Raw genomic sequence first — 115,343 nt, 5'->3', positions numbered from 1 at the left:
GTGAATGAGGTAGTTGAACTCGCGATTGAGTTTGATCCCGGTGGCGAGGGTGATGACGCGGCTTTCGTCCTGATCCGGATGGGTGCGCAGTTTGATCACCAGGTTGCCGGTCTCGGTTTTTTCTTTGTATTGGTATTCAAGCTTGAGCATCGGCTTCTGGCTTTCATAGGCGTGGATCTGGCCGATGACGATCTTGCCCGAGCTGGGCACCTTGTTGACCGAAAGGGTCGCGCGCAGCAGGTTGTCGGCGTCGGGGTAATACCAGTTGCGCAATGTTCCGTTGCTGTAGGTCTCACGCAGTTCGGTGCGGGGATAAATGGCGTTTTCGGTTTTCGAACCGGTCACCGGGGACCAGAAGAACAGGGTGCCGGTGTCGGAATGGAAGTACTGATCCTTGAAGCCGTTCACCAGTTTGGAGGTTTCGACGGTGTAGGGCGGGCTGCCAACGGGAACGCTGAGGTTCCAGGTTGCGAGGTCGATCATGTCGGTTCTTCCACTCTATTTCTCTTGCACGCGCGTGCCAGAAGCTCTAGCCCGCGCCTTTTGGGGGCGGCCTTTATAAGCGTAGAGGGATTTTTTGTTAACGGCCGTCTGGCGGATGATTGGCGTCAACATCCTGTCGAAATGCCACCTTTCCCGGTTTTCGGGGGCTTCAGCGGTGACCGTTAGTCGGCTGCCTGCTGGTTTGTTTAAATGATGGCTGGATGACAGCTATTGCTTTTACAGATCCCGGACTAGAGTGAAGACTCGGTGACTGTACGGTTTTCACGAGAAGCCGCCCGGAACACTGACCCGAAATGCCCCGACACGAGTTGTCCCGACAAGAGAAGCAGCATGGAATGCGCGCAACCCCAGCCAGGTGAAGGCAGCTCAGTCCTTTTGATCGTCGATGATTACCCTGAAAACCTGATCAGCATGCGCGCGTTGCTGCAGCGCCAGGACTGGCAGGTATTGACCGCCGCTTCCGGTTACGAAGCCCTGAACCTGTTGCTCAAACACGACATCGACCTGGTGCTGCTGGATGTGCAGATGCCGGGCATGGACGGTTTCGAAGTTGCGCGGCTGATGCGCGGCAGTCAGCGCACGCGCCTGACCCCGATCATTTTCCTTACCGCCAACGAACAATCCCAGGACGCCGTGATCAAGGGTTACGCCAGCGGTGCGGTGGATTACCTGTTCAAACCCTTCGATCCGCAGATTCTCAAGCCGAAAGTCCAGGCGCTGCTGGAACACCAGCGCAATCGCCGGGCCTTGCAGCGCTTGAGTCAGGATCTGGAATCGGCGCGGGCCTTCAATGCCTCGGTGCTGGATAACGCCGCCGAAGGCATTCTGGTGTTGGGCGAGGATGGTTTGATCCGCTTCGCCAACCCGGCGATTTCCCGGCTGCTCAATGCCCCGGTGAAGGAGCTGGAAGGGCAGGAGTTTCTCGATTACCTGCAGAAACCGCATATTCCGCTGTGGGCCGATTCCGAGTTTTACGCCGGTTACAAACGTGGCGAGACGTTGCGCCTACACGACGCGTCGCTGCGTACCGCACCGGGGCAGCAAGTGCCGGTGGCCTTGTCCTGCGCGCCGCTGCCGAGCGAACAGCATGCGATGGTGGTGACGGTGCTGGACATGTCGGTGGTGCGTCATCTGCATCAACAGCTGGAATTTCAGGCGGTCACCGACCCGCTGACCGGGCTGCTCAATCGTCGGGGTTTTTACCAGACCGTTGAAAACCTGCTGCTGCGCGGCGAGCGCACGGACAGCAGTTGGGTGCTGATGTACCTCGATCTCGACGGCTTCAAAAGGGTCAACGATTCCCTCGGCCATGATGCCGGGGACCGGGTGTTGCGCTGGGTCTCGGAACAACTGAAAGCCTGCCTGCGGCCGTTCGATATTCTGGCGCGGATGGGCGGCGATGAATTCACCGCGCTGCTGGATCTGGAATTCCCCGAGCAAGCGGCGAAGATTGCTGAAAAACTCATAGAGCGGGTGTCGATCTGTCAGCAGATCGAAGGCCTCGATATTGCCCTCGGCGCCAGTATCGGTATTGCCACCTACCCCGACTGCGGCAACAACCTCGACGGTTTGCTGCGCGCCTCGGACATTGCCATGTACGAGGCCAAGCGTGCCGGGCGTCAGCAATATCGTTTCTACGATCATGAAATGAACGGCCGCGCGCGGTCGCGGCTGATGCTGGAAGAAAGCGTGCGTAATGCCATCGAGAACCGCGATTTCAATCTGGTGTATCAGCCGCAGGTGGCCATTGGCGATGGTCGCGTTCGTGGTTTCGAGGCGTTGCTGCGCTGGCAGCACCCGAGTGTCGGCGACGTGCCGCCGGGGCTGTTCCTGCCGTTGCTGGAGGAGGCGACGCTGATCAGCCGCCTCGGCAGCTGGATCTATCATCGCAGCGCCGGGCAGCGTAAGGCGTGGGAGGCCGAGTTCTCCAAGGATCTGGTGATCGGCGTGAGCCTGAGCAACACTCAGTTCGGCCTGCCGAATCTGGTGACCGAATTGCGCCAGGTGCTGGAGCGCCATGGTTTGCAGCCGCACCAGATGGAAGTGGAAGTCACCGAAGAGGCGCTGACGATCAACCCGGACGAGACCCGCAAGCAGCTGAAGCTGCTGCGCAATCTCGGGGTGCGGGTGGCGCTGGATGATTTCGGTTCCGGAGCCTGCTCGCTGGCGCATCTGCGCGATCTGGAACTGGACACTCTCAAGCTCGATCGCCACCTGATCGCCCGATTGCCGGACTCGTCCCGCGACGCTTCGCTGGTGCGCACGGTCATCGACCTGTGCAAGGAATACGGCTTGCTGGTGATTGCCGAAGGCGTGGAAACCGTCGAGCAATACCAGTGGCTGCAAGCCCATGGTTGTCAGTACGTGCAAGGCTTTCTGGTGGCGCGGCCGTTGGTCGCCGAGGACACCGCACGCTTTACCGAGCCGTTCGACTGGAGCGCGTTGGCCGGTTGAATTCGCTACACTGGCGGCCTTTTCATGACCCGTGCCGCCCCATGACTGCGTTGAAATACCTCCAGGCCTATCCCGCGAATCTGCAGGATCAGGTGCGCCAATTGATCGCCGACAACCGCCTCGGTGATTACCTGAGCCAACGCTATCCGGGCCGCCACGATGTGCAGAGCGACAAGGCGTTGTACGGCTACGCGCTGGACCTGAAGCAGGAATACCTGCGCAACGCCCCGGCCATTGACAAGGTGCTGTTCGACAACCGCCTCGACCTGACCCATCGCGCCCTCGGCCTGCACACCACGGTCTCGCGGGTGCAGGGCGGCAAGCTCAAGGCCAAGAAAGAGATCCGCATCGCCTCGCTGTTCAAGGACGCCGCGCCGGAGTTTTTGAAGATGATCGTCGTGCACGAGCTGGCGCACTTCAAGGAGTCGGATCACAACAAGGCGTTCTATAAGTTATGTGAGCACATGCTGCCGGGTTACCACCAGGTCGAGTTCGACCTGCGGGTGTATCTGACCTGGCGGGACATGCAATAAGACATCAAACAACGGAGCGCATGCATGGACGTGAGCAAGACCAAGAGCAGTTTCTACCGGCGCTTGTACGTGGCGTACCTGATCGACAGCGGCCTGGCCAGCAGCGTGCCGGCGTTGACCGAGGTCACCGGCATGCCCCGGCGCACGGCGCAGGACACCATTGCGGCGCTGGCGGATCTGGATATTGTCTGCGAGTTCGAACAGGAAGAGGGCGCGCGCAATCATGCGGGGCGCTATCGGATTCGGGAGTGGGGGGCGATCGATCGGGGGTGGATCGAGCGGAATTTGCGGCAGATCAAGGCTGTTCTCGAGTATCCCTGACTTCAGCAGTCCCTTCGCGGGCAAGCCCGCGAAGGGGAAATCTCAAGACCGACGCATTCCTATGTGCGGAATGTCATCCTCAAGATATTCCTCACCCGCCACCACAAACCCATACCGCCCGTAATACCCCTGCAAATGCGCCTGGGCCGACAGATAGATCGGCACTTCAGGCCAACGCTTCTGCGCCTGTTTCAGCGCCTGTTCCATCATTTCATGCCCCAGCCCCTTGCCACGCCCGGCCGGCGCGGTCAGCACGCGGCCGATCACCACGTCGCCACCCTGGGATTCCGGGTCCAGCAGGCGCAGGTACGCCACCAGCTGATCACCGTCCCAGCCCATCAAATGGCAGGTGTCACCGTCCAGATCCTGACCGTCCGGATCCAGGTACGCGCAGCGCTGTTCGACTACGAACACTTCCGAGCGCAATTTCAAAATGGCGTACAGCTGCTCCAGTCCCAGATCGCTGTGATGTTTGCAGACCCACTCGATTGTCATCTTCCGATTCCTTGAACAACGTCGCCCGATACTAAGCGCCCCGCCGAAATATGTCTTTATGGCTGAGAAATCTGTGACAAAGGCCAAAATGCCATCATTCCAATATCGCGGCTCGCCGTACTTTGTGTAATCTGCTGGGAAGCGCTGTGCGATGGCTTCAATGAGCTAAGGTTAGGGCCTGGGATTCGCCGGTAAGGGGCCTTGGGGTTTTGACTGAAAACACGCCGGGCGGCCCGCCCGCTAAGGATTTTCAAGCATGCCGCGATTGCATCGAGCCTTTGCTTTGATCGGATTGCTGTTGCTGGGTCAAAGCGCGGCAGCGGAGAAATTGCGTCTGGTGTTCGACGTCTGGCCGCCCTTTACCGATGACACGCTGGTCAACGGTGGGCTGGCGACCGACATCGTCAGCACGGCCCTGGCCCGTGCCGGTTATGCCAGCGGTTATGAGCAGGTGCCGTGGGCGCGGGCGTTGCTGGGTGTTGGCGAAGGTCGTTACGACGTGCTGGTCAACGCCTGGTACAACGACGAGCGCACGAAGATCGGGCAGTTTTCCGCCGAGTACCTGCTCAATCGCGTGCGCTTCCTCAAGCGCAAAGACGCGCCCATCGAATACAACAACCTGCAGGAACTGCACACCTATCCGGTTGCGGTAGTGCGCGGCTACGCCTATTCGGCGCCGTTCGATGCCGACACCGCGTTGCAGAAAGTCCCTGTGCATAACTTCGCCATGGCCGTGCGCATGCTCGCGGCGGACCGGGTCAAGCTGACCCTGGAAGACGAATACGTGGCCCGCTATTACCTGGCCCGGGAGTCACCGAAAGTGCGCAACGCGGTGGAGTTTCTGCCCAAGCCGCTGAGCGAGAACAGCCTGCATATTCTGGTCAGCCTGAAGAACCCGCAGCACGAACAGATCGTGGCCGGGTTCGACAAGGCGATTGCGTCGATGAAGGCCGATGGCAGCTATGACAAGTTGCTCAGGCAGCACGGCATGTGAGGCGGCTCAATCTTCGGCTGTGTCCTTGATCAGGTGCGCCGCCAGCGTGCGCAACGGGCCGAGCTGGCGGCAGATCAACGCCAGTTGCGTCTGCACCAGCCGCTGGCCTTCGTCGATTTCGTCCGGCATCTGCTCAAGCTCGTTGGCCAGCGCTTCTTCCTCATCGCTTTGAATGGCAATCGGCTGTTTGCTCGCCAGACCCTGGGCGATCTCATCGATGCTCGCCGCCAGACTCACCCCGGCGCCGTCGATCAAATGTTCGCGCACCTCGGCCGGCAACTGAGTTTCACGGTGCGCGCCGAGGCCTGACAGATAGCTGAGCAAGGTGTGCGACAGCACCAGGAAGCGGAAGCCGACGTCGGCTTCCTTCCGGAAATGCCCCGGCTCCATCAGCATGTTCGCCAGCGTTGTTGATAGTGCGGCGTCGGCGTTGTGCGCGTTGCGCCGGGCCAGGCGATAGGCGAGGTCGTCGCTCTTGCCGGCGGCGTATTGCTGCATGATCTGGCGCAGGTAGATGCTGTTGCAGGTGAGGGTGTTGGCCAGCACTTTGTTCAGGCGCCGACCTTGCCAGTCCGGCAGGAACAGGAATACCGCAAGCCCCGCAATCAGGCTGCCGAGCAAGGTATCGAACAGCCTTGGCACAAACAGCCCGTAACCGTCGCCGACCTGGTTGAAGCAGAACAGCACCATGATCGTGATCGCGGCGGTCGCCACGGTGTAGCGGGTGGTGCGGTTGGTAAAGAACACCACGCCGGCGGCGATGGCGAAGCACGACTGCACCAGCGGGCTTGGGAACAGATCGAACAGCGCCCAGGCAATCGTCAGGCCGATCGCCGTGCCGAAAATCCGCTGGCCGAGTTTGCGCCGGGTGGCGCCGTAGTTCGGTTGGCAGACGAACAGCGTGGTGAGGATGATCCAGTAGCCTTGCGACGGGTGTATCAGGTGCACCATGCCGTAGCCGATGCTCAACGCCAGCGGCAAACGCAGGGCGTGGCGGAACAGCAGCGAGGTCGGCGTCAGCTGCGTGCGCAGACGAATCCACACGTCCTTGAAGTTGCGCGGCGAGCGGTCGAGCAGGCTGCTGTCGGTGGCATCGGCCAGGGCATCGGGGTTGCTGGCATCGCTGAGCAAACGGTCGAGGGTGCCGAGGTTGGCCGCCAGTGCCCGCAGTGAGCGGAGCAGGCCACGCCAGGCCGGGTTGCTCTGAATGCGCAGGTGTTCGAGGGAAGCGTGCAGGTCGCTCAGAGCTTCGGCGAAACTCGCGTCGTAGATGAACGGTTGGCGCATCTGGATCGACTCGGCCAGCGCCCGGCAGGCCTTGCCTTGCTGGCGCAGCAGGCGCTGGCAGCGGAACAAGACATCGCTGTGGAAGAACGCATCGGCCAGGGCGTTATAGGGATAGTGCGAAGAGCTGGCGCGTTCGTGAATGTCCTGCGCCAGGAAGTACAGCTTCAGGTAACGGCTGACTTTCGAGCCCGGACGACCGTTGCCGACCCGGTGCAGGATGATTTCCTTGGCGCTGTTCAGGGCTGCGACGACCCGGCCATTCTGCTGGGCCAGCTCCAGTCGCCGTGCTTCGACGTCCATCTGACGGATCGGCTCGAACAGCGAGGATTTCAGCTTCAGGTAATAGCCGAGTTCGCGGAATAGCCGCGCCAGACTCTGCTGCACCGGCTGATTGGAAAACATCGCCTGCCACAACACCGACAGCAGGCCGTACCACGCAGCACCGGCCACCAGCAGCATCGGCTCATGCCAGAAATCCGTGACCGCGCCGCCGCGCTGATCCACGCCAATCATGGTGTAGACGGAAAGAATCAACGTCGCCGAAGCAATTGCGCCATAACGCTCGCCGAGCGCACCGAGCATGGTCAGGCCGAAACTGGCCAGTGCCAAAGCGATGACGAACACGATGGGGTAGGGGAACAGCAATTCCACGGACAGTGCCGCAACGCTGAAACACACCAGCGTCACCGCCAGTGCGTTGAGGCGGCCCTGCCAACTGTCGTCGGTCTCGGCCAGGGCGCTGGCGATGATCCCGAGGAACAGCGGGATCAGCAGCCCCATTTCATCCTGATACCAGCACAGCGCCATGCTGCCGGTCAGGGCGATAAATACCCGCACGCTGTAGCTGAATTTATCCAGCGCCCACAGGCGCCGCAAAGACTGACGAAACGAGGTCGAGGACATGAAGTGCGAAGGCCTTCCGAGGCGATGCCGCTAAATTGAGCCAGTAATGACGCCGACGCAATGGCGCCGATCACATCTGACAGCAAAAAGTGTTCCGCACGGCCTTCGAATCAGACGTATTGCGCCGCCGCGTAACCCGATGCCCACGCCCACTGGAAGTTGAATCCGCCCAGATGTCCGGTGACATCCAGCACTTCGCCTACGAAGTAGAGGCCCGGGCTTTTCAGCGATTCCATGGTCTTGGACGAAACTTCGCGGGTGTCGACGCCACCCAGCGTCACTTCGGCGGTGCGATAGCCCTCGGTGCCGGCCGGGACGACTTTCCAGCTGCCGAGCTTCTCGGCGATGTCCGCCAGTTCGGCGTGGGTGTACTGCTTCATCGGTTTGGAGACAAACCAGTTGTCCGCCAGCAGGTTGGCCATCTTCTTGGTGAAGATTTCACCGAGCAGGGTTTTCAGCTCGCTGTTCGGACGCTCGGCGGTTTGCTGTTGCAGCCAGTTCGCGGCGTCATGATCGGGCAGCAGGTTGATTTCGACCGTGTCGCCCGGCTCCCAGAACGAGGAAATCTGCAGAATCGCCGGGCCACTGAGGCCGCGGTGAGTGAACAGGATGTTCTCGCGAAAACTCTGGTCGTTGCAGCTGACCAGACAATCCACCGAGGTGCCGGACAGTTCGGTGCACAAGTCCTTGAGCTGATCGGTGATGGTGAACGGCACCAGACCGGCGCGGGTCGGCAGCAGTTCATGGCCGAACTGTTTGGCGACCTGATAACCGAAACCGGTCGCGCCCAGCGTCGGGATCGACAGCCCGCCGGTGGCGATCACCAGCGACTGGCACTGGATCTGGCCGAGGGTGGTGTCGAGCAGGTAACCGCCCTCGACTTTCTCGATGGTCTGGATCGAGGTGTCGAGGTGCAGGTTGACGCCGACCTGATCGCACTCGTCCAGCAGCATGCCGAGGATGTCGCTGGATTTGTTATCGCAGAACAGTTGGCCGAGTTTCTTCTCGTGATACGGCACGCCGTGTTTGGCAACCATGCCGATGAAATCCCACTGGGTGTAGCGGGCCAGCGCGGATTTGCAGAAGTGCGCATTCTGCGAGAGAAAATTGCTCGGTTCGGTGTACATGTTGGTGAAGTTGCAGCGCCCACCGCCGGACATCAGGATTTTCTTGCCGGCCTTGTTCGCGTGGTCGAGCAGCAGCACCTGACGCCCGCGCCCGGCGGCGGTCAGTGCACACATCAACCCTGCGGCGCCAGCGCCAATGATCACGACTTCGGTAGAGCGCAAAACGGTGTCCTCACACAATGATCACGTAGATCGTTCCCACGCTCTGCGTGGGAATGCCGCCATGGACGCTCTGCGTCCGCTTTTGAATCGTGACGCGGAGCGTCACAGGATGCATTCCCACGCAGAGCGTGGGAACGATCAGGTCAGAGGACGCGAACGCGCAGCGAACGGCCCTTGATCTTGCCGTTGTTCAAGCGCTGCAGCGCTTGCATGACCACGGTGCGTTCAACAGCCACATAGGACTGGAAGTCGAAGATCGCGATCTTACCGACCTGGGCGCCCGGAATCCCGGCCTCACCGGTCAGTGCGCCCAGAATGTCGCCCGGACGTACCTTGTCTTTCCGGCCGCCAGCGATGCACAGCGTGCTCATCGGCGGTTGCAGCGGGGCACCGCCCTGGGACTTGAGGTTATCCACCTGATCCCAGTTCAGCGGGGTTTTCTGCAGTTGTTCGATGGCTTGCGCGCGGTGGGCTTCGGACGGCGCCACCAGGCTGACCGCGATGCCTTTCTCGCCGGCACGACCGGTACGGCCGACGCGGTGAATGTGAATTTCCGAGTCGCGGGCCAGTTCGACGTTGATCACCATGTCCAGGGCATCGATGTCCAGACCACGGGCCGCAACGTCGGTGGCAACCAATACCGAAGTGCTGCGGTTGGCGAACATCGCCAAAACCTGATCGCGGTCACGCTGCTCCAGGTCGCCGTGCAGGCCGACGGCGGAAATGCCTTTGGAGGTCAGGTGATCGACGGTTTCCTGCACCTGCTGTTTGGTGAAGCAGAACGCCACAGTGGAGGCCGGCCGGAAGTGGTGCAAAACCTTGGTCACCGCGCTCATGCGCTCTTCCGGGGAAATTTCGTAGAAGCGCTGTTCGATCTGGGTGTCGTCGTGGAACGCCTCGGCTTTCACCGTTTGCGGATCGCGCATGAACTTCGACGCCAGCTGCTTGATGCCCACCGGGTAGGTGGCCGAGAACAGCAGGGTCTGACGGCGGGCCGGGGTCTGCTCGATGATGTCTTCGATGGCGTCGTAGAAACCCATGTCGAGCATGCGGTCGGCTTCGTCGAGGATCAGCGTGTTGAGGCCGTCGAGGACCAGCGAACCCTTGCGCAGGTGCTGCTGGATGCGGCCCGGCGTACCGACGATGATGTGCGCGCCGTGCTCCAGCGAGCCGATCTGCGGGCCGAAGGATACGCCGCCGCACAGGGTCAGGACCTTGATGTTGTCTTCGGCGCGGGCCAGACGACGGATTTCCTTGGCGACCTGGTCGGCCAGCTCGCGGGTCGGGCAAATCACCAGTGCCTGGCAACCGAAGTAGCGCGGATTGATCGGGTTCAGCAGGCCGATACCGAACGCGGCGGTCTTGCCGCTGCCGGTCTTGGCCTGGGCGATCAGGTCCATCCCCTTGAGGATCACCGGCAAGCTCTGCGCCTGGATCGGCGTCATCTGGGCATAACCGAGGGAGTCGAGGTTAGCCAGCATGGCGGCGGACAGCGGCAAAGTATTAAAAGCGGTGGCGATGGTGGTCACGGGACTGGCCTGCAAAACAAAATGTCGCGCAGTGTAGCAGCCTCTGGCCACTTTCCTCGAAAGTTCTGGACGAACGCAAAGCCTGTGACGAGGGCCGGTCCCCTCGCCACGCAGACCCCGGTCAATGCTCGATGTGTTCCTCCCGGCGCTTGGCGCGCCGTCCGTCCTCTTTCGAGAGCTGCGAGAAAATCGTCGCCGCCAGCATCGCCATGATCCCGACGGTCACGAACGTGAGCTGGAAAGCGCCCAACACGGTCTCGACGCCATCGTTGCCGATCTCCGCCGTAAAGCCGCCGAGCAGCGCACCGGCACACGCCACGCCAAGGCTCAGCGACAACTGCGCCACCACCGACAGCAGGCTGTTGCCGCTGCTGGCGCTGGCGTCGTCGAGGTCGATCAGGGTCACGGTGTTCATCGCGGTGAATTGCAGCGAGTTGATCGCCCCGAGAACCGCCAGCAGGCACAGCAGCAGCCAGTACGGCGTCTGCTCGCTGACCAGACCCATGCTCGCCAGCATGATCCCCAGAAACAGGGTGTTGCCGGTCAGCACGATGCGATAGCCCAGACGCTCGATCAGCGGCCGCGCGCCCCATTTGGCGACCATCGCGGCCGCCGCCAGCGGCAGCATGCTCATCCCGGCCTGGGACGGCGAATAACCCAGCGCCACTTGCAGCAGCAACGGCACCAGAAACGGCAGGGCGCCGCTGCCCAGGCGGGCGAACAGGTTGCCGAGGATGCCGACCGCGAAGGTGCGGGTCTTGAACAGCGACGGCGCGAACAGCGGGTTTTCAATGTGCCCGGCGCGCAACCAGTACGCTGCCAGACACGCCATGCCGCCGAACAGCAACAGCATCACCCGTAGGTGCGGCAGGTGCAGTTCGCCGAGGCCTTCCATGGCGATGGTGATCAGTACCATCGCCGCGCCGAACAGCAGGAACCCCAGGCTATCGAAACGCGTGCGCTCGGTACCGCGCAGGTCGGGGATGAACTTCCACACCGCATAGCAACCGATGACGCCGACCGGCAGGTTGATCAGGAAGATCCAGTGCCACGTCAGGTATTCCACCATCCAGCCGCCCATGGTCGGGCCGATCAGCGGGCCGAGCAGGCCGGGAATGGTGATGAAGCCCATGATCCGCACCAGTTCCGAGCGCGGATAGGCGCGCAGCACCACCAAACGTCCGACCGGCAGCATCAGGGCACCGCCGAGGCCCTGGATCACGCGCGCGCCGATCAGCATGCTCAGGCTGCTCGACAAGGCGCAGAGCAGCGAGCCCAGGCTGAACAGCAGGATCGCGCCGAAGAAGATTTTCTTGGTGCCGAAGCGGTCGGCGATCCAGCCCGACGCCGGGATCAGCAAGGCCACGGTGAGCATGTAGGCGATGATCACGCCCTGCATGCGCAGCGGGTCTTCGGCCAGGTCCCGGGCCATGGCCGGCAGGGCGGTGTTGAGGATGGTCCCGTCGAGGGACTGCATGAAGAAAGCGATGGCGACGACCCATGGCAACCAGCGGGCGGTGATGGCGTCGAGAGGCGGGCGGTTGGGCATGGAACCTCTTGTGGGTTGTTGGATGATCGTTCCCACGTCGAACCGTCCGCGTGGGAATGCCGCCATGGACGCTGTGCGTCCGCTGTAAAGTGACGCGGAGCGTCACGGGATGCATTCCCACGCAGAGCGTGGGAACGATCAGGTCCGGGATTTACAGGGTCAAGGTCAATCGGCTCACCAGCGCCCCCGGCAACAACGCCGACGAGGTATTGCGCTGGCTATAGGTGCTCGCCGACAGCAGCAACTCACGCTCGGCAGTCAACGCTTCCAGCTGCGAACCCAGCAGGCTGTAGGCGCTGTCGTCGAAGCGCATGGTGCTGACCGGCGCCTGAATCTCGCCATTCTCGACCCAGAACGTGGCAAACCGGGTCATGCCGGTCAGGCGCGCCGCCGGTTGATCGGAGAAGTTCAGGTACCACAGATTGCTGATGTACAACCCGGTGCCCAACTGCTTGAGGATCTCGGCCTGCGGCAGATCACCGGCGCCCATGTTCAGCGCGCTCGGCGATTCGCCACCGCCGGCACCGTTGGCCGTCAGACCGTACTCGGCGGCACTGCGCGAACCCACCAACTGATCACCCGCTTTGCCTTCGATGATCAACCGCAGATCGCTGCGCGGGTAACCTTCGCCGGAGAATGCCGGGCTCAGCGAGTCGCTGACTTTCTCGTCGAGGGACACCAGCGGACTGAACGCCTGATCGCCGGCATACAGCTTCTGCAGCGGGCTGCTTTTGCTGGCAATCGACTGCGCCGAGAAACCGCCCCAGCACAGCATGCCCATGATTTCTTCCAGGGCTGCGGGCGCCAGATAGGCGCGGTATTGGCCGGGCGGCAAGGTGCGCAGCGGTCGACCGAGAAACTCGAGTTGTTCGCGGGCCTGCTGGATGCGTTTGGCGAAGTCTTCGCTGTTCCAGTCATGCCCGGCGTAGCTGGCCTTCACCGCTTCGCCGTTCTCGTGGAACAGGCTGAAGTCGAAGTTGAAGCTGTTGGCCTGATGCCAGCCGAACGCACCGGAAGAACTGGCAAAACCACGGCTGATCGGGCCGGCAGCGTAGAAACCGACCAGATCCAGTCCTTCGGCCGCCTGGGCGATTTCAGCGACAACCTGCTCGGTGTCCGGCAGCGGATGCTCCTGCACATTCTTGCTTTGCCAGCCGTTGTGGTTGAGCAACAGGTACGGATCCTGCGGCAGCAGCGGCAGGGTTTTGCGCAGTTGCTGCAAGCCTTCGGCGAGGCGTTGCAGGTCGGTGGCCTGCTCACCGGACAAGGTGATGTGCAGGTCCGCATGGCGACCATCGTCGATCAGTTTCAGACCGATACCGGCTTGCTGCACCTGCCCGGCCTGACGCACCTTGGCGTGGTTGAAACGGACGAAGGCCGACGATTCGGCGTCGTAACTCAGGGTGAACTGTTCCGGCTCGCGCACGGCATCGCGCAGCCAGTTGACCAGCAGCTTGAACGCCTCGGACTGGCTCTTGGAAATACTCATCAGGCGTCTCCCCCAAACACATCAACATTGCTGAACACGCAGGCCGGTGAAGCGTGGCCGACGCGGATCACCTGGTTCGGTTCGCCCTTGCCGCAGTTCGGCGTGCCCAGCACCTGGGTGGTGGTGGCGTTGCCGACGGCGCGCAGACTCTTCCAGAAGTGCGCGGAAATGCCCCGGTAGTTCGGGTTTTTCACCACGCCCTTGAGTTCGCCGTTTTCAATCAACTGGCCCCATTCGCAGCCGAACTGGAATTTGTTGCGTGCATCGTCGATCGACCATGAGCGGTTGGTGCTCATCAGAATGCCGTTTTCGATACCGCCAATCAGTTGCTCCAGCGGCTGGTCGCCCGGCTCGATGTTGAGGTTGGCCATGCGGTCGATCGGCGGTCGGTTCCAGCTGCAGGCGCGGCTGTTGGCAACGCCGTCCAGACCTGCGCGAAATTGCGACAAGGCACCGCCCAACGGACGGACCAGCAGGCCTTCGCGAATCAGGAATTGTTTGCTGGCCTTGGAGCCGTCGTCATCGTGACCGTAACTCGCCAGTTCTTCGGGAATGCCCGGATCGAACGTCACGTTGAGCAGTTTCGAGCCGTATTGCAGGCTGCCGAAATCCGCGGCTTTGACGAAACTGGTGCCGGCGTAATTGCGCTCGTCGCCGAGAATCCGGTCGAGCTCCAGCGGGTGGCCGATGGATTCGTGGATCTGCAGCATCATCTGGTCGGGCATCAGCAGCAGGTCGCGCGGGCCTTGCGGGGTGTTCGGCGCGAGCAGCAATTGCAGCGCCTGATCGGCGACTTGCGGGCCGGCACCGATCAGGCCGCAACGGTTGATTACGTCGGCGCCGCCCTGCTGGCCGAAGTTCTCGCGGCCGAGGCTACGGGTCTGGCTGTCGTTGCCGTCGTAGGCGGTGACGTCCAGGCTCGGGTAGACGAAGCGTTGGGCCTGGCGCAATTCGGCGCCGGCGCTGCTCAGGTAGATCTGTTCGACGTGGGTGATGCCGATGCTCACTTCCCAATTCACCAGGCGCTCATCCTTGGGCACAGAGGCGGATTCCGCGCCGAGCAGCTCGAAGCATTCGCTCAGGGACGGGAAGGGTTGCTCCAGATTGGGTGAAAAGTAATCGGCGCGGTCGCTGGAAACCGGCTGCTGGCTCAGGTCGAGCAGGGCGTGCGGTTTGATCCGCCGGGCCTGCTGTTCGGCGCGCTCGAGGGCGGCTTGCAGGCCTTGTTGCGACAGGTCATTGGTCGCGGCGTAGGCTTCGACGCCGTTGATGCGAACGGTGAGCATCGCGCCTTCGTCGCGGCTCAGGCTCGGCGGTTCGGCGACGTTCTTGCGCACCGACAGGTACTGGCCGGACTCGCGCACATACCGCAAGGAAAAAAACTCGGCGCCCGTGCGCAAGGCAGCGAAGCGCTGCTTGAGCTGGGGGTGGAAATCGAACATCAGGGAACCTCCTTGTCATGGGAGCAGCGGCGAAGCGGATTCGGCGGGGAGGGATGAAGCGATCAGGCGAGGACTAGAGTAGGCCTGCGTGGGGTGTAGGATCAAGTGAAGAGGGGGTGTAGGGGGATTTACTCTGATAACAGCAGATCGTTCCCATGCTCCGCGTGGGAACGCCGCCATGGACGCTCTGCGTCCGCTGTGTGACGCGGAGCGTCACGGGATGCATTCCCACGCAGACGGTTCGACGCCTCGACGTGGGAACGATCCGAAGAGGTATTACGGCTTACTGAGCAACAGCACTCACATCACGCATCGGCTTGCCTTTCACCGGCGCATCGCCAGCGACGTAGTAAGGTGCGTTGCTGCGCGGCAGCGGCTTGCGGCCACGGATCTTGTCGGCGATTTTCTCGGCGATCATGATCGTCGGCGCGTTCAGGTTGCCGGTGGTGATGATCGGCATGATCGACGCATCGACCACACGCAGACCCTGCATGCCATGTACGCGGCCTTCGCCATCCACTACGGCCATGTCGTCGGTGCCCATCTTGCACGAGCAGGACGGGTGGAACGCGGTTTCTGCGTGCTCGCGGATGAACTTGTCCAGCTGCTCATCGGTTTGCACTTCGATGCCCGGGCTGATTTCGCGGCCACGGAAGGCGTCCAGTGCAGGCTGTTGCATGATTTCACGGGTCAGGCGGATGCCGTCGCGGAATTCCTGCCAGTCCTGCTCGGTGGCCATGTAGTTGAACAGGATGCTCGGGTGCTGGCGCGGATCCTTGGATTTGACCTGGATGCGACCGCGGCTCGGCGAACGCATGGAGCCCATGTGCGCCTGGAAGCCGTGCTCTTTCACGCCGTTGCTGCCGTTGTAGTTAATCGCGACCGGCAGGAAGTGGTACTGGATGTTCGGCCACTCGAATTCCGGACGGGTGCGGATGAAACCGCCGGCTTCGAACTGGTTGCTGGCGCCGATGCCGGTGCCGTTGAACAGCCACTCGGCACCGATGGCCGGCTGGTTGTACCAGAGCAGCGACGGGTACAGCGAGACCGGTTGGGTGCAAGCGTATTGCAGGTACAGCTCAAGGTGATCCTGCAGGTTTTCGCCGACGCCCGGCAGATCGTGAACCACCGGGATGTCGAGGCTTTCCAGCAGTTTCGCCGGGCCGACGCCGGAGCGTTGCAGCAGTTGCGGCGAGGCGATCGCGCCGGAGCAGACGATGACTTCCTTGCGGGCGCGGGCTTCGACGCGCTCTTCAGCGGCGCCGACCAGGTAACGCACGCCAACGGCACGCTTGCCTTCGAACAGAACCTTGTCGGTCAGGGCGTGAGTGACGATGGTCAGGGTCGAACGCTTCTTGGCCACGTCCAGGTAACCACGGGCGGTGGAAGCACGACGGCCGTTCGGCGTCACGGTGCGGTCCATCGGGCCGAAGCCTTCCTGCTGGTAGCCGTTGAGGTCTTCGGTGCGCGGGTAACCGGCCTGTACGCCAGCTTCGACCATGGCGTGGAACAGCGGGTTGTTGCCCGCCTTCGGCGTGGTCACGCTGACCGGGCCGTCGCCACCGTGGTAGTCGTTCGGGCCGATGTCGCGGGTTTCCGCTTTGCGGAAATACGGCAGGCAATCGAGGTACGACCAGTCTTCCAGGCCTGGCAGTTTCGCCCAGCCGTCGTAGTCCATTGCGTTGCCACGGATGTAGCACATGCCGTTGATCAGCGAGGAACCGCCGAGGCCCTTGCCGCGACCACATTCCATGCGGCGACCGTCCATGTGTGGCTCCGGATCGGTTTCGTACGCCCAGTTGTAGCGACGGCCTTGCAGCGGGAATGCCAGAGCGGCCGGCATCTGCGTGCGGAAATCGAGACGGTAGTCCGGGCCGCCGGCTTCAAGCAGCAGGACGGTGACGCCTTCGTCTTCAGTCAGACGGGTCGCCAGGGTGTTACCGGCAGAGCCGGCACCGACGATGATGTAATCGAATTCTTGGGACATAGGTCCTCCGGGAGTTTCAAGCTGCAAGCTTCAAGCTGCAAGAGAGCAGCGAGCGGTGCTGAGATAGAGCGGCAAACCAAGCTGCTTTTACTTGCAGCTTGAAGCTTGCCGCTTGTCGCTGGATCAGCTGATCAAAATACCGAAACGTACTCGCCCAGCTCGACTTGCACGGACTTGATGCGCGTGAAGTTATTGAGAGAGCTGATCCCGTTCTCACGACCGACGCCCGACTGCTTGTAACCGCCAACCGGCATTTTTGCGTCGGACTCGCCCCAGGCGTTGATCCAGCAGATACCGGCTTCCAGTTGATGAATCACGCGGTGGGCGCGGTTCAGGTCGCGGGTGACGATGCCGGCGGCCAGGCCGAAGTCGGTGTCGTTGGCGCGGCGGATCACTTCTTCTTCGGTTTCGTAGCTCAGGATCGCCATCACCGGGCCGAAGATTTCTTCACGGACGATGGTCATGTCGTCGGTGCAGTCGGTGAACACGGTCGGGGCCACGAACGCGCCTTTGGCGAATTCGCCGTCGGTCAGACGCTCGCCGCCGCACAGAACGCGGGCGCCTTCTTCTTTACCCTTGGCGATGTAGCCCAGCACACTTTCCATGTGCGGGAAGCTGACCAGCGGGCCGAAGTTGGTGTTTTCGTCTCCCGGGTTGCCAACGCGGATGCGCGCAACACGCTCGACGATCTTGGCTTCGAAAGCGGCTTTCAGGTGGCTCGGCACGAACACGCGAGTGCCGTTGGTGCAGACCTGACCGGAGCTGTAGAAGTTGGCCATCATGGCGGTGTCGGCGGCGCGATCCAGGTCGGCGTCGTCGCAGATGATCAGCGGGGACTTGCCGCCCAGTTCCATGGTCACGTCCTTGAGCGACGAAGCCGAAGCGCTGGCCATGACCTTCTTGCCGGTGTCGGTGCCGCCGGTGAAGGAGATCTTCTCGATGCGCGGGTGCTCGGTCAGCCAGGTGCCGACTTCACGGCCGCTGCCGGTCAGAACGTTGAACACGCCATTCGGAACGCCGGCTTCGGTGTAGATTTCGGCCAGTTTCAGGGTGGTCAGCGAGGTGACTTCGCTTGGCTTGAAGATCATCGCGTTACCGGCCGCCAGGGCTGGAGCGGATTTCCACAGGGCGATCTGGATCGGGTAGTTCCACGCGCCGATACCGGCGACAACGCCCAGCGGCTCGCGACGGGTGTAGACGAAGGAAGTGTCACGCAGCGGGATCTGTTCGCCTTCGATGGCCGGTACCAGGCCTGCGTAGTATTCCAGCACGTCGGCGCCGGTGACGATGTCGACGTACTTGGTTTCGGAGAAGGCTTTACCGGTGTCCAGGGTTTCCAGGGCAGCCAGTTCATCGTTGCGCTCGCGCAGGATGTCGACGGCGCGACGCAGGATGCGCGAACGCTCCATGGCGGTCATTGCGGCCCAGATTTTCTGGCCCTTTTCGGCGCTGACCACAGCACGCTCGACGTCTTCCTTGGTCGCGCGTTGCACCAGTGCGAGGACTTCACCGTTAGCCGGGTTGATGGCTTCGAAGGTGGCATCGCTGCCGGCGTCGGAGTACGCGCCATCGATGTAGAGTTTTTGCAGTTCGAAACGGGCCATAGTGTCCTCGCAAGTGCATTAGTGGTTGGCGTTGGTCACCGGGTGAGCCATATAGCTGTGGCATCGCGGGTCGGTGACAGTTCAGGGGCCGAGCGTTTTTTCTGTGCTCTAGCTCACCTGCTTGGCCAATTGGAAATCCATGTATTCGTAAGCGATCTGTTGCGCCTGCGCAGTGTCGAAAGCGTCTCCCGACAGCGCGCCGCGCAACCACAAGCCGTCGATCAGAGCTGCCAGTCCACGGGCGGCGGTGCGCGCATCTTCAAGCGGCAACACACGGCGGAACTCGCAGCACAGGTTGGAATACAGACGGTGATCGTTGATCCGCTGCAACCTGTGCAAAGACGGCTGGTGCATGCTGGTGGCCCAGAAGGCCAGCCAGGTTTTCATTGCCGGGCCATTGACCTGGCTGGCGTCGAAGTTGCCTTCGATGATCACCTGCAGATGCGCCCGAGGGCTGTTGTCTGCCAGCGCCTGACGGCGCGCGGTGACGCTCTCGCTGAGGACGCTCATCAGATACCGCATCGTGGCGGCGATCAGGCCATTCTTGTCCTGAAAATAGTGACTGATGATGCCATTCGAGACACCGGCCAAACGGGCGATCAGCGCAATGCTGGCGTCCCCCATTCCGACCTGATCAACCGCCTGCAAAGTGGCTTCGATCAGTTGTTGGCGGCGGATGGGTTGCATACCGACCTTGGGCATCTTGCACATCTCCTTAGGCCTTCCGACGGGCGAATGACGCCTATCGGATTGAGGGCCAGTCTATTTTGTTTTGATTGAACGTTCAATCAACAAAGAATAAGATCTGCGACAAATCGTCGCTGCCTACAGATTTTTCCTACGTGTAAGTGGCGATAAAACCGACATCCGAAAAGGCTCGAAACCTGCGCGCGGCAAGGCGCGGTTCGACGTTCGACGGACGTGTTGAATGGGCAAGACGCTCAAGGCCAGGTTTCGGATGAACGTCCATGCCTCGGCCACGACGGCGATTCGCGATGCCATCTCTGCAGGTTCGGGCTTTTTTCGGGGTGTCTTTATATCACCCGCCGGTCGGCTGCCAACTAACCGATTGGTCGGGTTCCGTGTTGCCTTGTGTTCTTCTCTCGCACTGCCTGGAGCATTTGTGCCATGAGTTCTGCCTCGCTTATAAAGACCCCGCCCGAGAAGGTGACGGTCAACGGTTGGGTGTTTTACACCTCTACCGCGCTGATTCTGTTGTTGACCGCCATTCTGATCATCGCCCCGCAAGAGGCCGGCAGAATGCTGGGAGTGGCTCAGGCCTGGTTGTCCCGCAGCTTCGGCTGGTACTACATGGTGGTGATCGCCGCTTACCTGGTGTTTGTGGTGGGCCTGGCGTTTTCCTCGTACGGCAAACTCAAACTGGGCAGCAAGGACGACACCCCGGATTTCAGCTACGGCGCCTGGGCGGGGATGCTGTTCTCGTCGGGTATCGGTATTTCGCTGCTGTACTTCGGCGCCTCCGAGCCGCTGGATCACTACTTCAATCCGCCGGAAGGCGCATCCGCTACCAACATGGCGGCACGTCAGGCTGTTCAGCTGACTTTCCTGCACTGGGGCCTGCACGGCTGGGCGATCTACGCACTGGTCGGTCTGGCCGTGGCTTATTTCGCTTATCGTCATAACCAGCCGCTGGCCCTGCGTTCGGCGCTGTACCCGCTGGTGGGCGAGCGTTGGGTCAAAGGCGCCGCCGGTCATGCGGTGGACGGTTTCGGCATGTTCGTGACCCTGCTGGGTCTGGTGACCAACCTGGGGATCGGCTCGCTGCAAGTGTCCTCGGGCCTGGAAAACCTGTTCGGCATGGAGCACAGCAACACCAACCTGCTGATCGTGATCATCGTGATGAGCACCGTGGCCACCATCGCCGCCGTGTCCGGCGTGGAAAACGGCATCCGTCGTCTGTCCAACCTCAACATCATCCTGTTCAGCGGCCTGCTGATTTTCGTCCTGTTGTTCGGCCCGACCCTGCACCTGCTCAACGGCTTCGTGCAGAACATCGGCGACTACCTCAACGGCGTGGTGCTGAAGACGTTCGACCTGTACGTCTATGAAGGCGACAGCGAGAAATCCGACCGCTGGCTGGGCCTGTGGACTCTGTTCTACTGGGCGTGGTGGATTTCCTGGGCCCCATTCGTCGGCATGTTCATCGCGCGTATTTCCCGTGGTCGTACCGTGCGTGAACTGGTGGCTGGCGTGCTGCTGATTCCGCTGGGTTTCACCCTGGCGTGGCTGTCGATCTTCGGTAACTCGGCGCTGGATCTGGTGATGAACCAGGGTGCGGTGGAACTCGGCAAGACGGCACTGGAACAGCCGTCGATGGCGATCTATCAGTTGCTTGAACACTACCCGGCGTCGAAAGTCGTGATCGGTGTTTCGATCTTCGTTGGTTTCGTGCTGTTCCTGACACCGGCCGACTCCGGCGCGGTGATGATGGCGAACCTGTCCTGCAAGGGCGGCAACGTCGACGAAGACGCCCCGCACTGGTTGCGGATCTTCTGGTCGGTCGTGATCACGCTGGTGACCATCGGCCTGCTGTTCGCCGGTAACTTCGAAGCCATGCAAACCATGGTGGTGCTGGCCGGTCTGCCGTTCTCGGTGGTGCTGGTGTGCTTCATGTTCGGCCTGCACAAGGCGATGCGCCAGGACATGCAGATCGAACAGGAGCAGGCGCAACTGGCTGAACGCGGTCGTCGTGGTTTCAGCGAGCGCCTGACCCAGCTGGACCTGCAACCGAGCCAGTCGGTGGTGCAGCGCTTCATGGATAAACATGTCAGCCCGGCGCTGGAAGATGCCGCGGCGCAAATGCGTGCACAGGGTCTGGAAGTGCAGACGCTGCTGGGCAAATCCAAGCGCTGCATGGGCGTGCGGGTCGAGATGGAAGAGGGCAACCCTTTTGTCTACGAAGTGAGCCTGGACGGCTATCTGGCGACCCCGAGCGAATCGGTCCAGTCCGATGAAGCTCGCCAGCGTTTCTACCGCGCCGAGGTGTACCTGCACAACGGCAGCCAGGACTACGACCTGATGGGCTTCACACAGGATCAGATCACGCGCGATGTGCTCGATCAGTTTGAAAGCCATCGGCAGCTCCTTGGCCGGGTCTATAGCTGAGTTGTGAAGTGATCTTTCCTGCACGTTGTGCGGGAATACAAAGGGGCTCAAGTTGAGCCCCTTTTTTGTGTCTGATCGTTCCCACGCTCTGCGTGGGAATGCCTCAACGGACGCTCCGCGTTCGGCTTTTGATTTGGGACGCGGAGCGTCCCGGGCTGCATTCCCACGCGGACGGTTCGACGCCTCGACGTGGGAACGATCACGCCGCGATCCTCTCGCGGCGTTTTTGTGTCTGCTCTCTTTACCCCAGGTTCTTCCCGAGCAGCGCGTGATACAGCTCGCTGTCGCCGAGAATCCCCACCACATGATTGTTGTCGTGCAGCACCAGTTTGTTGCCGGTCTGGTAACGGATCTGCAACGCGTCGCGCATGCCGATGTTCGAGTCCACCAGCGTCGGTTTGCGCTCCAGGCCTTCCACGGCTTGCCCTGGTGCCCAGTTCTGCAGGTTCAGCACCGAACCGTTCTGCCGCGCACCCTTGATGGTGTTGCCTTCGGCCAGATCCAGCCACGAATCGCCGCCCGGATCCAGACATACCGAACCGTTGATGCGTTTGCAGTTGTCCAGGGTGCGCATCAGGCTGCGACCGCACAGCACGTTCAGCGGGTTGGTGTGGGCGACGAAGGTGCGCACGTAATCGTCCGCCGGGTTGAGCACGATCTCCTCCGGCACGCTGTACTGGATGATCCGGCCGTCCTTCATGATCGCGATGCGGCTACCGAGTTTCAGCGCCTCGTCGAGGTCGTGGCTCACGAACACGATGGTCTTGCTCAGCTTGCGTTGCAGTTCCAGCAGTTCATCCTGCAGGCCCTGACGGATCAGTGGGTCGAGGGCCGAGAACGGTTCGTCCATCAGCAGAATGTCGGCGTCCATCGCCAGCGCGCGGGCCAGGCCGACACGCTGCTGCATGCCGCCGGAAAGCTCGTCGGGCTTCTTGTTGCGCCATTGGGTCAGGCCCACCAGTTCGAGTTTGTCATCGACCAGCTTGCGCCGTTCCTTCTCCGGGCGACCCTGCATTTCCAGACCGAAACTGATGTTCTCGCGCACCGTCAGCCAGGGCATCAGGGCGAACTTCTGGAACACCATCGCGATGCGTTTGGTGCGCATCATTTTCAGCTCGGCCGGGGAGCAGGAAGCGATGTCGATCTGCTTGCCTTCATGTTCGACGAACAGCTTGCCGCGGCTCACGGTGTTGAGGCCGTTGATGCAGCGCAGCAGGCTCGACTTGCCGGAGCCGGAGAGGCCCATCAGCACGCAGATCTCGCCTTTGTTGATGTCCAGGCTGGCCTTTTCAACGCCAACGATCTGCCCGGTCTTTTTCAGGATTTCACTGCGGGTCAAGCCTTGATCGAGAAGTTTCAGTGCTTCGCGCGGATCTTTGGTGAAGATCACGTCAACGTTATCGAAGCGAATTATGCTCATGCGTCACCCCCTGCTTTGGCGTCGGGTTGTTTGCAGATACGGTCGAGCATGATCGCCAGCAGTACGATCGCCAGGCCCGCTTCGAAGCCGAGGGCGATATCAGCAGTGTTCAGTGCGTTGACCACCGGTTTGCCGAGTCCGTCGGCCCCCACCAGTGCCGCGATCACCACCATCGACAGCGACAGCATGATGCACTGGGTGATGCCGGCCGCGATGCTCGGCATGGCGTGAGGCAGTTCGATCCTTGAAAGCAGTTGGCGACGCGAGCAGCCGAAGGCCTTGCCGGCGTCCATCAGTTCTTGCGGGACATCGCGGATGCCCAGGTAGGTCAGGCGGATCGGCGCGGCGATGGCGAACACCACCGTCGAGATCAGGCCCGGCACCACACCCAGCCCGAAGAGGGTCAGGGTAGGAATGAGGTAAACGAAGGTCGGTACGGTCTGCATCAGATCGAGTACCGGCCTCATCAAAGTGTAGAACATCGGTTTGTGCGCGGCGACGATGCCCAGCGGCACGCCGATGACCACGCAGACCAGGGTCGCGAACATGACCTGGGCGAGGGTTTCCATGGTTTCCTGCCAGTACCCCAGGTTGAGGATCAGCAGGAAGGAGGCGACCACGAACGCGGTCAGGCCCCATTTGCGTTGGATGAAGTGGGCCAGCAGGGCGATGAGGCCGATCAGCACCAGCGGGTTGAACCAGGTCAGCGCAAACGTCACGCCGTGGATCATCGTTTCCAGTGTCACGGCGATTGCGTCGAAGGTGTTGGCGCCGTGTTGCGTCAACCATTCAACGAAGCCCGCGATGTACTGGCCTAAAGGGATTTTCTGATCAATCAGCATGGTAGTGAACGTCCGCATGCAAGGAATAAACAGCCCGGGCGGTTAGCCCGCCCGGCATAAGCGATGCCTCTTTAATTCAAGGCTGTGCGAGTTTGGCTTTCACGGCCTCCAGGCCTGGTTTACCGTCAATGGTGGTCACGCCAGCGAGCCAGGTATCGAGCACCTGTGGATTCTTTTTCAGCCAGGCCTTGGCGGCCGCGTCAGGCTTCATCTTGTCGTCCAGGATGTTGCCCATCAGTTCGCTTTCCATGTCGACGGTGAACTCCAGGTTTTTCAGCAGTTGGCCAACGTTGCTGCATTCCTCGGCGTAGCCCTTGCGGGTGTTGGTCGCCACGGTGGCGGCGCCGAAATCCGGGCCGAAGAATTCATCGCCGCCGGTCAGGTACTGAATCTTGAAGCGCTTGTTCATCGGGTGCGGCGCCCAGCCGAGGAACACCACGGCGGTGTCGCGTTTTTGCGCGCGGTCGACCTGCGACAGCATGCCCGCCTCGCTGGATTCGACTACCTTGAAGCCGGCGTCTTTCAGGCCGAAGGCGTTCTTGTCGATCATGCTCTGGATCAGACGGTTGCCGTCGTTGCCCGGCTCGATCCCGTAGATCTTGCCGTCGAGTTCCTTCTTGAATTTGGCGATGTCGGCGAAGTCGTGCAGGCCCTTGTCATACAAGGCCTGCGGAACGGCGAGGGTGTACTTGGCGCCCTTGAGGTTGGTGCGCACGGTTTCCACGGTGCCGGCGTCGCGGTAGGCCTTGATGTCGTTTTCCATGGTCGGCATCCAGTTGCCGAGGAACACGTCCATGTTCTTGCCGTCGGCCAGCGACTTGTAGGTCACGGGTACGGAAATCATGGTGGTCTTGGTCTTGTAGCCGAGGGCCTGAAGCACGACGGAGGTGGTGGCGGTGGTTGCGGTGATGTCGGTCCAGCCGACATCGGAGAAGTTCACGGTACTGCACTGCGCCGGTTCTGCGGCTTGAGCCAGTAACGGCAGACTCAGCATGGCGGCCAACAACAACGACGGGGAACCTTTCATGAATGGACTCCTTGGTGTTTTTTTTGGCAGTGTTCCGATTGGACCACCGCACTTATGGGTTGCGGTTGGATGGCGTTCTGGAGACAGCTCTACCGCAGCGCCTTGCAATCGAGTCGATACGATCATGTACCAGTGAAAATCTGACGCCTACAGGGTGCGTCGTATCCAGTACAGGGATGGTCGCATCCAGTGTCAGTGACGTCGTTTACAGCTTTTTTCTGCCCTTTCTGGCCATCTGAACCGCATAAAAACGGCGAAAACACGGGCTGAAACCGGCACGGCGTTAGTGGGCATGAGTACGTCGGTGTCAGACGCCGAGCGACCCGGGAAAAGCCTGATGATGCGGGCATTCCGGCGGATCGCAGCTTGAGCGTAGCAGCTCCGCCAGCGGGCGTTTCACGCCCCGGACCGGCACTTTCAGGAGCTCTGCAGCAATGGCTATCAGCGTTTTCGACCTGTTCAAAATCGGCATTGGCCCCTCCAGTTCCCACACCGTCGGGCCCATGCGCGCCGCCGCCCTGTTTGTCGAGTCATTGCGCGACAAACATTTGCTGGAGCAGGTGCGTCGCATCGAGGTGCAGCTGTTCGGTTCGCTGTCGGCCACCGGGGTCGGTCACGGCAGCGACAACGCGGTGATCATGGGTCTGATGGGCGAGTGGCCGGACGCGATCGACCCGTCGCAGATCGGCCCGCGGATCCAGGCCCTGCGTGAAACCCATACGCTGTTGCTCGACGGTCGTTTGTCGGTGCCCTTTATATGGGGCCGCGACATGCGCCTGATCGACGAGAACCTGCCGTTCCACCCCAACGCCATGACCCTGGTTGCCGAAGGCGATCACGGCGAGCTGCATCGCGACACCTACTATTCGGTCGGCGGCGGTTTTGTGGTGGACGAGGCGCAGGCCTCCAGCGGCGTGGTGGATCTGGATCGCACCGAGTTGCCTTACGACTTTTCCAGCGCGGTGGAGCTGCTGGAACTGTGCAAGACCCACAACCTGCGCGTGGCCGAATTGATGATGGCCAACGAGAAGGTCTGGCGCAGCGAAGAAGAAATCCGCGCCGGCCTGATGAAGCTCTGGCGGGCGATGCAGGATTGCGTCGAGCAGGGCCTCAAGCACGAAGGCATCCTGCCGGGCGGCCTCAACGTGCGCCGCCGCGCGGCGAAGTTGCACCGCAGTCTTCAGGAATTGAACAAGCCCAACGTGATCGGCTCGACCCTCAGCGCGATGGAGTGGGTCAACCTGTTCGCCCTGGCGGTGAACGAGGAAAACGCCGCCGGCGGGCGCATGGTCACGGCACCCACCAACGGCGCGGCGGGGATCATTCCGGCGGTGCTGCACTACTTCATGAAATTCAGCGAGGCGGTGACCGACGCCAACGTGGTCGACTACTTCCTCGGGGCGGCGGCGGTGGGGATTCTGTGCAAGAAGAACGCTTCGATCTCCGGCGCTGAAGTCGGCTGTCAGGGTGAAGTCGGTTCGGCTTGTGCGATGGCGGCGGCAGGACTGGCTGAAATCCTTGGCGCAAGCCCCGAGCAGTTGTGCAACGCGGCGGAAATCGGCCTGGAACACAACCTGGGTCTGACCTGCGATCCGGTGGGCGGCCTGGTGCAAGTGCCGTGCATCGAACGCAATGCGATTGCGGCGGTGAAGGCGATCAATGCCGCGCAGATGGCCTTGCGTGGGGACGGTCAGCACTTCATCTCGCTGGACCGGGTGATCCGGACCATGCGCGATACCGGCGCCGACATGCATGACAAATATAAAGAGACTTCGCGGGGCGGGTTGGCGGTCAGCGCGGTGGAGTGCTGATACCTGGTCGCCCCGTCGCTGGCTTGCCAGCGACGGGGCCGGACCAGTCAAAACTGCGCACCAAGTGAGCACCGGATATCAAACGCGCCACCTTTTGGCGCGTCGCTATCGGATAAGAGTCTTTCCTGCCTCCAGCGCCTGATTCGCAGGCGCTACCGTCCGTCACCCGTGCCTGCGGTGACACTGTAGGACAATCGCGCGCAGGCCAGTTCCCACAAGTGCTACCGATTTGCTCACACGCTCCGGGGCAGGGCTTTCGCGGCCGCTGATGGCACTTCGAATTACCCCTCGTTGGAGCGCTTGTATAGACGCGTCGCGACGTCGTTTTCAGGAGTTATTGAACAGCCATTCAATTTTAGGCATGGCAATTGCTCTGTCATAACAAAGCCCGTCTCACGCAAGAGAACGATGGCAATAACAAGAGCCTCCGCCTGAGGCCATCACCCGCTTTGTGTGAGGAGATACCGCGATGACGTCGTTCAACTCCGGGGCTCAACCCCAGAACCGTGCGCCTCAATCCATCGGCTTTCTGCTGCTGGACAATTTCACGCTGATTTCCCTGGCTTCCGCAGTCGAACCGCTGCGCATGGCCAACCAGTTGTCCGGTCGCGAGCTGTATCGCTGGACCACCCTCACCGTCGACGGCGGCCAGGTCTGGGCCAGTGACGGTCTGCAGATCACCCCCGACGCTTCCATGCACAAAGCCCCGGCCCTCGACACCGTCATCGTGTGCGGCGGGATCGGCATTCAACGTACCGTTACCCGTGAACACGTGTCGTGGCTGCAAAGCCAGGCGCGGCAGTCACGCCGCCTCGGTGCCGTGTGCACCGGCAGTTGGGCCCTGGCCTGCGCCGGCCTGCTCGACGGCTTCGATTGCAGCGTGCACTGGGAATGTCTGGCGGCGATGCAGGAAGCTTTCCCGCGTGTTGCGATGAGCACCCGCCTGTTTACCCTCGACCGTAACCGTTTCACCAGCTCCGGCGGCACCGCGCCGCTGGACATGATGCTGCACCTGATCAGCCGCGATCACGGCCGTGAACTGTCCGCCGCGATCTCCGAGATGTTCGTCTACGAACGCATCCGCAACGAGCAGGATCACCAGCGCGTACCGCTCAAGCACATGCTCGGCACCAACCAGCCGAAACTGCAGGAAATCGTTGCGCTGATGGAAGCCAACCTGGAAGAGCCGATCGACCTCGACGAACTGGCGGTGTACGTCGCCGTGTCCCGTCGCCAGCTCGAGCGCCTGTTCCAGAAATACCTGCACTGCTCGCCGTCGCGCTACTACCTCAAGCTGCGCCTGATCCGTGCGCGGCAACTGCTCAAGCAGACGCCGATGTCGATCATCGAAGTGGCGTCGGTCTGCGGGTTTGTGTCGACGCCGCACTTCTCCAAGTGCTACCGCGAATACTTCGGCATTCCGCCGCGTGACGAGCGCGTCGGCTCCAACACCACCCAGCAGGTGGCAATGATGCCGCTGCCGCAGGCCATCGTGATGTCGCCGCTGTCCGGGCCCATGTCGGCGCTGAGCCAGGCACGCAACGAATCCACATTCGCCAGTGTAAGGCTCTGATAAGTATCGTTCCCACGTCGAGGCGTCGAACCGTCTGCGTGGGAACGCAGCCCGGGACGCTCTGCGTCCCAAAAGGCCGAACGCGGAGCGTCCGTTGAGGCATTCCCACGCAGAGCGTGGGAACGATCAGGTGAGTAACGTCAGGCGCTATGGGTTTGTTGGTATTGCGCCAATGCCGGCAACAATTGTTTGTCGATGGCCTGACGCACTGCAGGCTGGATGCTGGCGCCGCTGGTGTACATGTCCTTGACCATCTTGCGCAGTTCAAAGGCGCGAACGTTATCCAGACCGCGCACCGCATACTCACAGGCCTGCTCGGCAGTTGAACCGCTCGGCACTTGAAAACCCAACGACTTGAGTTGGCCCAACAGGTCTTCCTGATCGATCAAATCGGCATACATCATGACGCGAATCCTTCTTCGGCAACGGAGGTCGTGGCTCGATTCTGGTAGGCCTGCCCAGGCACGGCAAGGGCGATTTGTCGCAGTGGCCGCGACGGCTATGAACAGGTCGTTTTCGGCTAACTCGCCGTCAAGGGGAGTCGGCACACTGGCCTCAGCTCGCTTCACGAAGGTTTGGTCACCCTCGCCACGGCAGCTCCTCAACAGTACCCTCGCCCCGATCCTGTCACGGCTTGTATCGGGGCTTTTTTTGCCTGCGAATAAGGCTGACGCGGTCTAGCGCTGCAACACCAGAATCCGCGACAGCAATTCATCCCGATCGATGTAGCAGCCCTGAAAATGCCGGGCCCCGGTGGTCGGGTCGAACGCATTGCGCGCGTGCAAAGTGCGGCGGTTGTCGAAGCACCACAACTCGCCCGGATTGAGCCGCTGCATCACCCGAAAGCGTGGCTCGCGGGTCATGGCGATGAAGCGCCGATAAGCGCGATACAGCAGGGGCATTTGCTCCACGGACGTGTCGAACGCCCCGCGCAAAAAGTTGGCCATGCGGATTTCCGCGACCCGGCCCAACGCATCCAGGGCGATGATCGGTGCGAGGCAGCGATAGTCGCTGTGGCGGTCCTTGTTGCGAAACTCCACCGGGATTTCGCACAGCGCCTGAAACGACGCGGGATCTTCCTGGCGCAACGCTTCGGCAATCGCAAAACCGTCGACGAAAATGCTCTCGCCACCCTCGGCGTCGTTCACCAGGCAATGCAGAAATTGCAGGCCCGGTTGCAGCTCGCGGGTCGGCAGGTCGGTGTGCAATGGCAGGTTGAAAGCGGTGTAGGCGTTGCTGTCGGCGTCGGCCTTGGATTGCACGTTGAACAGCACGCCGAAGTTGCTCTCGCGGATGAACGAAATGCGCTGGGCGATCAGCTTCAGCGAACCGGGTTCGGTGGGTACGCCGCGCACCTGGGTCAGGCCGATGTCGCGTACCGCCAGCAACCATTGCAGCAGTGCGGCGTTGTCGTTCATCAGCGCCGCATAGTCGAACACCGGCAACTGCAAATCACTGCGCCACAGGAAGGGTTTCGGCCTGGAGGCGAGGCGTTCGGTGCGCGATTCATCATCGTAGGCGTGGGCGCGCAACCAGCCGGCATCGAAGCGGCTGAGGTGGCCGTCCTGCCAGTCGATACGCAGGCAGCCATCGGTGTCGATGTGCACCGCGCATGGCGTCAGGTCGGGAGCCGCATCGATGATCTCGAACACCTGCTCACGTGTGACGCTGTAGACGCAGTGCGGACAGGGACAGTTGTCGCGCAGCCACACGTGGTGGAACGGGCTGACACGCCCGTCGGCCCATTCGATCAGGACGCGATCCGCCAGGTTCTGCACGCCGTTCAGCGCGCTGATCAACGGATAAGTACGGAAATCGGCAACGGCAACGGCGGTTTGCATGGCGGTTCCTTGTGAGGGATGGATTTACCGGGCTGGGGGCAGGGCGATGACCCGGCCGATGTAAGCCGGGGCGGGCAGATCGGCCTGCTCGGCGACGATGGCTTGCAGACGGCCCAGGGTGTCCGGGGTAAACGGCGCGGAACGCGGCCCGGCCAGGTCGACGTGCAGCAGCATCTGTTCGTTGCCGGCCAGCTCCTTGTCACCGCCGGCCAGATGCAGGCTGTGATAGAGGTGCAGACGTTTCTGGTCGTGACCGATGATCTGCGTGCGCACTTCGACTTCGGCATCGAGCTTCACTTCGTGCAGGTAGTTGAGGTGCAGTTCGAGGGTGAACAGCGAGTGGCCGCTGGCTTCGCGGTTGTTGCTGTCCATGCCGAGACGATCCATCAGGGCGTCGGTGGCGTAGCTGAAAATCAGCAGATAAAAGGCGTCGCGCAGGTGGCCGTTGTAGTCGACCCAGTCGCGGATGATGCGGGTTTGGTAGGTGGTGAGGGTGGGCATATTTTCTCCTGATGCGATCGTTCCCACGCTCTGCGTGGGAACGCCTCCTGTGACGCTCTGCGTCACGCTTCTGGGACGCAGAGCGTCCCGGGCTGCATTCCCACGCAGACGGTTCGACGCCTCGACGTGGGAGCGATCGGTTACTCGCTGAAACTCATCCCATGCTTCTCTTTGGTGGTCTTCACCGCCTCAAGCACCGCCAGCAGGCAATCATCACGATAGCGCTCCAGCGCCGAAATACTGTGCCGGCCCAGTTGATCGCTGGTGCCGTCCACCACATCGTCGATCAACTTGTCGGTCAGTTCCGGTGCCGGCAGGTACGTCCACGGCAACTGCAACGCCGGGCCGAACTGCGACATGAAGTGGCGCATACCGGCATCGCCACCGGCCAGGGTGTAAGTCAAGAACGTACCCATGAACGACCAGCGCAGGCCCGCGCCAAAGCGGATCGCATCGTCGATCTCACCGGTGGTCGCCACACCGTCGTTGACCAGGTGCAGCGCCTCACGCCACAGCGCTTCGAGCAGGCGGTCGGCGATGAAGCCCGGCACTTCCTTGCGCACATGCAGCGGGCGCATGCCGAGGGATTCGTAGACGTTCATCGCCGCTTGAATCGCTTGCGGCGCGGTGTTCTTGCCGCCGACCACTTCCACCAATGGCAGCAGGTAAACCGGGTTGAACGGGTGACCGACCACGCAACGTTCCGGGTGGGTCGAGCTCTCGTAGAACTCGCTCGGCAACAGGCCGGAAGTGCTGGAACCGATCAACGCATTCGGCTTGGCCGCCGCACTGATTTTGCTGTGCAGATCCAGTTTCAGTTCGAGGCGTTCCGGGGCGCTTTCCTGGATGAAATCCGCATCGCGCACGCACTCTTCAATGGTCGCCACAAAGCGCAGGCGATCCTGCGACGCGCCCGGCGCCAGACCGTTTTTCTCCAGCGCGCCCCAGGCGTTGGCCACGCGTTTGCGCAGCGCCGCTTCGGCACCCGGCGCCGGGTCCCAGGCCACCACGTCGAGGCCGTGGGCGAGGGCGCGGGCGACCCAGCCGCTGCCGATGACGCCGCTGCCCAGTGCTGCGAAGGTTTTGATTTCGGTGATAAAGCTCATGGTCACTTCCTGGAATGAGGCAAAAAAACGGTGGGCGTCAATGGCCCGCCCACCGGGGGAAAGGGTGATTTCAGCCGCGCTGGGTCAGGCCCATCTTCTTGCGACCTTCAGCCGGGGTCAGCACGCGGGCGCCGAGGCGGCTGAGGATCTCTGTGGCGCGTTCGACCAGTTGGCCGTTGGTCGCCAGCACGCCTTTGTCCAGCCACAGGTTGTCTTCCAGGCCGACCCGCACGTTGCCGCCAAGCAGCACCGCTTGCGCGGCCATCGGCATCTGCATCCGGCCGATGCCGAAGCCGGCCCACACCGCGTCGGCGGGCAGGTTGTCGACCATGGCTTTCATGGTGGTGGTGTCGGCCGGCGCGCCCCACGGGATGCCCAGGCACAGCTGGAACAGCGGGTTATCGAGCAGGCCTTCCTTGATCATCTGTTTGGCGAACCACAGGTGACCGGTGTCGAAAATCTCCAGCTCCGCCTTCACACCCAGCTCGGTGATGCGCTTGGCGCCAGCCCGCAGCTGGGCCGGGGTGGAGACGTAAATGGTGTCGCCGTCGCCGAAGTTCAGGGTGCCGCAATCCAGCGTGCAGATTTCCGGCAGCAGTTCTTCAACGTGGGCCAGACGGGTCAGCGGGCCGACCAGATCGGTGTTCGGGCCGAACTCCATCGGGTTCTCGCCGGGGCCGATTTCCAGGTCACCGCCCATGCCGGCGGTGAGGTTGACGATGATGTCGACGTCGGCTTCGCGGATGCGCTCCATGACTTCGCGGTACAGCGCCACGTCACGGCTGAACTTGCCGGTCTGCGGGTCACGGACGTGGCAGTGCACGACCGTGGCGCCGGCCTTGGCCGCTTCTACAGCGGCTGCGGCGATCTGTTTCGGGGTGACCGGCACGTGAGGGCTCTTGGCGGTCGTGTCGCCAGCACCGGTGAGTGCGCAGGTGATGATGACGTCGTGGTTCATGGTGCGTTTTCCTTCAGGCGTGATGGGTCTGTTCGCAGCCCGTGGCGGGCTGCGAAGTGATTCGTTCGTTGCGGTTTATTTGCTGGTGAGCTGGAGGTTTTCAGCCGCCGGTTTGCCATCGAAAGTGGTGACGCCTTCGAGCCAGCGCTGTTTGTCCTGCGGGTGATCCTTGAGCCATTGTTTGGCCGATTCGAAAGCGTCCTTGTGATCGAGCAGCGGCTGCATCATCCGGCTCTCGTCTTCGGCGGTGAACGTCAGGTTGCTCAGCAGGCGGCTGACGTTCGGGCATTGTTCGGCGTATTTCGGCGCGGTGACGGTCCACACGGTGGCCATGCCTTCGTTCGGGCCGAGGGCGTCATCGCTGCCGGTCAGATAGGTCATCTGCACGTTGACGTTCATCGGGTGCGGTGCCCAACCGAAGAACACTACGGCCTCCTTGCGGCGCACGGCGCGATCGACGGCGGCGAGCATGCCGGCCTCGCTGGATTCCACGAGCTGGAACTTGCCGAGGCCAAACTGGTTCTTGGCGATCATTGCCTTGATCTGGGTGTTGGCGCCCGAGCCTGGCTCGATGCCGTAGATCTTGCCGCCCAGCTCCTTCTCGAATTTGGCGATGTCGGCGAAGGTTTTCAGGCCCTTGTCCGCCAGATAGGTCGGCACGGCGAGGGTGGCGCGGGCGTCTTTGAGGCTTGGCGCTTCAAGCACCTTGACCTGGTTGGCCTCGACGAACGGGGTGATGGTCTGGGTCATCAGCGGGTTCCAGTAGCCGAGGAACAGGTCCAGACGCTGGTCGCGGATGCCGGCGAAGACGATCTGCTGGGAGGCGCTGGTCTGTTTGGTGCTGTAGCCGAGGCCGTCGAGCAGAACCTGGGCCATGGCACTGGTGGCGATCACGTCGGTCCAGTTCACCACGCCCATGCGCACGTTCTGACACGATGCGGAATCGGCCGCCATGACACTGGCGCTTAAAAACGCGGTACCGCTGAGTGCGAGAACACAGCTGCTGATCAGTCGTTTCATGTCGGGTTCCTCGGCAGGTCGTTATTGTGGGTTCCGGTGTCTGTGCGCCGGTGATGCTCAAATTACGCAGCAATGCCCCCGTAAAAACGCACTGCGGCGACCAGCTCTTGCACTGCAGCGACCTGTGCTCTTGAATGCCGCCGACAACTGGCGTATCAACGTTGCACGCTACCCGCTGACCGAGTGCGCGCCATGTCCCAGGATTTCTACTTTCTGTTGATGCCGGGTTTTTCCGCCATCGGTTTCATCTCTGCGATCGAACCGCTGCGGGTGGCCAACCGCTTTCGCGGCGAGCTGTATCGCTGGCACGTCTTGAGCGCCGATGGCGGGGCGGTGCTGGCGAGCAACGGGATGTCGGTCAACGCCGATGCGGCGCTGGAGCCGCTGAAGAAAGGGGCGACGCTGCTGGTGGTCGCCGGTTTTGAACCGCTGAAGTTCGCCACCCCGGCGCTGGAGCACTGGCTGCGACGGCTGGACAACGAAGGCGTGACCCTCGGCGCCATCGACACCGGCAGCTTCGTCCTTGCCGAGGCCGGCCTGCTCGATGGTCATCGCCTGACCCTGCACTGGGAGGCCATCGACGCCTTCAAGGAATCTTATCCACAGCTCAGCGTCACCCAGGAACTGTTCGAGATCGACCGGCGGCGCATCACTTCTGCCGGCGGTACCGCGTCCATCGACCTGATGCTCGACCTGATTGCCCAGGCCCACGGCCCGCAACTGGCGATCCAGGTCAGCGAGCAATTTGTATTGGGGCGGATTCGTCCGCGCAAGGACCACCAGCGCATGGAGGTCGCCACGCGCTATGGCATCAGCAACAAGAAGCTGGTGCATGTGATCGGCGAGATGGAGCAGCACAGCGAACCGCCGCTGACCACTTTGGAACTGGCGGAATCGATCAAGGTGACGCGGCGGCAACTGGAGCGTTTGTTTCGGCTGCATCTGAATGACACGCCGAGCAATTTCTATCTGCGCTTAAGACTGGAAAAGGCCCGACAGCTGCTGCGCCAGACCGACATGAGCGTGCTGGAAGTCAGCATCGCCTGCGGGTTTGAATCCCCGTCGTATTTCACCCGCAGCTACCGGGCGAAGTTTGCCCGGTGTCCGCGAGAGGATCGGCGACGGGAGGCCGTTTGACGGACGATTATAGTTAATTATACTTTCAGGTATAAATTACAGTCGTTTGAATAATTGAGTGTAAAACCATGTCCCGAAACAACGGCTTCGTCTTCCGCCGCCCCGCTCTGGCCCGCAGCGTTGCCGATGGTCTGGTGGGTGCAGGTCTGCAGGATTTCACCTCCGGTCTTTTTCTGGCTGCGCCGCGTCGCACAGGCAAAAGTACCTTTCTGCGCGAGGATCTGATCCCGGAATGCCAGGCCCGAGGCTGGCTGACGGTTTACGTCGACCTGTGGGCCGATAAGGAAAAAGACCCTGCTGACTTGATCGCCAGTGCCATTGCAGGTGCGTTGGTCCCCTTTGAAAGGGGCATCCGCAAACTGGCGAAGAATATCGGCATCGAAAAACTCAGCTTTCTGCGCACCTTGTCCTGGGATTTCACCAAGCCGCAACTGCCGGCCGGCGCGACCCTGACGCAAGCACTGGAACTGCTCCACAGCGCCGCCGAAAAAACCGTAGTGCTGGTGATCGACGAGGCCCAGCACGCACTCACCACAGCAGCGGGCATTAACGCAATGTTTGCCCTGAAGGCCGCACGGGATCAGCTCAATCAGGGGCGTGAAGGCGAGGGCAGCGGGTTGCATCTGGTGTTCACCGGTTCCAATCGCGACAAACTCGCCCACCTGGTACTGGGCAAGAGCCAACCGTTTTTCGGCTCGAGCATCACGCCCTTTCCGCTGCTGGGGAAAGAGTTCACCCAGGCGTACACCTTGCACCTCAACGCCCATCTGGCCGAGACCAACCAGTTCAGTGCGGCCGATATCGACGACGCCTTTGAATTGGTGGGGCGGCGCCCGGAAATGTTGCGCACCATCATCGGCGAAGTCGCGCTGGAGCTGGGCGAGGCCAGCAATCTGGGGCAACTGCTGCAAAGCCGTGCCGAATTGTTGCGCGCAGGCGTATGGACCGAGTTCGAGAGCGCGTGGAACGCTCTGACCATCCCTCAGCGCGCCGTGCTGGAGGTGATGGTGGAGCGCTCACAGAACAACGAGCCATTCGCGCCGTTCACAGACAGCACGCTCACGGCCGTCAGCAAGGCACTGGAAAACCTGGGCAGCGACGTGGTGCCGGGCACCCAGACCATTCAGGCCTGCATCGATGCCCTGCGCGACAAGGAGCTGGTGTGGAAGTCGAGCCGTGGTGGCTATGCGCTGGAAGACAAGTCCTTCGGCGACTGGCTGAGCACGCGTAAAGCGCGCTAGCTACTTCTTCACCAACGCCGAGCACGCTGCCTTGTAGGCTTCATGCTGATACTTGTTCAGCGTCCCCGGCAGCTCGAAATTGTGCTTCTTGGCCTGGGCATTGATCGTCTGCGGCGACAGCAGCGTCACCTCGCAACCGTCCAGCAACTGAAACACACCCTCGATCTTGAACGTGGTCGGCCCACCGGCAAACTCGCCCTTCTTGCTGCGCTTCTTGATCGCGATGCGATCGATGGAGTTCTCGCGCACGAACGATGCGACCTGCGCGGCGAACAGTTTGACGTTGGCCGCCTCGTCGTCATCGTCCAGCGCGATTTTCTTGGTGTTCAGCGCCACATGGCTCAGCACCGAACCGTCGAGGGACGCCACGGCGATGATCGCTTCACTGCCTTTGATTTCGATACCGCAGATGTTCATGTGAATCCCTTGATTGGCTGAAGAGGTGCAGCTTACAGCTCAAGCCCTCACTCCTGTCCGATCGACTCCAAAAACTCCGACCGCTCGTCACTCATCCGCGCCACGCAGTCATTCTGCGCAATCTTGAACGCCTTGCTGCCGTCCGTCGCCGGGAAGGCTTCGACGGCGCAGTCGGCGTCGCGGGTCTTCAGCCATTGTTGCTGGGCGGCTTTGAGTTTGGCGGTGATGTCGGCCAGTTGCGCCGGGTTCTTGCCGTAGGCCGTCTGCATGCGCTCGTTCAGGCTGGCGTAGTTGTCCTTGAGCAGGTCCTCGGCGGTGGTGCGGCTGTAGGTCGAGCATTCCAGGGTCTGGATGTCGTTTTCCACCGCGTCGCACGGGTTGTTGTCGGACTCTTCGGCGGCGTGTACGCCGGTCGCAATCAGGGCCAGGGCCAGGAAGATCGATTTCATTGATGTCGCCGCTCTAATCCAGTGGTGTTTCCGGGATGCGGCAGATTCTGGCTCAAGCTCGCGGGCTTGAACAGGTGGCCGGTCGGACCGGTTGGCGACCCTTTGTCGCGGATTGACGCTTTCGGCAATTCCCCTGTCGTTTTTGCACCCGGCTGGTCGCGCACCGAGGCATATGCTGGCCCCAAAGCGCCGGCAGACGATTCGGCGCATGAATCGCCAATAAGGGGACGCCTGATGAGCCCAGCCGAATTACACGCCGACAGCATCGTTATCGACGGTCTGATCATTGCCAAATGGAACCGCGAGCTGTTCGAAGACATGCGCAAGGGCGGTCTGACGGCGGCCAACTGCACCGTGTCGGTGTGGGAGGGCTTTCAGGCCACGGTCAATAACATCGCCGCCAGCCAGAAACTGATTCGCGAAAACAGCGACCTGGTGATCCCCGTCCGCACCACCGCCGACATCCGCAAGGCCAAGGAGCAGGGCAAGACCGGCATTCTCTTCGGCTTCCAGAACGCCCACGCGTTCGAAGACCAGATCGGCTATGTCGAGGTGTTCAAGCAGCTCGGCGTCGGTATCGTGCAGATGTGCTACAACACCCAGAACCTGGTGGGCACCGGTTGCTACGAACGTGACGGCGGTCTGTCGGGTTTCGGTCGCGAAATCGTTGCCGAGATGAACCGTGTCGGCGTCATGTGCGACCTGTCCCACGTCGGCTCCAAGACTTCCGAGGAAGTCATCCTCGAATCGAAAAAACCGGTCTGCTATTCCCACTGCCTGCCGTCGGGGCTGAAAGAGCACCCGCGCAACAAATCCGATGAAGAGCTCAAGTTTATTGCTGACCACGGCGGTTTCGTCGGCGTGACCATGTTCGCGCCGTTCCTGGCCAAGGGTATCGATTCGACCATCGACGACTACGCCGAAGCCATCGAATACACCATGAACCTGGTCGGCGAAGACGCCATCGGCATTGGCACCGACTTCACCCAGGGTCACGGCCAGGACTTCTTCGAATACCTGACCCACGACAAGGGCTACGCCCGCCGTCTGACCAACTTCGGCAAGATCATCAACCCGCTGGGCATCCGCACCGTCGGCGAGTTCCCGAACCTGACCGAAACCCTGCTCAAGCGCGGCCACTCCGAGCGCGTGGTACGCAAGATCATGGGCGAAAACTGGGTCAACGTCCTCAAAGACGTCTGGGGCGAATAAGCCGCCGCTTCCCGAATACTTTCCCCCGGCCGTCCGCGCCGGGGGCAACACCAAAATTTTTCTGGAGTTAAGTTTCCATGGCCAAGATCGCCCCGCAATTGCCAATCGAAGTCGACAGCGAGACCGGTGTCTGGACCTCCGACGCCCTGCCGATGCTGTACGTGCCGCGCCATTTCTTCGTCAACAACCACATGGGCATCGAGGAAGTGCTGGGCGCTGACGCCTATGCCGAAATCCTCTACAAGGCCGGCTACAAATCCGCCTGGCACTGGTGTGAAAAAGAAGCCGAGTGCCACGGCCTGGAAGGCGTCGCGGTGTTCGAACACTACATGAAGCGCCTGTCGCAGCGCGGCTGGGGCCTGTTCAAGATCCAGGACATCGACCTCGACAAAGGCACCGCCAGCGTCAAGCTCGAACACTCGGCGTTCGTCTACGTCTACGGCAAGGTCGGGCGCAAGGTCGACTACATGTTCACCGGCTGGTTTGCCGGTGCCATGGACCAGATCCTCGCCGCTCGCGGCAGCCAGATCCGCACCGTGGCCGAGCAGGTTTACGGTGGCTCCGAAGAAGGCCACGACGACGGCCTGTTCACCGTCAAGCCGTTGTAAGTCGAGGAACCCGCCATGGCTTTCGAAGCAATGTTTCAGCCAATTCAAATTGGCAAACTGACCATCCGCAACCGCGTGCTCAGCACCGCGCATGCCGAGGTCTACGCGACCGACGGCGGCATGACCACCGAGCGGTACGTCAAGTATTACGAAGAGAAAGCCAAGGGCGGCATCGGCCTGGCGATCTGTGGCGGTTCGTCCGTGGTGGCGATCGACAGCCCGCAGCAATGGTGGAGTTCGGTGAACCTGTCCACCGACCGGATCATCCCGCACTTCCAGAATCTCGCCGACGCCATGCACAAGCATGGCGCCAAGATCATGATCCAGATTACCCACATGGGCCGTCGCTCCCGTTGGGACGGTTTCCACTGGCCGACCCTGATGTCGCCGTCGGGCATCCGTGAACCGGTGCACCGTGCCACTTGCAAAACGATTGAGCCGGAAGAAATCTGGCGGGTGATCGGCAACTACGCGCAAGCCGCGCGCCGCGCCAAGGCCGGTGGCCTGGACGGCGTCGAACTGTCAGCCGTGCACCAGCACATGATCGACCAGTTCTGGAGCCCGCGCGTCAACAAGCGGACCGACGAGTGGGGCGGCACTTTCGAAGGCCGGATGAAATTCGGTCTGGAAGTCCTGAAAGCCGTGCGTGCCGAGGTCGGTGACGACTTCTGCGTCGGCATGCGCATCTGCGGTGACGAGTTCCACCCGGACGGTCTGTCCCACGAAGACATGAAGCAGATCGCCAAGTATTACGACGACACCGGCATGCTCGATTTCATCGGCGTCGTCGGCTCGGGTTGCGACACCCACAACACCCTGGCCAACGTGATTCCGAACATGAGTTATCCGCCGGAGCCGTTCCTGCACCTGGCGGCCGGGATCAAGGAAGTGGTCAAGGTTCCGGTGCTGCACGCGCAGAACATCAAGGACCCGAACCAGGCCACGCGGATCCTGGAGGGCGGTTACGTCGACATGGTCGGCATGACCCGCGCCCACATCGCCGACCCGCACCTGATCGCCAAGATCAAGATGGGTCAGATCGACCAGATCAAGCAGTGCGTCGGCGCCAACTATTGCATCGACCGTCAGTACCAGGGTCTGGACGTGCTGTGCATCCAGAACGCCGCGACCTCCCGTGAATACATGGGCGTGCCGCACATCATCGAGAAATCCACCGGGCCGAAACGCAAGGTGGTGATCGTCGGTGCCGGCCCGGCGGGGATGGAAGCGGCCCGTGTGGCGGCCGAACGTGGCCACGACGTGACCCTGTTCGAGAAGAAAGAATTCATCGGCGGCCAGATCACTACCGCCTCGAAAGCGCCGCAGCGTGACCAGATCGCCGGCATCACCCGCTGGTTCCAGCTGGAACTGGCGCGGCTGAAAGTCGACCTGCGTCTGGGCACTGCGGCGGACGCCGACACCATCATGGACCTGCGTCCGGACATCGTGGTGCTGGCCGTTGGCGGGCATCCGTATCTGGAGCAGAACGAACACTGGGGCGCTGCTGAAGGGCTGGTCGTCAGCAGCTGGGACGTGCTCGACGGCAAGGTTGCGCCGGGCAAGAACGTGCTGGTCTACGACACCATTTGCGAGTTCACCGGGATGTCGGTGGCCGACTTCCTCGCCGACAAGGGCAGCCAGGTCGAGATCGTCACCGACGACATCAAGCCGGGCGTGGCCATCGGCGGTACGTCGTTCCCGACCTACTACCGCAGCATGTACCCGAAAGAAGTGATCATGACCGGCGACATGATGCTGGAGAAGGTCTACCGCGAAGGCGACAAACTCGTCGCGGTGCTGGAGAACGAATACACCGGCGCCAAAGAGGAGCGGGTGGTGGATCAGGTGGTCGTCGAGAACGGCGTGCGTCCGGACGAAGAAATCTACTACGCCCTCAAGGACGGCTCGCGCAACAAGGGCCAGATCGACGTCGAGGCGCTGTTCGCGATCCAGCCGCAACCTTCGTTGAGCAGCACTGGCGACGGTTATCTGTTGTTCCGCATCGGTGACTGCGTGGCGCAGCGTAATACCCACGCCGCCATCTACGACGCACTCCGGCTCTGTAAGGATTTTTGACGGCTCAGCTGCGAGCCCAAGCTGCAAGCCGCAAGTAAAAGCACTGCAGTTTCCACTGCTCTTTCTTGCAGCTTGTAGCTTGTAGCTTGCACCTCGCCAGAGGTGACTCTGATGTTGAACACCCTTCTTCCAATCCTGTTGTTCGCAGCCCTGGCCCTCGCGGTGCTGGGGGCGTTGCGGCGGGTGGCCATGTGGCGCCGGGGCCGGGCCTCGAAGGTCGATCTGATCGGCGGCCTGTTCGCCATGCCCAAGCGTTACATGGTCGATCTGCACCACGTGGTGGCGCGGGACAAATACATCGCCAACACCCACGTCGCCACGGCGGGCGGTGCGGTGGCGTCGATCGTGCTGGCGATTCTGGTGCACGGTTTCGGCCTGCATAACCGCATTCTCGGCTACGCGTTGCTGCTGATGACGGCGGTGATGTTCGTCGGGGCGATCTTCGTTTATCGGCGCCGGCTCAACCCGCCGTCGCGGCTGTCGAAAGGCCCGTGGATGCGCCTGCCGAAAAGCCTGCTGGCGTTCTCGGCCTCGTTCTTCCTGGTGACCTTGCCGGTGGCCGGGATCCTGCCGGAGAACTTCGGCGGCTGGGTGCTGGCAGCGATTCTCGGGATCGGTGTGCTGTGGGGCGTGTCGGAGCTGTTCTTCGGCATGACCTGGGGCGGCCCGATGAAACACGCCTTCGCCGGTGCGTTGCACCTGGCCTGGCACCGCCGCGCCGAACGTTTTGGTGGCGGCCGTTCCACCGGTTTGAAACCGCTGGACCTGAATGATCCGACCGCGCCGCTGGGCGTGGAAAAACCCAAGGATTTCACCTGGAACCAGTTGCTCGGTTTCGACGCCTGCGTGCAGTGCGGCAAGTGCGAAGCGGCGTGCCCGGCGTTCGCCGCCGGCCAGCCGCTGAACCCGAAAAAACTGATTCAGGACATGGTCGTCGGCCTCGCCGGCGGCACCGATGCCAAGTTCGCCGGCAGCCCTTATCCCGGCAAACCGGTGGGCGAACACGGCGGCAATCCGCATCAACCGATCGTCAACGGCCTGGTCGATGCCGAAACCCTGTGGTCGTGCACCACCTGCCGCGCCTGCGTCGAGGAATGCCCGATGATGATCGAGCACGTCGATGCCATCGTCGACATGCGCCGCCACCTGACTCTGGAAAAAGGCGCTACCCCGAACAAGGGCGCCGAAGTCCTGGAAAACCTGATTGCCACCGACAACCCCGGCGGTTTCGCCCCGGGCGGACGGATGAACTGGGCGGCCGACCTGAACCTCAACCTGCTCAGCGAGAAGAAGTCCACCGACGTGCTGTTCTGGGTTGGCGACGGTGCCTTCGACATGCGCAACCAGCGCACTCTGCGTGCGTTCGTCAAAGTGCTGAAAGCGGCCAAGGTCGACTTCGCGGTACTGGGGCTGGAAGAACGCGACAGCGGCGACGTGGCCCGGCGTCTTGGCGACGAAGCGACTTTCCAGCTGCTCGCAAAACGCAATATCCAGACCTTGGCCAAATACAGTTTCAACCGCATCGTCACCTGCGATCCGCACAGCTTCCACGTGTTGAAAAATGAGTACGGCGCGTTCGATGGCAACTACCTCGTGCAGCACCACAGCACTTATCTGGCGGAAATCATTCAGGCTGGCGCGCTGAACCTCGGACAGCACAAAGGCAACAGCGTGACCTATCACGATCCGTGCTACCTCGGCCGCTACAACGGCGAGTACGAGGCGCCGCGCGAAGTGCTGCGCGCCCTCGGCATCGAGATCAAGGAAATGCAACGTTCCGGCTTCCGTTCGCGCTGTTGCGGCGGCGGTGGCGGGGCGCCGATCACTGACATTCCGGGCAAGCAGCGGATCCCCGACATGCGCATGGAAGACATTCGCGAGACCGGTGCCGAACTGGTGGCCGTGGGTTGTCCACAGTGCACGGCGATGCTCGAAGGCGTGGTCGAACCGCGTCCGCTGATCAAGGACATCGCCGAACTGGTGGCCGACGCGCTGCTCGAAGACGCCGCGCCGAACAAGCCTGCCACCCCGGCCAAACGTGAACCTGCGGAGGCCCACTGATGAGCGACATTATCCGCCGCGACCCCCGCGCCGAATGGATCGCACGCAACCGTCTGCACCCGCTGCACGCGGCCATGCAACCGGCGCAACACAGCTGGATGGGCCCTAACGGGATCATCCGCAAGAACCTGCACGGCATCGGCTTCATCGGGCCGAACGGCATCAAGCGCATCGACCGCAGCGGCGCCCAGCAGGGCGGGGCGGTAAAGCGCTCGGCCGCGGTCGAAGTGCAATTGCCGCTACATCAGGTGCCGGCGCCGGCGTTCTACATCAGCGTGGTGCCGGACATGGTCGGTGGCCGCTTGAGCAGCCACGACCGCGACTTGCTCGGCCTGGCTCATCAACTGGCCGGCAGCGACGGCGCCGTGCTGGCCGTGGTGTTCGGCGAGCACAAGGAAAACGCTTTCGCCACCGCAGGCGTTGATCGCTTGCTGGTGCTGGAAGGCGAAGAATTCAGCGGTTATGCACCGGAGCAACGGATCCAGGGCCTGCGGGCTGTGGATAACCAGTTCAACCCGCGTCACTGGCTGCTGCCGGACAGCCGCAGTGGCGGCGGCGAACTCGGTCGGCGCTTTGCTGCCGCACTGGGTGAACGCCCGGCGACACGGGTGTGGCAGGTCAAGGATCAGGAGTGCATCGGCCGCGCCGGTGCCGGGTTGCAGGATCTGGCCCGCCCGGTGGCGCGGTTGATTCTGGCGTCCGCCGAATGTGCCGAACCGGTTAGCGAAACCCGTCATGAAGCGCTGCCGGTGGAGTTATCCACACCCGTCGCGCGCAGCTTGTCGCGGATTGAGGATCTGGGTGCGGTGGCGGTGGATCCGGCAGCGATTCCGATGGCCGAGGCCGAGTTCATCTTCTCCGGCGGCAACGGGGTCAAGGACTGGGAGCTTTTCCACAGGACCGCTGCGGCCCTCGGTGCCACCGAAGGCGCCTCGCGGGTGGCGGTGGACGACGGCTTCATGGCCCGTGACCGCCAGGTCGGCGCGTCCGGCACCTGGGTCACCGCGCGGGTTTACGTGGCCGTGGGGATTTCCGGGGCGATCCAGCACCTGCAGGGCATCGGTGCCTGCGACAAAGTGGTGGCGATCAACCTCGATCCGGGCTGCGACATGATCAAGCGTGCCGACCTGTCGGTGATCGGCGAGAGCGCGGAAATTCTTCAGGCCTTGATCGCGGCGGTAGAGGCTTACCGCAACGAAGCCAAGCGCGATGCGGCTTAAGGAACGGTTATGAGCACAAAGATCATCAGTCTGGTTTCAATCGGCGCCCACCCGACCTCCGGCCGCCCGCGCCGCGCCGATCAGGACGCCCGCGCGGTGGAACTCGGCCTGCAACTGGCGGGGGACAACCTGCAAGTGCTGCACGCCGGCGACATCGCGGAACCGGCGCTGCGCGCCTATCTGGGCATGGGGCTTGCGCAGATGCATGTGCTGGAACAACCGGCCGGCGCCGATGCGTTGCCGGCATTGACCGAGTATCTGCGTGATGCTGGTGCCCAGGTCGTGTTGACCGGCAGTCAGGCGGAAACCGGCGAAGGTTCGGGGATGCTGCCGTTTCTGCTGGCCGAAGGGCTGGGCTGGCCGCTGGTGGTGGGTCTGGCGCAGGTCGAGTCGATCAACGACGGTTCGGCGTTGGTGCTGCAAGCGTTGCCCCGTGGGCAGCGGCGCCGGTTGAAGGTGCGCCTGCCGTTTCTGGCGACTGTGGATAACGCTGCGCCCAAGCCTCGGCAGAGTGCTTACGGCCCGGCGCGGCGTGGCGTTCTGCAGGCAGAAGATGTGGAAGTGGTGGACGACGAATTGCTTGCGGTGGCGACCCTGCAACCGGCCAAGCCTCGGCCGAAACGGTTGAAGGTGATCAAGGCCAAGAGCGGGGCGGACCGGATGAAGGCGGCGACGGCCAAGGCCAGTGGCGGTGGGGGGCAGGTGCTCAAGGGTGTGACTGCTGAGGCCGGAGCTGAAGCGATTTTGAAGTTGCTGATTGAAGAAGGTGTTGTCCGCTAGAAGCCCCCTCACCCTAGCCCTCTCCCGGAGGGAGAGGGAACTGACCGAGTTGAGCTGGCTATTTACATCGACCTGCGACTTCAGCGGTGACCTTGGTTTGGCCAAGCCTGAGAACACATTGATCTTTCAGGTCGATGTAGTTCAGAAGAGCAACTCGGTCGGCTCCCTCTCCCCCCGGGAGAGGGCTGGGGTGAGGGCAGCGGTCACAAGCCATCCACTCCTCAGAATTTACACACAATCCCTGTTAACCACTCTGTGGATAACATGTTCGCCCCTCTCCCAACCCCATACAAACCAAGGCCTCCAGCCCTCAGATCAAAAAACAACCAGCCTAACTCGCGGTTTTTTCTGAGTTTTTCCCCAGAACAACTCCCAGACTTGCCCCCAATCTCTGTTGGCGCTTCTGTGGATAAGATGTTCGCTATCCGCTAAGAGCCCTATAAACCGTGGCTTACATCGACCTGATCAAAAAACGATCAATCCACCCTTTTAATCCAGCAAACCCAACGCAAACCCCGATTTATCAACGCCTCCAGCGCTTTTCCACAGCACCCGCCAAGTTACCCCCGAACTCTGTTGGCGCTTCTGTGGATAAGGTGTTCGCCATCCTCTGGAAGCCACGTAATCCTTGACATGTAGCGATTTGATCAAAAAACAGTCAATCGCTAATGGAAACCCTGCTTCTGGATAAGTCACGGTTTTTCTTCACAAAACCGCGACTATTTTTCCAGATCATCCACAGTTGTCCCCATTAGCTGTGGGTGGCTATGTGGATAACTTGTTTGCCAAACCCTGCAACCCCCGGCGGGCTTAGTCCAAAAGGCGATTGATCAGATTTCATACAGTTCTAAGAGCCTGCCTTGACTTCGATCCGGTGCCTGTCTTCACTGCAATGGCACAAGGACAGCTGTCACTTATCCACATCTGGTTCAGGGAGAACGCGTGATGGATACCCAGCCACACCGCTTACCCCCCAATCCCTGCACGCTCCGTGCTCTGCCGGCACCTTCGCCGCGCAAGCGCACGTTGCGTCGTGCCGCCAATCAGCACGCCCGTCTGTAGCGCCTGATTCCTGCCCAAACCGCTGTACTGCCGTCGGGATTTCCCGGAGGCCAGGTGCCCGTTCGCCCATTGATTGCAGGCAACCGCAGAGTTGCCCCATCTGCCTGAGAGAGGAACCACCTCATGACACGGATCGCAACGCCCATCAGCGACATCAAGGAACACTACGACGTGATCGTCATCGGCTCCGGGTACGGCGGCGGCATTGCCGCGTCGCGCCTGTCCAGGGCCGGTAAAAGGGTCTGTCTGCTGGAACGCGGCCGGGAAATCCAGCCCGGCGAATACCCCAACACCATGATCGCCGCGACCGAAGAATTGCAGGTGCACGACCCGGACGGCCACATCGGCTCGCGCACCGGGTTGTTCGACCTGCACGTCAACGCGCAGCAGAACGTGGTGGTCGGTTGTGGCCTCGGCGGCACGTCGCTGATCAATGCCAACGTTTCCCTGGAGCCGACTGTCGATGTGTTTCAGGATCCGCGCTGGCCATTGGCGGTGCGCGAAGACCACGACGGCTTGCTCCAGTTGGGTTACCAAAAGGCCCGGGAGATGCTCAAACCCAATCCCTACCCGAGCACCTCGCCGAACCTGCCGAAACTCGATGCCAACAAAAAATCCGCAGATTTCCTCAAGCAAGGCGCGCACTTCTACAAGCCGCCGATCAACGTGACCTTCGACAAACTGCCCAACAACCTCAATCACGTCGGCGTCGAGCAACTGCCGTGCAACCACTGTGGCGACTGCGTGTCGGGCTGTAACAACAAGGCCAAGAACACCACGCTGATGAACTACCTGCCGGACGCCACCAATCACGGCGCGGAGATTTTCTGTCAGGCCCAGGTGCGGCATCTGGAGCGCGACGGCAATGGCTGGATCGTGCACTTCCAGTATCTGGACAGCGGCCGCGAGAAATTCGACGCGCCGACGCTGTTCGTGAAGGCTGACATCGTGGTGGTGTCCGCCGGCACCCTCGGCTCCACTGAAATTCTGCTGCGTTCGCGGGACAAAGGCCTGGCGATGTCCGGCCAGCTCGGCGAGAACATGAGCGGCAACGGCGACATCCTCGGCTTCGGCCACAACTGTGAGCAGACCATCAACGGCATCGGTTTCGGCGCGCATTCGGCCAAGGAACTGCAACCGGTCGGCCCGTGCATCACCTCGATCATCGACATGCGCACCGAGGGTGACCGCAGCAGTCGCATGGTCATCGAGGAAGGCTCGATCCCCGGCGCGCTCGGCCGGCCGATGGTGCCGGCAATGGCCGGGTTCGCCGAGATGATCGGCAAGCCCACCGACGACAGCTTCAGCGGCAAGGTGAAGTACAAGGAGCGCGAAGCCGAAAGCTTCCTGCGCGGCCCGTATCACGGCGCGCTGCACAACATGCAGACCTACCTGATCATGAGCCACGACAGCGGCCAGGGACGCATGGTCCTCGACAGCAAGGATCAGCTGCGCATCGACTGGCCGGGTGTCGGCGAACAGGAAAACTTCAAGATCGGCAACGAACGGCTGTACCAGAGCACCAAGGCCCTGGGCGGGATCTGGGTCGAGAATCCGATCTGGACCAAACTGCTCAAGCACAGCATCGTCTCGGTGCATCCGCTGGGCGGTTGCGTGATGGGCGAAGACGCCGCACAAGGCGTGGTCAACCACAAGGGCCAGGTGTTCAGCGGCGCCAGTGGCACCGATGTCTACGCCAACCTGTACGTGACCGACGGCGCGGTGATCCCGACGTCACTGGCGGTCAATCCGCTGCTGACCATTTCCGCCGTGAGCGAGCGCAACATGGGATTGCTGGCGGCAGACCGAGGCTGGACGATCGACTACACGCTGCCGTCGGCGCCGCGCAAACAGACCGCGCCGCCGACCCTCGGCGTGCAGTTCACCGAAACCATGAAGGGCTACTTCTCCCGCGCTTTCACCGCCGCGCAAAGCACCGACCTGAAGGTTTATGAGGCGGCCGCCAAACGCGGCGAGGCGGACAACTCGCCGATCGACTTCACCCTGACCATCACCGCCAACGACCTCAACCGGATGATCAAGGAGCCGGAACACGCCGCGACCATCGTCGGCACGGTGATCGCCCCGGCGCTGTCGCCGGAACCGCTGACCGCCAGCAACGGTGTGTTCAACCTGTTCGAGCAGTTCGAGCAGCAGGTCGATACGCGCCACATGAAGTACGACATGAAACTGACCGCCGAGGACGGCCACGACTACTTCTTCAGTGCCTTCAAGACCGTGCCGGAAGACAACGGCGTGCTGAATATCTGGCATGACACCAGCACCCTCTACGTCACGCTGTATCGCGGGCCGGACAAGACCGGCGAGGTGATCGGCTCCGGAGTGATGCACATCAAACCGACCGATTTCGCCAAGCAGATGACCACCATGAAAGTCCTCAATGCGCGCAACGAGCGTGAGCGCATCGAAGGGCTGGCGCGGTTCGGCAAGTTCTTCGCCGGGATTCTCTGGGAAAGTTATGGCGGGGTGTTTGCCGGGGACAAATACTTCAATCCCGACGCGCCGCCACGGCTGAAACGGCCACTGGATGCGCCGACGCCTGCCGTGCATTTCTTCTCCACCGAAGACGGCGTCCAGCTGCGCCTGACCCGCTATCAGGCCGGCAGCAAAGGCCCGGTGATGCTGGTGCATGGTCTGGGCGTGGGCTCGAACATCTTTTCCACCGATACGATCCAGACCAACCTGCTGGAGTTTCTCTGCAAGCACGATTACGACGTGTGGCTGCTGGATTTCCGGGTGAGCATCCTGCTGCCGGCAAGCAAGAAGGAATGGAACGGCGACCAGATCGCCCAATACGACTTCAAGGCCGCCATCGCGCAGATCCAGCAGGAAACCAAGGCCAAGGACGTGCAGTGCGTGGTGCATTGCTACGGCGCCACGACCTTCTTCATGTCGCTGCTCGCCGGTTTGCAGGGGGTGCGTTCGGTGGTCTGCTCGCAGATCGCCGCCGACACGGTGGTCGCAACGGCAACGGGGTTGAAGGCCGGTCTGCACTTGCCGGGAATGCTCGATGCGATCGGCATCAAATCCATGACCGCCTACGCCGACAGCAAGGAGAACTGGTTCAACCGGCTCTACGACAAGGCGCTCAACGGCTACGCGCGGATCGAAGCCCAGGGCTATTGCACCAACCCGGTGTGTCACCGCATCACCTTCATGTACGCCTCGCTGTATCGCCACGACACCCTCAACGAGACGCTGCACGACAATCTGCACGAGCTGTTCGGCGAGTCGAACATCGAGACCTTCGAACACCTGGCGCTGATCGTGCGCAAAGGGCATCTGGTGGATTTCAAAGGGCACGACGTGTACATGCCGCACTTTGATCGGCTGACTATGCCGATCTGTTTTATCAGCGGCGCCGACAACCAGTGTTATCTGCCGGAAAGCACGCTCAAGACCTATCAGCGGGTTTGCGAGAAGCATGGGCCGGAACGCTACAGCCGGCATGTGGTGCCGGGTTACGGCCACATCGATTGCATGTTCGGCAAGAACGCGGTGGTCGATGTGTATCCGATCATCCTTGAACACCTGGAGAAAACAGCCCTCGGATAGCCGTCGATCGTTCCCACGCTCTGCGTGGGAATGCCGCCATGGACGCTCTGCGTCCGCTTTTGTGACGCGGAGCGTCACGAGATGCATTCCCTCGCGGACGGTTCGACGCTTCGACGGGGGAACGATCTGGGGAACTGATATGGACAGCTACATCCGCTGGTTTCAACGCTTCATCTGGCTCGGCATTGCGATGAACATGGTGTTCGCGATCCCGGCGCTGTTTGCGCCGGGGTTGCTGACATCGGTGGTCGGCCTGCCGCCGCAACTCTCCGACCCGTGGCTGGAAAACGCCGGGATGCTGCTGGTCGGCATCAGCGTGTTCTACATGCCTTCGGGCTTCAACGCGCCGCGCTACGTGGTGCATTCCTGGTTGTGCGTGCTGACACGGCTGATCGCCGTGGCGTTCTGGATCTACCTGATCAACACCAGCAGCCAGGGCTCGGTGTTTGTGCCGATGCTGATGGGCGACCTGAGCTTTTTCCTGATCCTGGGCATCCTGCTGTACCTCGGCACCACCCCTGAAAACCGGCCACTGGCCTTGCTGTGTGACGGCTGGCGCGAATGGCGGGCGGCGTGGGCGCGGCACTGGCAGAGCCACGGGTTCAAGGTCGGCACGCTGGTCGTGGTGGCGCTGCTGGCGTTCATCGGTTACCAGACCTGGTATCAGATGCTGCGCGTGGTGCCGGAGCAGGATTACGCCTCCGACGAAGACCACTACAAATACGCCGCGATTGGCTTGGGCATCGAAGCGCGAATCCCGTATTACCTGTTCTCGGTGCTGCCGCAGATGTGCCCGGAAAAGCTGCCGAAACCCGGTGGCTGGGAAGTCTTCGGTTTCCTGTTCGAGAACGGCAAGGACCTGCCGATCGGCATGGCCAAGCGGCAGATCGGCTACCCGACCGTCGAGCCGAACTGCGCGCTGTGCCACACCGGTTCCTACCGGGCGAATGCCAGCGACGTCGCGGTGAATGTGCCGAGCGCACCGGCCAACACCCTGCAACTGCAAGCCTTCCAGTGGTTCGCCTACGATTGCGCCAGCGATCCGAAATTCACCACCGACGCGGTGATGGCGGCGATCAACAGCAAGTTCCAGCTCGGCTTTTTCGAGAAACTCTACAACCGCTACCTGATCATCCCGATGGCCAAGAGCGCGCTGCTCAAACAGAAGCAGGCCTACGCCTGGCAGAAGCTGCGCCCGCAACAGGGACCGGGGCGAACCGACACCTTCAACCCGACGAAAATGGTGGTGTTCGGTTTCCCGGATGACTCGACCATAGGCACCGTCGACCTGCCGCAAGTGTGGAACCAGAAACCCCGGGAATCGATGTACCTGCACTGGGACGGCAATAACAACAAGATCCACGAGCGCAACTACGCCGCTGCGATGGCGGTGGGCGCGACGCCGGAATCGGTGCTGCCGCCGAGTTTCAACCGGGTGACCAACTGGCTGCTCGGGCACAAGGCGCCAGCGTGGCCGTGGGCACTGGATCAGGCGAAGGTCGCTCAGGGCAAACCGCTGTGGGAGGCTAACTGCGCGGGTTGTCACGATTTCGGTCGCGTCGACACCGGGCAGGTCACCACCAACATCGACCAGCTCGGCACCGATCCGCACCGGCTGAACTCGTTCACCACCGGGCTGGTGGCGGCGTTCCACACCTTCAAGAAACCGCCGTTCGATTTCGGCGCCTACCGCAAGACCCAGAGCTACAGCAACACGCCCACCGACGGCATCTGGCTGCGCGCGCCGTATCTGCACAACGGCTCGGTGCCGACCCTGTGGGATTTGCTGCAACCGCCGGAAAAACGTCCGCAGGTGTTCATCACCGGCTCCGATGTCTACGACCCGGTCAATGTCGGCTTCGTCACCAGCGGCGCCCAGGCCAAAGCTTCGGCGGATTTCACCTACGACACGCGCCTCGAAGGCAACCACAACAGCGGTCACCTATACGGCACGACGCTGTCGGACGCCGACAAGCGTGCGCTGATCGAATTCATGAAAACCCTGTGAACCCCTACGGATAGAGGATTACGCCATGTCAGCGGTCGGTCATCTGAAACACGAATACGACAAGGTCAAGCTGCGCCTGCACGGGTTGTTCACGCGCATCGAAATGGCCTGGATGAAGCTCATCAGCGAGCTGGAGCCGCAGGAGTTTCAAGCCATCATCAAATTGCTCCAGCGCGGTCACGATCAGGCGCAATACGTGCTCAAGCACGGCGAGCTGCCGGACGACGAACCGGCGGTGCCGTGGGAGTTGTCCCACGGCCTGTCGATCCTGCGTATCGGCAACGCGACGCCGTTACCGCAATCGCCCGATCAACTGCAGACCAAGGTGCTCAAGGACGGCACGCTGCTGGGCTGCCGCAAATGGGAGCTGCTGGATCTGCTGTGGAGCGAGGCGCTGCTGAAGTGGATCGAGAACCTGCGCCATCACGCGACTTTCGGCACCGATCCGGCAATGGTGACCATGGATCGCGAAGTGACGCTGGCGATTGCCGGCGACTGGGGCACCGGGCCGTTCAACAGCCATGCGCCGGCGGTGTCGGTGGCCAACCAGATGCAACTGGCCAATGCCGATTTCACCATTCACCTGGGGGATGTCTATTACGCCGGCACCCACTCCCAGGAAGACACCGACATGGCCGGCTGGCCGATGGGCACCCACGGTTCGTTCACCCTCAACTCCAATCACGAGATGTACAGCGGCGCCCACGGCTATTTCAAGGAGCTGGCCGCGCGTTTTCCGGGGCAGCAGGGCACCAGCTACTTTGCGCTGATCAATGACGACTGGCTGATTGTCGGGCTGGACACGGCGTACGCCTCGGATGTCATGAACCTGTACATGGACGGCACGTTGAACAAGCCGCAGATCGAGTGGATGAAAAGCCTGCCCAAACGCAAGAAACTCATGGTGCTCAGCCACCATCAGGGCTTCGACATCACCGGGCACAACAAGACCGCGCTGTATCAACCGGTGTGCGATGCACTGGGGCGTGAGCCTGATTACTGGTACTGGGGGCACCTGCACAATGGCATCGTCTATGCGCCGCAGGGTGGGCTGCACGCGCGCTGTGCCGGACATGGCGCGATTCCCTACGGCACCACCAGCGAGCTGAACGGGCATTCGCGGGTGCTGTTTTCGGAGACGCAGGATGCCAACGATCCGGACTATCCGCTGCGGGTGTTGAACGGCTACGCGAAGATCAGGTTGGTGGGGGAGGAGATTTTCGAGGAGTTTATCGGGGAGGATGGATCGGTGAGGTGGTCATCGCAATGATGCGGTGATTGTGTGATCGTTCCCACGCTCTGCGTGGGAATGCCTCAATGGACGCTCTGCGTCCGCTTTTGGGACGCAGAGCGTCCCGGGCTGCATTCCCACGCAGAGCGTGGGAACGATCTGTCACGATTCGACTTGCCAGCGATGCTTTTTAGCCTTGGACCGGCACGCCTTTGAGGTACGGCGCAGGCTCGGCGCCGAGGTTGCTCAGCATCCGCTCGCTGTACCAGTCCACGAAGTTGACCACGCCGAACTCATAGGTCTTGGAGTACGGCCCCGGCTGGTACGCGGTGGAGTTGATCCCGCGCTGGTTCTCTTCGGCCAGACGACGGTCCTGATCGTTGGTCGCATCCCACACCTGGCGCATGCGTTCGACGTCGTAATCCACGCCTTCGACCGCATCCTTGTGCACCAGCCATTTGGTGGTGACCATGGTTTCCTGAGCGCTGATCGGCCACACCGTGAACACGATGATGTGGTCGCCCATGCAGTGGTTCCACGAGTGCGGCAGGTGCAGGATGCGCATCGAGCCCAGATCGGGGTTCTTGATCCGGCCCATCAGCTTGGCGCAGCCCTGTTTGCCGTCCATGGTCATCGACACGGTGCCCTTGAGCAGCGGCATGCGCACGATACGGTTGCGCAGGCCGAAACTGGCGTGGGCGTAAGGGATCTTCTCGGCTTCCCAGGCAGCGGCGGAGGCGGCGACGTGGTCCTTGAACGCCTGATCGGCGCGCGGGTCGGTGACGTCGTCCCATTCCAGCAGGGTTTTCAACAGTTCCGGGTGCGAACCGTTGCAGTGGTAGCACTCGCGGTTGTTTTCCAGCACCAGTTTCCAGTTGGCCTTTTCCATCAAGGTGGTTTGCACCGCCACCTTGGTGTTTTCCATGTCGTACGGTTCCATGTAGTGGTTCAGCGTCGACAGGAAGTCATCGATGGCCGGCGGGTTCTCCGCCAGGCTGATGAAGATGTAGCCGCCGGCAGTCTTCACGTTCACCGGTTTGAGGCCGTACTGCTTCATGTCGAAGTCGGCGCCCATCTCGGTGCCGGCGAACAGCAGGCGACCGTCCAGCTCATACGTCCACTGGTGGTAATGGCAGACCAGTTTGGCGACCTTGCCCTTGTCGCTGGTGCACAGGCGCGAGCCACGGTGGCGGCAGACGTTGTGGAACGCATGCACCACGCCTTCGGCACCGCGAATGACGATGATCGGGTTCTTGCCGATCTGCAGCGTGATGTAGTTGCCCTTGGCCGGGATCTCGCAGGTCATGCCGGCGATCAACCACTCTTTCTGGAAGATCTCCTGCATGTCGATATCGAACAGGCGCTCGTCACTGTAGAACGGTTGCGGCAGCGAATAGGTGCGCTCGCGTTCCTGGAGCATTTGTGCGGTGGCCTTGCGTGCGGGTTCCAGCGGGTCGCCCAGGCTGATTTTTGCGGTGTCCATCGATGAATTCCTCAAGGCCATCTGCGTGGCCGCGAAAGTGGCTGATCGGGTGTGCGGCTAAAGGGTGCAACGCAAGGTGTAAAGAATCTGTTTGTGTTGGGGCGAGTGTGGGGCCGCCGCTGCCCGGAACCTTATCCATGGGCGACATGGTGCAATCTGTTCCCGACGCGCAACCCCCGGTGGTTGGGGGCTGGTCGCGATAAGTATGTCAATGTCGCGGATAGGTAAACGGGGCGTTCGCGCTATACGCAGAATCGCCACATGAAGGCCGACAGTCGGCCGTGGAGAACAGCATGTCGAACAGCTTCCTGAATCCGGTCACCACCCAGACCTGGGCCAATGGCCGACACATCGTCCGTTGCGTCAAAGTCATCCAGGAAACCTGGGATGTGCGCACCTTCTGCTTCATGGCCGACCAACCGATCCTGTTCTTCTTCAAGCCCGGGCAGTTCGTGACCCTGGAGCTGGAAATCGAAGGCCAGCCGATCATGCGTTCGTACACCATCTCCAGCTCGCCGTCGGTGCCGTACAGCTTTTCGGTAACCATCAAGCGGGTGCCGGGGGGCAAGGTGTCCAACTGGCTGCACGACACGCTGCATGAAGGCCAGGAGCTGGCGGTGCACGGGCCGGTCGGGCTGTTCAACGCCATCGACTTCCCGAGCCCGAAAGTGCTGTACCTGAGCGGCGGTGTCGGCATCACCCCGGTGATGTCCATGGCGCGCTGGTTCTACGACACCAACGGCAACGTCGACATGACGTTTATCCACAGCGCCCGCTCGCCGAAAGACATCATTTACCACCGCGAGCTGGAACACATGGCGTCGCGGATCGACAACTTCAGCCTGCACCTGATCTGCGAAAAGCATGGGCTGGGCGAGCCGTGGGCCGGCTATCGCGGCTACCTCAACCACAAGATGCTGGAACTGATGGTGCCGGACTTCCTCGAGCGCGAAGTCTTCTGCTGCGGCCCGACGCCGTACATGACCGCAGTCAAGCGCCTGCTGGAAAACGCCGGCTACGACATGAAGCGCTATCACGAGGAATCCTTCGGCGCCACGCCACCGGAAGCCCGTGCCGACGCGGTGGAACAGGCCGAGCAGGCGGCGGAAGCACCGGAAGTCCCGGCGGCGGATCTGCACTTGGTGGAATTCACTTCTTCAGACAAGAGCATCCGCGTTGCGCCGGGCGAGACCGTGCATGCGGCGGCTGCGAAGGTCGGCCTGATGATCCCGAAAGCCTGCGGCATGGGGATCTGCGGGACGTGCAAGGTGCTCAAACTGGGTGGCGAGGTGGAGATGGATCACAACGGCGGGATCACCGAGGACGACGAGGCGGAGGGGTACATTCTTTCTTGCTGCAGTGTGCCGAAGGGGGATGTTCGGATCGAGTATTGAGTGGTACTTCAAAAGCCCCTCACCCCAGCCCTCCCGAAACGTCGGACCGCCCGGAGGGAGAGGGAGCTGATTGGGGGATGCTCTAGGAATACGCCGACCTGAATTTTCTTTGCCGAATCCATAATCGATAAGGTCTTGCAGGTCGATGTAGCTCGCCAAAACAACTCGGTCGGTTCCCTCTCCCTTTGGGAGAGGGCTAGGGTGAGGGGGATTTCACAGACTTGCTGATCAATCCACAAACAAATCCGTCATCAACTTCGCATCACTCCCCGGCTCAAAACGGTAATGATCGAATTCGGTCACACCGCTTTCGCGCAAAATCTCCTCATCAATCAACAACCGTCCGGTAATTCGCCGTCCGCTGCTGTCCAGAATCACATGTGCCGCATCCGCCATGATCGCTGGCGTGCGCGCATGCTTGAACGACTCGCGATTGCCCAGCTGAAATTCGATGGCCGCCGTGGCGATCATGGTCTGCGGCCACAGCGAATTGACGCTGATCCCGTAGTTGGCGAATTCCTCGCTCATCCCGACCGTCAGCATGCTCATGCCGTACTTGGTCACGGTGTAGGGGCTGTATTGCGCGAACCATTTGCTGGCCAGATTCAGCGGCGGTGACAGGTTGAGAATGTGCCCGGAGGATTTCTTCAGGTAGGGCAGGGCCGCCTGGCTGCACAGCAAAACCGCGCGAGTGTTGATCTGGTGCAACAGGTCGAAACGCTTGAGCTCGATGTGCTGCACACCGGTCAACTTGATCGCCCCGGCGTTGTTCACCAGCGCATCGATCCCGCCGAAATGTTCATTGGCCTGGGCCAGCGCCTGACGCACCGCGTCTTCATCACGCACATCCAGTTGCAGCGCCAAAGCCTTGCCGCCGGCCGCTTCGACTTCGGCGGCGACACTGTGGATGGTGCCGGGCAACTTGGCGTGCGGCTCGGCGCTCTTGGCCGCGATTACGATATTGGCCCCGTCCCGCGCGGCCCGCAGCGCAATCTCACGCCCGATGCCACGGCTGGCGCCAGTGATGAACAGGGTTTTGTCTTTCAGCGACATGCGGATGCTCCTGCTTATTGTTATGTGAGCGATGGCTCGACAGACAATGTAGACGATGGAGCTGAAACGGGAGGGAGCCTGATCGCCGATCGTTCCCACGCGGAGCGTGGGAACGAGAAGGGTAAGGAGGTCGATGTGACCGAGCGTCAGGAGGCGACTGTGGCGGCGGTAAGAGAGTCAGTTGTCGCTTTGAGTGGTGATCGTTCCCACGCTCCGCGTGGGAATGCAGCCCTTGACGCTCCGCGTCATGACGATGCCTGGCGTTGCATCGGTGGTGCGGCAGGAACGCGGAGCGTCCCGGTATGCATTCCCACGCAGAGCGTGGGAACGATCTGCGTGTGGGATACCGGGAGCTTCAGTACCAGCGCTGAACCTCGATCAACCCATCCAGCCCTGCATAGTTTCGGGCGCTTGAATACCGCCAGTGTTCCGGTAACTCCACATAACCACGCTTTACCGGGTTGTTATGGATGTAATCGAGTTTCTGACGCATGACTTCTTCGCTGTAGACCATCTCTGCGTGAGCGCCTTCCTGCCACATCTGATACACCCGATCTTCCTTGTGTGCCCGTTTGCTGAAGCGAAGGCGCTTCAATGCTCTTTCGGCGCCCCTGTTTTGCAGGTCATCAATGATCTGTCGGGCGGTGAAGGATTTGAATTGGCTCAGGCATTTGCTCAGGTCAGGCGCCTGGGCGACGAAATGCAGGTGGTTTTCCAGGATCACGTAGCCGTAGAGCTTCAGTTGCTGGGGGGGTTGTTGATAGCGCCAACAGTTGAGCAGGTGGTCGACGAGATAAGGGCGGACGAACAGTGGCAGCCACTCCACCAGCGTGCAGGTCAGGAAGTGAGGCTTGTCGGGTTCGGTGATGGTGTAGCGGCTTCGGCCCATGGGATTCATCCTTGAATCTTGCGGTGCTGCTGAGAGGAACGCGGAGCGTCCCCGGATGCACTCCGACGCAGACGGCTCGACGCCTCGACGGGGGGACGAGCAGAGTGGGGTGGTCGGAGTGATCGCGCTAGAGGCGAAGTCTGTAGCGGCGGTGGGAAAAGTCATCTGTAGCTTTTGATCGTTCCCACGCTCTGCGTGGGAATGCAGCCTTTGACGCTCCGCGTCATGACGGTGCCTGGCGTTACATCAGTGGTGGGGCAGGAACGCGGAGCGTTCCGGTATGCATTCCCACGCGGAGCGTGGGAACGATCAAGGAGGAGGAGAACAGGCCGACATGACTTCGCGGATGTCGCGCGCCAGTTCGCGTACGCGTTCTTCTTCGGTGTCCCACGAGCACATGAAGCGGGCGCCGCCCTTGCCGATGAAGGTGTAGAAGCGCCAGTTCCTGGCGGTCAGGGCGGCAATCGCCGGTTCCGAGAGCTGCAGGAACACGCCGTTGGCCTGGACCGGGAACATCAGTTCCACGCCCGGGATGTCGCTGACCAGTTCGGCCAGCAGTTGCGCGCAGTGGTTGGCGTGGCGGGCGTATTTGAGCCAGGCGTCGTTTTCCAGGATGCCGACCCACGGCGCCGACAGGAAGCGCATCTTCGACGCCAGTTGCCCGGCCTGTTTGCAGCGGTAGTCGAAGTCTTCGGCCAGTTTGTGGTTGAAGAACAGGATTGCCTCACCCACCGCCATGCCGTTTTTCGTGCCACCGAAGCACAGCACGTCGACGCCGGCCTTCCAGGTCAGGTCCGCCGGCGAGCAGCCGAGGAAGGCGCAGGCGTTGGAGAAACGCGCGCCGTCCATGTGCAGGTTCAGGCCCAGCTCCTTGCAGGTGTCGCTGATGGCGCGGACTTCTTCCGGGGTGTAGACGCTGCCGACTTCGGTGGCCTGGGTCAGGGTCACGACGCGCGGTTTCGGGTAGTGGATGTCCTGGCGCTTGAGGGCGACTTCGCGGATCGAGGCCGGGGTGATCTTGCCGTTTTCAGTACCGGCGATCAGCAGTTTCGAACCGTTGGAGAAAAATTCCGGTGCGCCGCATTCGTCGGTTTCGACGTGGGCGGTTTCCGAGCAGATCACGCTGTGGTAACTCTGGCACAGCGACGACAGCGCGAGGGAGTTGGCGGCGGTGCCGTTGAAGGCGAAGAACACTTCGCAGTCGGTCTCGAACAGCTTGCGGAAATCATCCGAGGCGCGGGCTGTCCATTCATCGTCGCCATAGGCGCGCTGGTGGCCGTGGTTGGCCTGTTCCATGGCAGCCCAGGCTTCAGGGCAGATACCGGAATAGTTGTCGCTGGCGAATTGTTGGCTCTTGTCGGTCATGGCCGGCTTCCGTGGTCGGTGCGCTTGTGGCGCTCCGTTGGTCAATGATGGTGCGCACTTTACCGAAGATCATCCGGGGAGCACACGGGATGTCGCTGTCAGAACATTACAGGGATGCGAGCCGATTATGCACCTGAGCCAGCGCGACGGCGCACTCGATCTGCTCAAGTGGCTGGCGCTGCTGAGCATGCTGGTCGATCACCTGCGATATGTCGGGATCAGCGCCGATTGGCTGTATGTGCCGGGACGGCTGGCGTTCCCGTGGTTCTGCCTGGCGATGGCGGCGAATCTGGCCCGAGACGGCGCGCGCAAGACCGAATGGCGTTATCTGGGCTGGTTGTTGCTGTTCAGTCTGCTCAGCGAGATTCCCTACCGTTTGTACATTCCAGAGCCCGACACGTTGAACGTGATGCCGACGCTGGCGCTGGGCCTGCTGGTGGCGCGGGGCTGGCAGGATCGAGCGCTGATTTCGCGACTGCTGGGCGTCAGTGCTTTGCTGGTGGCCGCGCTGTTCCCGGAGCGACTGATGTTCGGTCTGTTCGGCGTCCTGCTGCCGCTGGCGATGTTGCTGGTGTTTCGCAAACCCTGGTTTTTCAGCCTGCTGCCGGGCCTGCTGTGTCTGGCGGCGAATCAATGGCGGGTGCTCTACGAATCCGCGCAGTTCGGCAACATCGTCGCCATCCTCGGGATTGCGACCTGCCTGATCGCGCCACTGCTCGGAATGTTCCTGTTGCGACACGCCACTTGCCTCCACGCGCCACCCATGCGGCGCTGGGCGTATGCGCTCTATCCCGCGCATTTCGTGGTTCTTCTGGCCTTGCGCCAGCTGCTTGTTTGAGTCCGTCGTCCCTGCCATGTCGTAAACGCACCTTTGCGTGGCGTCCGTAGGCATTTGACCTCCCTGCGCCGGCCATACCATCGCATCAAAGGGCATTGGCTGAACGCCGTGCCTTACCGAGACGAATGGCGCACAGATGCCGCTGGGAGAGACGCGATGTTCAGCAAGCAAGACCAGATCCAGGGTTACGACGATGCACTGCTGGCGGCGATGAATGCCGAGGAGCAACGTCAGGAAGATCACATCGAGCTGATCGCGTCGGAGAACTACACCAGCAAACGCGTGATGCAAGCGCAAGGCAGCGGCCTGACCAACAAATACGCCGAAGGCTATCCGGGCAAGCGCTACTACGGTGGTTGCGAGCACGTCGACAAGGTCGAAGCGCTGGCCATCGAACGCGCCAAGCAACTGTTCGGCGCCGATTACGCCAACGTCCAGCCGCACTCCGGTTCCTCGGCCAACAGCGCCGTGTACCTGGCCCTGCTGCAAGCGGGCGACACCATCCTCGGCATGAGCCTGGCCCACGGCGGTCACCTGACCCACGGCGCCAAGGTCTCGTCCTCGGGCAAGCTGTACAACGCCGTGCAGTACGGCATCGACACCAAGACAGGCCTGATCGATTACGACGAAGTCGAGCGTCTGGCCGTCGAGTGCAAACCGAAAATGATCGTCGCCGGTTTCTCGGCCTACTCGAAAACCCTCGACTTCCCGCGCTTCCGTCAGATCGCCGACAAGGTCGGTGCGCTGCTGTTCGTCGACATGGCCCACGTTGCCGGTCTGGTGGCTGCCGGTCTGTACCCAAACCCGCTGCCGTATGCCGACGTGGTCACCACCACCACCCACAAGACCCTGCGCGGTCCGCGTGGCGGGCTGATCCTGGCCAAGGCCAACGAAGAAATCGAGAAGAAGCTCAACGCCGCAGTATTCCCCGGCGCCCAGGGCGGCCCGCTGATGCACGTCATCGCCGGCAAGGCCGTGTGCTTCAAGGAAGCGCTGGAGCCAGGCTTCAAGGCCTATCAGCAACAAGTGATCGACAACGCCCAGGCGATGGCGAGCGTATTTATCAAACGTGGCTACGATGTAGTGTCCGGCGGCACCGACAACCACCTGTTCCTGGTCAGCCTGATCCGTCAGGGCCTCACCGGTAAAGACGCCGACGCCGCCCTCGGTCGCGCGCACATCACCGTCAACAAGAACGCCGTACCGAACGACCCGCAGTCGCCGTTCGTCACCTCCGGCCTGCGCATCGGCACCCCGGCGGTGACCACTCGCGGCTTCAAGGTGACCCAGTGCGTGACGCTGGCCGGCTGGATCTGCGACATCCTCGACAACCTCGGCGATGCCGATGTCGAGGCCAACGTCGCCCAGCAGGTTTCGGCCCTGTGTGCTGACTTCCCGGTTTATCGCTGAGCGTTCTGGAGTACATGACTATGCAACGCTATTCGGGCTTCGGCCTCTTCAAACACTCCCTCAGCCACCACGAAAACTGGCAGCGCATGTGGCGCACGCCGACCCCGAAAAAGGTCTACGACGTGGTCATCGTCGGCGGCGGCGGGCACGGTCTGGCGACGGCCTACTATCTGGCCAAAGAGCACGGCATCACCAACGTGGCCGTGGTCGAGAAGGGCTGGTTGGGTGGCGGTAACACCGCGCGCAACACCACCATCGTTCGCTCCAACTACCTGTGGGACGAGTCGGCTCACCTGTACGAACACGCGATGAAACTGTGGGAAGGCCTGTCTCAGGACCTGAACTACAACGTGATGTTCTCCCAGCGCGGCGTCTACAACCTGTGCCACACCCTGCAGGACATCCGTGATTCCGAGCGTCGGGTCAGCGCCAACCGCCTCAACGGCGTCGACGGCGAACTGCTCAACGCCAAGCAGGTCGCGGACGAAATCCCGTACCTCGATTGCTCGAAAAATACCCGCTACCCGGTGATGGGCGCGACCGTTCAGCGTCGCGGCGGCGTGGCCCGTCACGATGCCGTGGCCTGGGGCTTTGCCCGTGCCGCCGACGCCCTCGGCGTGGACCTGATCCAGCAGACCGAAGTGATCGGTTTCCGCAAGGAAAACGGCGTGTGCATCGGTGTTGAAACCAACAAGGGCTTCATCGGCGCCAAACGCGTCGGCGTGGTCACCGCCGGTAACTCCGGGCACATGGCCAAGCTCGCCGGTTTCCGTCTGCCGATCGAGTCCCACCCGTTGCAGGCGCTGGTGTCCGAGCCGATCAAGCCGATCATCGACAGCGTGATCATGTCCAACGCCGTGCACGGTTACATCAGCCAGTCCGACAAGGGCGACCTGGTGATCGGCGCTGGTATCGACGGCTACAACGGCTACGGCCAGCGCGGTTCGTACCCGGTGATCGAGCACACCATCCAGGCCATCGTCGAGATGTTCCCGGTGCTGTCGCGAGTGCGCATGAACCGTCAGTGGGGCGGCATCGTCGACACCACGCCGGACGCCTGCCCGATCATTTCGAAAACCCCGGTGCCGAACATGTTCTTCAACTGCGGTTGGGGCACCGGTGGCTTCAAGGCCACACCTGGCTCGGGCAACGTGTTTGCCGCGAGTCTGGCCAAGGGTGAAATGCACCCGCTGGCCGCACCTTTCTCCATCGACCGTTTCCACAACGGTGCGTTGATCGACGAACACGGCGCTGCGGCTGTCGCCCACTAACAGGAGAAATCCCATGTTGCATATCTTCTGTCCTCACTGCGGCGAACTGCGTTCCGAAGAGGAATTCCATGCATCCGGCCAGGCGCACATCCCGCGTCCGCTGGATCCGAACAGCTGCACCGACGAGGAGTGGGGCGACTACATGTTCTTCCGCGACAACCCGCGCGGTCTGCACCACGAGTTGTGGGATCACGTCGCCGGTTGCCGCCAGTACTTCAACGTCACCCGCGACACCGTGACCTACGAGATTCTCGAAACCTACAAGATCGGCACCAAGCCGCAATTCACCGACAAGGCTGACGCTGCGAAAACAGCCACGACGGCGCTGGGAGAGAAGGTATGAGCCAGACCAATCGCCTGTCCAACGGTGGACGGATCGACCGCAACAAAGTGCTGAGCTTCACCTTCAACGGCCAGACCTATAAAGGTTTTGAAGGCGACTCGCTGGCCGCAGCCCTGCTGGCCAACGGCGTCGACATCATTGGCCGCAGCTTCAAGTATTCGCGTCCGCGCGGCATCTTCGCCGCCGGTGCCGAAGAGCCGAACGCGGTGCTGCAGATCGGTGCTACCGAAGCCACCCAGATCCCTAACGTGCGCGCCACGCAACAGGCGTTGTACCAGGGCCTGGTCGCCACCAGCACCAACGGCTGGCCGAGCGTCAACAACGACATGATGGGGATTCTCGGCAAGGTCGGCGGCAAGCTGATGCCGCCGGGTTTCTACTACAAAACCTTCATGTACCCGCAATCGTTCTGGATGACTTACGAGAAGTACATTCGCAAGGCTGCCGGCCTGGGCCGTTCGCCGACCGAAGTCGATCCGGACACCTACGACTACATGAACCAGCACTGCGACGTGCTGATCGTCGGCGCCGGCCCGGCCGGTCTGGCCGCTGCCCTGGCGGCTGCGCGCAGCGGTGCGCGGGTGATCATCGCCGACGAGCAGGAAGAGTTCGGCGGCAGCCTGCTCGATTCCCGCGAAAGCCTCGACGGCAAACCGGCGATGGAATGGGTGGCCGGCGTCATCGCTGAATTGAAGAGCACTCCGGACGTGCTGCTGTTGCCGCGCGCCACGGTCAACGGCTACCACGACCACAACTTCCTGACCATTCATGAACGCCTCACCGATCACCTCGGTGACCGCGCGCCGATCGGCCAGGTGCGTCAGCGCATCCACCGCGTCCGCGCCAAACGTGTGGTGCTGGCGACCGGCGCTCACGAGCGTCCGCTGGTCTACGGCAACAACGACGTGCCGGGCAACATGCTCGCTGGCGCAGTCTCGACTTACGTGCGCCGTTATGGCGTGGCACCGGGCAAAAAACTGGTGCTGTCGACCAACAACGATCACGCCTACCGAGTGGCGCTGGACTGGCTCGACGCCAGCCTGCAAGTGGTCGCCATCGCCGACGCCCGCAGCAATCCGCGTGGCGCATTGGTCGAAGAAGCGCGCGCCAAAGGCATTCGTATCCTCACCGGCAGCGCCGTGATCGAGGCCCGTGGCAGCAAGCACGTGACCGCTGCCCGCGTGGCGGCGATCGATGTCAAAGGCCACAAGGTCACCAGCCCGGGCGAATGGCTCGACTGCGACCTGATCGCCAGCTCCGGCGGTTACAGCCCGGTGGTTCACCTGGCGTCGCACCTCGGCGGCAAGCCGATCTGGCGCGAAGACATCCTCGGTTTCGTACCGGGCGAAGCACCGCAGAAACGTGTGTGCGTCGGTGGCATCAATGGCGTCTACGGTCTTGGCGATTCTCTGGCTGACGGTTTTGAAGGCGGCGTGCGCGCTGCGTCCGAAGCCGGTTTCCAGGCCGTTGAAGCCGTGTTGCCGAAAGCCCTGAGCCGTCTCGAAGAACCAACCCTGGCGCTGTTCCAGGTGCCGCACGAGAAGGGCACTTCGCGGGCACCGAAGCAATTCGTCGACCTGCAGAACGACGTGACCGCCGCCGCCATCGAACTGGCGACCCGCGAAGGTTTCGAGTCGGTCGAACACGTCAAACGCTACACGGCGCTGGGCTTCGGCACCGATCAGGGCAAGCTCGGCAACGTCAACGGTCTGGCGATTGCCGCCCGTTCGCTGAACGTGACCATCCCGCAGATGGGCACCACGATGTTCCGTCCGAACTACACGCCGGTGACATTTGGTGCGGTAGCCGGTCGTCACTGCGGGCACATCTTTGAACCGGTGCGTTACACCGCACTGCATCAATGGCACCTGAAAAACGGCGCCGAGTTCGAAGACGTCGGCCAGTGGAAGCGTCCTTGGTACTTCCCGAAAAACGGCGAAGACATGCATGCCGCCGTCAAACGCGAATGCAAGGCTGTGCGCGATAGCGTCGGTCTGCTGGACGCTTCGACCCTGGGCAAGATTGACATCCAGGGCCCGGACGCCCGCGAGTTCCTCAACCGCGTGTACACCAACGCCTGGACCAAGCTCGACGTGGGCAAGGCCCGTTACGGCCTGATGTGCAAGGAAGACGGCATGGTCTTCGACGACGGGGTGACGGCGTGTCTGGCCGACAACCATTTCGTCATGACCACCACCACCGGCGGCGCGGCTCGCGTCCTGCAGTGGCTGGAGCTGTACCACCAGACCGAATGGCCGGACCTGAAGGTGTATTTCACCTCCGTCACCGACCACTGGGCGACCATGACCCTGTCCGGCCCGAACAGCCGCAAGCTGCTCAGCGCCGTGACCGACATCGACCTGGCCAACGAAGCGTTCCCGTTCATGACCTGGAAGGAAGGTCTGGTCGGCGGTGTGCCGGCGCGGGTGTTCCGTATCTCGTTCACCGGTGAGCTGTCGTACGAAGTCAACGTCCAGGCCGATTACGCGATGGGCGTGCTGGAAAAAATCGTCGAGGCGGGCAAGCAGTACAACCTGACCCCGTACGGCACCGAAACCATGCACGTGCTGCGGGCCGAGAAGGGCTTCATCATCGTCGGCCAGGACACCGACGGCTCGATGACCCCGGACGACCTGAACATGGGCTGGTGCGTCGGTCGCACCAAACCGTTCTCGTGGATCGGCCAGCGCGGCATGAACCGTGAAGACTGCGTGCGTGACCAGCGTAAGCAGCTGGTGGGCCTGAAGCCGATCGATCCGAACGTCTGGCTGCCGGAAGGTGCACAGCTGGTGTTCAACACCAAGCAGTCGATCCCGATGACCATGGTCGGCCACGTGACCTCCAGCTACGCGCACAACTCCCTCGGCTATTCGTTTGCCATGGGCGTGGTGAAGGGCGGTCTGAAGCGCATGGGCGAGCGGGTGTTCGCACCGCTGGCGGACGGCAGCGTGATCGAGGCGGAAATCGTTTCTTCGGTGTTCTTCGATCCGAAAGGCGATCGCCAGAACATTTGACACTGATCGTTCCCACGTCGAGGCGTCGAACCGTCTGCGTGGGAATGCATCCCGGGACGCTCCGCGTCCCAAGAGCGGACGCAGAGCGTCCATGGCGGCATTCCCACGCAGAGCGTGGGAACGATCAAACAAAAGAATAGGTGCTTTATGACCGCAGCCAACGTTTACCAACAACGCCCGACCACCGGGGCCAAGGCCGAGTCGTCGCTGCATCACGCCGACCTCGCCAGCCTGGTCGGCAAGGGCCGCAAGACCGCCGGTGTGACCGTGCGCGAAAAGAAACTCCTCGGCCATCTGACCATCCGCGGCGACGGCCACGATGCCGCGTTCGCTGCCGGCGTGCACAAGGCGCTGGGCATCGAGTTGCCGGGCGCCCTGAGCGTGATCGTCAAAGGCGAAACCAGCCTGCAATGGATGGGCCCGGACGAATGGCTGCTGATCGTGCCGAGCGGTGAAGAGTTCGCCGCCGAGCAGAAACTGCGCGAAGCGCTGGGCGATCTGCACATCGCAATCGTCAATGTCAGCGGCGGCCAGCAGATTCTCGAACTGAGCGGCCCGAACGTGCGTCAGGTGCTGATGAAATCCACCAGCTACGACGTGCACCCGAACAACTTCCCGGTCGGCAAGGCTGTCGGCACGGTGTTCGCCAAGTCGCAGTTGATGATTCGCCATACCGCCGAAGACACCTGGGAACTGCTGATCCGTCGCAGCTTCTCGGATTACTGGTGGTTGTGGTTGCAGGATGCGTCCGCCGAATACGGCCTCAGCGTTCAGGCCTGATCAGGAGAAAACGATGAGCCGCGCCCCGGATACATGGATTCTGACCGCCGACTGCCCCAGCGTTCTCGGCACCGTGGACGCGGTGACGCGTTTTCTGTTCGAGCAGGGTTGCTACGTGACCGAGCACCATTCGTTCGATGACCGGCTCTCGGGCCGTTTCTTCATTCGGGTGGAGTTCCGTCAGCCCGACGGTTTTGACGAGCAATCCTTCCGCGCCGGCCTCGCCGAACGCGGTCAGGCGTTCGGCATGATCTTCGAGCTGACCGCGCCGAACTACCGGCCAAAAGTGGTGATCATGGTCTCCAAGGCCGATCACTGCCTTAACGATTTGCTCTACCGCCAGCGCATCGGCCAGTTGTCGATGGACGTGGCGGCGGTGGTGTCGAATCACCCGGACCTCAAGCCGCTGGCCGACTGGCACCAGATTCCCTACTACCATTTTCCCCTCGACCCCAACGACAAACCGGCCCAGGAGCGGCAGGTGTGGCAGGTGATCGAAGAGGCCGGCGCTGAACTGGTGATCCTCGCCCGCTACATGCAGGTGCTGTCGCCGGAGCTGTGCCGCAAGCTCGATGGCAAGGCGATCAACATTCACCACTCGCTGCTGCCGGGCTTCAAGGGCGCCAAGCCGTATCACCAGGCCTACAACAAGGGCGTGAAACTGGTGGGCGCCACCGCGCACTACATCAACAACGACCTGGACGAGGGGCCGATCATCGCCCAGGGCGTCGAGGCGGTGGATCACAGTCATTACCCCGAAGACCTTATCGCCAAGGGCCGCGACATCGAAGGCCTGACCCTGGCCCGGGCTGTTGGGTATCACATTGAAAGAAGGGTTTTTTTGAACGCCAATCGCACGGTCGTTCTCTAGGCCGCTATCGCTGGCTTGCCAGCGATGAGGCCATAACAGGCAACACAAGAATCAGCATCTGTACCCGAGCACTTAACGCGCTGCCTGCCTGGGCGGCGCGGTTCCATAAAAACAACAGCGAGGTGAAAGCATGTCTGGCAATCGTGGTGTGGTGTATCTCGGCGCTGGCAAGGTCGAAGTACAGAAAATCGACTATCCGAAAATGCAGGATCCGCGCGGCAGGAAGATCGAGCACGGTGTCATCCTGCGTGTGGTTTCAACCAACATTTGCGGCTCCGACCAGCACATGGTGCGCGGCCGTACCACCGCTCAGGTCGGTCTGGTGCTGGGACACGAGATCACCGGTGAAGTGATCGAGAAGGGAAGCGACGTCGAAAGCCTGAAAATCGGCGATCTGGTGTCCGTTCCGTTCAACGTGGCTTGCGGGCGCTGCCGTTCCTGCAAGGAGCAACACACCGGCGTCTGCCTGACCGTCAACCCGGCCCGCGCCGGCGGTGCCTACGGTTACGTCGACATGGGCGACTGGACCGGCGGCCAGGCCGAATACGTGCTGGTGCCGTACGCCGACTTCAACCTGCTGAAACTGCCGGACCGCGACAAGGCCATGGAGAAAATCCGTGACCTGACCTGCCTCTCCGACATTTTGCCGACCGGTTACCACGGCGCCGTTACCGCTGGCGTCGGTCCGGGCAGCACCGTTTACATTGCCGGCGCTGGCCCGGTCGGTCTGGCCGCTGCCGCCTCCGCCCGTTTGCTCGGCGCTGCGGTGGTGATCGTCGGCGACGTCAACACCATCCGCCTGGCCCACGCCAAGGCTCAGGGTTTCGAAATCGTCGACCTGTCGAAAGACACCCCGCTGCACGAACAGATCGCCGCGCTGCTGGGCGAGCCTGAAGTGGATTGCGCAGTGGACTGCGTCGGCTTCGAAGCCCGTGGTCATGGTCACGACGGCGTCAAATCCGAAGCCCCGGCCACCGTGCTCAACTCGCTGATGGGCGTGGTGCGCGTCGCCGGCAAGATCGGTATCCCGGGCCTGTACGTGACCGAGGATCCGGGTGCCGTGGACGCTGCCGCGAAAATGGGCAGCCTGAGCATCCGTTTCGGCCTCGGCTGGGCCAAATCCCACAGCTTCCACACCGGCCAGACCCCGGTGATGAAGTACAACCGTCAGCTGATGCAGGCGATCATGTGGGACCGCATCAACATCGCCGAAGTGGTGGGCGTGCAGGTCATCAGCCTCGACCAGGCGCCGGAAGGTTACGGCGAGTTCGATGCGGGTGTGCCGAAGAAGTTTGTGATTGATCCGCACAAGTTGTTCAGTGCGGCGTAATTAGATCCAAATGAAAAACGGCGCTCTTGAGCGCCGTTTTTTGTCGGAAACGAGTTGAGCTGGTCTTTGTGGCGAGGTTTCTACTCGGGTCGCACCTGTGCGGCCTGCATTCCTTTTTGCCCTGGTTCGGCTACATAACTTACGGTCTGCCCTTCCTTCAAACTTTTGAAACCGTCTGTTTCTATTGCCTTGAAATGAACAAAAAGATCAGGCCCCCCATCTTTCGGGGTGATGAAACCAAATCCTTTCTCGTCGTTGAACCACTTGACTGTACCTTGAGCTCTGTTTGACATTTTGATGCTTCCCGCTTCAATTGAGTTTGTAAACCTACGGAATTGCAAACTTGCGCAGTCTTCTCAGGAGACGTCCTTAATCCTGAGCCAGTCTGATGTCGACTGCATAAAACTGGCCGTTATCACCACGCACAAGGTCATAAGTCACCTTCTGCCCCGCTTTGATATGTTTGATGATCGGATCGTCCGGGTTGATGCAGAAGATGATCGGCGGCATATCCGGGTCAAGCAGTTCATTGCGCGGTACGCATTGCTTTTCCATTACCGTATCTCCTATTCAAATGGCTGACGCCTGCCCCTCGCTGTTTCCGGATCATTGATGCAAATCCACGGTAATCCAGTTCCGATGGCACGGTAACTGTCATATCTGACAGGTAAAGAAATCCATTCGGCATCAACGCCCGACTTTTTATGAAGGTCAGAAATAACGGAGCGGTCCTTTGGCTGAAAGCGCGTCACGCTTCCTTCACAAACAGGATGTGAATATCCAGTCGCACGCCGGAACATGCTGCCGCCTACCCGGTCAAACCGGCAGTTTGATCGCCTGTATCCGGGCGGTCTTCACGCCACAAGAGGATGTCTGAATGAAGATTTCACGCGGTTTTGCCCTGGCATCGCTCCTGACCCTGGCGGCAGGGCCGGTGTTTGCCGGTTTCAGTTTGAATGATGTGGCCGGCGTGGTATCGGGCATGCAGGGCGGTGACAAGGCTGCGACGGCCGCGCCGACCTCGGAAACCGCTGGCTTGTTGAGTGCGCTGAGCGCACTGGACCTCACGCCACAACAAGCGGTGGGTGGCACCAGTGCCATGTTGGGCCTGGCGAAGAACCAATTGAGCAGCACCGATTATTCCGAACTGGCCAAGGAAGTACCGGGTATCGACCAGTTGTCGGGTGGCGCTGGCAGTCTGGCGGCGTTGAGCGGTCTGCTCGGCTCGTCGGGCAAGTCCGCCGGGCTGGAAAATGCGCTGGGCAACGTCAAGGACACCAATGACCTGAACAACGCCTTCGGTGCGTTGGGCATGGACAGCGGGATGGTCGGCCAGTTTGCCCCGATCCTCCTGCAATATCTCGGTCAACAGGGTGTCGGCGGTTCGCTGCTGCAAAGCTTGGGCAGCATCTGGGGCACCGGCACCAACGGTTGATTCAGCGGCGCTCGACCTTGAGTTCGGCGATGCGCTGATCCTTGAGAGTCCAGAGCTGGTTGACCCAGTTCTGGACCTTCTCGCGAAACACCGGATCATTTTCGTAATCGCCCTGCCACAGGGCCGGATCCAGCTCGCGGGTCTGGATGTCGATGATCACGCGCGGCACGTTGCCGCTGATCAGGTCCCAGAACCCCGGAATCTTCTGCTGTGGATAAACCACGGTCACATCGAGAATCGCGTCCAGCTGTTCGCCCATCGCCGCCAGTACGAACGCCACGCCGCCGGCTTTGGGCTTGAGCAGGTGGCTGAACGGTGATTGCTGCTGAGTGCTTTTGGCGGCGGTGTAACGCGTGCCTTCCAGATAATTCACCACCGTCACCGGCTGACGCTTGAACAGTTCGCACGCCGCTTTGGTGATTTCCAGATCCTTGCCGGCCAGCTCGGGGTTCTTCGCTAGGAACGCCTTGGTGTAGCGCTTCATGAACGGGTAATCCAGCGCCCACCAGGCCAGGCCCAGGAAGGGCACCCAGATCAGCTCTTTCTTGAGGAAGAACTTGAAGAACGGCGTGCGTCGGTTGAGGGTCTGGATCAGCGCCGGGATATCGACCCAGGACTGATGGTTGCTGATCACCAGGTAGGAAGTGTCGCTGCGCAGGTCTTCGCCGCCGCGAATGTCCCATTGCGTGGGGATGCACAGGCGGAAGATCAGCTTGTCGATTTCCGCCCAGGTTTCGGCGATCCACATCACCGCCCACGAGGCATAGTCGCGAAAGCGCCCGGGCAGGATCAGCTTGAGCACGGCGAACACCATCAGCGGGCCGAACAGCACCAGGGTGTTGGACAACAGCAGCAGGGTGACGAAACAGCCGGTGAGCAGGCGGCGCATAAGCAACTCTTGGAAAACGGATGGGCGCGCCATGATAAGTGGCTTCGGCCGGCAGGCCAAATCCGCCGGTGACGAATGTTTCACCTTTGGGGCGTTAGTCTGATCGTTCCCACGCTCTGCGTGGGAACGCCGCCGGGGACGCTCTGCGTCCCTGTGACGCGGAGCGTCACCTGATGCATTCCCACGCGGAGCGTGGGAACGATCAAGTAAACAACGGTCTAAAATCTCGCGTCTGACGCCCTCATTTCCCAAGGAAGCCCCTTACGTGAAATCCATCCTTGCACTGCTTTCCCTCGTCGCCCTGCCGGTCCTGGCAGCCGAGCCGACCCTTTACGGACGCTATGAATACATCGCACTGCCGGAGATCGGCGGCGAAGTGCTCAAGGCCAAGATGGACACCGGCGCGCTGACCGCCTCGCTGTCGGCCAAGGACATCGAGACCTTCACCCGTGACGGTGAAGACTGGGTGCGTTTCCGTCTGGCCACCAAGGACGCCAGCAACAAGGTGTACGAGCACAAGGTCGCGCGGATCAGCAAGATCAAGAGTCGCTCGGATGAAGAAGACGAGGGCGAAAGCACCGAAGTGGCCAAGCGCCCGGTGGTCGATCTGGAGCTGTGCCTGGGCGACGTCAAGCGTACCGTGGAGGTCAACCTGACCGACCGCAGCAACTTCAACTACCCGTTGCTGATCGGTGCCAAGGCCCTGCGCGAGTTCGGCGCGGCGGTGAACCCGGCGCGACGCTTCACCGCTGACAAACCTGATTGCTGATCGAGCGTCGTGTCTCGCAAATGCTGTTCCTTTTTGACGGTGTCTGTTGCCGTCATGCTGCGTTGCCGCTCCTCGCCATAGCGGGCTATGACTCGTCGCGGCGCCTTGCCTGACGACAACAGCCACTCGTCAAAAAAGGAACGCATTTGTGAGACGCGACGCTGGTGGTCTCATTGACGTAACGCCGGGCTTGGGGCACCGTTCGCGCACTTAACCCACAGGCTCGGACGCCATGCCTCATATCCTGATTGTCGAAGACGAAGCGGCGATTGCCGACACGCTGATTTTTGCCTTGCAGGGCGAGGGCTTCACCACGACCTGGCTGAGCCTGGGCGCGGCGGCGCTGGAGCATCAGCGCCAGACCCCGGCGGATCTGATCATCCTCGACATCGGCTTGCCGGACATCAGCGGCTTCGAGACCTGCAAACAGTTGCGTCGCTTTAGCGAAGTGCCGGTGCTGTTTCTCAGCGCGCGCAATGCCGAAATCGATCGCGTGGTGGGCCTGGAAATCGGCGCCGATGATTACGTGGTCAAGCCGTTCAGCCCACGGGAAGTGGCGGCGCGGGTCCGGGCGATTCTCAAGCGCATGGCGCCACGTCCGATTATCGAAGCGTCCTCGGCGCTGTTTCGCATCGATCCCGAGCGCGTACAGATCAGCTATCGCGGCCAGCCCCTGAGCCTGACTCGCCACGAATTCCGTCTGCTGCAATGCCTGCTCGAACAACCCGAGCGCGTGTTCAGCCGCGAGCAATTGCTCGATGCGCTGGGCGTGGCGGCGGATGCCGGTTACGAGCGCAGCATCGACAGCCATATCAAAAGCGTGCGCGCCAAATTGCGTCTGGTGCGTGCCGAGGCCGAGCCGATCCAGACCCATCGCGGCCTCGGCTACAGCTACAGCCCGGGGCACAGCTGATGTCGCTGGGGCTGCGGATTTTCCTGGTGTACGTGCTGTTCATCGGCCTCACCGGGTATTTCGTGCTCAACACCGTGATGGAAGAAATCCGCCCCGGCGTGCGCCAGTCCACCGAAGAAACCCTGGTCGACACCGCCAACCTGATGGCGGAAATCCTGCGGGACGATTTCAAGGCCGGCACCCTCAACCAGAATCGCTGGCCGGAATTGCTCCGCGCCTATGGCGAACGCCAGCCGAAGGCGACGATCTGGGGCCTGGCGAAAAACCAGGTCAACCACCGCATCTACGTCACTGACGCCAAGGGCATCGTGGTGCTGGACTCCAGTGGTGTCGCGGTCGGTCAGGACTATTCGCGCTGGAATGACGTCTACCTGACCCTGCGCGGCGAATACGGCGCACGCTCCAGCCGCAGTGACCCGAATGACCCGAACTCCTCGGTGATGCACGTCGGCGCGCCGATTCGCGACAACGGCGCGATCATCGGCGTGGTCACCGTGGCCAAACCCAACAGTTCACTGCAACCCTATGTCGATCGCACCGAACGCCGCTTGCTCGGTTACGGCGCCGGATTGATCGGCCTCGGCCTGTTGCTTGGCGCCGTGCTGTCGTGGTGGCTCAGTCGGGCGCTGCACCGCTTGACCGTGTACGCCCAGGCCGTGAGCGAGGGCCGTCGGGTGGCGGTGCCGCACTATCGCGGTGGCGAGCTGGAGCAGTTGGCGACCGCCGTGGAACAGATGCGCACCCAGCTCGAAGGCAAAGCCTACGTCGAGCGCTATGTGCACACCCTGACCCACGAACTGAAAAGCCCGCTGGCCGCCATTCGCGGTGCCGCCGAGTTGTTGCAGGGCGAGATGCCGGCGGATCAGCGCCTACGTTTTGTCGGCAACATCGACAGTGAAAGTGCTCGGATGCAGCAGTTGATCGAACGCCTGCTCAATCTGGCTCAGGTCGAACAGCGGCAGGGTCTTGAGGAACGCGTCGCAGTGCCATTGGCGGCGCTGGTGGATGAGCTGTTACAGGCTCAAATGGCACGCATCGAAGGTCGGCAACTGCGGATCGAGCAAACCATCGCGCCGGATCTGGCGTTGATAGGCGAGCCGTTTCTGTTGCGTCAGGCGCTGGGCAATTTGCTGGAGAACGCATTGGATTTCACCCCGTCGCACGGTCTGCTGCGCTTCGGCGCCGAGAAAATCGGTGAGCGGGTCGAGCTTCGCCTGTTCAACGAAACCACGCCGATTCCCGACTACGCCTTGCCGCGCTTGAGCGAGCGCTTCTACTCCCTGCCACGCCCGGACAGCGGACGTAAAAGCACTGGTCTCGGGCTCAATTTTGTCGAAGAGGTGATCAAGTTGCACGGTGGTTCGATGCGCATCGGCAACGTCGAAGCCGGGGTGGAAGTCGTTCTGCAGTTGTAGTCTCCACACAAACTCCACATTCCTCCCACAAAACCCCCACATCTCCTTCGCAGACTCTGCCCACCGAAACAGGGAGAGTCCCATGAACAAAAGTCTGACGATAAAACTCGGGGCCATTGCCCTGCTGATCCTGGTGTTGCTGGTGCCGCTGTTGATGATCGACGGCATCATCGATGATCGCCAGCAACTGCGTGACGGCGTGCTGGAAGACATCGCCAGAAGCTCAAGCTACAGCCAGCAACTCAGCGGGCCGGTGATGGTTGTGCCGTATCGCAAAGTGGTGCGCACCTGGAAAACCAAAGAGAAGAGTGACGAGCGATACCAGGAAATCGGTGAGGAACGCGGACGGCTGTATTTCCTGCCGGAGCGCTTTGAGCTCGACGGCCAGGTGCAGACCGAACTGCGGGCCCGGGGCATTTACGAAGCGCGGCTGTTCCATGCCGACAACCGCATCAGTGGGCATTTCTCGCTGCCGGCGCAGTTGGGGATCAAGGAAGACTTTGTCGATTACACCTTCGATGCGCCGTTCCTGGCGGTCGGCATCAGTGACATTCGCGGGATCGAAAATGCCCTGAAGCTGGAACTCGGCGCGCAACGCCTGGACTTCGTGCCCGGTACTCAGGTCGGCTGGCTGGGCGAGGGTGTGCGAGTGACGCTGCCGGCGCTGGACACCAGCAAAACCACGGAGCTGGCCTTCGGCTTCGACCTGCGCCTGCAAGGCACCGGTTCGTTGCAGGTGCTGCCGGTGGGCAAGACCAGCCGCGTGAACCTCGCCGCCAACTGGCCGCACCCAAGCTTCATCGGCAACTTCCTGCCGGCCAAACGCGAGATCAACGATCAGGGTTTCACCGCCGATTGGCAGACCTCGTTTTTCTCCACTAATTTGCAAGAAGCGATGAGCCGTTGTGTGTCGGGCAATGATTGCGAGGCGTTCAACGAGCGCAGTTTCGGCGTGAGCTTCATCGATCCGGTGGATCAATATCTGAAGAGCGACCGGGCGATCAAATATGCGCTGCTGTTCATCGTCCTGACGTTCGCCGGTTTCTTCCTGTTCGAAGTGCTGAAAAGCCTGGCGGTGCACCCGGTGCAATACGCGCTGGTGGGTGTGGCGCTGGCGTTCTTCTATCTGTTGCTGCTGTCGTTGTCGGAGCACATCGGGTTTGCCCTGGCGTATCTGTTGTCGGCCAGCGGTTGTGTGGTGTTGATCGGGTTCTACGTCTGCCACGTGCTGCGCAGCGTGCGGCATGGCTTGAGTTTTTCGGCGGGGCTGGCGGCGTTGTACGGCTTGCTCTATGGCTTGCTGAGCGCCGAGGATTACGCGCTGCTGATGGGTTCGCTGCTGCTGTTCGGTCTGCTCGGTGTGTTCATGGTGCTGACCCGCAATCTGGATTGGTACGGGATCGGGCAGAAACCGGCCAAATCGCTGGAGTTCGATATCGGAGCGGTGCAATGAGCCGGTTCGTTGGGTTGCGTGAGGAGCAGCGGGAGGCCGAGGTGTTGATGACGCTGATCTTTGCCTCGTTACCTCCCGCCCGGTGCGTCAAGCCTTCGGCATCGTCGCAATCATCGACGGCCGCTGGCTCACTTCAAAGAACCAGTTGGCCAGTTGCGGGTTGGCGTCACGCCAGCCCAGATCCGGAAAGCGCAGATCCAGATAACCCAGCGCACAGGCCACGCTGATCGAAGCGACGTCGAAGTGGCAGGTCAGTTCGGCAATCGCGTCGCGTTCCAGCAGGGCGAGGGCGCGGCGGATCTTCTCGCGCTGGGCCTCGAGCCATTCGTCCCAGTGTTTTTCCGGGGCGCGCAGCACTTGCTCGTAACGCACCATGACCGAGGCGTCCATGATCCCGTCGGCCATCGAGGCCAGGGTCAGGCGCCGCCAGCGGGCCGAGCCGTCGCGAGGGATCAGCGGATTGCCGACGTGCTGGTGGTCGAGGTAATCGAGGATCACCCGGCTGTCATGGATGACATTGCCGTCGGCCAGGCGCAGGGCCGGGATCTTGCCCAGCGGGTTGTCTTCGTTGAGGGCCGCGTCCGGGCTGACAGGGCTGAGCACGCAGTCCTGCAGCGCGACGCGATCCTGCTGGCCGGTCTCGTGCAGCAGCACCATGACTTTGCGCACGAACGGGGACAGGGTGTTGTGGAACAGGGTCATGCTGGGAGCGGACATCGGCAGGGTCTCGGTCAGGGGCAATGACGGGCAGCATAGCGCGTTGCCCGTCAGGCTCAAGCCGTTCAGCGACGTTGCAGCAATCCACGCAGGGCAATGACTGCCGGAATGCCCAGACCAATCCAGCTAAGTCCATCCCAGATCCCGTCCCCCAGCAGCGCCGCGAACAGGCCCGCCGCACTCAGCAGCGCGATCACCAGCGGCGTGCTGAAGACCTTCCAGAAATTCGACTGACGCGGCTTCATGCAGAGGCCTCCGCCGGTTCCTGCACCGGTTTCGCGGCCTTGCGCCGTACCACCCACAGGTACACGCCGCTGGCGAGGACGATGATGGTCAGCACGTCCAGCGTGGCCCAGAGGATTTTCATCGGCATGCCGCCGTAGTCACCAAAGTGCAGCGGCTGCGACATGCCCATGGCGTCCATGTACCACGGTCGCTCTGCCACCGCCGTGACTTGCAGGGTGCTGGCGTCGATCAGCACCGGGGTCAGCAGGTGCGAGGTCAGGTGGGTGCCGCCCTTCATGAATACCGAGTAGTGGTGCTCGCTGGAGAACCGGGTGCCGGGGAAGGCGATGAAGTCCGGTTTCATCCCCGGTGTGACGTCACTGGCAATCTCCAGCACACGGGTGGCCGGGGCCAGTTGCGTCAGGGGCGGGGCATCGCGGTAGGGCGCGATCAGGGTCGTCAGGGCTTCGGCCCGCCACGCGGCGATCAGCAGATCGGCGCAGGCGCTGATGACACCGGTCACGCCGACCACCAGCGCCCAGGTCAGGGTCACCACGCCGATCAGGTTATGCAGGTCGAGCCAGCGCAGGCGGGTGGATTTGTCCTGGCGCACCGTGCCGAACTTCAAGCGGCGCATGAACGGCAGGTACAACACCGTGCCGGACACGATCGCGACCACGAACAGCAAACCCATGAACGCCAGCAGCAGCTTGCCCGGCAGCCCGGCGAACATGTCGACGTGCAGGCGCAGGATAAACAGCATCAGCCCGCCGTTGGCCGACGGCATTTCCAGGGCTTCGCCGGTGCGCGCGTCGAGCATGAAGGTGTGCGAGGAGTTGGGCTCGGTGCCGGCGGTCCTGGCCATGATTGTCAGCACGGCATTCGGCTCGTCGTCTTCGAAGCCGAAATATTGCACGACTTCGCCGGGCCGATGCTTTTCCGCCGCTTCGACCAGTTGCGCCAGGTTCAGATGCGGCGTGTCCGCCGGCATCACCCGCAACTGGGGCGCATCGCCCAGCAGGTGGTCGATCTCGTGATGGAAAATCAGCGGCAGGCCGGTCAGGGCCAGCAGCAGCAAAAACACGGTGCAGATCAGGCTGGTCCAGGTGTGGACGAAGGACCAGCGGCGAATGGTTTTACTTTTCATTTCATGACCTTCAAAAACACCCAAGCCGTCCACGAGGGACGGCCTGGTTGCAGGGCCTGTTCAGCTCAGGCGCTTACCACTTGTAAGTGGCGCTGGCGACGACGCTGCGCTGGTCGCCGTAGTAGCAGTAGAAGCTGTCGCAGGTGGAAATGTAATCCTTGTCCAGCAGGTTGGTGGCGTTGAGTGCCAGCGACGCGCCTTTGAGGCTGTTGTCCAGACGACCGAGGTCGTAATGCACGGCGGCGTCGAACACGGTGTAGGCGTCCGCCTTGCCCAGCCAGGTGTTGGCTTTGTCGCCGTAGGTGTTGCCGGTGTAGCGCGCGCCGGCACCGATGCCGAAGCCGTCGAGCACACCGCTGTGCCAGGTGTAATCGGCCCACAGCGACGCTTGCTGATTCGGCATCAGTTGCAGGCGGTTGCCCTTGTCGGCGCCGTTCTGCACTTCGGACTTGGCCAGGGTGTACGCGGCGATGACCTTCAGGTTGTCGGTAACGTCGGAGACGGCTTCCAGCTCAAGGCCTTTGACTTTGACTTCACCGGTCTGGCTGGTGATCGATACGCCGTTGACGAACGAGCTGACCGAGACGTTTTTCTGGGTCAGGTCATACACGGCCGCAGTCAGCAGGGTCTTGCTGCCCGGTGGCTGGTACTTGATGCCCAGTTCCCACTGCTTGCCTTCGGTGGGTTTGAGTGATTCGGTCGACGAGGCGTCGGCGCCAGTAGTCGGCTGGAACGATTCGGCGTAGGACAGGTACGGCACGAAACCGGAGTCGAAGACATAACTGATCGCCGCGTTACCGCTGAACGCCTTGTCACGCTGGGTGTTGGTGGCGTCGCCCTTGTTGATGAATTGAGTGCTGGTGTGCACCCAGTCTTCACGACCGCCGAGGGTCAGGCGCCATTGGTCCAGGGCCATCTGGTCCTGAACGTAGAGGCCGGTCTGGTAGGTCTTCTGGTTATAGTCATAGAACGCGGTGGAGCGCGCCGGACGCACGATCGGCTGACCATGGATCGGATTGTTCACGTTGATCTCCGGCGCGCTGCCGAAGATCGAGGTGTAGTTGGTGTTGCTGCGCTGGTGATCCAGACCCAGCAGCAGGGTGTGGCGGATGTCACCGGTGGCGAAGTCGGCCTGGAAGTTGTTGTCCACGGCGAACTGGCTGATGTCTTCGTCGACGATGGTCGTGGTACGGCCGACGTTGCCGTCATTGTCCACTTGAGTGAACGGATACGAGCCGACGGTGATGCCCTGGAACGACAGATCCGACTTGGTGTAGCGCAGGTTCTGCTTGAACTGCCACACATCGTTCAGGCGATGTTCGAAGGCATAGCCCAGCGCGTAGTAGGTGCGGTCGTAATATTCCCAGTCCGGATCGCCCAGATTCTTGTGGTGGGAAACCTTGCCGAACGGCATGTCGATCTTGGTGCCCTGCACCGGCAGGAACTGGCTGGTGATGCCGGTATCGTCGCGGGTGAACTGGGTCAGCAGGGTGAATTTGGTGTCGTCGTCGATGTTCCAGGTCAGGCTCGGCGCGATGTTGTAGCGCTTGTTGTCGACGTGGTCGATCTGCGTGCCGCTGTCACGTACCACACCGCTGAGGCCGTAGAGAAACTGGCCGGCGTCATCGATCTTGCCGGTGCTGGCGAAGTTGATCTGGCGGTGGTTGTCGCTGCCGTACTGCAACTGGATTTCGCTGCTCTGCACATCGCTCGGGCGACGGCTGACCATGTCCAGCAAACCGCCCGGCGGGGTCTGGCCGTACACCGACGAGGCCGGGCCGCGCAGCAGGGCGAGACGGTCGAGGTTCCAGGTCTCCTGTTTCGGGTTGGCGTACACGCCTTTTGGCAGGGGCAGGCCGTCGAGGAACTGGGTCGGTTCGAAACCGCGCACGCGCAGCCAGTCGGCGCGGGTGTCGCTGCCGTAGCTGCTGGCGGTGATGCCCGGCATGTAGCGCACGGCGTCATCGAGGCTGTGCACGCCTCGGTCTTCCATTTGCTGGCGCGTGGCGACCGAAATCGAACGCGGCGCTTCGACCAGTGCGGTGTCGGTCTTGGTGCCGGCGGCGGTGCGGGTGGCGGTGTAGCCTTCGACCGGGCCCCAGGCGCTTTCGAAGTTTTCCACGCCGATTACCGAGGTTTCCGGCAGGGCCATCGCGCCTTCCGGCACGGCGACCAGGGTGTAGGTGCCGGCGCCGCTCTGTTCCAGTTGCAGACCGGTGCCACGCAGCGCCGCGCGCAGGGCGCCGGCCGCGTCATATTGGCCGTTGACCGGCGCCGAGGTCTTGCCCGCCGCCAGCGACGGGTTCAGCGACAGCGTGAGGCCGCCCTGGCTGGCGATCTGGTTCAGGGTGGTCGACAACGGAGCCGGCGGCAGGTTGTAGGCGCGCACGCTCGATGCCTGTTCAGCGGCGATCAGTTGGCTGCTGGCCAGCGGGGTGCAGAGGGCAATGGCGACCGCCAGCAAACTGGGGCGCAACAAGGTGTCTAGCGAACGGGACATACGGCGGCTCCTGAATGGAAATATTTCTCAATTGCCTGTGTGCCGGACGAGATTCGAAAAGTGATAGGGCTGGATGAAAATAATTTCGATTAACGAACGACATCGCTGCGCAAGTCAGCAGAAAGTCCGTTTTCAGGGGGGTGGCAGGCGGCCTGTCGTGGGCAGGCAGTGCTGAATGTCAGGGCTTCGGATCCGCCTTGGCCACGGTCACCCACCAGGGCGTGTGCTGCTCGATCTGCACCGGCAGGGTCGGCAACAGGGCGTTCAGCGCCTTGTCGGTGTCGTGCAGCGGGAAACTGCCGGTGATGCGCAGGTCGGCGACTTCCGGCGCAATGCCCAGATGGCCGCGACGATAGCGGCCAAGTTCATGCACCAGGTCTTCCAGGCGCGCGTTGTCCACCACCAGCATGCCGCGGGTCCAGGCATCGGCGCCGGGGTTGAGCACCACCACCGAATCCAGACCGTTGTGGCGGATCAGCACTTGCTGGCCTTCGCGCAGGATCTGTTCCTGCGGATCGGATTGCGGATGCGCCGCCACCGCCGACTGCAGAACGCTCAGGCGCGTGCCGGCGTCTTCGCGCTTGACCAGAAACCGCGTGCCCAGGGCGCGCATGCTGCCTTCGGCGGTTTCGACGATGAACGGCCGCGCATCGCCGTGGCCGGTTTCGACGAGGATTTCGCCTTCCTGCAGGACGATCAGCCGTTGCTTCTCATCGAAGCGGACATCCACCGCGCTGTGAGTATTGAGGTTGAGCACGGTGCCGTCGGCCAGACGCACGGTGCGCTGTTCGCCGGTGGCGGTGCGTTGATCGGCGAGCCAGTAATCCAGCGGCAGATAACGTTCGCCGGCAAACAACGCCAGACCGACCACCGCCACGACACTGGCCAGCCCGCTGCCCAGCTTGCGCACCCGGCGGCGGATGCCTTCGCGCGATTGCAGCAACGCGCTGCGTGCCGGGCCCTTGGCCACGCTGAAACGCTGGTCGAGCATGCCCAACTGGCGCCAGGCGCGAGCGTGTTCTTCGTTGGCGGCGTGCCATTTGGCGAATTCTTCGCGCTCCAGTGGCGTGCTGGAATCGAGGGTCAATTGCCAGGCAATCGCCGCATCCAGCACATGGGCCGGGACCGGTCGGGAACTGGCCGGGCTCATGTCGGCTCACCGTACAGTGCGATGTAGCACTGGCGGATGCCCTGGGCCAGGTACTGGCGTACGCGCGGGACCGACACGCCGAGTTTGTCGGCGATCTCGGCGTGGGTCAGGCCATCGAGGCGGTTATAGAGGAAAGCGGCGCGGGCCTTGGTCGACAGCTTGCCGAGCATGCGGTCGATGGCCTTGAGGTCTTCGAGGATCAGTTGCTGTTCTTCGACCGAGGGTTGTTCGCCCTCGGGGATCAGCATCAGTTCGGTCAGATACGCCTGTTCCAGCGCGGCCCGACGGAAGTAGTCGAACAACAAGCCTTTGGCGATCGCCACCAGAAACGCCCGGGGTTCGCGTGGCGTCAGCAATTCGTCGCGGCCGAGCAGGCGGACGAAGGTGTCCTGGCTCAGGTCTTCGGCGCGTTGCGGGCAGGCCACGTTGCGCCGCAGCCAGGCCAGCAGCCAGCCACGGTGGTCGCGATACAACGCACCGACGAGCTCACTGTGAGGGCTTTGGGCTGAAGACACGACGACACCGACTGGGAAGTGTTAACTAACGAGAATTGTTCGCGATTGTGGCAGAGGTGGGAATGGTTAGCAATTGGCCACCGGTCGGGTTGTCGGGCGACAACCCGAATTCAGAACGAATGCGTCTGCTGTCGGCGCTTCCACTGACTCAGGCGTTGCTGCAGATTCAGCGGACTGTGGATCTGCTGCTGGCGTGCCCGGCTGAACAGGATCAGCGCCAGTTCCGCGGTAGCCAGAGCATCGGCGCTCGCATGGTGACGTTCGAACACTTCAAGCTTGAACCAGTCGATCCACTCGTCCAGCCCCGCCTCGCGAATGTGTGCCTGCGGGCAAACCAGTGGGGCGATCTGCGCCACATCGAGGAACACCGTCTGCAACTTGTGCCCCAGATGTTCTTTCAGCGCGCGGCCGAGCATGTGCTGGTCGAACGAGGCGTGAAACGCCAGCACCGGACTGTCGCCGATAAACTCCAGCAGCTCGACCAGGGCTTCGGTGGGCTCGCTGCCGGCGGCAATCGCGCTCGGTGCCAGACCGTGAATCAACACGCTCGGGCCGAGTTTCAGCTCGCGGCATTGCAGGGTGCGTTCGAATTGCTGGCTGAAGTCGATCGCACCGTCCTCGATCACCACCGCGCCGATCGACAGCACCCGATCCTTGTTCAGGTTCAGCCCGGTGGTTTCCAGATCCAGCACCACCCAGCGTTGTTCGCGCAGACTGCACTCGCGCAGCTCGCCGATGGCCGGCAGTGTCGTCAGGCGCTGTTGCAGGTCGTCCGGCACAACGGGGCTGGCCGGACGCAGCCACGAAAACAGGCTCATAGCTGATACCGCAGGGTCAGGCTGCTTTGCAGGCGCTGGGCCTGGCGCAGGGATTCACGCAGGATGCGCCGGTCCAGATGATTGAGGCTGTCGGGATCGACTCGGTTCGAGTACGGCTGGTTTTCCCGGGTCTGCAGTTGATGCTGCTGCATGCGCGTCTGCTGGATGAAGTGGTAGGCCTCTTCGTACGCGGCGCCATCCAGCCGGTCGATGACTTCTTTATCCACCAGTTGGCGAAAGCGTTCGAGGGTGTTGTTGGCGTCGATGCCATGGGCCAGTGCGAGCAAACGTGCGCCGTCGACAAAGGGTGTCAGGCCCTGGATTTTCAGGTCCAGCGTGGCTTTCTCGCCGTTCTTGCGGGTCAGCACGAACTCACGGAATCGCCCAACCGGCGGACGGTTGCGCAAGGCGTTCTCGGCCATCATCCGCTGGAACAGACGATTGTCGCCGACCTGATCGAGAATCCCCCGGCGCAATTGCTCGCAACCCTGTTCATCACCCCAGACCACGCGCAGGTCGAAATAAATGCTGGAGCCCAACAGGTTCTCCGGCGTCGCCTCGCGAATGAACGCGGCAAAGCGACGGGCCCATTCGGCGCGGGACAGGCACAGCTGAGGATTGCCGGCCATGACGTTGCCCTTGCACAGGGTGAAACCGCATTGCGCCAGGCTGGTATTGATCTGCTGGGCGATGGGCAGCAGCTTGCCGCGAATCTCCGCCGCATGGGCCGCATCCCGCGCGTCGAACAGAATGCCGTTGTCCTGATCGGTGTGCAGCGTCTGCTCGCGCCGGCCTTCGCTGCCGAAGCACAGCCAGCTGAACGGCACGCCGGGATCGCCTTTTTCGGCAAGGGTCAGTTCGATTACCCGGCACACGGTGTGATCGTTGAGCAGGGTGATGATGTGGGTGATCTGGGTCGACGAGGCACCGTGAGCCAGCATGCGCTCCACCAGTTGGCCGATCTCGCCGCGCAGGGTCACCAGTTGTTCGACCCGCTGGGCGCTGCGAATGGTCCGCGCCAGGTGTACCAGATCGACCCGTTGCAGCGAGAACAGATCCCGCTCGGAAACCACGCCGCACAGGCGTCGATCCTTGACCAGACACACGTGGGCGATGTGCCGTTCTGTCATGGCAATCGCCGCGTCGAAGGCGCTGTGATCCGGCGAAAGATAGAACGGCGAGTGCGTCATGTGGCGTTCGATCGGCTCGCTGAAATCGCCAGCCCCTTCAGCCACGACATGCCGCAGGTCGCGCAGGGTGAAAATCCCCAGCGGTGCCTTGTGCTCGTCCACCGCGACGATGCTGCCGACCTGTTGTTCGTGCATCAACTTCACCGCTTCGCGCAGTGGGGTGGAGGGGTTGCAGGTCACCGGATGGCGCATGGCCAATTCGCCGAGACGGGTGTTCAGCGAGTACTGGGTGCCGAGGGTTTCCACGGCTTTCTGCTGGACTTGCTGATTGACCTGATCCAGTAGGCTGCTGACTCCGCGCAGGGCGAAGTCGCGGAAGGTGTTGGAGAGGGCGAACAGCTTGATGAACGCCAGTTTGTTCAGTTGCAGGCAGAAGGTGTCTTCGCCGGCCAGGTGTTCGGTGCGAGTCGCCCGTTCGCCGAGCAGCGCGGCGAGGGGAAAACACTCGCCGGTTGTGATTTCAAATGTGGTTTCGGTGCCGCCCTTGGCCGTGTGCGGCCGCTCGCCGACCACCCGGCCCTGCTTGACGATGTAGAAGTGTTCGACCGGCCCGTCGGCGGGTTTGATGATGCTTTCGCCCTGACCGTAGAAGCGCAGCTGGCATTGCTCCACCAGGTAGGCCAGGTGGGCGTGTTCCATTTGATTGAAAGGGGGGAAGCGCTGGAGGAATTGCAAAGTGCCCTGAATGTTCTGCAACACCGCGGTTTTCCCTGCCTGGGTGAAGGCGTCCGCTTTACTCATAACCATTACCGCAGTCTTTTTCGAATTGTTGTTGTCGGATCGTTGCAGCCATGGTCGACCCCATCGCGCGGGGTGCCCATTGGACGTAAGTCTAGGTTGGGCATGCCGTTGGGGAATTTTCGGATATGCCCTACAAAATCAGTCGGAAATTCTTCGGTTCGCCCCTTGGAAAAAAATCCGACGAAGTGCACATTGAAGCTCTGCCCAGCGATGTCTGACCACTGTGCCAGGGGATCGAATTGAAAACGTAGAGAACGCCATGTCCGACCACGATATTTTGAGCGACGCCGAGCGCGAAGCGCTCAGCGCTGTAATGCTCGAACCCGATCTGCCACCGCAGCGCGTATTGATCGTCGATGACGACAGGGACGCCCGGGAACTGTTGTCGGAGATTCTCGGGTTGGACGGTATTCGTTGCATGACCGCGGCCAGCGGTGAGTCTGCGCTGAAGATGCTCGAGGAAAGGCCCTCCATCGGCCTGGTGATCACCGATCTGCGGATGGGCAATGTCGATGGCCTGGACCTGATTCGTCAGGTGCGTGAATCGGTACGGGCGGCGATGCCGATCATCATTGTTTCGGGCGATGCCGACGTGAAGGACGCGATTGCGGCTATGCATCTGAGCGTGGTGGATTTCCTGCTCAAACCGATCGATACCGCCAAATTGCTCGGTCTCGTCAGACATGAGCTGGGCATTGAGCCTTAAGCCAAAGCCCCCTCACCCTAACCCTCTCCCGGAGGGAGAGAGGACTGACCGAGGTGAATGTTCGAGATACACCGACCTGAAATATTGAGTCGAACTCAGGTTCTGAAAAGTCCCCTATCTGCTCCCTTTCCCCCTCTACCCCTTGGGGAGAGGGTTGGGGTGAGGGGTCGATCCAAAGCCCTTCACCAATCTCAAATTCACGAGCACAAAAAAAGCCCTGATCAAAAGATCAGGGCTTTTTCATGTCCGGCATCCGCGCAGGTTACAGGCCGTTGGCAGCCTTGAACTCGCGACGACGACGGTGCAGGACCGGCTCGGTGTAGCCGTTCGGCTGTTTGGTGCCCTCGATCACCAGTTCGACTGCCGCCTGGAAGGCGATGTTGCTGTCGAAGTTCGGGGCCAGCGGACGGTACAGCGGGTCGTTGGCGTTCTGACGGTCCACCACCGGCGCCATGCGCTTGAGGCTTTCCATCACTTGCGCTTCGGTGACCACGCCGTGACGCAGCCAGTTGGCGATGTGCTGGCTGGAGATACGCAGCGTTGCACGGTCTTCCATCAGGCCGACGTCGTTGATGTCCGGCACTTTCGAGCAACCCACGCCCTGATCGATCCAGCGCACCACGTAACCGAGAATGCCCTGGGCGTTGTTGTCCAGTTCGTTCTTGATCTGCTCCGGGGTCCAGTTCGGGTTGACCGCCAGCGGGATGGTCAGGATGTCATCGACCGAAGCGCGCGCGCGTTTGGCCAGCTCGGCCTGACGGGCGAACACGTCGACCTTGTGGTAGTGCAGCGCGTGCAGCGCAGCGGCGGTCGGCGACGGAACCCAGGCAGTGTTGGCGCCGGCCAGCGGGTGAGCGATTTTCTGTTCGAGCATCGCCGCCATCAGGTCGGGCATCGCCCACATGCCTTTACCGATTTGCGCACGACCTTGCAGGCCAGTGCTCAGACCGATATCGACGTTCCAGTTTTCGTAGGCGCCGATCCACTTCTCGGCCTTCATGTCAGCCTTGCGAACCACCGGGCCGGCTTCCATGGAGGTGTGGATTTCGTCGCCGGTGCGGTCGAGGAAACCGGTGTTGATGAACACCACGCGCTCGCTGGCCGCCTGGATGCAGGCCTTGAGGTTGACCGTGGTGCGGCGTTCCTCGTCCATGATCCCGACTTTCAGGGTGTTGCGTTTGAGGCCCAGCACGTCTTCGATGCGACCGAACAGCTCGTTGGTGAACGCCGCTTCTTCCGGGCCGTGCATCTTCGGTTTGACGATGTAGACGGAACCGGTGCGGGTGTTCTTGCGCGAAGTGTTGCCGTTCAGGTTGTGCATCGCCGCGAGGCAAGTCACCAGACCGTCGAGGATGCCTTCCGGCACTTCGTTGCCGTGCTTGTCGAGGATCGCGTCGATGGTCATCAGGTGACCAACGTTACGCACGAACAACAGCGAGCGGCCGTGCAGGGTCAGTTCGCTGCCGTCGACCTTGGTGTAGGTGCGATCCGGGTTCATGGTGCGGGTGAAGGTCTGGCCGCCCTTGGACACGGATTCCGCCAGGTCGCCCTTCATCAGGCCGAGCCAGTTGCGGTAGATCACAACCTTGTCGTCGGCATCGACGGCAGCCACGGAGTCTTCGCAGTCCATGATGGTGGTCAGGGCCGCTTCCATCAGGATGTCTTTGACGCCGGCGGCATCGGTCTGGCCGACCGGGGTACTGGCGTCGATCTGGATTTCGAAGTGCAGGCCGTTGTTCTTCAGCAGGATCGCGATCGGCGCATTGGCGTCGCCCTGGAAACCGATCAGCTGTGCGTCGTTGCGCAGGCCGCTGGTGCTGCCGCCCTTGAGGGTGACGACCAGTTTGCCGTCAGCGATCTTGTAGCCGGTGGAATCGACGTGGGAGCCGGTCGCCAGTGGCGCGGCTTCGTCGAGGAACGCACGGGCGAAGGCGATGACTTTGTCGCCACGCACCTTGTTGTAGCCTTTGCCTTTTTCCGCGCCGCCGGCTTCGCTGATGGCATCGGTGCCATACAGCGCGTCGTACAGCGAACCCCAGCGGGCGTTCGAGGCGTTGAGGGCGAAGCGGGCGTTCATCACCGGCACCACGAGTTGCGGGCCGGCGGTACGGGCGATTTCGTCATCGACGTTTTGCGTCGTTGCCTGGAAATCAGCCGCTTCTGGCAGCAGATAACCGATCTCTTGCAGGAAGGCTTTATAGGCCACGGCGTCGTGCGGCTGACCGGCACGGCTCTGGTGCCAGCCATCGATACGAGCCTGGAAGTCATCGCGTTTGGCGAGTAGGGCTTTGTTCTTCGGCGCCAGGTCGTGAATGACCTTGTCGGCACCTTCCCAGAATTTGTCGGCGGTGAGGCCGGTACCGGGAATGGCTTCGTTGTTCACGAAGTCGAACAGGACTTTGGCGACCTGCAGGCCACCGACTTGAACGTGTTCAGTCATTGCTTGCCTCACTCTGCTCAGCTATTTCGCTTTTCAGCTCGTCAATTTAACAATGAAGCCTCTGGCCATTTAAACCACAAACCCTTCGACCAGTACATGCCATCGCTGGCGGCTGGGTTGGGACCAATCAACGGCTTGGGGGCCTTGCTGACGGGGCTTTCAGGGTTGCGAACATGCCTTGGGCAGACATCGATCCAGCGTTATGTAGTGCGCGCTGCGGCATACTACATGATGAGTTGCGGTTGTGAAAATCAGACTAATTACGTCGTTCTGCGACCCCATGACGCATTGCGGTCACGGCGCGGAACGGGATGTTCTCAAAAAACCAATGGATTGTTCCAGTTAAATATAAAAAGTTGTACACGATTTGTGACTTCGAGCGTCTGAGGCGTCTGTGGAACGCTTGCCTATACTTGCTCTTCTATAACAAAAGTCATGACAAGAGGGCTGCGCCATGGATCACCTCGTACTCACCGTCTTCGCACCGGACAAGCCCGGGCAGGTCGAGCGCATCGCCCAATGCATCGCCGAACACGGCGGCAACTGGCTGGAAAGCCGCATGTCACGGATGGCCGGGCAGTTCGCCGGGATCCTGCGGGTCGGCGTGCCGGCGGAGGCTTACGACGAATTAGTCGATGCCTTACAAGCTTTGTCGGCTCAGGGGATTCGCGTGCTGGTGGCGGAAAGCGGTATCGAACAGGCCTGCACCTGGAAACCGATCGCCATGGAACTGGTGGGCAATGATCGTCCCGGTATCGTGCGCGACATTACTCGGTTGCTGAGCGAGCAGGGCGTCAACCTCGAACGGCTGGTGACCGAAGTGCGCCCGGCGCCGATGAGCAGCGAACCGCTGTTCCACGCCGAGGCGATCCTGGCAGTGCCGCTGACCCTGTCGCTGGACGTGCTGCAATCGCGCCTGGAAACCCTGGCCGATGACTTGATGGTGGAACTGGTGTTGCGCACTGATCCATGAGAGCGGAATGGGTTATCCAGTTTTAGCGTGCACCTGCCTGTGGATAACCTGTAGAGACTGAGCGCCAGGCTACGTCCGCTGTGGCTTGGCGAAGATTGATCAAAAAACCGCCAGCATTCAGTGACTTGCGCACAAACGGCGGGGATCACGCTGTGGATAACCTTGGGAAGGAACGATACAGGCCACGAGAACCGTGGCCTGTGGAGGTTTGTGCGTTTTTTGATCAGCTGCGTCGGCGCAAGCTCAGCCACGCATCGACGCTGTACACCGCCAGACCGGCCCAGATAAACATGAAGGCGATCAGCGTGCTGGACGATAAGTGCTCGCCGAACAGCAGCACGGCTTGCAGCAGTACCAACGTCGGCGCCAGGTATTGCAGGAAACCGAGGGTGGTGTAGGGCAGATGCCGTGCCGCCGCGTTGAAGCACACCAGCGGCACCAGCGTCACCGGGCCGGCCGCCACCAGCCACCAGGCTTCGGAGGTGGTCCAGAACTCGGCCTGGGCGCTGGTGGCGGTCGGATTGAACAGCAGCCACGCGAGGGCGATCGGCACCAGCATCCAGGTTTCCACCACCAGCCCCGGCAACGCCTTGACCGGCGCCTGCTTGCGGATCAGCCCGTAGAAACCGAAGGTCAGCGCCAGCACCAGCGATACCCACGGCAGACTGCCGACCTGCCACACCTGCTGCGCAACACCGACCGCCGCCAGACCAACCGCCAGCCACTGCATGCGCCGCAAGCGTTCGCCGAGGATCAGCATGCCCAGCAGCACGTTCACCAGTGGGTTGATGTAGTAACCGAGGCTCGCCTCCAGCATCCGGCCGTTGTTCACCGACCAGACGTAGGTCAGCCAGTTGGCCGCGATCAAGGTGCCGCTGAGCGCAAGAATCGCCAGGCGTTTCGGGTTGTCGCGCAGTTCCTGCCACCAGCCGGGATGCTTCCACACCAGCAACAGCAGCGCGCCGAACAGCGCCGACCACAGCACCCGGTGAATGATGATTTCCACCGCCGGCACTTCGGCGATGGCTTTGAAGTAGAGCGGGAACAGTCCCCAGATGATGTAGGCGCTCAGGCCCAGAATGTACCCGCGACGCGGGTTGGCGGCTTGCATGCAGAATCCTTGCTTAGGCAGCTAACAAAGCAGCGATTGTACGGGCAGTTGTATAGACGTGTCGTGTCAGAAAAGCTTCAGCGGCTCTTCGTTCAGCGCCGCCAACTGCTCGCGCAACGCAAGCACCTGATCGCCCCAATACCGCTCGCTGCCGAACCATGGAAAGCTGCGGGGGAACGCCGGATCGTCCCAGCGCCGGGCCAGCCAGGCGCTGTAATGCATCAGGCGCAGGGCGCGCAGCGGTTCGATCAGCGCCAGTTCGCGCGGGTCGAAGTCATGGAATTCGTTGTAGCCGTCCATCAACTCCGACAGCTGCCCGAGACAATCCTGACGATCGCCGGCGAGCATCATCCAGATGTCCTGCACCGCCGGGCCCATGCGGCAGTCGTCGAGGTCGACGATGTGGAACATCTCGTCGCGGCACATCATGTTGCCGGGGTGGCAGTCGCCATGCATGCGGATGTTCTGGTGCGGCGTGTTGGCGTAGACATCTTCCACACGCTTGAGCAGGTCGCGGGCGACGGACTCGTAGGCCGGCAGCAGGCTCCTGGGAATGAAGTTGCCTTCCAGCAGGGTGGTCAGCGAGTCATGGCCGAAGTTCTTCACCGCCAGCGCTTCGCGGTGCTCGAACGGTTTGGTGCCGCCGACCGCGTGCATGCGCCCGAGCAACTGGCCGAGGCGATACAACTGATCGAGATTGCCCGGCTCCGGCGCCCGGCCACCACGACGGGGAAACAGGGTGAAACGAAAACCGGCGTGTTCGTGCAGGGTTTCGCCGTTGTGGATCAGTGGCGCCACCACCGGGATCTCGACGTCGGCCAGTTCGAAGGTGAACTGGTGCTCTTCCAGGATCGCTTCGTTGGTCCAGCGCTGCGGGCGATAGAACTTGGCGATCAGCGGTTCCGAGTCTTCGATGCCGACCTGATAGACGCGGTTTTCATAACTGTTGAGCGCCAGAATGCGCGCGTCGCTCAGGAAGCCGATGCTTTCAACGGCATCGAGCACGAGGTCTGGGGTGAGGGTTTCAAACGGGTGGGCCATGCTGACTCCTGCGCGCAGCAGGCTGCCGCGTCCGGCTCAGCATGGTAGCGCAGACGGGCTGTCTTGAGTGGGATCGTTCCCGTGCAGTGCACGGGAACGATCAGAGCTTCGCCCGATCAGGCGCCAACGATCCCGCCATCCTCACGGGTAATCGCCATCACCGATGACCGCGGCTTGCCGTTCGGCAGGTGCTCGGGGAAGGTCGAACCGCCGTTCTCGCCCGGGTGCTGAATCCCGACGAACAGGGTTTTCTGATCCGGCGAGAAGCTGATCCCGGTGACTTCACAGCCGATCGGCCCGACCATGAACCGGCGAATTTCCCCGGTTGCAGGATCGGCGCAGAGCATCTGGTTGTTGCCCATCCCGGCGAAATCACCGGCGTTGCTCGAGTCGCCGTCGGTGAGAATCCACAACCGTCCGGCCTTGTCGAAACCGAGGCCATCGGGGCTGTTGAACATGTTCTGCGGGGTGATATTCGACGAACCGCCCTTCGGTGTACCGGCATGGACGCCCGGGTTGCCGGCCACCACGAACAGGTCCCAGGCGAAAGTTTTCGCCGCGTGATCGTCGCGGTCGGTGCGCCAGCGCAGGATCTGCCCGTAGACGTTCTTCTCGCGCGGGTTCGGTCCGCCCACCGGTTGGCCGTCTTCGCCGCGCTTGGCGTTGTTGGTCAGGGTGCAATAGACCTGACCGTCTTTCGGGCTGACCACGATCCACTCCGGACGGTCCATGCGCGTGGCGCCAACCACGCTGGCGGCGAGTCGCGCATGAATCAGCACTTCGGCCTGATCGGCGAAACCGCTGCTGGCGTCGATGCCGTTCTTGCCGTGGGTCAGTTCGATCCACTGGCCCTGGCCTTTCGGGTGATCCGGATTGCCGTCGCCGGCATCGAACTTGGCCACGTACAGCGTGCCGTGGTCGAGGATGTCGCGGTTGGCTTTGGCGTTGCGGTGGTTGATCTTGTCGCGGCTGACGAATTTGTAGATGAACTCGCCGCGTTCGTCGTCGCCCATGTACACCACAGCGCGACCGTCATCGGTCTCGGCCAGTGCGGCGTTTTCATGCTTGAAGCGGCCCAGCGCGGTGCGTTTGACCGGGGTCGATTGCGGGTCGAACGGGTCGATCTCCACGACCCAGCCGTGGCGGTTGAGTTCGTTGGGGTTCTTCGCCATGTCGAAGCGCGGATCGAACGGATGCCAGTTGATCTCGCGGCTGGCGGCCGACACGCCGTAGCGTTTCTGCGCCGGGTCGAACTGTTGCTGGGCGTTGCTGCTGCCGAAACAGTCGGTGAAGTTCTCTTCGCAGGTCAGATAAGTGCCCCACGGCGTCTTGCCGTTGGCGCAGTTCTGGAAGGTGCCGAGGACTTTCTTGCCGTGCTTGTCGGCGCTGGTTTTCATCAGCTCGTGGCCGGCGGCCGGGCCGCTGATACGCAGCGGCGAGTTACCGTGGATGCGCCGGTTGTAGCGCGAGCCCTGGACGAACTGCCACTGGCCGTTCTTGCGCTGCACCTCAATCACCGACACGCCTTCGCAGGCCAGGGCCTTGCGCACGTCTTCGGCCGATTGCGGCATGCCGCCGTGCGGATAGAGATAGCGGTAGTTGGTGTATTCGTTGTTGATCGCCATCAACGCACGGTTTTTCTCGCCCGGGAATTCGAACAGGCTCATGCCGTCGTTGTTGTCGCCGAACTGCACTTCCTGTGCGGCCGCGGTGCCATTGCCGCTCGGGTCGAAGGCCGGGCCGTTCTTGTGCAGTGGTTGACCCCAGCTGATCAGCACCGACGACTTGTAGCCCTTGGGCAGGCTGATGGTGTCGGTGGTGGCCGCCGGAATGCTGTCGAAGCCGAGCAGACGGCTGTTGCCGGCGCTGACACTGGCGGCCAGCACGCTGCGGCTCAGCAGGTTGCCGCCGAGGAACATCGCCGCGCCGCACAGCGCGCCGGCGCTGATGAAACCGCGACGGCTCAGGCCGACCATTTTTTCCAGGTCTGTGGATTGGTTTTCTTCTAATAGGCTCACATCAGGCTCCCTGCATGGTTTTGGCTGCCACCTTAATGCGGGTCGATGACGCTTTCGTTGCAGTGCGCTCAGAGCGGTGTTCCGAGCAGCACATTGGACGGGGAAAACTGCACCTGCACCGGTTGCTCGACCTTCAGACCACGGCTGCGCAAGTCCAGCGGTTCGGCCAGCGCGCACAGGGTCTGGCCGTTGGGCAGGGCGATGCGCACTTCGCTCGGGCCGTCCTCGGCGTCGAGAATCGCCTCGATCCGGCCGCTCAAAAGGTTGTGGCCGACGGCAGGCGTGGCATCTGGCGCGAGCAATTCGAGCCAGCCGGCCTTGATCAGCGCCACCACTTCGGTGCCCGGTTGCAGTTCCAGATGGACGGTGCTGTCGTGGGTGATCTGCGCGTCGATCGACAGGCCTTCAGCCAGTTCGAGGCGGATCAGGTCGTTGCGGCCCTGACCTTCGATCAGCACGACTTTGCCGTGCAGCTGGTTGCGTGCGCTGGTCCTGAGCATCAGCCGACCGAGCAGGTCCAGATCGCTGGCATCCTCGGCCGCCTCCAGTACCTGAGCCTGCAAGGCTTGCAGCTTTTGATAGAGGCGCAGCACTCGCTCGCCCTCGCTCGACAGTTTGGCTCCGCCACCGCCCTTGCCGCCTATCGCTCGCTCAACCAGCGGTTTCTGCGCGAGGTTGTTCAGCTCATCGATGGCATCCCACGCCGCCTTGTAACTCAGGCCGGCGCTCTTCGCGGCACGGGTGATCGAACCCTGTTCGGCGATGTGTTGCAGCAAGGCGATGCGCTGCGGACGGCGGACGATGTGCTGGGACAACAGACTGGGCAGGGACATGGCGGACGCTTTGTACTGAAGGGTTGAGTGAGGACGTTGGCGACTCGTAGCGTATCCGTCAAGCCGCGTCGCCGGGTTTTGGCGTGCGGGCCAGGCAGTACACATCCACCCGCGCGGCACCGGCGTCCATCAGCAACCGGGCCAGCGCCTGGGCGGTGGCACCGGTGGTCAGCACGTCGTCGACCAGGGCCAGGTGCCGGCCTTTCACCTGGGCATCGGGACTGAGGGCGAAGGCGTTTCGCAGATTGCGTTTACGCGCTTTGGCGTTGAGGGCCTGCTGGGCGTCAGTATCCTGCACGCGCAAAAGACAGTGTTCCTCGCAAGGCAGGTCGAGTGACTTGCCCAGCCACCGCGCCAGCATCGCCGCTTGATTGAAACCGCGCTGGCGCAAGCGTTTCGGCGCAAGCGGCACCGGTAGCAGGGCGTCCGGGCGAGGCAGGTCTTCTTCGAAGCGATGTTGCAGAAACTCGCCGAGAACGTCGGCGAGCAAGTGGCCAAGCGGCCATTTGGCGTTGTGCTTGAAACGGGTGATCAGCGTGTCCACCGGAAAGCCATAAATCCAGGGCACGGCCACCTGTTCGAAGGCCGGTGGATCCTGCAGGCAGCCACCACAGGTCAGGCCGGCGGCGAGGGGCAGGGCGCAGGTCAGGCATTGATCGCCCAACCACGGCAGATCGGTTTCGCAAGCGGTGCAGATCGGGATTTGCGCGTCTGCCGGTTCGTCGCACAATAAGCAGTTATGTTTGTTTTTTAACCAGATGTAAACCGGCCTTTCGTAGTGTGGTTGACAGCGCATGACTCTTCCTTAAATATGCCGAACATCCGTGTCGTGCCTGTGGGTATTCCGTTTCCCCAGGCGCCAGCCAAGCATAACCAAGGAAACGCCCATGAGCGCCAGCACCACTGCCACCCTGCGTCACGACTGGACTTTGGCCGAAGTCAAAGCACTCTTCGTTCAGCCATTCAACGACTTGCTGTTCCAGGCGCAGACGGTGCACCGCGCGCATTTCGACGCCAACCGCGTCCAGGTTTCCACCCTGTTGTCGATCAAGACCGGGGCATGTCCGGAAGATTGCAAATATTGTCCGCAGTCCGGTCACTACAACACCGGGCTGGAAAAAGAAAAGCTGATGGAAGTGCAGAAAGTCCTCGAAGAGGCTGCCCGCGCCAAGGCCATTGGTTCGACCCGTTTCTGCATGGGCGCGGCGTGGAAACACCCGTCGGCCAAGGACATGCCTTACGTGCTGAAGATGGTCGAAGGCGTGAAGGCCATGGGCCTGGAAACCTGCATGACCCTCGGTCGTCTCGATCAGGATCAGACCGAAGCGCTGGCCAAGGCCGGGCTCGACTACTACAACCACAACCTCGACACCTCGCCGGAGTTCTACGGCAGCATCATCACCACCCGCACCTATGCCGAGCGTCTGCAGACCCTGGCCTATGTGCGCGATGCGGGGATGAAAATCTGCTCCGGCGGCATTCTCGGCATGGGCGAGTCCCTCGATGACCGCGCCAACCTGCTGATCCAGCTGGCCAACCTGCCGGAGCATCCGGAATCGGTGCCGATCAACATGCTGGTGAAAGTTGCCGGCACGCCGCTGGAAAACGCCGACGACGTCGATCCGTTCGATTTCATCCGCATGCTCGCCGTGGCGCGCATCCTCATGCCGCAATCCCACGTACGCCTGTCCGCCGGCCGCGAAGCGATGAACGAGCAGATGCAGGCCCTGGCGTTCTTCGCCGGCGCCAACTCGATCTTCTACGGCGACAAACTGCTGACCACCGCCAACCCCCAAGCCGACAAGGACATGCAACTGTTCGCACGTCTGGGCATTCAGCCGGAAACCCGCGAAGAGCATGCCGACGAAGTGCATCAGGCTGCCATCGAGCAGGCGCTGGTGGAGCAGAAGAGCAGCGAGCAGTTCTACAACGCGGCGGTCTGATCGCCCGTTCTTCTCAGGCGCTGCCTCGGGCGGCGCCTGCTGATTCATTTGCCACCCGTGAGGCTTGCATGTCTTTCGATCTCGCCGCACGCCTTGCTGCCCGTCGTGCCGAAAATCTCTACCGCCAGCGACCGCTGCTTGAAAGCCCACAAGGGCCGGAAGTGGTGGTCGACGGTCAGCCGTTGCTGGCGTTCTGCAACAACGATTACCTGGGCCTGGCCAATCATCCGCAAGTGATCGAGGCCTGGCGCGCCGGTGCGTCGAAGTGGGGCGTCGGTGGCGGTGCTTCGCATCTGGTGATCGGCCACAGCGGCCCGCATCACGAATTGGAAGAAGCCCTGGCGGATCTCACCGGACGGCCGCGCGCGCTGTTGTTCACTACCGGTTACATGGCCAACCTCGGCGCGGTCACCGCACTGGTCGGGCAGGGCGATACGGTGCTGGAAGACCGGCTCAATCATGCCTCGTTGCTGGATGCCGGATTGTTGTCCGGCGCGCGCTTCAATCGTTATCTGCACAACGACGTCGACAGCCTCGCCAAGCGCCTGGAAAAAGCCACCGGCAATACACTGGTGGTCACTGACGGCGTATTCAGCATGGACGGCGACCTTGCCGATCTGCCGACGCTGGCCCGGGAAACCAAAGCGAAAGGCGCCTGGCTGATGGTCGACGACGCCCACGGTTTCGGTCCGCTGGGGTCGAACGGTGGCGGGATCGTCGAGCATTTCGGTTTGAGCCAGGAGGATGTGCCGGTGCTGGTCGGCACCCTCGGCAAAGCGTTCGGCACGGCGGGTGCGTTCGTCTCGGGCAGTGAAGAGCTGATTGAAAGCCTGATCCAGTTCGCCCGCCCGTACATCTACACCACCAGCCAACCGCCGGCGCTGGCCTGCGCAACCTTGAAAAGTCTGGAACTGCTGCGCAGCGAACACTGGCGTCGCGAGCATTTGCAGACGCTGATCCGCCAGTTCCGCCACGGCGCCGAACAGATCGGCCTGGAACTGATGGAGAGCTTCACGCCGATTCAGCCGATCCTGATCGGCGATGCCGGTCGCGCCGTGCGTCTGTCGCAGATGCTGCGTGAGCGTGGGCTGATGGTCACCGCAATCCGCCCGCCGACCGTGCCTGCCGGCAGCGCGCGGTTGCGGGTGACGCTGACCGCCGCCCACAGCGAGGCGCAGGTGCAGCTATTGTTAGAAGGACTGGCCGATTGCTTTGCGCAACTCAAGTCGGAGCCAAGCCATGCGTGATCGCCTGATTCTGCTACCGGGTTGGGGCCTCGGCGTTTCGCCGCTGGAGCCGCTGGCCGCTGCGTTGCGCGGACTCAACGAACATCTGCAGGTCGATATCGAGCCGTTGCCGGAGCTGGACTCCAGCGATCTGAACGACTGGCTCGACGAGCTCGATGAGCGCATCCCCGAAGATGCCTGGCTCGGCGGCTGGTCGCTGGGTGGCATGCTCGCTTCCGAGCTGGCGGCGCGGCGTGGCGAACATTGCTGCGGCTTGCTGACCCTGGCGAGCAATCCTTCGTTTGTCGCCCATGAACAATGGCCGAGCGCGATGCCCGGCGAGACCTTGGATGCGTTTCTGGCCGGCTGCAGCGCCGATCCGCGCACGACCCTCAAGCGATTCTCGCTGCTGTGCGCCCAGGGCGCGCAAGACGCGCGCGGCTTGTCGCGGCTGTTGCTCGGCGGCGCGCCGAACACTTCGTCGGCCGCTTTGATGGCCGGTCTGGAATTGTTGGCGCAGATCGATACACGCGAAGCCTTGCAGGCATTTCGCGGCCCGCAACTGCATTTGTTTGGCGGGCTGGACGGGCTGGTGCCGGCGGAGGCCGCGGGCGAGTTGTTCGCGTTGCTGGCGGATGTCGAGGTCGGTCTGATCGAGCAGGCCAGCCATGCGTTTCTTCTGGAAGACCCCCACGGTGTGGCGGGTGCGATCCAGGCGTTTTTGAGTGAGTGCGGTGATGACTGATTTGTCTGTTGCGGCGTTGCCCGGCGGCTTGCCTGACAAGCGCCAGGTCGCAGCTTCTTTTTCTCGCGCAGCGGCCAGCTATGACAGCGTCGCCGAGTTGCAGCGCGATGTCGGTACGCAGTTGATGAATCGCTTGCCGGTGGATTTTCTGCCGTCACGCTGGCTGGATCTCGGCTGCGGCACCGGGTATTTCACCCGGGCGCTGGCCGAGCGATTTGGTGAGGGGCTGGCGCTGGATATCGCCGAGGGCATGCTCAATCACGCGCGGCCGTTGGGTGGGGCCATGCACTTTATTGCTGGCGATGCCGAACGTTTGCCGTTACAGGATTCGACCTGCGATCTGATCTTCTCCAGCCTCGCCGTGCAGTGGTGCGCGGACTTCGAAGCGGTGCTCGGCGAAGCGTTTCGGGTGCTGAAACCGGGGGGGATTTTCGCGTTTGCTAGTCTTTGTGTAGGGACGCTGTACGAATTGCGAGACAGCTGGCGTCAGGTCGATGGTCTGGTGCACGTCAACCGCTTCCGCGAATTCGCCCGCTATGAGCAATTGTGCGCGGCCAGTGGTTTGCGCGGTGTTTGTCTGGAGAACCGGCCGCATGTGCTGCATTACCCGGATGTGCGCAGCCTGACCCACGAACTCAAGGCACTGGGCGCGCATAACCTGAACCCTGGCCGGCCGGGTGGATTGACCGGGCGGGCGCGGATTCTGGGGCTGGTCGAGGCTTACGAGCAGTTCCGTCAGCCTCAAGGGCTGCCAGCGACCTATCAGGTGGTCTACGCCGTGTTGGAGAAACCCTTATGAGCGCAGCCTATTTCATCACCGGAACCGACACTGACGTCGGCAAGACCACCGTCGCCGCCGGGTTGCTGCACGCTGCGCGGTCGGCGGGGCTGAGTACGGCGGCGGGCAAACCGGTGGCGTCCGGTTGTGTGGTGACGCCCAGAGGTTTGCGCAATTCCGATGCGCTGGCGTTGCAGGCCGAATGCTCGTTGCCGCTGACCTATCAACAGGTCAACCCGGTGGCGTTTGAGCCGGCCATCGCGCCGCATCTGGCAGCGCGCGAAGCGGGCGTGGCACTGACCGTGCAATCGTTGCTGGCGCCGATGCGCGAGATTCTGGCCATGAACGCCGACTTCACGTTGATCGAAGGCGCGGGCGGCTGGCGGGTGCCGTTGGCGGATCAGGACAATCTGTCGGATCTGGCGATTGCGCTGAAGCTGCCGGTGATTCTGGTGGTCGGTGTGCGCCTGGGTTGCATCAGCCATGCGTTGCTGACGGCCGAGGCGATTGCCCGGGACGGGCTGCAACTGGCGGGGTGGGTGGCGAACATCATTGATCCGAAGACGTCGCGGCTGGAGGAAAACCTGGCGACACTTGCCGAGCGGATTCCGGCGCCGTGCCTGGGGCGGGTGCCGAAGCTCAAGGCGGTCAGCGCCGAAGCGGTCGCCGATCACTTGCAACTGGATCTGCTCGACTGATTTTGGCTATGACAAGGCACTGTGCCATTAGTGTTTTTGACGGGTGTTTTTCTGACGCCTCTGGTTCAATGGCACCCATTGATCCTTCCCAAGGATGAGAGCTCCCATGGAAATCTCCGGAAACACAGCTTTTTATGCAGGTCTGAGCACCATTCAGACCGGGCAGAACCGCGTCGATCAGGCCGCCAGTCAGATCGCCAGCAGCACCATCGAGCGTTCGGTTACCAGCCAGTCTTCGGAAGTACAGGTCGATCGTCTGCGTTCCGTGGATCGCGCCCAGCAATCGGACCTGGCGAGCAACATGGTCGAAATGGCCCAAGGCAAGTTTCAGGCGGAACTGGGCGTGAAAGTCGCCAAGGCTTCCGATGAAATGCTCGGTACGATCATCGATACGTTTGCCTGATCGTTTGACTTGGCGACATATCGATATCCCTTCATGCTTAAGTTCAATAGCTGCGCCCATTGAGCGTACGAGCGTGGCAGAAAAAGGTATCAGGCGCCCAAGCGGCCCCATATTCTTGGAAAGCGAGTGCTGTGATTATTCCCGGAACTCCCTGAAATGATAACTCGCCCTCCCGGTTGGATCGTCACATCAGTACAGGTACCGATACTGTATCCGCTCCAGAAATTCTCTCTTACTCCGTTTTTGCTAATCCGCTCGTAAACTTCCATTAACGTGCCTGCGAGGTTACCGCTGCCCACGGCCACGATTTTGCCATTCGGATCTATCCCGATCGAGTAAAAGTCCATGGCATCCATTGAGCCAGAAATTAGCAGAGGTACCCCCTTATTGAAGTTTTCATCAATGCTGCCGTCTTTTTCGAGTCTGGCAAGTAGACCCCTGTTGTTCCCGTCAGAGCCCTTCGCATAGCCGGCGATGATGATTTTGTCATCATCCTGGATAGCAACCCGAGAGACGATATCGGCCCAGACAAGCTCCTGAATCTGCGATTCGGTTCCTCGTTCGCCGGCCACTACGACATCGGTATAGCCTGCCTGGCCAAAGGTATAGTCCAGAATGCCCTCATCCGTGTAACGAGCCACGGTGCGTGTCCTCTGTTGTTGATCGACGTATCTCCAGCTACCTGCCACGATAATGCTGCCATTGCCTTGGATCTGGACATTGTTGGCATAACTGTCGAGTCCGTGGAGCCTGATATCGATGAATCCGCTGCCACCGCCAAAACTCTTGTCAGTCTCGCCATCAGCTTGCAGACAAAAAAGCCTGCTCAAAGGGCCTGACGGAAGTGTGTAGGTCGCTGCAATAAGTATCTTCTGACCTTTTTGCAGGCAGCCATCTGCAAACTTGTAGGGTGACCGTGAAGGGGTTGCACCTTCTGGACCAGTAGTAATGACTCTGCGGCCGAACACCAAATCGGGACTACCGCTGGGGTTGAAAAGGGTGACAGCGGGTCTCACGGCGTCGGCTTTCAGCGACTCCCCGATGACCAGAATTTTTCCATCTTCCTGGAGCAATACACGCTGCGGCGTGGATTGGTCGCCATCTTCGAAGTTCCAGGTCCTCTCCTCGAATGAGTCATCTTTAGTGCCGTCGACGAGGTAACGCGACAGGCGAAACCGGTCGCTGATATGTGAGACAACAACCAGTTTGCCGTCTTTATCGGAGATGGTTGAGTTTGCTGTACCTCTTTCGTCGATCTCGATGCGGCCTTCGGTTCCGAAGGTAAGGTCGAGATTACCGGGAGCGTGAGTGTGATTGTTATCACCAGCCTTGATTTCCATTTTGTTCTCCTACTGAAAGATTTCCTCAGGCCACCATGTCTAGAGAGGTGTCCGCGATAGTCAGTACACAGGTTTTGGAACGATTTTTATCCTGTAAAAACTGACAGTCCGACATTCTTTCGGAGCCAATAAATATGCTTTTGAGGCCGATGGCGGGTAGTTTCATCCGGACGAAGGCTTTACGCCTGACGAACGGCAAAAGGGCGACGCTTGACAAGATTTCGGAGTAAACGTATGTTTCAAACAACTGTTTGACCGTCACAACAAATCAACGCGGTCTTTCATTCCCGGTTACATCAGCAGAGGTTTATCGCTATGCCTGACTACAAGGCCCCCTTGCGTGATATTCGCTTCGTTCGTGACGAACTGCTCGGCTACGAAGCGCACTATCAGAGCCTTCCAGCGTGCGCAGAGGCAACGCCGGACATGGTTGACGCCATTCTCGAAGAGGGCGCCAAGTTTTGTGAGCAGGTGCTGGCACCGCTGAACCGCGTGGGTGACACCGAAGGCTGCACCTGGAGCGAGTCCGGCGTGAAAACCCCGACCGGCTTCAAAGAGGCCTACAAGCAATTCGTGGAAGGCGGCTGGCCGAGCCTGGCCCATGACGTCGAGCATGGCGGTCAGGGCCTGCCTGAGTCGCTGGGTCTGGCAGTCAGCGAGATGGTCGGCGAAGCCAACTGGTCGTGGGGCATGTACCCGGGCCTGTCGCACGGCGCGATGAACACGATCTCCGAGCACGGTACTCCAGAGCAGCAAGAAGCCTATCTGACCAAACTGGTCTCCGGCGAATGGACCGGCACCATGTGCCTGACCGAACCGCACTGTGGCACCGACCTGGGCATGCTGCGCACCAAGGCCGAACCTCAGGCCGACGGTTCCTACAAAGTTTCCGGCACCAAGATCTTTATCTCGGCCGGTGAACACGACATGGCCGATAACATCGTCCACATCGTGCTGGCCCGCCTGCCGGACGCACCGGCCGGCACCAAGGGCATCTCGCTGTTCATCGTTCCCAAGTTCCTGCCGAACGCCGACGGCACCGTCGGTGCACGCAACGCCGTGACCTGCGGTTCGATCGAACACAAGATGGGCATCCACGGCAACGCGACCTGCGTGATGAACTTCGACGGCGCGACCGGTTTCCTGATCGGCCCGGCGAACAAAGGCCTGAACTGCATGTTCACCTTCATGAACACCGCACGTCTGGGTACCGCGCTGCAAGGTCTGGCTCACGCCGAAATCGGCTTCCAGGGCGGCCTGAAATACGCTCGCGATCGCCTGCAAATGCGTTCCCTGACTGGCCCGAAAGCGCCGGACAAGGCCGCTGACCCGATCATCGTTCACCCAGACGTACGCCGCATGCTGTTGACCATGAAGGCATTCGCCGAAGGCAACCGTGCGATGGTGTACTTCACGGCCAAACAGGTCGACATCGTCAAATACGGCGTGGACGAAGAAGAGAAGAAGAAAGCCGACGCACTGCTGGCCTTCATGACTCCGATCGCCAAAGCGTTCATGACCGAAGTCGGTTTCGAATCCGCCAACCACGGCGTGCAGATCTACGGTGGCCACGGCTTCATCGCCGAGTGGGGCATGGAGCAGAACGTTCGCGACAGCCGCATCTCGATGCTGTACGAAGGCACCACCGGCATCCAGGCACTCGACCTGCTGGGCCGTAAAGTGCTGATGACTCAAGGCGAGGCTCTCAAAGGCTTCACCAAGATCGTCCACAAGTTCTGCCAGAACAACGAAGGCAACGAAGCCGTCAAAGAATTCGTCGCACCGCTGGCTGCACTGAACAAAGAGTGGGGCGAGCTGACCATGAAGGTCGGTATGGCCGCCATGAAAGATCGCGAAGAAGTCGGCGCGGCCTCCGTGGACTACCTGATGTACTCCGGTTACGCCTGCCTGGCCTATTTCTGGGCTGACATGGCGCGTCTGGCCGCTGAAAAACTGGCTGCCGGCACCACCGACGAGGCGTTCTACACCGCCAAGCTGCAAACCGCGCGCTTCTACTTCCAGCGCATCCTGCCGCGTACCCGTACGCACGTGGCCACCATGCTGTCGGGCGCCAACAACCTGATGGACATGAAAGAAGAAGATTTCGCACTGGGCTACTAAGCCTTAACGCGGTCCTTCAAAAAACCGCTGCTCCCTCGGGGGCAGCGGTTTTTTTGTGCCCGGATTTCCCCAATCCCGGGGCTGATTCCCCAGCATTGATGAAGCCACTCCTTAGCCGAACCCCCTGCGCTTATTGATTCAAAATGTTTCCAGAAGAGTGGCCAATTAATTGCACTGCCCGATTTACCGGTGCTAACCAGAACTGCCTGCTCAAAGAAGCAAGACGCCCGGCACTTAACAACAACAGTCAGGGTGAAGCCTATGAACATCAGTCGACTCGCTCGTTTGACCTTCTGGTTACCCGTTGCGCTGGCAGTCCACAGCGCATGGGCTGCCGACCCCGCCGTGGTCGATCCTCCCGTGCCGGAGGTGCCTTCGTTGCAATCGTTGCGCGGGATGGTGCCCCCCGATCCGTCCGGGACCGAAGGCGGACGCAAGGTCGACCTTATGACCGACTACGTGCTCAACCGTCAGGCTGCGATCCTGCTGGGCAAGGCGTTGTTCTGGGACATGGAGATCGGCAGTGATGGCTCCACGGCCTGCGCGTCCTGCCACTACCACGCCGGCGTCGACCACCGCATCACCAACCAGCTCAACCCCGGCCAGGCGCACACCAACGCCAACGTCGCGTCGATCTTCAACAAACCGTTTGTGGCGTCGGACATTCCCGGTGACGTGGCGTCCTACGCGACCTTGTCCGGCGGCAAGGGCGGCCCGAACTACACGCTGAAGAAAACCGACTTCCCGACCCACGTGCTGAGCAATCCTCTGGAGCGCAACTCGCCCATCGTGTACTCGACGGACGATGTGGTCGGCTCGCAAGGCGTGTTTGACGCCAACTTCGTCAAACCCAATCAGGCGCGTTTCGACAAATGTACTCAGCAGCCGGACGGTATTTTCCAGGTCGGTGGCATCAACGTACGTCGCAGCACCGGACGCAACGCGCCGTCGGTAATCAACGCCGCGTTCAACGTGCGCAACTTCTGGGACGGTCGGGCCAACAACGTGTTCAACGGCTTCTCGCCGTTCGGCAATCGCGACCCGGATGCCGGGATCTACGTGACCAGCGAACGCAGCACGGTCGCCACCAAAGTGCGGCTGGCGCTCAATGACGCGTCAGCTGCCTCGCAAGCCGTCGGCCCGCCCGGCAGCCCGGTGGAAATGTCCTGCGGTGGCCGCACCTTTGCCGACATTGGCCGCAGGATGCTCGACACGTTGATGCTCAAGCAGCAGCGGATCTCGTCCACGGATTCGGTACTGGCTCCGGTGTCTGGCGCACGGCGACCGACCTATCGCGAGCTGATCAAGAACGCCTTCCAGCCCCGGCTGTGGAATGCCACGCAAAACGTTCTGGTGGGCGGTGCGCCGTACACCCAGATGGAGGCCAACTTCCCGCTGTTCTTCGGCCTGGCGATCCAGATGTATGAGGCGACGCTGGTGTCCGATCAGGCGCCGATCGATGCCTACCTGCAAGGCGATCACACCGCGATGAACGCGCAACAGGTCGAAGGCATGAACCTGTTTCTCGGCAAAGGCAAATGCGTCAATTGCCACGGCGGGCCGGAGCTGACCAACGCCGCCAGCCGCCTGCTGATGCATCCGCGCGAACGCATCGAGCGGATGGTGATGGCCGACAACCTGACCACTCTTTACGACAACGGCTTCTACAACACCGGTGTGCGCCCGACCTCGGAAGACCTGGCCCTCGGCGGCGCGGATGCCTGGGGCAATCCATGGTCGTTCACCCGGCAGTACAACAGTGTGTTGCAGGGCGGCCGCTCGGTCGATCCGCTGGACGTCGATGTCTGCACGTTCGAAGCGCCATTGAGTGCGGCGATTCCGTGCGATGCGACGCTCAAGCCGAACGTCGGTTTCCGCGATTCGGTCGACGGCGCGTTCAAGACGCCGACCCTGCGCAACATCGCCCTGACCGGCCCGTACTTCCACAACGGCAGTCGCTCGACGCTCAAGCAGGTGATGGAGTTCTACAACCGTGGCGGTGACCGGCGCGGCGAAGACGCCAACAACACCAGCGGCTTCGAGCATCCGGCGGTGAACCAGCACAACACCTCCAACCTCGACCCGGACATGACGGCGCTGAACCTGACGCCCGATGAAATCGACGCGCTGGTGAAATTCATGGAGGTCGGCCTGACCGATCCGCGCGTGGCCTGGGAGCGCGCACCGTTCGATCATCCGTCGCTGGTGATTCCGCAGGGCCACATCGGCGATGAAAATGCCGTGACCCAGCGTCCGGCCAGTCCGAAAGTCACGACCCGTCAGGCGATGGACGCATCGCTCTATCTCAAGCCTTACGGTGCTGAAGGCCGGCCGGCGGCAGAGGGGCCATTGCAGCCGTTCTACAACGATCTCTGAGCAGAAAAACACACCATGGCCATCAAGAATGATGGCCATGGTGGCCGTCTAGCGGCCGTTGCGCAAAAAACCTTACTGAATCCCTCAGCAACCGCCGATTTCGGCCGTTAAAGAGACAGCCTGTGATCTGGATCACATTATGTGTGCTTAACTGGCCACATTGCAGGCACAATGCCATCTCTTTGCCATGACGGGTCGGAGCTTTTACCCTTGCCGCGTTCTTCCGCTGTACGTTTCAGTCATTTCCTGCCTTCACTGCTGTTGTTGCTCGCGGGGTTGGCGGCTGCGTACGTCAAAGACCTCAACGTGTTCTTCACCTCGCTGTTTAACGTGTTGCCGACCTTGGTGCTGCTGTTGGGCGGTTCGTACTGTGCGGTTTACCGACGCCAGCGCGAGCTGTTTCTGATGGTCACGGTGTACATCGCCTACTTCCTGCTCGATACCCAGACCGACTATTACCGCGACAACGGCAAGGTGCGTGAAGACGCGGCCGTGGTGTTCCACCTGGTCTGTCTGCTATTGCCGCTGTTGTTCGGACTATTCGCCGCATGGCAGGAACGCACGCATCTGTTTCAGGACATGGTCGCGCGCTTTGCCGTGTTGCTGGCGTTTGGCAGCGTGGCGCTGGGGCTTGAGCAAAGTTATCCGCAGGCGTTGCTGATGTGGCTTTCCGAGATCCGCTGGCCGGCGCTGCACGGCGCGTGGATGAGCCTGATTCAGTTGTCGTATCCGGTGTTCATCTCGGCGTTCCTGCTGCTGGCCTGGCAATACTGGCGCAACCCGCGGCCGCTGCACGCGGCGCAACTGGTGGGGTTGCTCGGGGTGTTCTGGATGCTGCCGAAAACCTTCATCCTGCCGTTCACCCTGAACATCATGTGCAGCCAGGTCATGCTGATGATTGCGGCGGCGGTGGCGCACGAGGCTTATCAAATGGCCTTCCGCGACGAGCTCACCGGCCTGCCCGGCCGCCGCGCACTCAACGAGCGCATGCAGCGTCTGGGGCGCAACTATGTGCTGGCGATGAGCGACGTCGATCACTTCAAGAAATTCAACGACACCCACGGTCACGACGTGGGGGATCAGGTCTTGCGCCTGGTCGCCAGCAAACTGTCCAAAATCAGCGGCGGCGGTAGGGCGTATCGCTACGGCGGTGAGGAATTCGCCCTGGTGTTTGCGGGCAAAACCCTTGAAGAGTGCATGCCGCATCTGGAAGTCATCCGCGAGTCGATTGCGTCTTACAACATTCAGCTGCGCAATCAGGAAAGTCGCCCGCAGGATGATCAGCAGGGCCGCCAGCGGCGTTCGGGTTCGGGCGCGTCCAGTGTGTCGGTCACGGTCAGCATCGGCGTGGCCGAACGTCTGGAACAGCGCACCCCGGAAGAAGTGTTGAAATCCGCCGACCAGGCGCTCTACAGCGCCAAGGGCGCGGGGCGAAACTGCGTGATGGCGTTCGGTCAGAACCGCCGTGGCGCGGTGCGCATGGACAACGCCGCAGGTTGAGTGATGACGGCGCATTCAGCGTCTGGACAGTGATTGTGGGGCAGGGTGGCCGGCAGTAGGTTGAAGCAATCTGCTGAAGGAGAAGCCACCATGCCCGAGTACAAAGCACCCCTGCGCGACATGCGCTTTCTGATCGACCACGTCTTTGACTTCCACACTCAGTACGCGGCCCTCGGCGCCCACGACGCCAGCCCGGACATGATCAACGCGATCCTCGACGAGGGAGCGAAGTTCTGTGAGAACGTGCTGGCACCGCTCAATCGCAGCGGCGACGAAGAGGGCTGCCATTTCGACAACGGCGTGGTAACAACGCCTACAGGCTTCAAGCAAGCCTTCGCACAATACGTGGAAGGCGGCTGGCACGGTCTGGCGGCAGATCCGACCTACGGCGGCCAGGGCCTGCCAAGCTCGCTGGGGCTGGTGATCAGCGAAATGGTCGCCTCCAGCAACACTTCGTGGGGCATGTACCCGGGCCTGACCCACGGCGCCATGTCGGCGATCCATGCCCACGGCACCGAGGAACAGAAAAACACCTATCTGCGCAAACTCACCGCCGGCCAGTGGACCGGCACCATGTGCCTGACCGAAGCCCATTGCGGCACCGACCTGGGCATCATCAAGACCCGCGCGGTGCCGCAGGCCGACGGCAGTTATGCGGTGACCGGCAGCAAGATTTTCATCTCCGCCGGCGAGCACGACATGAGTGACAACATCATTCATCTGGTGCTGGCCAAACTGCCGGACGCACCGGCCGGGACCAAGGGCATTTCGCTGTTCATCGTGCCGAAATTTCTCCCGGACGCCTCCGGTGAGGCGGGTGAGCGCAACGGCGTTTCCTGCGGCTCGATCGAGCACAAGATGGGCATCAAGGCCTCGGCCACCTGCGTGCTGAACTTCGACGACGCCAAAGGCTTCCTGATCGGCGAGCCGAACAAAGGCCTGAACTGCATGTTCACCATGATGAACCACGCGCGCCTCGGCACGGGAATGCAGGGCCTGTGTCTGGGCGAAGCGAGTTTTCAGGGCGCAATCAAATACGCCAACGACCGCTTGCAGATGCGTGCCTTGACCGGCGCCAAAGCTCCGGACAAACCGGCCGACCCGATCATCGTCCACCCGGACGTGCGACGCATGCTGCTGACCATGAAAGCCTTCAACGAAGGCAACCGCGCGCTGACCTATTTCACCGCGCAAATGCTCGATGTCGCGCACCTGAGCCCGGACGCCGAGGCGCGTCAGGAAGCTGAAGACCTGTTGGCGTTCCTGACCCCGATCTGCAAGGCGTTCATGACCGACACCGGCCTTGAGGTGACCAACCACGGCATGCAGGTGTTCGGTGGCCACGGATTTATCCGCGAGTGGGGCATGGAACAACTGGTTCGTGATTGCCGCATCGCGCCGATCTACGAGGGCACAAACGGCATTCAGGCGCTGGATCTGCTCGGGCGCAAGGTGCTGGGCAGCCAGGGCAAGCTGCTGCGCAACTTCACCAAAATCGTCCACAAGTTCTGCGCCGCCAACGCCGGGAATGCGCAGTTGGGCGGGTTTGTCGCGCAGCTTGATGGTCTCAATCAGCAGTGGGGCGAGCTGACCATGAAGGTCGGTATGGCCGCGATGAAAAATCCGGATGAAGTCGGCGCCGCGTCGGTGGATTACCTGATGTACAGCGGTTACATCGTTCTCGGCTATCTGTGGCTGCGCATGGCGCTGGTCGCTCAGGCGCAGCTGGAGGCGGGCGAGGGGGATGGCGATTTCTGCCAGGGCAAACTGGCGACGTGCGAGTTTTACTTCAAGCGTCTGTTGCCGCGCACCGCGGCACATCGTTCGGCGATCGAGGCGGGCAGCGATTGCCTGATGAAGCTGCCGGCCCAGTTGTTCGCGCTGTAACGCGTGCCTGTTAAACAAAAGAGCCCGCTGATTGCGGGCTTCTTTATGGTGAGTGGCTGGTGACTAAAAATAACAAAACAGTCACTGCCTGACCCTATGTGTCGCAAAAGTTGTTGGGTTACACTCCAGCTCAACGAAAACATCCTTCCACGAATCACCTGTTTAGATCTTTGCGAGGTTTGCCATGGCTGACTACAAAGCGCCGCTGCGCGATATGCGCTTCGTCCTCAATGAAGTGTTCGAAGTCGCCAAACTCTGGGCGGAACTGCCGGCACTGGCCGAAACAGTGGACGCGGAAACCGTCGAAGCCATTCTCGAAGAGGCCGGCAAGGTCACCAGCAAAAGCATCGCGCCCCTGAGCCGTGCCGCCGACGAAGAAGGCTGCCACTGGGCCGACGGTGCCGTCACCACGCCGGCCGGTTTCCCACAGGCCTACCAGACTTATGCCGAAGGCGGCTGGGTCGGTGTTGGCGGTGATCCGGCCTACGGCGGCATGGGCATGCCAAAAGCCGTATCGGCCCAGGTCGAAGAGATGGTCAACTCCGCCAGCCTGGCCTTCGGTCTGTATCCGATGCTGACCGCCGGCGCCTGCCTGTCGATCAACGCCCACGCCAGCGAAGAACTGAAAGCCGCTTACCTGCCGAACATGTACGCCGGTGTCTGGGCCGGTTCCATGTGCCTGACCGAGCCGCACGCCGGCACCGACCTGGGCATCATTCGCACCAAGGCCGAACCTCAGGCCGACGGTTCCTACAAGGTCAGCGGCACCAAGATCTTCATCACCGGCGGTGAGCATGACCTGACCGAAAACATCATCCACCTGGTGCTGGCCAAACTGCCGGACGCACCGGCGGGGCCGAAAGGCATTTCGCTGTTCCTGGTGCCGAAGTTCATGGTCAATGCCGATGGCAGCCTGGGCGCGCGCAACCCGGCGAACTGCGGTTCGATCGAACACAAGATGGGCATCCAGGCCTCTGCCACCTGTGTGATGAACTTCGACGAAGCCGTGGGTTACCTGGTCGGCGAGCCGAACAAGGGCCTGGCGGCGATGTTTACCATGATGAACTACGAGCGTCTGGGCGTCGGTATCCAGGGCCTGGCCACCGGCGAGCGCTCGTACCAGAACGCCATCGAATACGCCCGCGACCGCCTGCAAAGCCGTTCGCCGACCGGCGCGCAGAACAAGGACAAGGTCGCCGACCCGATCATCGTTCACCCGGACGTGCGTCGCATGTTGCTGACCATGAAAGCCTCGAACGAAGGCGGCCGTGCGTTCTCCACTTACGTGGCGATGCAGCTCGACACCGCCAAGTTCAGCGAAGACGCCGCGACCCGCAAGCGTGCGGAAGATCTGGTGGCCTTGCTGACGCCAGTGGCCAAGGCGTTCCTGACCGATCTGGGTCTGGAAACCACCGTCCACGGTCAGCAAATCTTCGGCGGCCACGGCTACATCCGCGAGTGGGGCCAGGAGCAACTGGTGCGGGATGTGCGCATCACGCAGATCTACGAAGGCACCAACGGCATTCAGGCGCTGGACCTGGTGGGTCGCAAGATCGTCGGCAGCGGCGGCGCGTTCTACAAGCTGTTCGCCGACGAGATCCGCCATTTCACTGCGACCGCCAGTGCCGATCTGGGCGAGTTCACCAAACCGCTGAATGACGCTGTCGACACCCTCAACGAGTTGACCTCATGGCTGCTGGACCGGGCGAAAACCAACCCGAACGAAATCGGCGCGGCGTCGGTCGAGTACCTGCAAGTGTTTGGCTACACCGCTTACGCCTACATGTGGGCGCTGATGGCCAAGGCATCGCTGGGCAAAGAAGCGCAGGACGATTTCTACGCGAGCAAACTCGGCACGGCACGGTTCTATTTCGCCCGTCTGCTGCCGCGGATTCACTCGCTGAGTGCGTCGGTCAAGGCTGGCAGCGAGTCGCTGTTCCTGCTGGACGCTGCGCAGTTCTGATGATGTAACGTCATGTAAGCGATCGCTTACATGACGTGCTGCTGTTCTCCCATAGGCGTGGATTGGATCCAGAGCTAATCTACTTTCCATGGACGTCGCGCAGGAAGCGCAAAGCAACAACACGGACACGTAGGATTCTGCCAGGGTGGCGGAGTGAAATGGATGTCAGGGAAACAGTCTGCAAAGCCCCGCTTCGGCGGGGTTTTCTTATGCCCGCAGAAAAGTTTTCAGCTCAGCGCGTCCAGCGGCGGCGCACCTTTCAGCGGTTTGTCCTCACGCTGCATCACCTCTTCCAGCAACGTTCGCAGCAAGGCCAATGGCGCCTGCTGGCGTTGCACATCGCGACACACCAGCCCGACCTTCAACGGTACACGCGGCTCACTCAACGGTTTCCACAACAGATCCTGATCGTCGTACTCCTTTTGCGAACGACCGGGTAGCACCGTCGCCAGACGCGTATGCGGCAGGCTGTCTAGAATCCCCACCATGTTGTTCAGCTCGGCCTGCACTTGCGGGCGACGTCCGAGGCTGGCCAGTTGGGCCTGCCAGATCTGACGGATCTGAAATTCTTCGCCTAATAGCAGCATCGGCAATTCGGCGGCCTGGCTCATCGAGACTTTCTTGAATTCCCGCAGCGGATGATCCGCCGGGATGACCAGCGTCAGCTCATCTTCGTACAGCATCACGCCGTGCAGACCGGGTTGGCGTGGCGGCAAATAGCTGATGCCGATATCCAGTGAGCCGTTGAGCAGGCGCCGCTCGATCTCAAGCCCGGTCAATTCATAAATCTGTACCACCAGATGCGGCTGGGCCTTGCGCACTCGCTCGAGCATTTGCGGCACCAGGCTGGTGTGCACGGTCTGTAGCACGCCTATCGCCAATGTGCGCAGTGCCTGACCCTTGAAGTTGCCCAGCGCCTCGCGCGCCCGCTGCATGCCGTCGAGCAGCGGCAGGGCGTGGTTGTACAAGGTATGGGCGGCGAGGGTCGGCAACAGGCGTTTGCTGCTGCGTTCGAACAGGGTGACGTCGAGGTTTTGTTCCAGGTGGCGAATCTGCTGGGACAGCGCGGGCTGAGAGATCGACAGGCGCTCGGCGGCGCGTCCGACATGCCCTTCTTCGTAGACCGCGACGAAATAACGCAGTTGTTTGAAATCCATAAGTAACACTTATCGAAAATGCTGAGAAATCGAAATGGCTCGACGCCGTGAACCGGCCTAGTCTAACCGCATTCACAAGGCTTACAGGGCCGGAAAGCGCCATGACCAGCGTTTGTTTCGAAAGTCTTTACATAGGCAGTTCAAAAAACCTCGAGCGAGGTTTTTTTCAATGAATCTGTTCAGTTTGCGGCGCCAGACGCCGAGCCTAGATGACCTGGCTTTTGAAACCCAAGAATCGAACGTCGCTGATGGCCTGAATGCCGAGCGTCTGATGCCCAGCGTCGAGCGCCCGCGGCAGGTATTCGTTCGCGGCCAGGGCTCCTGGCTATGGGACAGCTATGACCGCGCCTACCTGGACTTTTCCCAGGCCGGCGGCGCCAACAGCCTCGGCCACAGCCCTTCGGCGCTGGTCAAGGCCATCGCCAGCCAGGCCCAGGCCCTGATCAATCCCGGTTTCAATCTGCACAACCGCGGCATGCTCAGCCTTGCCGAGCGCCTGTGTGCCAGCACTGCCAGCGATCAGGCGCACCTGCTCAACAGCGGCAGTGAGGCCTGTGAAGCGGCGATCAAACTGGCGCGCAAATGGGGTCAACTGCATCGCGGTGGCGCTTCGCGGATCATTGTCGCCAGACAAGGCTGCCACGGACGTAGTCTGGCGACGATTTCGGCGTCGGACAGTTGCAACCTGCACAACCGCTTCGCGCCGCTGCTGCCGGGTTTCGATCTGGTGCCGTTCAATGACCTGCCGGCGCTGCATGCGGCTGTTGATGCGCAGACCGTGGCGATCATGCTTGAACCGATCCAGAGCGATGCCGGAGTAATCCCGGCGACCGAGCATTACCTCAAGGGTGTCGAACGTCTGTGCCGGGAGCTGGGGATTCTGCTGATTCTCGACGAGGTGCAGACGGGTATCGGCCGCTGCGGCACCTTGCTCGCCGAACAGTCCTACGGGGTGCGCGCCGATATCGTCGTGCTCGGCAAAGGCCTCGGCGGTGGCGTGCCGTTGGCCGCGTTGCTGGCGCGAGGCAAGGCCTGCTGTTTCGAACCCGGCGAATTGGGCGGTACGCATCACGGCAACGCGCTGATGACCGCCGCCGGCCTGGTGGTGCTCGACAGCGTGCAGGACCGCGCCTTCCTCGAACAGATCCGGGACAACGGCCAGCATCTGCGCGAAGGGCTCGCCCGTCTGGCCCATCGTTATGAACATGGCGAGTTGCGCGGGCAAGGGCTGTTCTGGGGACTGATCCTGTCGGAAGACTCCGCCGAGGCCGTCGTCAAAGCCGCACTTCACGAAGGTTTGCTGCTCAACGCCCCGCAAGCCAACTGCCTGCGCTTCACCCCGGCGCTCAACGTCAGCAAGGCCAACATCGACGAAATGCTCCTGCGTCTGGCCCGCGCCTTCTCCCGGGTCCGCACCGCGCAATTGCAATGCCGCAAGGGAATTGCCGTCTGAGCTGAAGTTTCCCACCCGAATTCAAGAACCGTCTCGCGGTATAACGCACGCCCCACGCCTGATTCTTTTGGCGTGGGGCGTTTTTTTGTGGCCGGATTTTTCCATTGCGGTTTATTGCTTGAGGGACCGCCGCTGCAGTGTTTATTTAGCCGGCTTCGGCAAGGATTGCCGAAGCCGGCAGAACACCCTCGTCGAAAGACAGGCTTTGTAATCTATACCACTGAGTGGTATGTTTTTTTGGAAGGGATACCGATGTCGTTCAGGTTGTTCAAGACAAAAGGTTTTGCGATACAGGCCAGCAAAGCATGGATCACCGACGACGAGCTTCGCGAGGCTTTTGCCGAGATGCTTGATGGGCAGGCGGACAATCTGGGAGGCGGAGTCTGGAAGAAGCGCCTGAAAGAAAATCGCTACCGTTCGATCGTTCTGGCCAAAGGCGGGCGTTCGTGGAGATAACTCATGAGTAAAAAATTCAAGAGTGACGTATTTGAATCAGTGCACGAGTCGGCCAGTGCTCTGCATGCAGTCGGCGCTATCAGCAAGGCAACGATGCGTGAGTTTGATGAGTCGTGCCTTGCAGCGGTCCCGGATGCGATTCCTGCGGAGCAGATCAAGGCGTTGCGTGAGCGCAACAATGTCAGCCAGCCAGTGTTCGCACGTTATTTGAACACCAGCGCATCGACCGTCAAACAATGGGAATCAGGGGATAAGCATCCAAGCGGAATGGCTTTGAAGCTGCTCAGCATTGTGCAGAAACACGGTCTGCAAATACTGGCTTGAGTGGTCTTGCGCACTCTGTCTGGCGATAGCACTGAACCCTGACAAACGGCACAGGTCGATTAGCTTGTATGGCTCAGGTGAGCCAACCCCCAATCAGGAGCTTCCCCATGGACTTTATCCGCATCATCATCGCCATTCTGTTGCCGCCACTGGGTGTGTTTCTGCAGGTCGGGTTCGGCGGCGCGTTCTGGCTGAACATTCTGCTGACGTTGTGCGGTTACATCCCGGGGATCGTGCACGCGGTGTACATCATCGCCAAGCGCTGAGTCTCAATCCGTCAGGCCCATCACTCGCTGGTAGAACCGCCATTCCTGCTCCAGCGCATGGGCCTGATTGGCGGCCCGGCGGAAGCCGTGACGTTCATCGGCGTAGTAATGCGCTTCGACCTCAATGCCGTTTTGCTCCAGGGCCGCGACCATGTCGCGGGTCTGTTGCGGCACGACCACGGCGTCCAGCTCACCTTGGAAGAAGATCACCGGTACGCGAATGTTGCCTGCGTGCAGCAACGGCGTGCGGGCGGTGTAGCGTTCGGCATCTTTCTCGGGATCTCCGATCAGCCAGTCCAGGTAATCGCCTTCGAACTTGTGTGTTGCGCGGGCCAGGGCCACCGGGTCGCTGACGCCGTACAGGCTGGCGCCGGCGCGAAATACCTGATGGAACGCCAGGGCACATAGCGTCGTGTAACCACCGGCGCTGCCGCCACGGATGAATGCACGATCACCGTCGATCATGTCGCGACCATTAAGGTAGGCCACGACCGCACACGCGTCCTCGACGTCCACCGCGCCCCAACTCAGATGCAGCGCCTGCCGATACTCCCGCCCATAGCCGCTGCTGCCACGGTAGTTGAGGTCGGCGACGGCGAACCCGCGTTGTGTCCAGTACTGAATGCGCGGGTCGAGCATCGGGTAGCAGGCTGATGTCGGGCCGCCGTGGATGAACACCACCAGCGGCGGTTTCGCATCGCCATTCGTGGCCGGGTAAAAGAAACCGTGTGCTTCACCCGAACCGCTGGGGTAGCGCAGGGTTTGCGGACGGCTGATGCGCTCGGCTGGCAGCGGTGCGACACCGCCAGCCAGGACATTCACCTCATGAGATTCGCGATCAATGGCGATCACCGCTGAAGGGCTGACCGGTGAGGCGGCAATGCAGTAAACAAATTGATCATCGACAGCCAGATGACGGAAGCGGCTGTAATCACCGGTGAAGTCTTCGCCGTTGAGCGCCAGACGACCGAAACCGCCTTCGCT

94 protein-coding genes and 1 pseudogene (2 of these 95 running past the window's edge) are annotated in these 115,343 nt (G+C 61.6%); 49 read left to right on the top strand and 46 right to left on the bottom strand.

The genetic code is table 11. The features are described from left to right. Window positions 1-483 carry the 5' portion of a polysaccharide lyase family 7 protein gene (locus ACM6JM_RS01040; RefSeq protein WP_011336318.1) on the bottom strand. It extends 186 nt beyond the left edge of the window, so the window shows 483 of its 669 coding nt (coding positions 1-483); the start codon lies at window positions 481-483; its stop codon lies off the left edge, out of view. A gap of 351 nt (window positions 484-834) precedes the next feature. Between ACM6JM_RS01040 and ACM6JM_RS01035 the strand changes: the two genes are divergently transcribed. Genes ACM6JM_RS01035 through ACM6JM_RS01025 form a run of 3 tightly spaced genes read left to right on the top strand, consistent with a single transcriptional unit; the run spans window position 835 to window position 3,812 of the window. After that, the gene (locus ACM6JM_RS01035) at window positions 835-2,958 is read left to right on the top strand and encodes a putative bifunctional diguanylate cyclase/phosphodiesterase (protein ID WP_414881166.1); all 2,124 of its coding nucleotides are present in this window, start codon (window positions 835-837) and stop codon (window positions 2,956-2,958) included. A 41-nt stretch (window positions 2,959-2,999) separates the two neighbouring features. After that, a complete protein-coding gene (locus ACM6JM_RS01030) occupies window positions 3,000-3,491 on the top strand; it encodes a M48 family metallopeptidase (protein WP_007959720.1) in 492 nt (163 codons plus the stop codon). Between the two features lie 24 nt (window positions 3,492-3,515). After that, on the top strand, window positions 3,516-3,812 hold the full coding sequence (locus ACM6JM_RS01025) for a winged helix-turn-helix domain-containing protein (RefSeq protein WP_007894945.1): 297 nt from the start codon (window positions 3,516-3,518) through the stop codon (window positions 3,810-3,812). Between the two features lie 42 nt (window positions 3,813-3,854). Here ACM6JM_RS01025 and ACM6JM_RS01020 read toward each other — a convergent pair whose 3' ends face one another. Further along, window positions 3,855-4,307, bottom strand: coding sequence for a GNAT family N-acetyltransferase (locus ACM6JM_RS01020; protein ID WP_039767984.1), 453 nt, complete (start codon window positions 4,305-4,307; stop codon window positions 3,855-3,857). Between the two features lie 256 nt (window positions 4,308-4,563). Between ACM6JM_RS01020 and ACM6JM_RS01015 the strand changes: the two genes are divergently transcribed. Next, the gene (locus tag ACM6JM_RS01015; RefSeq protein ID WP_085667406.1) at window positions 4,564-5,301 is read left to right on the top strand and encodes a substrate-binding periplasmic protein; all 738 of its coding nucleotides are present in this window, start codon (window positions 4,564-4,566) and stop codon (window positions 5,299-5,301) included. A gap of 6 nt (window positions 5,302-5,307) precedes the next feature. Here ACM6JM_RS01015 and yccS read toward each other — a convergent pair whose 3' ends face one another. The 9 genes from yccS to betI form a co-directional block, all read right to left on the bottom strand. Further along, window positions 5,308-7,491, bottom strand: a complete 2,184-nt coding sequence (gene yccS, locus ACM6JM_RS01010) for a YccS family putative transporter (RefSeq protein ID WP_074692097.1) — start codon at window positions 7,489-7,491, stop codon at window positions 5,308-5,310. Between the two features lie 110 nt (window positions 7,492-7,601). Continuing rightward, the gene (locus tag ACM6JM_RS01005) at window positions 7,602-8,780 is read right to left on the bottom strand and encodes an NAD(P)/FAD-dependent oxidoreductase (RefSeq protein ID WP_103385371.1); all 1,179 of its coding nucleotides are present in this window, start codon (window positions 8,778-8,780) and stop codon (window positions 7,602-7,604) included. A gap of 143 nt (window positions 8,781-8,923) precedes the next feature. Beyond that, a complete protein-coding gene (gene dbpA / locus ACM6JM_RS01000) occupies window positions 8,924-10,309 on the bottom strand; it encodes an ATP-dependent RNA helicase DbpA (protein ID WP_007959732.1) in 1,386 nt (461 codons plus the stop codon). Between the two features lie 121 nt (window positions 10,310-10,430). Beyond that, complete coding sequence (mdtD, locus tag ACM6JM_RS00995) at window positions 10,431-11,858, bottom strand: multidrug transporter subunit MdtD (protein WP_039767988.1); 1,428 nt, start codon at window positions 11,856-11,858, stop codon at window positions 10,431-10,433. 151 nt (window positions 11,859-12,009) lie between these two features. Next, window positions 12,010-13,347, bottom strand: coding sequence for a TldD/PmbA family protein (locus tag ACM6JM_RS00990; RefSeq protein WP_414881165.1), 1,338 nt, complete (start codon window positions 13,345-13,347; stop codon window positions 12,010-12,012). Continuing rightward, the gene (locus tag ACM6JM_RS00985) at window positions 13,347-14,789 is read right to left on the bottom strand and encodes a TldD/PmbA family protein (RefSeq protein WP_414881164.1); all 1,443 of its coding nucleotides are present in this window, start codon (window positions 14,787-14,789) and stop codon (window positions 13,347-13,349) included. The genes ACM6JM_RS00990 and ACM6JM_RS00985 overlap by 1 nt, the downstream gene beginning before the upstream one ends. A 283-nt stretch (window positions 14,790-15,072) precedes the next feature. Continuing rightward, window positions 15,073-16,776 (bottom strand): choline dehydrogenase, encoded by a 1,704-nt coding sequence (gene betA / locus ACM6JM_RS00980; protein WP_039767991.1) that lies wholly within the window; start codon window positions 16,774-16,776, stop codon window positions 15,073-15,075. 131 nt (window positions 16,777-16,907) lie between these two features. Continuing rightward, a complete protein-coding gene (betB, locus tag ACM6JM_RS00975) occupies window positions 16,908-18,380 on the bottom strand; it encodes a betaine-aldehyde dehydrogenase (RefSeq protein WP_210710197.1) in 1,473 nt (490 codons plus the stop codon). A 108-nt stretch (window positions 18,381-18,488) separates the two neighbouring features. Beyond that, window positions 18,489-19,082 carry a transcriptional regulator BetI gene (gene betI / locus ACM6JM_RS00970; RefSeq protein WP_103385376.1) on the bottom strand — a complete coding sequence of 198 codons (594 nt, stop codon included), beginning with the start codon at window positions 19,080-19,082 and terminating at the stop codon, window positions 18,489-18,491. Between the two features lie 483 nt (window positions 19,083-19,565). On the opposite strand from betI, the gene ACM6JM_RS00965 reads away from it, so the two are divergent. Beyond that, on the top strand, window positions 19,566-21,506 hold the full coding sequence (locus ACM6JM_RS00965) for a BCCT family transporter (RefSeq protein ID WP_223290698.1): 1,941 nt from the start codon (window positions 19,566-19,568) through the stop codon (window positions 21,504-21,506). Window positions 21,507-21,747: 241 nt separating this feature from the next. Here the strand turns inward: ACM6JM_RS00965 and choV are convergent, their stop codons facing one another. The 3 genes from choV to ACM6JM_RS00950 all read right to left on the bottom strand — a co-directional run bounded on the left by choV (window position 21,748) and on the right by ACM6JM_RS00950 (window position 24,795). Next, window positions 21,748-22,926, bottom strand: coding sequence for a choline ABC transporter ATP-binding protein (choV, locus tag ACM6JM_RS00960; protein ID WP_011336304.1), 1,179 nt, complete (start codon window positions 22,924-22,926; stop codon window positions 21,748-21,750). After that, window positions 22,923-23,768 (bottom strand): choline ABC transporter permease subunit, encoded by an 846-nt coding sequence (gene choW, locus ACM6JM_RS00955; RefSeq protein ID WP_039767993.1) that lies wholly within the window; start codon window positions 23,766-23,768, stop codon window positions 22,923-22,925. The genes choV and choW overlap by 4 nt, the downstream gene beginning before the upstream one ends. A 76-nt stretch (window positions 23,769-23,844) precedes the next feature. Further along, window positions 23,845-24,795 (bottom strand): choline ABC transporter substrate-binding protein, encoded by a 951-nt coding sequence (locus ACM6JM_RS00950; protein WP_210710198.1) that lies wholly within the window; start codon window positions 24,793-24,795, stop codon window positions 23,845-23,847. Window positions 24,796-25,229: 434 nt separating this feature from the next. Here ACM6JM_RS00950 and ACM6JM_RS00945 point away from each other — a divergent pair, with 434 nt between their 5' ends. Beyond that, entirely contained in the window at window positions 25,230-26,606 is a 1,377-nt protein-coding gene (locus tag ACM6JM_RS00945; RefSeq protein WP_007959754.1) for an L-serine ammonia-lyase, read from the top strand. Between the two features lie 469 nt (window positions 26,607-27,075). Beyond that, window positions 27,076-28,179, top strand: coding sequence for a GlxA family transcriptional regulator (locus ACM6JM_RS00940; protein ID WP_011336300.1), 1,104 nt, complete (start codon window positions 27,076-27,078; stop codon window positions 28,177-28,179). Between the two features lie 140 nt (window positions 28,180-28,319). Here the strand turns inward: ACM6JM_RS00940 and ACM6JM_RS00935 are convergent, their stop codons facing one another. The 6 genes from ACM6JM_RS00935 to choX all read right to left on the bottom strand — a co-directional run bounded on the left by ACM6JM_RS00935 (window position 28,320) and on the right by choX (window position 33,605). Beyond that, window positions 28,320-28,583 (bottom strand): hypothetical protein, encoded by a 264-nt coding sequence (locus ACM6JM_RS00935; RefSeq protein ID WP_039767996.1) that lies wholly within the window; start codon window positions 28,581-28,583, stop codon window positions 28,320-28,322. 273 nt (window positions 28,584-28,856) lie between these two features. Further along, window positions 28,857-30,020, bottom strand: coding sequence for a gamma-butyrobetaine dioxygenase (locus ACM6JM_RS00930; RefSeq protein WP_039767997.1), 1,164 nt, complete (start codon window positions 30,018-30,020; stop codon window positions 28,857-28,859). A gap of 24 nt (window positions 30,021-30,044) precedes the next feature. Then, window positions 30,045-30,521 carry a thioesterase family protein gene (locus ACM6JM_RS00925; protein WP_074692115.1) on the bottom strand — a complete coding sequence of 159 codons (477 nt, stop codon included), beginning with the start codon at window positions 30,519-30,521 and terminating at the stop codon, window positions 30,045-30,047. A 140-nt stretch (window positions 30,522-30,661) separates the two neighbouring features. Then, on the bottom strand, window positions 30,662-31,627 hold the full coding sequence (locus ACM6JM_RS00920; protein ID WP_103385380.1) for an L-carnitine dehydrogenase: 966 nt from the start codon (window positions 31,625-31,627) through the stop codon (window positions 30,662-30,664). Between the two features lie 70 nt (window positions 31,628-31,697). Next, a complete protein-coding gene (locus ACM6JM_RS00915; protein ID WP_064380223.1) occupies window positions 31,698-32,585 on the bottom strand; it encodes a 3-keto-5-aminohexanoate cleavage protein in 888 nt (295 codons plus the stop codon). Window positions 32,586-32,660: 75 nt separating this feature from the next. Next, window positions 32,661-33,605: a choline ABC transporter substrate-binding protein gene (gene choX, locus ACM6JM_RS00910; RefSeq protein WP_039768001.1), complete on the bottom strand. Its 945-nt coding sequence runs from the start codon at window positions 33,603-33,605 to the stop codon at window positions 32,661-32,663. Window positions 33,606-33,797: 192 nt separating this feature from the next. On the opposite strand from choX, the gene ACM6JM_RS00905 reads away from it, so the two are divergent. Both ACM6JM_RS00905 and ACM6JM_RS00900 read left to right on the top strand, forming a co-directional pair. After that, a complete protein-coding gene (locus ACM6JM_RS00905) occupies window positions 33,798-34,742 on the top strand; it encodes a GlxA family transcriptional regulator (protein WP_011336294.1) in 945 nt (314 codons plus the stop codon). A gap of 68 nt (window positions 34,743-34,810) precedes the next feature. After that, entirely contained in the window at window positions 34,811-35,983 is a 1,173-nt protein-coding gene (locus ACM6JM_RS00900) for an AAA family ATPase (RefSeq protein WP_414881163.1), read from the top strand. Here the strand turns inward: ACM6JM_RS00900 and ACM6JM_RS00895 are convergent, their stop codons facing one another. Next, window positions 35,984-36,400 carry a DUF3010 family protein gene (locus ACM6JM_RS00895; RefSeq protein WP_007959772.1) on the bottom strand — a complete coding sequence of 139 codons (417 nt, stop codon included), beginning with the start codon at window positions 36,398-36,400 and terminating at the stop codon, window positions 35,984-35,986. It abuts the gene before it with no gap. A 47-nt stretch (window positions 36,401-36,447) separates the two neighbouring features. Then, on the bottom strand, window positions 36,448-36,849 hold the full coding sequence (locus ACM6JM_RS00890; RefSeq protein WP_039768003.1) for a lysozyme inhibitor LprI family protein: 402 nt from the start codon (window positions 36,847-36,849) through the stop codon (window positions 36,448-36,450). Between the two features lie 234 nt (window positions 36,850-37,083). Here ACM6JM_RS00890 and ACM6JM_RS00885 point away from each other — a divergent pair, with 234 nt between their 5' ends. The 9 genes from ACM6JM_RS00885 (at window position 37,084) to ACM6JM_RS00845 (ending at window position 52,722) form a co-directional block, all read left to right on the top strand. Further along, on the top strand, window positions 37,084-38,061 hold the full coding sequence (locus ACM6JM_RS00885; protein ID WP_039768004.1) for a dipeptidase: 978 nt from the start codon (window positions 37,084-37,086) through the stop codon (window positions 38,059-38,061). Window positions 38,062-38,138: 77 nt separating this feature from the next. Then, window positions 38,139-38,669: a DUF5943 domain-containing protein gene (locus ACM6JM_RS00880; RefSeq protein WP_011336290.1), complete on the top strand. Its 531-nt coding sequence runs from the start codon at window positions 38,139-38,141 to the stop codon at window positions 38,667-38,669. A 15-nt stretch (window positions 38,670-38,684) separates the two neighbouring features. Beyond that, the gene (gene dgcA, locus ACM6JM_RS00875; protein WP_011336289.1) at window positions 38,685-40,745 is read left to right on the top strand and encodes a dimethylglycine demethylation protein DgcA; all 2,061 of its coding nucleotides are present in this window, start codon (window positions 38,685-38,687) and stop codon (window positions 40,743-40,745) included. A 111-nt stretch (window positions 40,746-40,856) separates the two neighbouring features. After that, window positions 40,857-42,806, top strand: a complete 1,950-nt coding sequence (gene dgcB / locus ACM6JM_RS00870; protein WP_039768006.1) for a dimethylglycine demethylation protein DgcB — start codon at window positions 40,857-40,859, stop codon at window positions 42,804-42,806. Next, window positions 42,806-44,026 carry an electron transfer flavoprotein subunit alpha/FixB family protein gene (locus ACM6JM_RS00865; RefSeq protein WP_007959785.1) on the top strand — a complete coding sequence of 407 codons (1,221 nt, stop codon included), beginning with the start codon at window positions 42,806-42,808 and terminating at the stop codon, window positions 44,024-44,026. Before dgcB ends, ACM6JM_RS00865 begins: the two co-directional genes overlap by 1 nt. Before the next feature lie 9 nt (window positions 44,027-44,035). Continuing rightward, entirely contained in the window at window positions 44,036-44,806 is a 771-nt protein-coding gene (locus tag ACM6JM_RS00860; protein ID WP_074692129.1) for an electron transfer flavoprotein subunit beta, read from the top strand. A gap of 1,185 nt (window positions 44,807-45,991) precedes the next feature. Continuing rightward, window positions 45,992-49,444, top strand: coding sequence for a GMC family oxidoreductase N-terminal domain-containing protein (locus tag ACM6JM_RS00855; protein ID WP_414881162.1), 3,453 nt, complete (start codon window positions 45,992-45,994; stop codon window positions 49,442-49,444). A 139-nt stretch (window positions 49,445-49,583) separates the two neighbouring features. After that, complete coding sequence (locus ACM6JM_RS00850) at window positions 49,584-51,452, top strand: hypothetical protein (RefSeq protein ID WP_414881161.1); 1,869 nt, start codon at window positions 49,584-49,586, stop codon at window positions 51,450-51,452. A gap of 25 nt (window positions 51,453-51,477) precedes the next feature. After that, a complete protein-coding gene (locus tag ACM6JM_RS00845; RefSeq protein WP_103385388.1) occupies window positions 51,478-52,722 on the top strand; it encodes a metallophosphoesterase family protein in 1,245 nt (414 codons plus the stop codon). 151 nt (window positions 52,723-52,873) lie between these two features. Here ACM6JM_RS00845 and gbcA read toward each other — a convergent pair whose 3' ends face one another. Then, window positions 52,874-54,166: a glycine-betaine demethylase subunit GbcA gene (gene gbcA / locus ACM6JM_RS00840; protein WP_039768012.1), complete on the bottom strand. Its 1,293-nt coding sequence runs from the start codon at window positions 54,164-54,166 to the stop codon at window positions 52,874-52,876. A gap of 293 nt (window positions 54,167-54,459) precedes the next feature. Here gbcA and gbcB point away from each other — a divergent pair, with 293 nt between their 5' ends. After that, the gene (gbcB, locus tag ACM6JM_RS00835) at window positions 54,460-55,560 is read left to right on the top strand and encodes a glycine-betaine demethylase subunit GbcB (RefSeq protein ID WP_011336281.1); all 1,101 of its coding nucleotides are present in this window, start codon (window positions 54,460-54,462) and stop codon (window positions 55,558-55,560) included. A 228-nt stretch (window positions 55,561-55,788) separates the two neighbouring features. On the opposite strand, the gene ACM6JM_RS00830 is transcribed toward gbcB, so the two are convergent. The 3 genes from ACM6JM_RS00830 to ACM6JM_RS00820 all read right to left on the bottom strand — a co-directional run bounded on the left by ACM6JM_RS00830 (window position 55,789) and on the right by ACM6JM_RS00820 (window position 58,867). Continuing rightward, complete coding sequence (locus tag ACM6JM_RS00830) at window positions 55,789-56,613, bottom strand: SDR family oxidoreductase (RefSeq protein ID WP_103385389.1); 825 nt, start codon at window positions 56,611-56,613, stop codon at window positions 55,789-55,791. A gap of 355 nt (window positions 56,614-56,968) precedes the next feature. Then, window positions 56,969-57,502 carry an REP-associated tyrosine transposase gene (locus ACM6JM_RS00825; RefSeq protein ID WP_103385390.1) on the bottom strand — a complete coding sequence of 178 codons (534 nt, stop codon included), beginning with the start codon at window positions 57,500-57,502 and terminating at the stop codon, window positions 56,969-56,971. A gap of 309 nt (window positions 57,503-57,811) precedes the next feature. After that, window positions 57,812-58,867 (bottom strand): low specificity L-threonine aldolase, encoded by a 1,056-nt coding sequence (locus ACM6JM_RS00820; RefSeq protein WP_103385391.1) that lies wholly within the window; start codon window positions 58,865-58,867, stop codon window positions 57,812-57,814. Between the two features lie 127 nt (window positions 58,868-58,994). On the opposite strand from ACM6JM_RS00820, the gene ACM6JM_RS00815 reads away from it, so the two are divergent. The 8 genes from ACM6JM_RS00815 to fdhA all read left to right on the top strand — a co-directional run bounded on the left by ACM6JM_RS00815 (window position 58,995) and on the right by fdhA (window position 68,724). Continuing rightward, window positions 58,995-59,705: a TraX family protein gene (locus tag ACM6JM_RS00815; RefSeq protein WP_414881160.1), complete on the top strand. Its 711-nt coding sequence runs from the start codon at window positions 58,995-58,997 to the stop codon at window positions 59,703-59,705. 156 nt (window positions 59,706-59,861) lie between these two features. Further along, on the top strand, window positions 59,862-61,115 hold the full coding sequence (gene glyA, locus ACM6JM_RS00810) for a serine hydroxymethyltransferase (RefSeq protein ID WP_011336274.1): 1,254 nt from the start codon (window positions 59,862-59,864) through the stop codon (window positions 61,113-61,115). Window positions 61,116-61,135: 20 nt separating this feature from the next. Next, entirely contained in the window at window positions 61,136-62,386 is a 1,251-nt protein-coding gene (locus ACM6JM_RS00805; protein ID WP_003206307.1) for a sarcosine oxidase subunit beta, read from the top strand. Window positions 62,387-62,399: 13 nt separating this feature from the next. Continuing rightward, the gene (locus ACM6JM_RS00800) at window positions 62,400-62,729 is read left to right on the top strand and encodes a sarcosine oxidase subunit delta (protein ID WP_414881159.1); all 330 of its coding nucleotides are present in this window, start codon (window positions 62,400-62,402) and stop codon (window positions 62,727-62,729) included. Continuing rightward, a complete protein-coding gene (locus tag ACM6JM_RS00795) occupies window positions 62,726-65,743 on the top strand; it encodes a sarcosine oxidase subunit alpha (RefSeq protein WP_074692149.1) in 3,018 nt (1,005 codons plus the stop codon). Before ACM6JM_RS00800 ends, ACM6JM_RS00795 begins: the two co-directional genes overlap by 4 nt. Before the next feature lie 147 nt (window positions 65,744-65,890). Further along, window positions 65,891-66,523 (top strand): sarcosine oxidase subunit gamma, encoded by a 633-nt coding sequence (locus ACM6JM_RS00790; RefSeq protein ID WP_039768018.1) that lies wholly within the window; start codon window positions 65,891-65,893, stop codon window positions 66,521-66,523. Between the two features lie 13 nt (window positions 66,524-66,536). After that, complete coding sequence (gene purU / locus ACM6JM_RS00785; RefSeq protein ID WP_007959808.1) at window positions 66,537-67,394, top strand: formyltetrahydrofolate deformylase; 858 nt, start codon at window positions 66,537-66,539, stop codon at window positions 67,392-67,394. A 130-nt stretch (window positions 67,395-67,524) separates the two neighbouring features. After that, window positions 67,525-68,724: a formaldehyde dehydrogenase, glutathione-independent gene (gene fdhA / locus ACM6JM_RS00780; protein ID WP_011336270.1), complete on the top strand. Its 1,200-nt coding sequence runs from the start codon at window positions 67,525-67,527 to the stop codon at window positions 68,722-68,724. A gap of 80 nt (window positions 68,725-68,804) precedes the next feature. On the opposite strand, the gene ACM6JM_RS00775 is transcribed toward fdhA, so the two are convergent. Beyond that, window positions 68,805-69,017: a cold-shock protein gene (locus ACM6JM_RS00775; protein WP_039768019.1), complete on the bottom strand. Its 213-nt coding sequence runs from the start codon at window positions 69,015-69,017 to the stop codon at window positions 68,805-68,807. Between the two features lie 76 nt (window positions 69,018-69,093). Beyond that, window positions 69,094-69,279 carry a hypothetical protein gene (locus tag ACM6JM_RS00770; RefSeq protein ID WP_039768020.1) on the bottom strand — a complete coding sequence of 62 codons (186 nt, stop codon included), beginning with the start codon at window positions 69,277-69,279 and terminating at the stop codon, window positions 69,094-69,096. Between the two features lie 322 nt (window positions 69,280-69,601). Between ACM6JM_RS00770 and ACM6JM_RS00765 the strand changes: the two genes are divergently transcribed. Continuing rightward, window positions 69,602-70,159, top strand: coding sequence for a DUF2780 domain-containing protein (locus tag ACM6JM_RS00765; protein ID WP_039768021.1), 558 nt, complete (start codon window positions 69,602-69,604; stop codon window positions 70,157-70,159). Window position 70,160: 1 nt separating this feature from the next. Here ACM6JM_RS00765 and ACM6JM_RS00760 read toward each other — a convergent pair whose 3' ends face one another. After that, on the bottom strand, window positions 70,161-71,048 hold the full coding sequence (locus ACM6JM_RS00760; protein ID WP_039768022.1) for an acyltransferase: 888 nt from the start codon (window positions 71,046-71,048) through the stop codon (window positions 70,161-70,163). A gap of 265 nt (window positions 71,049-71,313) precedes the next feature. Here ACM6JM_RS00760 and ACM6JM_RS00755 point away from each other — a divergent pair, with 265 nt between their 5' ends. From ACM6JM_RS00755 to creD, 4 genes are all read left to right on the top strand, one after another. After that, window positions 71,314-71,817, top strand: a complete 504-nt coding sequence (locus ACM6JM_RS00755; protein WP_414881158.1) for an ATP-dependent zinc protease — start codon at window positions 71,314-71,316, stop codon at window positions 71,815-71,817. A 232-nt stretch (window positions 71,818-72,049) separates the two neighbouring features. Then, the gene (gene creB, locus ACM6JM_RS00750) at window positions 72,050-72,730 is read left to right on the top strand and encodes a two-component system response regulator CreB (RefSeq protein WP_163976662.1); all 681 of its coding nucleotides are present in this window, start codon (window positions 72,050-72,052) and stop codon (window positions 72,728-72,730) included. Continuing rightward, on the top strand, window positions 72,730-74,145 hold the full coding sequence (gene creC / locus ACM6JM_RS00745) for a two-component system sensor histidine kinase CreC (protein ID WP_414881157.1): 1,416 nt from the start codon (window positions 72,730-72,732) through the stop codon (window positions 74,143-74,145). Before creB ends, creC begins: the two co-directional genes overlap by 1 nt. A gap of 82 nt (window positions 74,146-74,227) precedes the next feature. Then, window positions 74,228-75,598, top strand: coding sequence for a cell envelope integrity protein CreD (creD, locus tag ACM6JM_RS00740; protein WP_074692155.1), 1,371 nt, complete (start codon window positions 74,228-74,230; stop codon window positions 75,596-75,598). Between the two features lie 87 nt (window positions 75,599-75,685). On the opposite strand, the gene ACM6JM_RS00735 is transcribed toward creD, so the two are convergent. The 8 genes from ACM6JM_RS00735 to ACM6JM_RS00700 all read right to left on the bottom strand — a co-directional run bounded on the left by ACM6JM_RS00735 (window position 75,686) and on the right by ACM6JM_RS00700 (window position 84,607). Beyond that, window positions 75,686-76,315, bottom strand: a complete 630-nt coding sequence (locus tag ACM6JM_RS00735; RefSeq protein WP_039768114.1) for a glutathione S-transferase — start codon at window positions 76,313-76,315, stop codon at window positions 75,686-75,688. A 65-nt stretch (window positions 76,316-76,380) separates the two neighbouring features. Next, window positions 76,381-76,560: a hypothetical protein gene (locus ACM6JM_RS00730; RefSeq protein WP_064380267.1), complete on the bottom strand. Its 180-nt coding sequence runs from the start codon at window positions 76,558-76,560 to the stop codon at window positions 76,381-76,383. Next, complete coding sequence (locus ACM6JM_RS00725; RefSeq protein WP_039768029.1) at window positions 76,557-77,687, bottom strand: PepSY-associated TM helix domain-containing protein; 1,131 nt, start codon at window positions 77,685-77,687, stop codon at window positions 76,557-76,559. Before ACM6JM_RS00725 ends, ACM6JM_RS00730 begins: the two co-directional genes overlap by 4 nt. A gap of 73 nt (window positions 77,688-77,760) precedes the next feature. Next, window positions 77,761-80,187, bottom strand: a complete 2,427-nt coding sequence (locus ACM6JM_RS00720) for a TonB-dependent siderophore receptor (protein WP_414881156.1) — start codon at window positions 80,185-80,187, stop codon at window positions 77,761-77,763. A 178-nt stretch (window positions 80,188-80,365) separates the two neighbouring features. Then, window positions 80,366-81,337: a FecR domain-containing protein gene (locus ACM6JM_RS00715; RefSeq protein ID WP_414881155.1), complete on the bottom strand. Its 972-nt coding sequence runs from the start codon at window positions 81,335-81,337 to the stop codon at window positions 80,366-80,368. Beyond that, a complete protein-coding gene (locus tag ACM6JM_RS00710; protein ID WP_039768032.1) occupies window positions 81,334-81,852 on the bottom strand; it encodes an RNA polymerase sigma factor in 519 nt (172 codons plus the stop codon). Before ACM6JM_RS00710 ends, ACM6JM_RS00715 begins: the two co-directional genes overlap by 4 nt. A gap of 110 nt (window positions 81,853-81,962) precedes the next feature. Beyond that, entirely contained in the window at window positions 81,963-82,670 is a 708-nt protein-coding gene (locus ACM6JM_RS00705; RefSeq protein ID WP_039768033.1) for a PolC-type DNA polymerase III, read from the bottom strand. After that, window positions 82,667-84,607 (bottom strand): putative nucleotidyltransferase substrate binding domain-containing protein, encoded by a 1,941-nt coding sequence (locus ACM6JM_RS00700; RefSeq protein WP_074692160.1) that lies wholly within the window; start codon window positions 84,605-84,607, stop codon window positions 82,667-82,669. The genes ACM6JM_RS00705 and ACM6JM_RS00700 overlap by 4 nt, the downstream gene beginning before the upstream one ends. A gap of 253 nt (window positions 84,608-84,860) precedes the next feature. Between ACM6JM_RS00700 and ACM6JM_RS00695 the strand changes: the two genes are divergently transcribed. Next, window positions 84,861-85,307 (top strand): response regulator, encoded by a 447-nt coding sequence (locus ACM6JM_RS00695; protein ID WP_074692163.1) that lies wholly within the window; start codon window positions 84,861-84,863, stop codon window positions 85,305-85,307. Window positions 85,308-85,569: 262 nt separating this feature from the next. Here ACM6JM_RS00695 and ACM6JM_RS00690 read toward each other — a convergent pair whose 3' ends face one another. Then, the gene (locus tag ACM6JM_RS00690) at window positions 85,570-87,747 is read right to left on the bottom strand and encodes a malate synthase G (RefSeq protein ID WP_074692165.1); all 2,178 of its coding nucleotides are present in this window, start codon (window positions 87,745-87,747) and stop codon (window positions 85,570-85,572) included. A 454-nt stretch (window positions 87,748-88,201) separates the two neighbouring features. Between ACM6JM_RS00690 and ACM6JM_RS00685 the strand changes: the two genes are divergently transcribed. Then, window positions 88,202-88,720, top strand: coding sequence for a glycine cleavage system protein R (locus tag ACM6JM_RS00685; protein ID WP_007959830.1), 519 nt, complete (start codon window positions 88,202-88,204; stop codon window positions 88,718-88,720). A 223-nt stretch (window positions 88,721-88,943) separates the two neighbouring features. On the opposite strand, the gene rarD is transcribed toward ACM6JM_RS00685, so the two are convergent. The 5 genes from rarD to ACM6JM_RS00660 form a co-directional block, all read right to left on the bottom strand. Next, a complete protein-coding gene (gene rarD / locus ACM6JM_RS00680; RefSeq protein ID WP_414881154.1) occupies window positions 88,944-89,831 on the bottom strand; it encodes an EamA family transporter RarD in 888 nt (295 codons plus the stop codon). Between the two features lie 66 nt (window positions 89,832-89,897). Then, a complete protein-coding gene (locus tag ACM6JM_RS00675; RefSeq protein ID WP_011336248.1) occupies window positions 89,898-90,872 on the bottom strand; it encodes a serine/threonine protein kinase in 975 nt (324 codons plus the stop codon). Window positions 90,873-90,988: 116 nt separating this feature from the next. Beyond that, on the bottom strand, window positions 90,989-92,890 hold the full coding sequence (locus ACM6JM_RS00670) for a PhoX family protein (protein ID WP_414881153.1): 1,902 nt from the start codon (window positions 92,888-92,890) through the stop codon (window positions 90,989-90,991). Window positions 92,891-92,958: 68 nt separating this feature from the next. Then, complete coding sequence (locus ACM6JM_RS00665; RefSeq protein ID WP_414881152.1) at window positions 92,959-93,723, bottom strand: TOBE domain-containing protein; 765 nt, start codon at window positions 93,721-93,723, stop codon at window positions 92,959-92,961. A gap of 58 nt (window positions 93,724-93,781) precedes the next feature. Beyond that, the gene (locus ACM6JM_RS00660) at window positions 93,782-94,519 is read right to left on the bottom strand and encodes a ComF family protein (RefSeq protein ID WP_414881151.1); all 738 of its coding nucleotides are present in this window, start codon (window positions 94,517-94,519) and stop codon (window positions 93,782-93,784) included. Window positions 94,520-94,610: 91 nt separating this feature from the next. Here ACM6JM_RS00660 and bioB point away from each other — a divergent pair, with 91 nt between their 5' ends. From bioB to ACM6JM_RS00630, 6 genes are all read left to right on the top strand, one after another. After that, a complete protein-coding gene (bioB, locus tag ACM6JM_RS00655) occupies window positions 94,611-95,666 on the top strand; it encodes a biotin synthase BioB (RefSeq protein WP_414881150.1) in 1,056 nt (351 codons plus the stop codon). Between the two features lie 68 nt (window positions 95,667-95,734). After that, window positions 95,735-96,913 carry an 8-amino-7-oxononanoate synthase gene (bioF, locus tag ACM6JM_RS00650; protein ID WP_414881149.1) on the top strand — a complete coding sequence of 393 codons (1,179 nt, stop codon included), beginning with the start codon at window positions 95,735-95,737 and terminating at the stop codon, window positions 96,911-96,913. Beyond that, the gene (locus ACM6JM_RS00645; RefSeq protein WP_414881148.1) at window positions 96,906-97,637 is read left to right on the top strand and encodes an alpha/beta fold hydrolase; all 732 of its coding nucleotides are present in this window, start codon (window positions 96,906-96,908) and stop codon (window positions 97,635-97,637) included. Before bioF ends, ACM6JM_RS00645 begins: the two co-directional genes overlap by 8 nt. Continuing rightward, window positions 97,630-98,436, top strand: coding sequence for a malonyl-ACP O-methyltransferase BioC (gene bioC, locus ACM6JM_RS00640; protein WP_414881147.1), 807 nt, complete (start codon window positions 97,630-97,632; stop codon window positions 98,434-98,436). Before ACM6JM_RS00645 ends, bioC begins: the two co-directional genes overlap by 8 nt. Further along, window positions 98,433-99,113 (top strand): dethiobiotin synthase, encoded by a 681-nt coding sequence (gene bioD, locus ACM6JM_RS00635; RefSeq protein ID WP_007959854.1) that lies wholly within the window; start codon window positions 98,433-98,435, stop codon window positions 99,111-99,113. The genes bioC and bioD overlap by 4 nt, the downstream gene beginning before the upstream one ends. Window positions 99,114-99,219: 106 nt before the next feature. Beyond that, window positions 99,220-99,516 (top strand): hypothetical protein, encoded by a 297-nt coding sequence (locus tag ACM6JM_RS00630; RefSeq protein ID WP_007959856.1) that lies wholly within the window; start codon window positions 99,220-99,222, stop codon window positions 99,514-99,516. A gap of 89 nt (window positions 99,517-99,605) precedes the next feature. Here ACM6JM_RS00630 and ACM6JM_RS00625 read toward each other — a convergent pair whose 3' ends face one another. Further along, window positions 99,606-100,856: a hypothetical protein gene (locus ACM6JM_RS00625; RefSeq protein ID WP_103385406.1), complete on the bottom strand. Its 1,251-nt coding sequence runs from the start codon at window positions 100,854-100,856 to the stop codon at window positions 99,606-99,608. 315 nt (window positions 100,857-101,171) lie between these two features. On the opposite strand from ACM6JM_RS00625, the gene ACM6JM_RS00620 reads away from it, so the two are divergent. From ACM6JM_RS00620 to ACM6JM_RS00600, 5 genes are all read left to right on the top strand, one after another. Next, the gene (locus ACM6JM_RS00620; RefSeq protein ID WP_074692190.1) at window positions 101,172-102,977 is read left to right on the top strand and encodes a phenylacyl-CoA dehydrogenase; all 1,806 of its coding nucleotides are present in this window, start codon (window positions 101,172-101,174) and stop codon (window positions 102,975-102,977) included. Between the two features lie 261 nt (window positions 102,978-103,238). Continuing rightward, window positions 103,239-105,353: a cytochrome-c peroxidase gene (locus tag ACM6JM_RS00615; RefSeq protein WP_210709719.1), complete on the top strand. Its 2,115-nt coding sequence runs from the start codon at window positions 103,239-103,241 to the stop codon at window positions 105,351-105,353. A 210-nt stretch (window positions 105,354-105,563) separates the two neighbouring features. After that, a complete protein-coding gene (locus tag ACM6JM_RS00610) occupies window positions 105,564-106,853 on the top strand; it encodes a GGDEF domain-containing protein (protein ID WP_007959861.1) in 1,290 nt (429 codons plus the stop codon). Window positions 106,854-106,943: 90 nt separating this feature from the next. Beyond that, window positions 106,944-108,740, top strand: coding sequence for an acyl-CoA dehydrogenase C-terminal domain-containing protein (locus ACM6JM_RS00605; protein WP_414881146.1), 1,797 nt, complete (start codon window positions 106,944-106,946; stop codon window positions 108,738-108,740). A 184-nt stretch (window positions 108,741-108,924) separates the two neighbouring features. Then, window positions 108,925-110,703 (top strand): acyl-CoA dehydrogenase C-terminal domain-containing protein, encoded by a 1,779-nt coding sequence (locus ACM6JM_RS00600; protein WP_414881145.1) that lies wholly within the window; start codon window positions 108,925-108,927, stop codon window positions 110,701-110,703. A 227-nt stretch (window positions 110,704-110,930) separates the two neighbouring features. Here ACM6JM_RS00600 and ACM6JM_RS00595 read toward each other — a convergent pair whose 3' ends face one another. Beyond that, window positions 110,931-111,860, bottom strand: a complete 930-nt coding sequence (locus tag ACM6JM_RS00595; protein ID WP_064380308.1) for a LysR family transcriptional regulator — start codon at window positions 111,858-111,860, stop codon at window positions 110,931-110,933. 169 nt (window positions 111,861-112,029) lie between these two features. Between ACM6JM_RS00595 and ACM6JM_RS00590 the strand changes: the two genes are divergently transcribed. The 4 genes and pseudogenes from ACM6JM_RS00590 (at window position 112,030) to ACM6JM_RS00575 (ending at window position 114,359) form a co-directional block, all read left to right on the top strand. Next, on the top strand, window positions 112,030-113,313 hold the full coding sequence (locus ACM6JM_RS00590) for an aspartate aminotransferase family protein (RefSeq protein ID WP_414881144.1): 1,284 nt from the start codon (window positions 112,030-112,032) through the stop codon (window positions 113,311-113,313). A 252-nt stretch (window positions 113,314-113,565) separates the two neighbouring features. Beyond that, a pseudogene (locus ACM6JM_RS00585) lies at window positions 113,566-113,763 on the top strand (type II toxin-antitoxin system RelE/ParE family toxin); the annotation flags it as partial. A gap of 9 nt (window positions 113,764-113,772) precedes the next feature. Further along, on the top strand, window positions 113,773-114,093 hold the full coding sequence (locus tag ACM6JM_RS00580; protein ID WP_039768053.1) for a helix-turn-helix domain-containing protein: 321 nt from the start codon (window positions 113,773-113,775) through the stop codon (window positions 114,091-114,093). Between the two features lie 107 nt (window positions 114,094-114,200). Beyond that, entirely contained in the window at window positions 114,201-114,359 is a 159-nt protein-coding gene (locus tag ACM6JM_RS00575; protein ID WP_003228885.1) for a YqaE/Pmp3 family membrane protein, read from the top strand. Between the two features lie 3 nt (window positions 114,360-114,362). On the opposite strand, the gene ACM6JM_RS00570 is transcribed toward ACM6JM_RS00575, so the two are convergent. Next, window positions 114,363-115,343, bottom strand: partial view of a S9 family peptidase gene (locus ACM6JM_RS00570; RefSeq protein ID WP_414881143.1) — the 3' portion only. The gene runs 828 nt beyond the window's last position; 981 of the gene's 1,809 nt are visible here — the last part of the coding sequence; the start codon falls outside the window, past its right edge; its stop codon occupies window positions 114,363-114,365.

Origin of the sequence: Pseudomonas sp. IT-P2 (assembly GCF_949767575.1) — a bacterium.
Lineage (GTDB): Bacteria > Pseudomonadota > Gammaproteobacteria > Pseudomonadales > Pseudomonadaceae > Aquipseudomonas > Aquipseudomonas pharyngis.
The sequence above is the reverse complement of the archived record's forward strand: the minus strand, read 5'-3'. Positions and strand labels throughout refer to the sequence as shown.

Bases quoted from the DNA above. Each gene is read 5' to 3' on its own strand.
- ACM6JM_RS00575 (WP_003228885.1), top strand. From the start codon at position 114,201: ATGGACTTTATCCGCATCATCATCGCCATTCTGTTGCCGCCACTGGGT.
- ACM6JM_RS00770 (WP_039768020.1), bottom strand. From the start codon at position 69,279: ATGGAAAAGCAATGCGTACCGCGCAATGAACTGCTTGACCCGGATATG.
- ACM6JM_RS00790 (WP_039768018.1), top strand. From the start codon at position 65,891: ATGACCGCAGCCAACGTTTACCAACAACGCCCGACCACCGGGGCCAAG.
- ACM6JM_RS00775 (WP_039768019.1), bottom strand. From the start codon at position 69,017: ATGTCAAACAGAGCTCAAGGTACAGTCAAGTGGTTCAACGACGAGAAA.
- purU (WP_007959808.1), top strand. From the start codon at position 66,537: ATGAGCCGCGCCCCGGATACATGGATTCTGACCGCCGACTGCCCCAGC.
- ACM6JM_RS00700 (WP_074692160.1), bottom strand. From the start codon at position 84,607: ATGGTTATGAGTAAAGCGGACGCCTTCACCCAGGCAGGGAAAACCGCG.
- ACM6JM_RS00915 (WP_064380223.1), bottom strand. From the start codon at position 32,585: ATGAACCACGACGTCATCATCACCTGCGCACTCACCGGTGCTGGCGAC.
- ACM6JM_RS00580 (WP_039768053.1), top strand. From the start codon at position 113,773: ATGAGTAAAAAATTCAAGAGTGACGTATTTGAATCAGTGCACGAGTCG.
- ACM6JM_RS01030 (WP_007959720.1), top strand. From the start codon at position 3,000: ATGACTGCGTTGAAATACCTCCAGGCCTATCCCGCGAATCTGCAGGAT.
- glyA (WP_011336274.1), top strand. From the start codon at position 59,862: ATGTTCAGCAAGCAAGACCAGATCCAGGGTTACGACGATGCACTGCTG.
- ACM6JM_RS00830 (WP_103385389.1), bottom strand. From the start codon at position 56,613: ATGTCGCTGAAAGACAAAACCCTGTTCATCACTGGCGCCAGCCGTGGC.
- choX (WP_039768001.1), bottom strand. From the start codon at position 33,605: ATGAAACGACTGATCAGCAGCTGTGTTCTCGCACTCAGCGGTACCGCG.
- ACM6JM_RS00895 (WP_007959772.1), bottom strand. From the start codon at position 36,400: ATGAACATCTGCGGTATCGAAATCAAAGGCAGTGAAGCGATCATCGCC.
- ACM6JM_RS00845 (WP_103385388.1), top strand. From the start codon at position 51,478: ATGTCAGCGGTCGGTCATCTGAAACACGAATACGACAAGGTCAAGCTG.
- ACM6JM_RS00630 (WP_007959856.1), top strand. From the start codon at position 99,220: ATGGAAATCTCCGGAAACACAGCTTTTTATGCAGGTCTGAGCACCATT.
- ACM6JM_RS00880 (WP_011336290.1), top strand. From the start codon at position 38,139: ATGGCCAAGATCGCCCCGCAATTGCCAATCGAAGTCGACAGCGAGACC.
- betB (WP_210710197.1), bottom strand. From the start codon at position 18,380: ATGGCCCGTTTCGAACTGCAAAAACTCTACATCGATGGCGCGTACTCC.
- ACM6JM_RS00890 (WP_039768003.1), bottom strand. From the start codon at position 36,849: ATGAAATCGATCTTCCTGGCCCTGGCCCTGATTGCGACCGGCGTACAC.
- ACM6JM_RS00900 (WP_414881163.1), top strand. From the start codon at position 34,811: ATGTCCCGAAACAACGGCTTCGTCTTCCGCCGCCCCGCTCTGGCCCGC.
- ACM6JM_RS00645 (WP_414881148.1), top strand. From the start codon at position 96,906: ATGCGTGATCGCCTGATTCTGCTACCGGGTTGGGGCCTCGGCGTTTCG.
- ACM6JM_RS00930 (WP_039767997.1), bottom strand. From the start codon at position 30,020: ATGCAAACCGCCGTTGCCGTTGCCGATTTCCGTACTTATCCGTTGATC.
- ACM6JM_RS00800 (WP_414881159.1), top strand. From the start codon at position 62,400: ATGTTGCATATCTTCTGTCCTCACTGCGGCGAACTGCGTTCCGAAGAG.
- ACM6JM_RS00825 (WP_103385390.1), bottom strand. From the start codon at position 57,502: ATGGGCCGAAGCCGCTACACCATCACCGAACCCGACAAGCCTCACTTC.
- fdhA (WP_011336270.1), top strand. From the start codon at position 67,525: ATGTCTGGCAATCGTGGTGTGGTGTATCTCGGCGCTGGCAAGGTCGAA.
- bioB (WP_414881150.1), top strand. From the start codon at position 94,611: ATGAGCGCCAGCACCACTGCCACCCTGCGTCACGACTGGACTTTGGCC.
- gbcA (WP_039768012.1), bottom strand. From the start codon at position 54,166: ATGGACACCGCAAAAATCAGCCTGGGCGACCCGCTGGAACCCGCACGC.
- ACM6JM_RS00605 (WP_414881146.1), top strand. From the start codon at position 106,944: ATGCCCGAGTACAAAGCACCCCTGCGCGACATGCGCTTTCTGATCGAC.
- ACM6JM_RS01035 (WP_414881166.1), top strand. From the start codon at position 835: ATGGAATGCGCGCAACCCCAGCCAGGTGAAGGCAGCTCAGTCCTTTTG.
- ACM6JM_RS00665 (WP_414881152.1), bottom strand. From the start codon at position 93,723: ATGTCCCTGCCCAGTCTGTTGTCCCAGCACATCGTCCGCCGTCCGCAG.
- ACM6JM_RS00990 (WP_414881165.1), bottom strand. From the start codon at position 13,347: ATGAGTATTTCCAAGAGCCAGTCCGAGGCGTTCAAGCTGCTGGTCAAC.
- ACM6JM_RS00935 (WP_039767996.1), bottom strand. From the start codon at position 28,583: ATGATGTATGCCGATTTGATCGATCAGGAAGACCTGTTGGGCCAACTC.
- dgcA (WP_011336289.1), top strand. From the start codon at position 38,685: ATGGCTTTCGAAGCAATGTTTCAGCCAATTCAAATTGGCAAACTGACC.
- ACM6JM_RS00945 (WP_007959754.1), top strand. From the start codon at position 25,230: ATGGCTATCAGCGTTTTCGACCTGTTCAAAATCGGCATTGGCCCCTCC.
- ACM6JM_RS00760 (WP_039768022.1), bottom strand. From the start codon at position 71,048: ATGCGCCGCCTGCTCACCGGCTGTTTCGTCACCCTGCTGCTGTTGTCC.
- ACM6JM_RS00855 (WP_414881162.1), top strand. From the start codon at position 45,992: ATGACACGGATCGCAACGCCCATCAGCGACATCAAGGAACACTACGAC.
- ACM6JM_RS00620 (WP_074692190.1), top strand. From the start codon at position 101,172: ATGCCTGACTACAAGGCCCCCTTGCGTGATATTCGCTTCGTTCGTGAC.
- ACM6JM_RS00730 (WP_064380267.1), bottom strand. From the start codon at position 76,560: ATGAAGCCGCGTCAGTCGAATTTCTGGAAGGTCTTCAGCACGCCGCTG.
- ACM6JM_RS00735 (WP_039768114.1), bottom strand. From the start codon at position 76,315: ATGTCCGCTCCCAGCATGACCCTGTTCCACAACACCCTGTCCCCGTTC.
- dgcB (WP_039768006.1), top strand. From the start codon at position 40,857: ATGTTGAACACCCTTCTTCCAATCCTGTTGTTCGCAGCCCTGGCCCTC.
- ACM6JM_RS00675 (WP_011336248.1), bottom strand. From the start codon at position 90,872: ATGGCCCACCCGTTTGAAACCCTCACCCCAGACCTCGTGCTCGATGCC.
- ACM6JM_RS00940 (WP_011336300.1), top strand. From the start codon at position 27,076: ATGACGTCGTTCAACTCCGGGGCTCAACCCCAGAACCGTGCGCCTCAA.
- ACM6JM_RS00765 (WP_039768021.1), top strand. From the start codon at position 69,602: ATGAAGATTTCACGCGGTTTTGCCCTGGCATCGCTCCTGACCCTGGCG.
- creD (WP_074692155.1), top strand. From the start codon at position 74,228: ATGAACAAAAGTCTGACGATAAAACTCGGGGCCATTGCCCTGCTGATC.
- ACM6JM_RS00695 (WP_074692163.1), top strand. From the start codon at position 84,861: ATGTCCGACCACGATATTTTGAGCGACGCCGAGCGCGAAGCGCTCAGC.
- creC (WP_414881157.1), top strand. From the start codon at position 72,730: ATGTCGCTGGGGCTGCGGATTTTCCTGGTGTACGTGCTGTTCATCGGC.
- ACM6JM_RS00715 (WP_414881155.1), bottom strand. From the start codon at position 81,337: ATGAGCCCGGCCAGTTCCCGACCGGTCCCGGCCCATGTGCTGGATGCG.
- mdtD (WP_039767988.1), bottom strand. From the start codon at position 11,858: ATGCCCAACCGCCCGCCTCTCGACGCCATCACCGCCCGCTGGTTGCCA.
- gbcB (WP_011336281.1), top strand. From the start codon at position 54,460: ATGTCGAACAGCTTCCTGAATCCGGTCACCACCCAGACCTGGGCCAAT.
- ACM6JM_RS00820 (WP_103385391.1), bottom strand. From the start codon at position 58,867: ATGACCGACAAGAGCCAACAATTCGCCAGCGACAACTATTCCGGTATC.
- choW (WP_039767993.1), bottom strand. From the start codon at position 23,768: ATGCTGATTGATCAGAAAATCCCTTTAGGCCAGTACATCGCGGGCTTC.
- ACM6JM_RS00920 (WP_103385380.1), bottom strand. From the start codon at position 31,627: ATGAGCTTTATCACCGAAATCAAAACCTTCGCAGCACTGGGCAGCGGC.
- ACM6JM_RS00720 (WP_414881156.1), bottom strand. From the start codon at position 80,187: ATGTCCCGTTCGCTAGACACCTTGTTGCGCCCCAGTTTGCTGGCGGTC.
- ACM6JM_RS00925 (WP_074692115.1), bottom strand. From the start codon at position 30,521: ATGCCCACCCTCACCACCTACCAAACCCGCATCATCCGCGACTGGGTC.
- bioF (WP_414881149.1), top strand. From the start codon at position 95,735: ATGTCTTTCGATCTCGCCGCACGCCTTGCTGCCCGTCGTGCCGAAAAT.
- rarD (WP_414881154.1), bottom strand. From the start codon at position 89,831: ATGCAAGCCGCCAACCCGCGTCGCGGGTACATTCTGGGCCTGAGCGCC.
- ACM6JM_RS00805 (WP_003206307.1), top strand. From the start codon at position 61,136: ATGCAACGCTATTCGGGCTTCGGCCTCTTCAAACACTCCCTCAGCCAC.
- yccS (WP_074692097.1), bottom strand. From the start codon at position 7,491: ATGTCCTCGACCTCGTTTCGTCAGTCTTTGCGGCGCCTGTGGGCGCTG.
- ACM6JM_RS00860 (WP_074692129.1), top strand. From the start codon at position 44,036: ATGAGCACAAAGATCATCAGTCTGGTTTCAATCGGCGCCCACCCGACC.
- ACM6JM_RS00850 (WP_414881161.1), top strand. From the start codon at position 49,584: ATGGACAGCTACATCCGCTGGTTTCAACGCTTCATCTGGCTCGGCATT.
- betA (WP_039767991.1), bottom strand. From the start codon at position 16,776: ATGTCCCAAGAATTCGATTACATCATCGTCGGTGCCGGCTCTGCCGGT.
- ACM6JM_RS00795 (WP_074692149.1), top strand. From the start codon at position 62,726: ATGAGCCAGACCAATCGCCTGTCCAACGGTGGACGGATCGACCGCAAC.
- ACM6JM_RS01015 (WP_085667406.1), top strand. From the start codon at position 4,564: ATGCCGCGATTGCATCGAGCCTTTGCTTTGATCGGATTGCTGTTGCTG.
- ACM6JM_RS00905 (WP_011336294.1), top strand. From the start codon at position 33,798: ATGTCCCAGGATTTCTACTTTCTGTTGATGCCGGGTTTTTCCGCCATC.
- ACM6JM_RS00815 (WP_414881160.1), top strand. From the start codon at position 58,995: ATGCACCTGAGCCAGCGCGACGGCGCACTCGATCTGCTCAAGTGGCTG.
- ACM6JM_RS00660 (WP_414881151.1), bottom strand. From the start codon at position 94,519: ATGCGCTGTCAACCACACTACGAAAGGCCGGTTTACATCTGGTTAAAA.
- ACM6JM_RS00595 (WP_064380308.1), bottom strand. From the start codon at position 111,860: ATGGATTTCAAACAACTGCGTTATTTCGTCGCGGTCTACGAAGAAGGG.
- ACM6JM_RS01020 (WP_039767984.1), bottom strand. From the start codon at position 4,307: ATGACAATCGAGTGGGTCTGCAAACATCACAGCGATCTGGGACTGGAG.
- ACM6JM_RS00725 (WP_039768029.1), bottom strand. From the start codon at position 77,687: ATGAAAAGTAAAACCATTCGCCGCTGGTCCTTCGTCCACACCTGGACC.
- ACM6JM_RS00600 (WP_414881145.1), top strand. From the start codon at position 108,925: ATGGCTGACTACAAAGCGCCGCTGCGCGATATGCGCTTCGTCCTCAAT.
- ACM6JM_RS00685 (WP_007959830.1), top strand. From the start codon at position 88,202: ATGGATCACCTCGTACTCACCGTCTTCGCACCGGACAAGCCCGGGCAG.
- ACM6JM_RS01025 (WP_007894945.1), top strand. From the start codon at position 3,516: ATGGACGTGAGCAAGACCAAGAGCAGTTTCTACCGGCGCTTGTACGTG.
- choV (WP_011336304.1), bottom strand. From the start codon at position 22,926: ATGAGCATAATTCGCTTCGATAACGTTGACGTGATCTTCACCAAAGAT.
- ACM6JM_RS00985 (WP_414881164.1), bottom strand. From the start codon at position 14,789: ATGTTCGATTTCCACCCCCAGCTCAAGCAGCGCTTCGCTGCCTTGCGC.
- bioC (WP_414881147.1), top strand. From the start codon at position 97,630: ATGACTGATTTGTCTGTTGCGGCGTTGCCCGGCGGCTTGCCTGACAAG.
- ACM6JM_RS00865 (WP_007959785.1), top strand. From the start codon at position 42,806: ATGAGCGACATTATCCGCCGCGACCCCCGCGCCGAATGGATCGCACGC.
- creB (WP_163976662.1), top strand. From the start codon at position 72,050: ATGCCTCATATCCTGATTGTCGAAGACGAAGCGGCGATTGCCGACACG.
- betI (WP_103385376.1), bottom strand. From the start codon at position 19,082: ATGCCCAAGGTCGGTATGCAACCCATCCGCCGCCAACAACTGATCGAA.
- ACM6JM_RS00705 (WP_039768033.1), bottom strand. From the start codon at position 82,670: ATGAGCCTGTTTTCGTGGCTGCGTCCGGCCAGCCCCGTTGTGCCGGAC.
- bioD (WP_007959854.1), top strand. From the start codon at position 98,433: ATGAGCGCAGCCTATTTCATCACCGGAACCGACACTGACGTCGGCAAG.
- ACM6JM_RS00950 (WP_210710198.1), bottom strand. From the start codon at position 24,795: ATGAAAGGTTCCCCGTCGTTGTTGTTGGCCGCCATGCTGAGTCTGCCG.
- ACM6JM_RS00615 (WP_210709719.1), top strand. From the start codon at position 103,239: ATGAACATCAGTCGACTCGCTCGTTTGACCTTCTGGTTACCCGTTGCG.
- ACM6JM_RS00625 (WP_103385406.1), bottom strand. From the start codon at position 100,856: ATGGAAATCAAGGCTGGTGATAACAATCACACTCACGCTCCCGGTAAT.
- ACM6JM_RS00885 (WP_039768004.1), top strand. From the start codon at position 37,084: ATGAGCCCAGCCGAATTACACGCCGACAGCATCGTTATCGACGGTCTG.
- ACM6JM_RS00590 (WP_414881144.1), top strand. From the start codon at position 112,030: ATGAATCTGTTCAGTTTGCGGCGCCAGACGCCGAGCCTAGATGACCTG.
- ACM6JM_RS00690 (WP_074692165.1), bottom strand. From the start codon at position 87,747: ATGACTGAACACGTTCAAGTCGGTGGCCTGCAGGTCGCCAAAGTCCTG.